The sequence below is a fragment of the Pseudomonas viciae genome (assembly GCF_004786035.1).
Lineage (GTDB): Bacteria > Pseudomonadota > Gammaproteobacteria > Pseudomonadales > Pseudomonadaceae > Aquipseudomonas > Aquipseudomonas viciae.
Genome location: NZ_CP035088.1, coordinates 3177375 through 3292717 on the forward strand (window position 1 = coordinate 3177375; position 115343 = coordinate 3292717).

General features: G+C 57.3%; 83 protein-coding genes and 2 pseudogenes (2 of these 85 cut by a window edge). 54 read left to right on the top strand and 31 right to left on the bottom strand.

The annotated features are described in order from the left end of the window. The 4 genes in view from EPZ47_RS14480 to EPZ47_RS14495 are tightly spaced (at most 13 nt apart) and all read left to right on the top strand, a layout consistent with a single transcriptional unit that may run on beyond the window. On the top strand, positions 1 to 200 hold the 3' portion of the coding sequence (locus EPZ47_RS14480) for an SDR family NAD(P)-dependent oxidoreductase (protein ID WP_135845414.1). It extends 562 nt beyond the left edge of the window; the window shows 200 of its 762 coding nt (coding positions 563-762); its start codon lies beyond the left edge, outside the window; its stop codon occupies positions 198 to 200. A 12-nt stretch (positions 201 to 212) separates the two neighbouring features. Beyond that, positions 213 to 1400 carry an acetyl-CoA C-acyltransferase gene (locus tag EPZ47_RS14485; protein ID WP_135847989.1) on the top strand — a complete coding sequence of 396 codons (1188 nt, stop codon included), beginning with the start codon at positions 213 to 215 and terminating at the stop codon, positions 1398 to 1400. 9 nt (positions 1401 to 1409) lie between these two features. Further along, on the top strand, positions 1410 to 2537 hold the full coding sequence (locus tag EPZ47_RS14490; protein WP_135845415.1) for an acyl-CoA dehydrogenase: 1128 nt from the start codon (positions 1410 to 1412) through the stop codon (positions 2535 to 2537). A gap of 13 nt (positions 2538 to 2550) precedes the next feature. Continuing rightward, the gene (locus EPZ47_RS14495) at positions 2551 to 3324 is read left to right on the top strand and encodes an enoyl-CoA hydratase (protein ID WP_135845416.1); all 774 of its coding nucleotides are present in this window, start codon (positions 2551 to 2553) and stop codon (positions 3322 to 3324) included. Between the two features lie 126 nt (positions 3325 to 3450). Here EPZ47_RS14495 and EPZ47_RS14500 read toward each other — a convergent pair whose 3' ends face one another. From EPZ47_RS14500 to EPZ47_RS14540, 9 genes are all read right to left on the bottom strand, one after another. Further along, a complete protein-coding gene (locus EPZ47_RS14500; RefSeq protein ID WP_135847990.1) occupies positions 3451 to 4602 on the bottom strand; it encodes an acyl-CoA dehydrogenase family protein in 1152 nt (383 codons plus the stop codon). A gap of 3 nt (positions 4603 to 4605) precedes the next feature. Beyond that, positions 4606 to 5712 (bottom strand): enoyl-CoA hydratase/isomerase family protein, encoded by a 1107-nt coding sequence (locus tag EPZ47_RS14505; RefSeq protein WP_135845417.1) that lies wholly within the window; start codon positions 5710 to 5712, stop codon positions 4606 to 4608. A 134-nt stretch (positions 5713 to 5846) separates the two neighbouring features. Next, positions 5847 to 6554, bottom strand: a complete 708-nt coding sequence (locus EPZ47_RS14510) for an HPP family protein (protein ID WP_135845418.1) — start codon at positions 6552 to 6554, stop codon at positions 5847 to 5849. A gap of 176 nt (positions 6555 to 6730) precedes the next feature. Next, entirely contained in the window at positions 6731 to 8110 is a 1380-nt protein-coding gene (locus tag EPZ47_RS14515) for a UDP-glucose dehydrogenase family protein (protein ID WP_135845419.1), read from the bottom strand. 96 nt (positions 8111 to 8206) lie between these two features. After that, positions 8207 to 8980 (bottom strand): metal-dependent hydrolase, encoded by a 774-nt coding sequence (locus tag EPZ47_RS14520; RefSeq protein WP_135845420.1) that lies wholly within the window; start codon positions 8978 to 8980, stop codon positions 8207 to 8209. Between the two features lie 3 nt (positions 8981 to 8983). Next, positions 8984 to 9952: a fatty acid desaturase family protein gene (locus tag EPZ47_RS14525; protein ID WP_135845421.1), complete on the bottom strand. Its 969-nt coding sequence runs from the start codon at positions 9950 to 9952 to the stop codon at positions 8984 to 8986. After that, positions 9945 to 11225, bottom strand: coding sequence for an MFS transporter (locus tag EPZ47_RS14530; RefSeq protein WP_238346734.1), 1281 nt, complete (start codon positions 11223 to 11225; stop codon positions 9945 to 9947). The genes EPZ47_RS14525 and EPZ47_RS14530 overlap by 8 nt, the downstream gene beginning before the upstream one ends. Beyond that, complete coding sequence (locus EPZ47_RS14535) at positions 11222 to 11998, bottom strand: hypothetical protein (RefSeq protein WP_178084256.1); 777 nt, start codon at positions 11996 to 11998, stop codon at positions 11222 to 11224. The genes EPZ47_RS14530 and EPZ47_RS14535 overlap by 4 nt, the downstream gene beginning before the upstream one ends. A gap of 115 nt (positions 11999 to 12113) precedes the next feature. Continuing rightward, positions 12114 to 12638: a hypothetical protein gene (locus EPZ47_RS14540; RefSeq protein WP_135845423.1), complete on the bottom strand. Its 525-nt coding sequence runs from the start codon at positions 12636 to 12638 to the stop codon at positions 12114 to 12116. Between the two features lie 367 nt (positions 12639 to 13005). On the opposite strand from EPZ47_RS14540, the gene EPZ47_RS14545 reads away from it, so the two are divergent. From EPZ47_RS14545 to EPZ47_RS14555, 3 genes are read left to right on the top strand one after another with little or no spacing between them, the layout of a single operon-like run. Then, on the top strand, positions 13006 to 14445 hold the full coding sequence (locus tag EPZ47_RS14545) for a coniferyl aldehyde dehydrogenase (protein WP_135845424.1): 1440 nt from the start codon (positions 13006 to 13008) through the stop codon (positions 14443 to 14445). A 19-nt stretch (positions 14446 to 14464) separates the two neighbouring features. Further along, positions 14465 to 15436: an alpha/beta hydrolase gene (locus tag EPZ47_RS14550; RefSeq protein ID WP_135845425.1), complete on the top strand. Its 972-nt coding sequence runs from the start codon at positions 14465 to 14467 to the stop codon at positions 15434 to 15436. Continuing rightward, the gene (locus EPZ47_RS14555) at positions 15436 to 16095 is read left to right on the top strand and encodes a TetR/AcrR family transcriptional regulator (RefSeq protein WP_135845426.1); all 660 of its coding nucleotides are present in this window, start codon (positions 15436 to 15438) and stop codon (positions 16093 to 16095) included. Before EPZ47_RS14550 ends, EPZ47_RS14555 begins: the two co-directional genes overlap by 1 nt. Before the next feature lie 19 nt (positions 16096 to 16114). Here the strand turns inward: EPZ47_RS14555 and EPZ47_RS14560 are convergent, their stop codons facing one another. Next, a complete protein-coding gene (locus tag EPZ47_RS14560; RefSeq protein WP_135845427.1) occupies positions 16115 to 17944 on the bottom strand; it encodes a sigma-54-dependent Fis family transcriptional regulator in 1830 nt (609 codons plus the stop codon). Positions 17945 to 18216: 272 nt separating this feature from the next. On the opposite strand from EPZ47_RS14560, the gene EPZ47_RS14565 reads away from it, so the two are divergent. The 7 genes and pseudogenes from EPZ47_RS14565 (at position 18217) to EPZ47_RS30805 (ending at position 27836) form a co-directional block, all read left to right on the top strand. Continuing rightward, positions 18217 to 18984 carry a coniferyl-alcohol dehydrogenase gene (locus tag EPZ47_RS14565; protein WP_135845428.1) on the top strand — a complete coding sequence of 256 codons (768 nt, stop codon included), beginning with the start codon at positions 18217 to 18219 and terminating at the stop codon, positions 18982 to 18984. Positions 18985 to 19094: 110 nt separating this feature from the next. Continuing rightward, positions 19095 to 20741: a DUF1302 domain-containing protein gene (locus EPZ47_RS14570; protein ID WP_135845429.1), complete on the top strand. Its 1647-nt coding sequence runs from the start codon at positions 19095 to 19097 to the stop codon at positions 20739 to 20741. An 18-nt stretch (positions 20742 to 20759) separates the two neighbouring features. Continuing rightward, positions 20760 to 22121 carry a DUF1329 domain-containing protein gene (locus EPZ47_RS14575; protein WP_135845430.1) on the top strand — a complete coding sequence of 454 codons (1362 nt, stop codon included), beginning with the start codon at positions 20760 to 20762 and terminating at the stop codon, positions 22119 to 22121. Positions 22122 to 22206: 85 nt separating this feature from the next. Then, on the top strand, positions 22207 to 23286 hold the full coding sequence (locus tag EPZ47_RS14580) for a WD40/YVTN/BNR-like repeat-containing protein (RefSeq protein ID WP_135845431.1): 1080 nt from the start codon (positions 22207 to 22209) through the stop codon (positions 23284 to 23286). 43 nt (positions 23287 to 23329) lie between these two features. Beyond that, complete coding sequence (locus tag EPZ47_RS14585) at positions 23330 to 25765, top strand: efflux RND transporter permease subunit (protein ID WP_135845432.1); 2436 nt, start codon at positions 23330 to 23332, stop codon at positions 25763 to 25765. Positions 25766 to 25877: 112 nt separating this feature from the next. Continuing rightward, positions 25878 to 26981 (top strand): annotated as a pseudogene (locus EPZ47_RS30800) (methyl-accepting chemotaxis protein); the annotation flags it as partial. Further along, complete coding sequence (locus EPZ47_RS30805; protein ID WP_406550174.1) at positions 26973 to 27836, top strand: methyl-accepting chemotaxis protein; 864 nt, start codon at positions 26973 to 26975, stop codon at positions 27834 to 27836. The pseudogene EPZ47_RS30800 and the gene EPZ47_RS30805, both read left to right, overlap by 9 nt. On the opposite strand, the gene EPZ47_RS14595 is transcribed toward EPZ47_RS30805, so the two are convergent. Together EPZ47_RS14595 and EPZ47_RS14600 are read right to left on the bottom strand one after the other, a co-directional pair. After that, positions 27751 to 28509 (bottom strand): class I SAM-dependent methyltransferase, encoded by a 759-nt coding sequence (locus EPZ47_RS14595; RefSeq protein WP_135845434.1) that lies wholly within the window; start codon positions 28507 to 28509, stop codon positions 27751 to 27753. The genes EPZ47_RS30805 and EPZ47_RS14595 overlap by 86 nt on opposite strands. A gap of 63 nt (positions 28510 to 28572) precedes the next feature. Further along, the gene (locus EPZ47_RS14600; protein WP_135845435.1) at positions 28573 to 29202 is read right to left on the bottom strand and encodes a LysE family translocator; all 630 of its coding nucleotides are present in this window, start codon (positions 29200 to 29202) and stop codon (positions 28573 to 28575) included. A gap of 293 nt (positions 29203 to 29495) precedes the next feature. On the opposite strand from EPZ47_RS14600, the gene EPZ47_RS14605 reads away from it, so the two are divergent. The 8 genes from EPZ47_RS14605 (at position 29496) to EPZ47_RS14640 (ending at position 51265) form a co-directional block, all read left to right on the top strand. Then, positions 29496 to 29906, top strand: a complete 411-nt coding sequence (locus EPZ47_RS14605; RefSeq protein ID WP_116642573.1) for a hypothetical protein — start codon at positions 29496 to 29498, stop codon at positions 29904 to 29906. 70 nt (positions 29907 to 29976) lie between these two features. Beyond that, the gene (locus EPZ47_RS14610) at positions 29977 to 30375 is read left to right on the top strand and encodes a hypothetical protein (protein WP_135845436.1); all 399 of its coding nucleotides are present in this window, start codon (positions 29977 to 29979) and stop codon (positions 30373 to 30375) included. Positions 30376 to 30393: 18 nt separating this feature from the next. Beyond that, positions 30394 to 31692: a hypothetical protein gene (locus tag EPZ47_RS14615; RefSeq protein ID WP_135845437.1), complete on the top strand. Its 1299-nt coding sequence runs from the start codon at positions 30394 to 30396 to the stop codon at positions 31690 to 31692. A 13-nt stretch (positions 31693 to 31705) separates the two neighbouring features. After that, complete coding sequence (locus tag EPZ47_RS14620) at positions 31706 to 32572, top strand: exonuclease/endonuclease/phosphatase family protein (protein WP_116642570.1); 867 nt, start codon at positions 31706 to 31708, stop codon at positions 32570 to 32572. Further along, positions 32569 to 33204: a hypothetical protein gene (locus tag EPZ47_RS14625; protein ID WP_135845438.1), complete on the top strand. Its 636-nt coding sequence runs from the start codon at positions 32569 to 32571 to the stop codon at positions 33202 to 33204. Before EPZ47_RS14620 ends, EPZ47_RS14625 begins: the two co-directional genes overlap by 4 nt. A gap of 98 nt (positions 33205 to 33302) precedes the next feature. Then, a complete protein-coding gene (locus EPZ47_RS14630; RefSeq protein ID WP_238346735.1) occupies positions 33303 to 36851 on the top strand; it encodes a hemagglutinin in 3549 nt (1182 codons plus the stop codon). Continuing rightward, positions 36848 to 49873 carry a LysM peptidoglycan-binding domain-containing protein gene (locus EPZ47_RS14635; protein ID WP_135845440.1) on the top strand — a complete coding sequence of 4342 codons (13026 nt, stop codon included), beginning with the start codon at positions 36848 to 36850 and terminating at the stop codon, positions 49871 to 49873. Before EPZ47_RS14630 ends, EPZ47_RS14635 begins: the two co-directional genes overlap by 4 nt. Positions 49874 to 49927: 54 nt before the next feature. Beyond that, positions 49928 to 51265: a hypothetical protein gene (locus EPZ47_RS14640; RefSeq protein ID WP_135845441.1), complete on the top strand. Its 1338-nt coding sequence runs from the start codon at positions 49928 to 49930 to the stop codon at positions 51263 to 51265. Between the two features lie 128 nt (positions 51266 to 51393). Here EPZ47_RS14640 and EPZ47_RS14645 read toward each other — a convergent pair whose 3' ends face one another. Further along, entirely contained in the window at positions 51394 to 52128 is a 735-nt protein-coding gene (locus EPZ47_RS14645; protein ID WP_135845442.1) for a PA3715 family protein, read from the bottom strand. A 69-nt stretch (positions 52129 to 52197) separates the two neighbouring features. Beyond that, positions 52198 to 53826 carry an RNA repair transcriptional activator RtcR gene (gene rtcR / locus EPZ47_RS14650; protein ID WP_135845443.1) on the bottom strand — a complete coding sequence of 543 codons (1629 nt, stop codon included), beginning with the start codon at positions 53824 to 53826 and terminating at the stop codon, positions 52198 to 52200. 205 nt (positions 53827 to 54031) lie between these two features. Between rtcR and EPZ47_RS14655 the strand changes: the two genes are divergently transcribed. From EPZ47_RS14655 to EPZ47_RS14695, 9 genes are all read left to right on the top strand, one after another. Next, on the top strand, positions 54032 to 55258 hold the full coding sequence (locus tag EPZ47_RS14655; RefSeq protein WP_135845444.1) for an RtcB family protein: 1227 nt from the start codon (positions 54032 to 54034) through the stop codon (positions 55256 to 55258). Between the two features lie 4 nt (positions 55259 to 55262). Continuing rightward, the gene (gene rtcA, locus EPZ47_RS14660) at positions 55263 to 56294 is read left to right on the top strand and encodes an RNA 3'-terminal phosphate cyclase (RefSeq protein ID WP_135845445.1); all 1032 of its coding nucleotides are present in this window, start codon (positions 55263 to 55265) and stop codon (positions 56292 to 56294) included. A gap of 331 nt (positions 56295 to 56625) precedes the next feature. After that, positions 56626 to 57480: a MurR/RpiR family transcriptional regulator gene (locus EPZ47_RS14665; protein WP_135845446.1), complete on the top strand. Its 855-nt coding sequence runs from the start codon at positions 56626 to 56628 to the stop codon at positions 57478 to 57480. A gap of 38 nt (positions 57481 to 57518) precedes the next feature. Then, positions 57519 to 58070 carry a D-alanyl-D-alanine dipeptidase gene (gene ddpX, locus EPZ47_RS14670; protein WP_135845447.1) on the top strand — a complete coding sequence of 184 codons (552 nt, stop codon included), beginning with the start codon at positions 57519 to 57521 and terminating at the stop codon, positions 58068 to 58070. Positions 58071 to 58221: 151 nt separating this feature from the next. Continuing rightward, positions 58222 to 59802 carry an ABC transporter substrate-binding protein gene (locus EPZ47_RS14675; RefSeq protein ID WP_135845448.1) on the top strand — a complete coding sequence of 527 codons (1581 nt, stop codon included), beginning with the start codon at positions 58222 to 58224 and terminating at the stop codon, positions 59800 to 59802. Positions 59803 to 59878: 76 nt separating this feature from the next. Continuing rightward, on the top strand, positions 59879 to 60895 hold the full coding sequence (locus tag EPZ47_RS14680) for an ABC transporter permease (protein WP_135845449.1): 1017 nt from the start codon (positions 59879 to 59881) through the stop codon (positions 60893 to 60895). Position 60896: 1 nt separating this feature from the next. Then, positions 60897 to 61778 (top strand): D,D-dipeptide ABC transporter permease, encoded by an 882-nt coding sequence (gene ddpC, locus EPZ47_RS14685; RefSeq protein WP_135845450.1) that lies wholly within the window; start codon positions 60897 to 60899, stop codon positions 61776 to 61778. A gap of 2 nt (positions 61779 to 61780) precedes the next feature. Then, a complete protein-coding gene (locus EPZ47_RS14690) occupies positions 61781 to 62770 on the top strand; it encodes an ABC transporter ATP-binding protein (RefSeq protein WP_135845451.1) in 990 nt (329 codons plus the stop codon). Then, positions 62770 to 63738 carry an ABC transporter ATP-binding protein gene (locus tag EPZ47_RS14695; protein ID WP_135845452.1) on the top strand — a complete coding sequence of 323 codons (969 nt, stop codon included), beginning with the start codon at positions 62770 to 62772 and terminating at the stop codon, positions 63736 to 63738. The genes EPZ47_RS14690 and EPZ47_RS14695 overlap by 1 nt, the downstream gene beginning before the upstream one ends. A 117-nt stretch (positions 63739 to 63855) precedes the next feature. Here the strand turns inward: EPZ47_RS14695 and EPZ47_RS14700 are convergent, their stop codons facing one another. Continuing rightward, positions 63856 to 65403, bottom strand: coding sequence for a TerC family protein (locus tag EPZ47_RS14700; protein WP_135845453.1), 1548 nt, complete (start codon positions 65401 to 65403; stop codon positions 63856 to 63858). A gap of 577 nt (positions 65404 to 65980) precedes the next feature. On the opposite strand from EPZ47_RS14700, the gene EPZ47_RS14705 reads away from it, so the two are divergent. Genes EPZ47_RS14705 through EPZ47_RS14720 form a run of 5 tightly spaced genes read left to right on the top strand, consistent with a single transcriptional unit; the run spans position 65981 to position 71265 of the window. Next, positions 65981 to 67234, top strand: coding sequence for a tyrosine-type recombinase/integrase (locus EPZ47_RS14705; protein WP_135845454.1), 1254 nt, complete (start codon positions 65981 to 65983; stop codon positions 67232 to 67234). An 11-nt stretch (positions 67235 to 67245) separates the two neighbouring features. Beyond that, a complete protein-coding gene (locus EPZ47_RS14710) occupies positions 67246 to 68766 on the top strand; it encodes a tyrosine-type recombinase/integrase (RefSeq protein ID WP_135845455.1) in 1521 nt (506 codons plus the stop codon). After that, positions 68753 to 69283: a hypothetical protein gene (locus tag EPZ47_RS30425; RefSeq protein WP_238346736.1), complete on the top strand. Its 531-nt coding sequence runs from the start codon at positions 68753 to 68755 to the stop codon at positions 69281 to 69283. The genes EPZ47_RS14710 and EPZ47_RS30425 overlap by 14 nt, the downstream gene beginning before the upstream one ends. Before the next feature lie 21 nt (positions 69284 to 69304). Beyond that, positions 69305 to 70861 carry a hypothetical protein gene (locus EPZ47_RS14715; protein WP_238346737.1) on the top strand — a complete coding sequence of 519 codons (1557 nt, stop codon included), beginning with the start codon at positions 69305 to 69307 and terminating at the stop codon, positions 70859 to 70861. 8 nt (positions 70862 to 70869) lie between these two features. Continuing rightward, the gene (locus EPZ47_RS14720; protein WP_135845456.1) at positions 70870 to 71265 is read left to right on the top strand and encodes a hypothetical protein; all 396 of its coding nucleotides are present in this window, start codon (positions 70870 to 70872) and stop codon (positions 71263 to 71265) included. A gap of 109 nt (positions 71266 to 71374) precedes the next feature. Here the strand turns inward: EPZ47_RS14720 and EPZ47_RS14725 are convergent, their stop codons facing one another. Next, complete coding sequence (locus tag EPZ47_RS14725) at positions 71375 to 71818, bottom strand: hypothetical protein (RefSeq protein ID WP_135845457.1); 444 nt, start codon at positions 71816 to 71818, stop codon at positions 71375 to 71377. Between the two features lie 85 nt (positions 71819 to 71903). Here EPZ47_RS14725 and EPZ47_RS14730 point away from each other — a divergent pair, with 85 nt between their 5' ends. From EPZ47_RS14730 to EPZ47_RS14770, 8 genes are all read left to right on the top strand, one after another. Further along, positions 71904 to 72200 carry a helix-turn-helix domain-containing protein gene (locus EPZ47_RS14730; RefSeq protein WP_046036377.1) on the top strand — a complete coding sequence of 99 codons (297 nt, stop codon included), beginning with the start codon at positions 71904 to 71906 and terminating at the stop codon, positions 72198 to 72200. A gap of 564 nt (positions 72201 to 72764) precedes the next feature. Further along, the gene (locus tag EPZ47_RS14735; RefSeq protein WP_202879089.1) at positions 72765 to 74456 is read left to right on the top strand and encodes an HsdM family class I SAM-dependent methyltransferase; all 1692 of its coding nucleotides are present in this window, start codon (positions 72765 to 72767) and stop codon (positions 74454 to 74456) included. Between the two features lie 53 nt (positions 74457 to 74509). Continuing rightward, complete coding sequence (locus EPZ47_RS14740; protein WP_135845459.1) at positions 74510 to 77296, top strand: hypothetical protein; 2787 nt, start codon at positions 74510 to 74512, stop codon at positions 77294 to 77296. Beyond that, entirely contained in the window at positions 77293 to 81492 is a 4200-nt protein-coding gene (locus EPZ47_RS14745) for a DEAD/DEAH box helicase (protein ID WP_135845460.1), read from the top strand. The genes EPZ47_RS14740 and EPZ47_RS14745 overlap by 4 nt, the downstream gene beginning before the upstream one ends. Before the next feature lies 1 nt (position 81493). Continuing rightward, on the top strand, positions 81494 to 83716 hold the full coding sequence (locus EPZ47_RS14750; protein ID WP_135845461.1) for a hypothetical protein: 2223 nt from the start codon (positions 81494 to 81496) through the stop codon (positions 83714 to 83716). Then, positions 83706 to 84863, top strand: coding sequence for a Shedu immune nuclease family protein (locus EPZ47_RS14755; protein WP_135845462.1), 1158 nt, complete (start codon positions 83706 to 83708; stop codon positions 84861 to 84863). The genes EPZ47_RS14750 and EPZ47_RS14755 overlap by 11 nt, the downstream gene beginning before the upstream one ends. A gap of 218 nt (positions 84864 to 85081) precedes the next feature. Further along, positions 85082 to 85975 carry a hypothetical protein gene (locus EPZ47_RS14760; RefSeq protein WP_135845463.1) on the top strand — a complete coding sequence of 298 codons (894 nt, stop codon included), beginning with the start codon at positions 85082 to 85084 and terminating at the stop codon, positions 85973 to 85975. Positions 85976 to 86288: 313 nt separating this feature from the next. After that, entirely contained in the window at positions 86289 to 87308 is a 1020-nt protein-coding gene (locus tag EPZ47_RS14770; protein ID WP_135845464.1) for a hypothetical protein, read from the top strand. Positions 87309 to 87659: 351 nt separating this feature from the next. Here EPZ47_RS14770 and EPZ47_RS14775 read toward each other — a convergent pair whose 3' ends face one another. Then, positions 87660 to 92510 carry an ATP-binding protein gene (locus EPZ47_RS14775; protein WP_135845465.1) on the bottom strand — a complete coding sequence of 1617 codons (4851 nt, stop codon included), beginning with the start codon at positions 92508 to 92510 and terminating at the stop codon, positions 87660 to 87662. 539 nt (positions 92511 to 93049) lie between these two features. Beyond that, positions 93050 to 93796 (bottom strand): NADPH-dependent F420 reductase, encoded by a 747-nt coding sequence (locus tag EPZ47_RS14780; RefSeq protein WP_135845466.1) that lies wholly within the window; start codon positions 93794 to 93796, stop codon positions 93050 to 93052. 102 nt (positions 93797 to 93898) lie between these two features. Between EPZ47_RS14780 and EPZ47_RS14785 the strand changes: the two genes are divergently transcribed. Together EPZ47_RS14785 and EPZ47_RS30110 are read left to right on the top strand one after the other, a co-directional pair. Then, complete coding sequence (locus EPZ47_RS14785) at positions 93899 to 94252, top strand: winged helix-turn-helix transcriptional regulator (RefSeq protein ID WP_135845467.1); 354 nt, start codon at positions 93899 to 93901, stop codon at positions 94250 to 94252. A 93-nt stretch (positions 94253 to 94345) separates the two neighbouring features. Continuing rightward, positions 94346 to 94522, top strand: a complete 177-nt coding sequence (locus EPZ47_RS30110) for a hypothetical protein (protein ID WP_158296356.1) — start codon at positions 94346 to 94348, stop codon at positions 94520 to 94522. A 194-nt stretch (positions 94523 to 94716) separates the two neighbouring features. Here the strand turns inward: EPZ47_RS30110 and EPZ47_RS30600 are convergent, their stop codons facing one another. After that, positions 94717 to 94851 (bottom strand): hypothetical protein, encoded by a 135-nt coding sequence (locus EPZ47_RS30600; RefSeq protein WP_272949226.1) that lies wholly within the window; start codon positions 94849 to 94851, stop codon positions 94717 to 94719. A gap of 885 nt (positions 94852 to 95736) precedes the next feature. Beyond that, a complete protein-coding gene (locus tag EPZ47_RS14790) occupies positions 95737 to 96237 on the bottom strand; it encodes an Lrp/AsnC family transcriptional regulator (RefSeq protein WP_135845468.1) in 501 nt (166 codons plus the stop codon). 119 nt (positions 96238 to 96356) lie between these two features. Between EPZ47_RS14790 and EPZ47_RS14795 the strand changes: the two genes are divergently transcribed. The 4 genes from EPZ47_RS14795 to EPZ47_RS14810 all read left to right on the top strand — a co-directional run bounded on the left by EPZ47_RS14795 (position 96357) and on the right by EPZ47_RS14810 (position 100729). After that, positions 96357 to 97391, top strand: coding sequence for a histone deacetylase family protein (locus EPZ47_RS14795; protein WP_135845469.1), 1035 nt, complete (start codon positions 96357 to 96359; stop codon positions 97389 to 97391). A 50-nt stretch (positions 97392 to 97441) separates the two neighbouring features. Further along, positions 97442 to 98497 (top strand): ornithine cyclodeaminase, encoded by a 1056-nt coding sequence (locus tag EPZ47_RS14800; RefSeq protein ID WP_135845470.1) that lies wholly within the window; start codon positions 97442 to 97444, stop codon positions 98495 to 98497. 175 nt (positions 98498 to 98672) lie between these two features. After that, positions 98673 to 100088 (top strand): amino acid permease, encoded by a 1416-nt coding sequence (locus EPZ47_RS14805; protein WP_135845471.1) that lies wholly within the window; start codon positions 98673 to 98675, stop codon positions 100086 to 100088. 95 nt (positions 100089 to 100183) lie between these two features. Continuing rightward, positions 100184 to 100729, top strand: coding sequence for a hypothetical protein (locus tag EPZ47_RS14810; protein WP_135845472.1), 546 nt, complete (start codon positions 100184 to 100186; stop codon positions 100727 to 100729). A gap of 42 nt (positions 100730 to 100771) precedes the next feature. Here EPZ47_RS14810 and EPZ47_RS14815 read toward each other — a convergent pair whose 3' ends face one another. Further along, the gene (locus EPZ47_RS14815) at positions 100772 to 101407 is read right to left on the bottom strand and encodes a hypothetical protein (RefSeq protein WP_135845473.1); all 636 of its coding nucleotides are present in this window, start codon (positions 101405 to 101407) and stop codon (positions 100772 to 100774) included. Between the two features lie 142 nt (positions 101408 to 101549). On the opposite strand from EPZ47_RS14815, the pseudogene EPZ47_RS30430 reads away from it, so the two are divergent. Next, positions 101550 to 101624, top strand: a pseudogene (locus EPZ47_RS30430) (hypothetical protein); the annotation flags it as partial. A gap of 98 nt (positions 101625 to 101722) precedes the next feature. Here EPZ47_RS30430 and EPZ47_RS14820 read toward each other — a convergent pair. From EPZ47_RS14820 to EPZ47_RS14855, 8 genes are all read right to left on the bottom strand, one after another. Next, positions 101723 to 102223 (bottom strand): lipocalin-like domain-containing protein, encoded by a 501-nt coding sequence (locus tag EPZ47_RS14820; RefSeq protein ID WP_135845474.1) that lies wholly within the window; start codon positions 102221 to 102223, stop codon positions 101723 to 101725. Positions 102224 to 102268: 45 nt separating this feature from the next. Continuing rightward, complete coding sequence (locus EPZ47_RS14825; protein ID WP_135845475.1) at positions 102269 to 103591, bottom strand: NTP/NDP exchange transporter; 1323 nt, start codon at positions 103589 to 103591, stop codon at positions 102269 to 102271. 69 nt (positions 103592 to 103660) lie between these two features. Next, a complete protein-coding gene (locus tag EPZ47_RS14830) occupies positions 103661 to 104713 on the bottom strand; it encodes an oxidoreductase (RefSeq protein WP_135845476.1) in 1053 nt (350 codons plus the stop codon). 43 nt (positions 104714 to 104756) lie between these two features. Beyond that, the gene (locus EPZ47_RS14835; protein WP_135845477.1) at positions 104757 to 105017 is read right to left on the bottom strand and encodes a DUF2790 domain-containing protein; all 261 of its coding nucleotides are present in this window, start codon (positions 105015 to 105017) and stop codon (positions 104757 to 104759) included. A 160-nt stretch (positions 105018 to 105177) separates the two neighbouring features. Further along, positions 105178 to 106554 (bottom strand): heavy metal sensor histidine kinase, encoded by a 1377-nt coding sequence (locus tag EPZ47_RS14840; RefSeq protein ID WP_338051099.1) that lies wholly within the window; start codon positions 106552 to 106554, stop codon positions 105178 to 105180. After that, positions 106551 to 107255 (bottom strand): heavy metal response regulator transcription factor, encoded by a 705-nt coding sequence (locus EPZ47_RS14845; protein ID WP_135845479.1) that lies wholly within the window; start codon positions 107253 to 107255, stop codon positions 106551 to 106553. The genes EPZ47_RS14840 and EPZ47_RS14845 overlap by 4 nt, the downstream gene beginning before the upstream one ends. A 322-nt stretch (positions 107256 to 107577) precedes the next feature. Then, positions 107578 to 108132 carry a LuxR C-terminal-related transcriptional regulator gene (locus EPZ47_RS14850; RefSeq protein ID WP_135845480.1) on the bottom strand — a complete coding sequence of 185 codons (555 nt, stop codon included), beginning with the start codon at positions 108130 to 108132 and terminating at the stop codon, positions 107578 to 107580. Positions 108133 to 108328: 196 nt separating this feature from the next. After that, positions 108329 to 109762 carry an HD domain-containing phosphohydrolase gene (locus EPZ47_RS14855; protein ID WP_135845481.1) on the bottom strand — a complete coding sequence of 478 codons (1434 nt, stop codon included), beginning with the start codon at positions 109760 to 109762 and terminating at the stop codon, positions 108329 to 108331. 114 nt (positions 109763 to 109876) lie between these two features. Here EPZ47_RS14855 and EPZ47_RS14860 point away from each other — a divergent pair, with 114 nt between their 5' ends. Both EPZ47_RS14860 and EPZ47_RS14865 read left to right on the top strand, forming a co-directional pair. Next, positions 109877 to 110638, top strand: coding sequence for an alpha/beta hydrolase (locus EPZ47_RS14860; RefSeq protein ID WP_135845482.1), 762 nt, complete (start codon positions 109877 to 109879; stop codon positions 110636 to 110638). A 247-nt stretch (positions 110639 to 110885) separates the two neighbouring features. Continuing rightward, positions 110886 to 112445 (top strand): GMC family oxidoreductase, encoded by a 1560-nt coding sequence (locus EPZ47_RS14865; protein WP_238346739.1) that lies wholly within the window; start codon positions 110886 to 110888, stop codon positions 112443 to 112445. Between the two features lie 40 nt (positions 112446 to 112485). Here EPZ47_RS14865 and EPZ47_RS14870 read toward each other — a convergent pair whose 3' ends face one another. After that, positions 112486 to 113409 (bottom strand): LysR substrate-binding domain-containing protein, encoded by a 924-nt coding sequence (locus tag EPZ47_RS14870; protein WP_135847993.1) that lies wholly within the window; start codon positions 113407 to 113409, stop codon positions 112486 to 112488. Between the two features lie 118 nt (positions 113410 to 113527). Between EPZ47_RS14870 and EPZ47_RS14875 the strand changes: the two genes are divergently transcribed. Continuing rightward, on the top strand, positions 113528 to 114304 hold the full coding sequence (locus tag EPZ47_RS14875; protein ID WP_135845483.1) for an SDR family oxidoreductase: 777 nt from the start codon (positions 113528 to 113530) through the stop codon (positions 114302 to 114304). A gap of 72 nt (positions 114305 to 114376) precedes the next feature. Here EPZ47_RS14875 and EPZ47_RS14880 read toward each other — a convergent pair whose 3' ends face one another. Beyond that, positions 114377 to 115343: the 3' end of a heavy metal translocating P-type ATPase gene (locus tag EPZ47_RS14880; protein ID WP_135845484.1), read on the bottom strand. It continues 1316 nt past the right edge of the window; 967 of the gene's 2283 nt are visible here — the last part of the coding sequence; the start codon falls outside the window, past its right edge; it ends in the stop codon at positions 114377 to 114379.

Here is a 115343-nt window from a genome sequence, read left to right on the forward strand (position 1 = left end):
CCCCGGGCATTTTCGAAACCCCGATGATGGCCGGCATGACCCCTGAAGTGCGTGACTCCCTGGCCGCCGGCGTGCCGTTCCCGCCCCGCCTGGGCAAACCCGCCGAGTACGCGGCGCTGGTCAGGCATATCATTGAGAACAGCATGCTCAACGGCGAGGTGATCCGTCTCGACGGTGCCTTGCGTATGGCTGCCAAATAAGGAGGATTTATGATGTCCAACGATCCGATTGTCATCGTCAGCGCTGTCCGCACCCCCATGGGCGGTTTCCAGGGTGAACTCAAAAGCCTCACGGCCCCGCAACTGGGGGCTGCCGCGATCAAGGCCGCGGTGGAACGTGCCGGCATCGCGCCGGATTCGGTTGAAGAAGTGCTGTTCGGTTGTGTACTCGCCGCCGGCCAGGGCCAGGCTCCGGCACGTCAGGCCGCGCTGGGCGCCGGGCTCGATAAGTCGACCCGTTGCACCACGCTCAACAAAATGTGCGGTTCGGGCATGGAAGCGACGATCCTCGCCCACGACATGCTCATCGCCGGCAGTGCCGAGGTGGTGGTGGCCGGCGGCATGGAAAGCATGTCCAACGCGCCGTACCTGCTCGATCGCGCCCGCGGCGGTTACCGCATGGGCCACGGCAGGGTACTCGACCACATGTTCCTCGACGGCTTGGAAGACGCCTACGACAAGGGCCGCCTGATGGGCACCTTCGCCGAAGACTGCGCTGAAGCCAACGGCATCAGCCGCGAAGCCCAGGATGCTTTTGCCATTACCTCCACCACCCGCGCCCAGCAGGCGATCAAGGACGGCAGTTTCGACGCCGAGATCGTGCCGTTGCAGGTCATGGTCGGCAAGGAGCAAGTGACCATTCGCCACGACGAGCAGCCACCGAAGGCGCGGATCGACAAGATCGCATCCCTCAAGCCGGCGTTCCGGGAAGGCGGCACCGTGACAGCTGCCAATGCCAGTTCGATTTCCGATGGCGCCGCCGCCCTGGTGCTGATGCGCCGGAGTCAGGCGCAGCAGCGCGGCTTGCAGCCGTTGGCGGTGATTCATGGTCATGCGGCGTTTGCCGACACGCCGAGCTTGTTCCCCACAGCCCCGATCGGAGCGGTGCAGAAGCTGATGCAGAAAACCGGTTGGTCGCTGGCTGATGTTGATTTGTTCGAAGTCAACGAAGCCTTCGCCGTGGTCGGCCTGGTGACCATGAGCAAGTTGGAAATTTCCCATGACAAGGTCAACGTTCATGGCGGTGCCTGTGCACTCGGTCACCCGATTGGTGCCTCCGGGGCGCGAATTCTGGTGACGCTGCTCTCGGCCCTGCGCCAGAAAGGCCTCAAGCGCGGCGTAGCGGCCATCTGCATCGGCGGCGGCGAAGCCACGGCCATGGCCGTCGAATGCCTGTATTAAGGAATCACCATGCTCCCGACTGAAGAACAGACCCAAATCAGCGAAGTGGCCCGGCAGTTCGCCCAGGAGCGCTTGAAACCGTTTGCCGCCGAGTGGGACCGTGAGCACCGCTTTCCCAAGGAAGCCATTGGTGAAATGGCCGAACTGGGCTTTTTCGGCATGCTCGTGCCGGAGCAGTGGGGCGGTTGCGACACCGGTTACCTGGCCTATGCCATGGCGTTGGAAGAAATCGCCGCCGGCGACGGGGCGTGCTCGACCATCATGAGTGTGCACAATTCGGTGGGCTGCGTGCCGATCCTCAAGTTCGGCAACGATGAGCAAAAGGCCAAGTTCCTCACGCCCCTGGCCAGCGGCGTGATGCTTGGCGCCTTCGCCCTGACCGAACCCCAGGCCGGTTCGGACGCCAGCAGCCTCAAGACCCGGGCGCGGCTGGAGGGTGATCATTACGTGCTCAATGGTTGCAAGCAGTTCATCACCTCCGGGCAGAACGCCGGGGTGGTGATCGTGTTTGCGGTGACTGATCCAAGTGCCGGCAAGCGCGGCATCAGCGCGTTCATCGTGCCGACCGACTCGCCGGGCTATAGCGTGGCGCGGGTCGAGGACAAGCTCGGCCAGCACGCCTCCGACACCTGTCAGATCCTCTTTGAGGATGTGAGGGTGCCGCTGGCTAATCGCCTCGGGGAGGAGGGCGAGGGCTACAAGATTGCCCTGGCGAATCTGGAAGGCGGGCGCGTGGGCATCGCCGCACAATCGGTGGGCATGGCTCGCGCCGCCTTCGAGGCTGCCCGGGACTATGCCCGGGAGCGGGAAAGTTTCGGCAAGCCGATCATCGAGCACCAGGCCGTGGCATTTCGCCTGGCGGACATGGCGACCCAGATCGCCGTGGCCCGGCAAATGGTGCATTACGCCGCCGCGCTGCGGGACAACGGCCAGCCTGCGCTGGTAGAGGCGTCCATGGCCAAGCTGTTCGCCTCGGAAATGGCCGAAAAAGTCTGCTCCATGGCGTTGCAAACCCTGGGTGGCTACGGTTACCTCAACGACTTCCCGCTGGAGCGCATCTACCGCGACGTGCGGGTCTGCCAGATCTACGAAGGCACCAGCGACATTCAGCGCATGGTCATTTCGCGCAATCTTTGAACAGGAGTCCTGCATGAGCTACGAAACGATTTTATTGGAGATCAAGGACCGGGTCGGCCTGATCACCCTCAACCGTCCCCAGGCATTGAATGCCTTGAACGCGCAGATCGTCAGCGAGTTGAACCAGGCGCTGGACAGCCTGGAAGCCGATCCGAAGATTGGCTGCATCGTGCTGACCGGCTCGAAGAAAGCCTTCGCCGCCGGGGCCGACATCAAGGAAATGGCCGATCTGACCTACCCGCAGATTTATCTGGATGACCTGTTCAGCGACAGCGACCGCGTGGCCAACCGTCGCAAACCGATCATCGCGGCGGTGAACGGCTTTGCTCTGGGCGGAGGCTGCGAGCTGGCGTTGATGTGCGACTTCATCCTGGCCGGTGACAACGCCAAGTTCGGCCAGCCGGAAGTCAACCTCGGCGTACTGCCGGGCATGGGCGGCACCCAGCGCCTGACCCGGGCGGTGGGCAAGGCCAAGGCCATGGAAATGTGCCTGACCGGACGCTTTATCGACGCGGTGGAAGCTGAGCGTTGCGGCATTGTCGCGCGTATCGTACCGGCCGATGAGCTGCTGGATGAGGCGCTGAAAACGGCGGCGTTGATCGCTTCCAAGTCAGTACCCATCAGCATGATGGTCAAGGAAAGCGTCAACCGCGCCTTTGAAGTCAGCCTGTCCGAAGGTGTGCGCTTCGAGCGCCGGGTATTCCACGCGGCCTTTGCGACGCAGGATCAGAAGGAAGGCATGGCGGCATTCGTGGCCAAGCGGGCGGCCGAGTTTCAGGACAAGTAAGGCGGCGTCCTTACTGACGCCATCGCGAGCAAGCCCGCTCCCACAGTGGATCTGGGGTGTACGCAGTATTTGCGTACACCATTGAACCCTGTGGGAGCGAGCTTGCTCGCGATGCTTTTCCAGCCATCAAACCAGGTAGTGTTTCAACTCCCGGGCAATCACCATCCGCTGTATCTCGCTCGAGCCTTCGTAGATCTGGGTAATCCGCGCATCACGGTAGTAGCGCTCCACCGGGTAATCCTCGAGATACCCATACCCACCATGAATCTGTATCGCCGAGGAACAGACCTTCTCGGCCATTTCCGAGGCGAACAGCTTGGCCTGGGAGGCTTCGGACAGGCACGGTTTGCCAGCGCTGCGTAACCGGGCGGCATGCAGGATCAGCAAGCGCGTGGCGTTCAGGCGGGTGTGCATGTCGGCCAGCAGGTTGGCGATGCTCTGGTGCTCGATGATCGGTTTGTCGAATTGCACCCGGTCCCGCGCGTAAGCCAGGGCCGCTTCAAACGCTGCACGGGCGATGCCCAGGGCCTGCGCGGCAATGCCGATGCGGCCGCCTTCGAGGTTGGAGAGGGCGATCGCCAGGCCTTTGCCGCGAGCCCCCAGCAGGTTGGCCTCGGGGATGGTGCAGTTGCTCAAGGTGACAGCACAGGTGTCCGAGGCGCGGATACCCATTTTGTGTTCAGTGCGATCGACGATGAAGCCCGGCGTATCGGTCGGCACCAGGAACGCCGAAATACCTTTCTTGCCCAGCTCAGGGTCGGTCACTGCGAAGACAATCGCCAGTTTCGCCCGTTTGCCGTTGCTGACGAACTGCTTGGCGCCGTTGATCACCCATTGACCGTCCCGCAGTTCGGCGCGGGTGCGCAGGTTGTGTGCTTCGGAGCCGGCCTGGGGTTCGGTCAGGCAGAAGCAGCCAATGGCCTGGCCGCTGGCAAGATCGGCCAGCCAGGTCTGTTTCTGTTCATCGGTGCCGAAATTGAGCACCGGCCCGCAACCCACCGAGTTGTGAATGCTCATCAACGCCCCAGTGGCGCCGTCGCCCGCGGAGATCTCTTCCACCGCCAGGGCATAGGCCACGTAATCGACATAGGTGCCACCCCATTCCTCCGGCACCACCATGCCCAGCAGGCCCAGTTCGCCCATTTTCGACACCAGGCCGTCGTCGATCCAGCCGGCCTTTTCCCAGGCCTGGGCGTGGGGGGCGATTTCGCCACGGGCGAAATCCCGGGCCATGTCGCGGATCATCACTTGTTCTTCGGTCAGTTCGAGGTCATGCATCATTCAATTCCCGTGGTCGTCGAAGCCGTCGAAGAAACTCGCCACGTGGCGGGCGTCCAGCGCCTCCAGGGTCGGAGGGTTCCAGCGCGGATTCTTGTCTTTGTCGATCAGCAAGGCGCGCACGCCTTCGATCAGGTCGCCGCGTTCGAACCATTGCCGGTCCAGGTGCAGCTCCAGGGCAAAACAGTTTTCCAGGCTCAGGTGCCGACCCCGACGCAGCATTTGCAGGGTCACGGCCATGGCCAGGGGCGAACGGGTGTCCAGCAGGTCGGCGGTTTTCACGGCCCAATCGTGGCTGTTGGCGACCGTGACCTGGCGCAGTTGCTCGACCATGCTCGGTACATCGGGGAGGGCAAAAAAATGATCGATAACCGGGCGCAGGTCGGCCAGGGGCGGGGCGGGCAGTTGTTGCACGCCGAGTTTCGCCAGCAGGCTTTGCAGGTCCTTGAGGGGGGTATCACCCCATTCCAAGCGATCGAGGCGCGCGTCGAGCTGTTCAAGCTTGCGACTGTCCAGATACCAGTCGGCCAGCCCGCAATACAAGGCGTCAGCCGCGCGGATCTGCACACCGCTGACGCCCAGGTAGGTCCCCAGTTCGCCAGGAATACGCGACAGGAAGTAACTGCCACCCACGTCCGGGAAGTACCCGATGCCGACTTCCGGCATCCCCAGGCGGCTGCGCTCGGTCACCACCCGCAGGTCGGCGCCTTGGGCCAGCCCCATGCCGCCGCCCAGCACGAAGCCATCCAGCAGGGCGAGGATCGGTTTGCGGTAGTGATGGATCGTCAGGTCGAGGGCGTACTCCTCGACGAAAAACTCTTCATGCAGGGTATCGCCCTGCTTGTGGCTGTCGTACAGCGAGCGGATATCGCCACCCGCGCAAAACGCCTTGTCGCCGGCGCCACGCAGGACCACTGCGTGAATCTGTGGGTCGAGGGCCCAGGTATCGAGTTGTTGCTGCAAGCTGCGCACCATGCCCAAGGTCAGGGCATTGAGGCCGGCGGGGCGGTTCAGGGTCAAGTGACCGATATGGTTGCGGACTTCGACCAGCACCTCATAGGCCATCGCCTCGACGGTCCCTGTGGCTTGGGATGAAACCTGAGCAGTCATCGCTAACTCCCTGCTTTTATTGTTCTTTATAAATTGTGTCGCGCGTACCTGGCCAGGATCGTAACAGTGCAAATTTGCCTTGCACAACCGGGATACGTGCAGGTCCTCTCTGCATATTTATAGCAGCCACAGGATCAGCCGCGACCCGAAAGCACCTCCGTGATGCTCCGCCGCTTGGCATTTCGCTCGCTGACGTGAATCAATTGCTCAAGATCCTCAGGGGTGACGTCAAAGAACGCTTCCATCTCTGCCAGGGCCTGTTTCAGGTCTTCGCGGGTGATGGCCTGGCGGTCCACGGGAGGATGGTCCGCCGGTATGACGCCCGCCGGCTCACTGGCGCGCTTCGGATAGCGCACGCGTGTCAGGTTGTTGTAGGCCAGCGCACTGACCAGCAGGCCGGAACCGGCCAGCATGGCCGCACCCACGGCCTGCCAGTCCAGGGCAATGATGGAAGGGTCTGCCAGTACCAGCGTCGCCGCTACCGCACCCGCCGGAGGGTGCACGCAACGCAGCCAGCACATCAACACCAGCGCCATGCCGGCAGCCAGGCACGCGCTGCCCAGCGTGCGCCCCAGCACGTGGGCCACCAGCAACGCCACGACCGACGCGCACAGGTAGCCGCCAAAAATCGACCAGGGTTGGGCGAGGGCGCCCGAAGACACGGCAAACAACAGCACGGCCGATGCACCGAGAGGGCCGATCAGATGTTGCGCCACCTCGAGGCCATAGACCTGGCTACAGAGCCAGACACTGAACATCGTCCCCAGGGCCATGCCGATGGCGGCGCGACTCCATTCGGTAGGACGGGTATTGATCGCAGCGGGGAACCAGCGAGAAAGCATTCAGCAGAAATCCAAAAAACGAACAAAAAAAGGGGCTTACGGGAAGATCCCTGAAAGCCCTTTAAGTGTTCCAACAGTTGGGGGAGGAACGATGCACAGTGTGCCGGTCGTTCCTCTCGCTTACAAATTCATATTAATGCTGCTTGAGTGCATTTATTTTGAGGTAAGGGGCGTTCTCACGCACTTCTCGAGGCTTGGAACCAGGTTTGCGGGGCGATGGGCAGGTTGCGCGATTGCCCTCGGCCCATCGGGAAATAGGTAAACCCCTTGTCGGCCATGCGTTCCGGGTCATACAGATTACGCCCATCAAAAATCACCGGGGCCTTGAGCCGTTGCTGGATAAGCGCGAAGTCCGGCGCCTTGAACGGCTGCCATTCGGTACAAATGACCAGCGCATCAGCGCCTGGTAGCACCGATTCCGGCGTGCCCATCAGCATGAGCTTCGACTCATTGGGGTAGAGCAGTTGGGTCTGCTGCATCGCCTCCGGGTCAAAAGCGCGGACGCTGGCACCGGCGGCCCACAGCGACTCCAGGAGCGTGCGGCTCGGCGCATCGCGCATGTCGTCGGTGTTGGGCTTGAAGGCCAGTCCCCACAGGGCAAAGGTTTTGCCGCGCAGGTCGCCTTTATAGAAGGCATTGATCCGCTCGAACAGCTTGTGTTTCTGCCGGCGGTTGATGGACTCCACCGCTTGCAGCAGGTCGCTGGAGCAGTGGGCTTGCTCAGCCGTGTGGATCAGCGCGCGCATGTCCTTGGGGAAACACGAACCACCGTAGCCGCAACCCGGGTAAATGAAGTGATAACCGATGCGCGAGTCGGCTCCGATGCCCAGGCGCACCGATTCGATGTCGGCCCCCAGGTGTTCGGCCAATTCGGCGATCTGGTTGATGAAGCTGATCTTGGTCGCCAACATGCCGTTGGCCGCGTATTTGGTCAGCTCGGCACTGCGCACATCCATGAACAGGACGCGGTCGTGGTTACGATTGAACGGTGCGTACAGGTCGCGCATGGTCTCGCGGACTTCATCGCGCTCGCAGCCGATCACGATGCGGTCCGGGCGCCGACAATCGGCAACGGCCGAGCCTTCCTTGAGGAATTCGGGGTTGGAGACGATATCGAACTGCAGCAGGCGACCGGCCTTGAGCAGGCATTTGTCGATGTGCGCCCGCAGGACATCGCCAGTGCCCACCGGCACGGTGGACTTCTCCACCAGGATGAGGGGGTGCTCACGGTAGCGGGCGACAGCTTCGCCGACGGCCAGGACTTGGCCCAGATCGGCCGAGCCGTCCTCCCTGGAAGGCGTGCCCACGGCGATAAACAGTACCTGGCCGTGCTGCACGGCAAGCTGCTCATCGCAGGTGAAATGCAACCGCCCGGCCTCGAGCCCTTCGCGCACCAGCGTCGCCAGCCCCGGTTCGAAGATACTCACCTGGCCCTGGCGCAGGTTGTCGACTTTGCGCTCGTCGATGTCCATGCACACCACGTCATGACCGACCTCGGCCAACACAGCGGCTTGGACCAACCCTACATAACCACTTCCCAATACACTGATTTTCATGGCGGACTCCCTGGATCATTTCCGAGCGGGCGGACATGCACAACCAGCCGTTCGCCGCAGTGCGCTGCGCTCAGAATAAGTCGGGGATGTTGCAGTTCACTGACAGTCCCTAGTCTTGTTGGCTTTCAGCGGAAGAAAGTAGGCCGCCCAACCGCGCGCCATCAACATCAGGTTGGTGCCATCGCGTAACAGCAGGCTAGCGGTTGCCCGGCGCACCTCTTTGGCGCTGACGCGACCGCGGGCGATGTCGAGACGGGCGAAGCCGTGCAGATGTCGCAGCACGTCGAACGCCATGAGCGCCGATGCCGCCAGGAAATAAAGAATGCGTTGCCAATAGGGAATGCCCAATGCTTGCAGCAGATCCGTGGTGACATGCTGATGCGCGACTTCTTCCTGACAGTGCCATCGCCACAGGCGCGTCTGTGACGATGCGTTGGCCGAGAGCAGGCCGTGCTTGCGCAGGGCCACCCCGGAGATCACCGCCGTCACGTGTTCGAACGCCGCAGCCAAGGCCAGTTGCGCATTCAGTGACCATTTCGATTGCAGGGCTTGGAGATCCTTTTCGATCCCCAGTTCGTACTGCTTGACCTCAAAGCCCTGCTTTTCCAGCTGCTGGTTGTAGAGCCTATGGGCGCGCTGGTGGGCCCGTTCCTCCGCGACAAAGCGGCGCGAGTCCTCAGCAAGCGCCGAGGTCTGTTGCAGCTGCGCGGCGGACTTCTCCACCACCGAAATCACGAATTGTTCGCCGGCAGGGAGCAGCACCGAAAAGGCATCGAACAAGTACGTCTTGATCGGCGTGTCGTTCCAGAAAGGCTTGAAAGTATCGGCGTCGCAAGGCTCGTCGATGACCTGCTGTGGGGAAAAGTCCAAGGGTCAGTCCTTCATGCTTGAATGCGTGGCGCCGGCGGCAGCTATCTCGCGGATCAGCCCGGTGCAATAGCCATGAGTGACCTGCGCTTTTCGGGCATACACGTCGTCCTTCATGAGCGCGGCATGCACGTGGGGCAGGCGAAAACCCGGGATAGCCGGGTACAGGTGATGCTCGGCATGAAAGCCGACCCCGTGGGGTGCGATCAAGAGACGCTCCCACCAGGATGCAATGACCGTTCGAGAGGCGCCGTGGCCGGGCTGAGGCATCGCGAAGTGCTCCGCCACGTCGCGCCAATACAGCAGCGCCATCAACACCGTGAACATCGGTATAAGCCAGTACACCAGTGCCGCCAGCCACAAGTGGAACCCGGTCAGCACCGCCGCGAGCAGCAGGGCGAAAATCCATTGCCTGTACTGAGTGGCGGGAGGGCACTGCGAGGCCATTTTTGACGTCACCAGGGCGGTTCTGAATTCGTGGAGGCTGAACAGCCCGACGCAGTGCTTCAACATCAGCACAAGCATGCCGATGGCCGATTTGGGGAACCTGAATCGGTCCTGTCCCTTGCATGACACCCAGTTGGGGTCGTGGTCAGTGGCGGTATGCCGATGATGGGCGGCGTGGTCGCGACGAAAACCGAACAAGGTAATGGTGAAGGGCAGCGCCGTGAGAAAATCGCCCAATGTGTCGTTAAGCTCGGGACGAGTCCGGCTGAATTGCCGATGTGAAAACTCATGCATCAGGATCAGCAATGCATGCTGCCGGGTGGCGATGAACACAACGGCCAGCACCGAGGCGAAAATTGTCTGGGCCTGGATGGCCAGGCCCGCCGCAGACAGAATCAGCGCCCATTCCCAAAGCGTGCTGGCAAGCAAGCGCAAGGGCGCGGGGCGCCCCCACTCCAGTAACCGGGCACGCTCGACGGTATGTTCGTGCTGCCTGCGTGATTGCGCAGGCTCGGTAGGGTTAAACATCCGACAGCCTCCTCAGGCCCGAACCAAAGTAAGAAATGAGTACGGCTGCCAGGAGCAGCGCGCCGGTGGCAAGGAATACGGCCTGGAGGGACACGAACTGCAGAACCCAGCCCGCAATCGCCGCCGAGACTGGCGCCAGGCCAAAAAACACCAGCATGAACAGGCTCATGCCGCGCCCAAGCAGCCTCGGCGGCAATGAGCGCTGCAGCCAGGTGAATGCCATGACCTGGACGAAACCGCCGCAAACCCCGATAGCAAACAGCAATGCCACGCCTTGCCAAAGGGCGTCTATCCATCCCAATGGCATCAGCAGTACGGCGATGGCGGCGTCCACGACGAGCAGGGTGATGCCCAGATTGACCATTCGCAGTTTTGGCCGGGCGGTAAACATCAGCATGCCAAGCAGCGTGCCAGCCCCCTGCGCGCCGAACAGCCATCCCAGCGCGGTCGCCTCGGGCGTGAAGCGTTCATGGGTCAGCAGCGGCAAGGCGACCTGCACCGGCCCGCTCATGAGTAATGTCATGGCGGCCATGTAGGTCAGGTACGTGCGCAGACGTCGATCCTGAAAGAAATACCGCAAGCCCTCTGCCGTCGTCGTGATGACGCCGGCTTCGGGGCCAGGGGCTCGGCGCACAGGCAAGGCGCGTAGCCCGAACGCCGCCAGGGCGAAGGTGAACGCGTCGAGGGCGAATGCGATGACATAGCCGTCCAGCGCACCGTTAGCTGCCGACCTGGCGCCAGCGGGCAAGAATGCGCTGGCGATGACGCTTCCGGCGGCCACCGGACCGAGGGCGATGGTCACTTGCCGCAGTGCCAGGAAAACCCCGTTGGCCCGCTCCAGGTCGCGGGCATTGACGATGCCAGGCACCAGCGCACTGCCGGCGGGCAGCGTCAGGGCACTGAACAACCCCAACAGCGCCGCGCCCCCATAGATCACCGGTAAGCTCGCGTGACCGTGATAGACCGCCCAGGCCAGGCCGGACAACGCCAGCGCACTCGCGTAGCAGCCAAACATCCAGATCGAGCGGGCACCGAAGCGGTCAACCAGTGAGCCGCCCGTCAACAGGAACAGGGCACGGGGCAGGGCGAGTGCGGCGAATGCCCAACCAAGTGCCATCGGGTCTGGCGATACCACCATGATCAGCAAGGGGAAGGCGACCAGGGTGAACTGATCACCCAACATCGATGCCACGGCGCACGCCAGCAGGCGCCGGAAGTTTCGATCTCGGGCCAGCGCCGGTGCCGGGCGCTCCAGCGCGAGGGCGGTGTTCACAGGCACGCGAAGAACAGTTTTTTCATGCGTTGCAACCAGGGCAACGGGACACGCTTCCATATGAACGAAAGCCCGGACAGCGGCACTTTACCCAGAATCAACACGCCGACATCCAGCGAAGGCTCGTGGGGGAAATAGTTGTCTTTGATGGCGACAATCTTGCGAAAGCCTTTTTTGAAGTAGTAGCGCAACTGTGGGTCCAACGGCAGGCCCTGGCGCTCACTGCGCACGTACTGGGCGACCGTGATATCGGGATTCTTCGACAGCCAGCCCCTCAGGCCCGGAACGGGGGAGCCCAGGTAGACGTCTGACCATCCCTGTTTCAAGGCATAGGGCCAGAAAAATTCGAAAATGGCATTGGCCGCTTTCGAGTCGACACTGCTCAAGCTGATGCCGAACAACGTGCCGGTTCTGATGGCATCGTCACCGTGCTGTTTCCTGGCGCAATCTGCCCAGGTCGAGCACTGGCGTATGAGATCGTGGCGGGTAGGTTTCATGAACAACGACGCCAGCGCGGTACCGGTACGCGAACAAAACGCACCGACGCTCAGGGCAGGAAACGCAGCGATTCGTGAGGCCAGCATGGAAGCATCGGCACGCTGTTCCTCTGTCCATTTCCTGTGCTCGAGTTCGAGCAGTGAGGGGATATCGTCGCGGGATAGAAATCGAACGTTGATCTCACCAGCAAGGGTGGAGTCGTGGGGCTGCACGTCATGCGCCTGTTGCCAGGCGTTCGGGTATTCGGAAGCTGGGTTCTTCAGAAGTTTTTGCATCGCGTGGGCGGCTCACCGATTGAAGTGGATTGAATCAATCGGCGCCCACGCTATGGCACTGGTGTGAAAATCTGATGACGAAATGAATTTGGGCAAGCGAGGCCTTTGGCAGCGCCTACAGGTACTGGATCACCTCTCGCAACTCGCCAAGATCCGGCACGTTGCTGATGGCCGCTGCGGGGCTGGACCATGGATAGTCCAGGCTCGAGACCCAGGCCATGATGGCCGGCAGATCGCTCGCCGGCAGGGTTTTCATGTGCTCGATGGTGATGGTCAGGCGCTCGGCCAGTCTCGACTGGGGGTTGAATTGCCAGTCATACAAGCCACAGCCAACACGGGCCTCGCCGCTGCTCTTGTCGGACATCGCCACCAGCCATTTGCACCGGAACACGTTGGCGTCCGCCGCCGGTGGGGCGCCCAGGCAAAACGTGTAGACGTTTTCGAAGGTCTGGCCAAAGCGCCGGACCAATACGTCGCCAATGGCCGCCCGGCCTTCAACGTGGCCGGGAAAGGAAATAGAACCGGTGCGCACCACCATGTCCAGAACGGCATCTGGCGCAAAGGCCTGGTTCAGCAGGTGAGGGCGGTTACCGTCCTTGGCGTGGATGTACTGTTGAATCGAGAGTAGAGCCGTGTTCATCGCATGTCCTTATCAGGTTGAGAACGGCCTCGACCGAGGCTCACACATCACTGTTACATAAACCGAGCTCATGAAGATTGCCGGCAAACAGGTTAACTAAATTAATCAGTTTTCAGTCATTTGCGAATTTCCGGCAATTGCTTAAGCTTCCAGAGTCGCAATGCATTGGTCCGGCGTTATGCCTGAGATTATCAATATCGCCTTATATTGCGTCTATCGATGGCTTTTATGAGCCTAAAAATTAAGAAACTTAACGGTTTCCTTTGGCGTTTTTTTTGGCATACTCCCTCCAGCGAGTCTGCCTCGGTGCCTGCTCGCCGAATATTAGTGCTGAATAATAACAATCCAACCAGCAGGAATTCACGCCATGAGCATCATCGGTCACCAAGCTGCGGCGGTCAGCGCCGAACAACTCGCCACAACGCTCGCGCAAATGAAGCAGGCCCATCTGGAGGAGGGGCCCGCAAGCCTGGAACTTCGCCACGATCGCCTCGACCGGGCAATTGCCCTGCTTCTGGAGAACCGCGAAGCCATCGTTGCCGCGGTGTCGGCGGACTTCGGTAATCGCGCCCGCGAGCAGACGCTGCTGTCCGATATCGCCGGTTCCGTGGCAAGCCTCAAGCATTGCCGCGAGCACCTGGCCGAGTGGATGCGATCAGAGTCGCATCCGGCGCCGTTCCCCGGTTGCCAGGCGCGGGTCGACTACCAGCCGGTGGGCGTGGTGGGTGTCATCAGTCCGTGGAATTTCCCTATCGTGCTGGCTTTCGGGCCACTGGCAAGCATCTTTGCCGCCGGTAACCGGGCCATGCTCAAACCCTCTGAACTGACCCCGCGCACTTCGGCGTTGATCGCCGAACTGATTGCCCGTTATTTCGACGCCCGTGAGCTCACCACGGTGTTGGGTAGCGCTGAGGTTGGTGCGCTGTTCAGTGCGCAACCCTTCGACCATCTGATCTTTACCGGGGGCACCGCGGTGGCCCGGCACATCATGCGCGCAGCCTCGGACAATCTGGTGCCGGTGACCCTGGAGCTGGGCGGCAAGTCACCGGTGCTGGTCTCGCGTAGCGCCGACCTCGCCACGGTGGTGCAGCGGGTCCTGACAGTGAAGACGTTCAACGCCGGGCAGATCTGCCTGGCTCCAGACTACGTGCTGCTGCCGGAAGAGTTGTTGGAGGACTTCGTCGCCGAGGCCGTAGGCTTTGTCAGTGCCATGTACCCCACCTTGCGTAGCAACCCTGATTACACTTCTATCATCAACCCGCGTAATTTCGACCGTTTACAGGGTTACCTCGTCGATGCCCGCGCCAAAGGCGCGCGGCTGGTCGAGATCAACCCGGCCCAGGAGGATCTGAGCGATCGCGAGGTTCGCAAGATTGCCCCGACCCTGGTGCTCGATACCCACGAGCAGATGCAGGTGCTGCGCGAGGAAATCTTCGGCCCGCTGTTGCCGATCAAGACCTATCGCGATTTCGCTACGGCGATCGACTACGTCAACAGCCAGCCACGACCGTTGGCGGCCTATTATTTCGGCGAGGACGCCGCTGAGCGTCAGCAGGTGCTGGAGCGAACGACTTCGGGCGGCGTGGTGATCAATGACGTCATGAGCCATGTGCTGTTCGAGGCGCTGCCGTTCGGCGGTGTCGGTCACTCTGGTATGGGGGCCTATCACGGCGTCTATGGTTTCCGTACCTTCAGCCATGCCAAGGCGGTGGTGGTGCAGAGCCCGATCGGTGAGTCGAACCTGGCAATGCGCGCGCCCTACGGCGCAATGATCCATGGCTTGCTGGATCAATTGCTGACGGCTTGAGCCGCGAAGGAGTTTGACCATGAACGCGATGCAAACCCTCAAGGCCAAGCTGCTGCGCGCCTTTGCCAAGCGCATGAAAGGCAAGTTCACCTATGACGCGGCGCAGTATCCGCTGCGCGCGGTCGACGAGAAACTCATCCCGACGGCCTGGGGGCCGGCGCGGGCGCTGTTCTATTGGCCCAATTCGCCGTCCAGCGAACCTCTGCCGGTCTATCTGAACCTGCATGGCGGCGGTTTCGTGGCCGGGGTACCGGAGCATGACGACAGTTATTGCCGTCGCCTGGCACACAACCTCGGTTGCCTGGTGGTCAATCTGGATTATGTCCTGGCCCCCGAACATCCCTTTCCCGCAGGCTTGCGACAGAGCTTCGAGGTGCTTGAGTGGCTGGCCGGACAGGCCACGGCCCTGGGGATCGACCCACAACGCATCGCCGTCGGCGGGCACAGCGCCGGGGGCAACCTCGCTACCGGCGTGGCCAATCTGGCGCGGGGGCACCAACGGTTGCGGGTGGTGCATCAGGTCATCGACTATGCGGCATTGAATTTTACCCAGGATCCCGAGCTGAAGCTTTCGCCTCTCGACAAGCCGTTACTCGGCACTGGCCTGATGCGCTTCTTCAATAGTTGCTACCTGAGTGATCCGGCCCATGCCCACGACCCACTGGCCTCACCGTTGCTGGCGCCGGTCGAGGCGTTGCAGGGAATGCCCGCCACCACGTTGATCACCGCCGAGTACGACATCCTGCGCGCTGAAGGGCAGGCCTATGCAGAGAAACTGCGTCAGGCCGGCGTTCCGGTAAACGAAAAAATGTTCCCAGGTTGCGACCATATGTTCACCCACCTGGGGCCGGATGCCTCGGCGCAGGAGGCCTGGCAACTCATCGAGGACTCCCTGCGTGAGGCGTTTTCAGGCCATTGCGTTAAGCTAGACACCTTTGCGAATGCATCAGCGCCGGGACACGTGCACCATGCCAATCAACAGGGCTCGTAATGCCTGACATCACTGCGCGGCCCGCCAAACGCGGTCGCCCGCCGCTGCGCAGCCGCGAGGAGCAGATGAGTCTGCTGCTGGATGCGGCGGCGCAGGCGCTCGGCAGCGGCAACTTCGCCAACGTCACCATGGATGCCATCGCCCGCGCCGCCGGCATCTCGAAGAAGACCGTGTATCTGCTGGTGGCGAGTAAGGAAGAGCTGCTCTCGCAGTTGGTGGCCCGTGACTTGTCCACCCTTGAACTGCTACTGGAAAGCGGTATCGACTGCGCCGAGGATCTGCTCAGCGAATTACGCATGTACCTGACCCTGTGGGCGCGCCTGACCCTCTCGCCATTGGCTCTGGGTCTTTATCTCATGGCTGCACAAGGGCGCGAGAATGCACCGGGCATTGCCCGGATCTGGTATCAGGAAGGCGCCGAGCGCTGCCTGAGTCTGTTGCGTGGCTGGCTGGGCAAGGCGGCGGGCAAGGGGTTGCTGGCAAACGAGAATGTCGAGGCGGCAATCGAATTGATCGATGCGCTGCTGATCTCCCAACCGCTCAAGCTCTTCACCCTCGGGGTGCAACAGAGCTGGTCCGACGAGCAGATCGAGCAGCGGGTCGAAGTGGCCATTGGCATGTTCGGTCGCTGTTTTATCCAGCATGCGCCCGCGCCTTGAGCGCACTCGGACGACACCGTTACTCCCTCGCCGATCTGCGCGACAGGCGATAGGACAACTGGGCGCGGGTCAGGCCGAGCCGACGGGCCGCTTCAGAGACATTGCCTTTCACCTCGCTCAGGCAGTGGTCAATCATGGTGTCCTCGATCTCTTGCAGCGACAGTCGACTCAGATCCTTTCCGCCGAACAGGGCCTGGATCGCTTCATCGCCTGTGTCGGCTGCCGCGGCAGTCGGACGCTGGACGGGTGCCTGGTCATTCGGGGCGGCAGCCAGTTGGCCGCGAGTGCCGATGGAGAACATCGGCAGGGCCAGGCGTTCACCGCTGGTAAACAGGTGCGCCAGGTCGATTGCGCCGCCATCCGGGGCGCTGATCACGCCACGTTCCACCAGGTTCTGCAACTCGCGAATATTGCCCGGAAAGTCATAGGCCAGCAGGGTGTCGGCGGTGCGCGGGGTGAAGCCGCTGATCTGCCGACCGTGGCGCTGGGTGAAGCGATGCAGGAAGTGAGTCATCAGCAGCGGGATGTCTTCCTTGCGTTCGCGCAGCGGCGGCAGGTGAATCGGAAATACGTTCAGACGGAAGAACAGGTCCTCACGGAACTCGCCACGCTGGGCGGCGGCGCGCAGGTCGACGTTGGTCGCAGCGACCACCCGTACATCGACTTTCAGGGTACGACTGCCGCCAACCCGCTCGACCTCGCCTTCCTGGAGTACGCGGAGCAGCTTGCCCTGGGCCACCAGGCTGAGGGTGGCGATCTCGTCGAGGAACAACGTGCCGCCATCGGCGCGCTCGAAGCGTCCAGCGCGCGATTGAGTGGCACCGGTGTAGGCTCCGCGCTCGACACCAAACAGCTCCGACTCCATCAGGTTTTCCGGAATAGCCGCGCAGTTGATGGCGACGAAGGGCTCATCGTGGCGTGGGCTGATGCGATGCAGCATCCGGGCGAACACTTCCTTGCCGACCCCCGACTCACCGGTAAACAGCACCGTCGCCTGGGTCGGCGCGACCCGCCTTAACATGTGACAGGCGGCGTTGAAGGCCGAAGAGATGCCGACCATGTCGGTGTCTTGCGCCGGTGTCGGATCCGCTTGCAGGCCAGCGGGCAGGGCACCTTTATCGCTACGGCTGTCCGCCGACACGCTGCGCCCGCCGGTGCTGACGAAGGGTTCGGCGTTGAGGTCGGCCAGATCCGCTTCGGCGTCTTCCCATTCCTCGGCGGGTTTTCCGACCAACCGGCAGATGCTGGAGCCAGTGGAGCGGCATTCGACCTCGCGGTAGAGGATCAGTCGCCCAACCATCGCCGAGGTGTACCCGATCGCGTAGCCGGTCTGCATCCAACAGGCCGGCTCGGTGCCGATGCCGTATTGGGCGATGTGCTCATCATCCTCGCTGGAGTGGTGCCAGAGGAACTCGCCGTAATAGGTGCCCAGATTCATGTCGAATTCGAAGTGCACAGGCTCGACCTTCACCGCGCCCTCAAGCGCATGGATGATCGGGCCGGCGGCAAACAGCGCGAGGATGTCGGCTTCGGGAAAGCGTTCCTTGATCAGTGCCGCGTCCCGCGCGCCGCAATGGTAGCCGGTGCGCAGCATGATCCCGCGCGCGCGGGCCAGGCCCATGCTTTCAATCAGTTCCCGGCGTAGCGCACCGATACCGCTGTTGTGCATCAGCAGCATGCGTGCGCCATTCAACCAGATGCGCCCATCGCCGGGGCTGAACAGCAGGCATTCGGTCAGGTCTTGCAGGGTGGGGGCAGCGCCGGGTGGCAATTGCTCGCTGGCGCCACGCCCGGGTTTCTTTTGTGCTCCACGGGAGAGTTCGGCCAGGGAAATCAGCTTGTCTGCCATAAGAAACCCTTAATTTGAGTAATCATAATCTGCATAGTGCAGCATGAAATTACTGAAATCATCACTTTTCTGAAGCCCTCCATCCCACTCGCTTCACGCCTTTTATCCCTATGTCGGCTGAATGCCCCGTGCTTGAGCGGTTGCCTTGTCATTGCCAAGAGATGGCATATCGCTTGCTACAACTAGTTACCGATATTAACTAATTCGGCAATAACAATATGGCTTGGTTGTCGCTTTCGTGAGGCAGCACAAGCGTGAATCGGGGAACCCGTATGAAGCTGACTAATAAAAGGATCGTCGTGACCGGGGTCTCCTCGGGCATCGGCGCTGAAACAGCTCGAATCCTGCGTGCCCACGGCGCCATCGTCATCGGCATGGATCGCAATGAACCCCACCTGAGCCTGGATCATTTCATCCAGGCTGATCTCAGCCACCCAGACGCCATCGACGCGGCGGTGCAGCAACTGCCGGACACCATCGACGGCCTCTGCAATATCGCCGGGGTGCCGGGCACCGCCGATCCACAACGGGTTGCCCAGGTCAACTACCTGGGGCTGCGCCATCTCTGCGCAGCGGTGCTGCCACGCATCCAGGCCGGTGGCAGCATCGTCAACGTGGCTTCGATCCTTGGCGCGGAGTGGCCACAGCGGGTGGATCTGCACAAGGCGCTGGCCCGTACCGATAGTTTTGCTGACGGCCAGGCCTGGCTGGCCGAGCACCCGGTACCCCGGGAAAGCTGCTACCAGTATTTCAAAGAAGCCTTGATCGTCTGGAACGCCCTGCAGGCCCAGCCATGGTTTATGCAGACCTCGGTGCGTATGAACTGCGTGGCACCTGGGCCGGTGTTCACCCCCATCCTGGGTGATTTCGTCGCCATGCTCGGTAAAGAGCGCATCGACGCTGACGCCCATCGCATGAAGCGCCCGGCCTACGCCGACGAGGTGGCGGGCGCTATTGCCTTTCTGTGCGCCGACGAATCTCGCTGGGTCAATGGCATCAATCTGCCCGTCGATGGCGGCCTGGCATCCACTTACGTCTGAACGAGGAACCTTAAGCCAACGCTTTTTCGTGCAACTCACTGCCGGTCGTTTTCGAGCGAACGGTCGGCTCATAAAACATGCTTCCAACAACAAGAATAATGAGGAACAACATGCATAACTCTCGTTGCTATCCAGGCTTCAAGCGTTCCGCCATGGCGCTCTCGGTTTGTCTGGCGAGCTGGGCCACCCAGTCCCAGGCCGCGCAAATAGATTTGGGCGACAGTGAATGGCGTTTGCGTTGGGACAACACCATCAAGTACAGCCAGGCCTGGCGACTCAAAGGCGCTGACAACAACCTGGTCAACGCCCCCACGGCAGGCGGCTTGTATCCCTCGATACAAAGTCAGGGCGACAAAAACTTCAGCAGCGGCCTGGTCTCCAACCGCCTGGATCTGTTCAGTGAAATGGACCTGAGTCGAGAAAACTACGGCCTGCGCCTCAGCGGCGCGGCCTGGTACGACGATGTCTATAACAAGGACACCGACAGCAGCGAACAGCGGGATTTTCTCGACGATACTCGCGAATTGCACGGGCGTGACGCCGAGTTGTTGGATGCCTTCGTGTTCGTGCGTGGTGATGTCGGCGAGTCGAGCCAGGGCACCGTGCGCCTCGGCCGGCATAGCCTGATCTATGGTGAAAGCCTGTTCTACGGTGGCAATGGTATCGCCGCCGCCCAGGGGCCTAGCGACATCGTCAAGCTGCTCAGCGTACCGGGTACCCAGTTCAAGGAAATCCTGCGTCCGGTCAATCAAGTGTCCGGGCAATTGCAGATCAACCCGCAGTTGTCCGTGGGTGCCTATTATCAGTTCGAATGGGAGCGTTCGAACCTGCCAGGGGCGGGCAGCTACCTGAGCGATAACGATGGCATCGGCAAAGGTTCGGGCGATTGGACTGAAGTGTTTGGCAACACCACCGTCCATGCCTCCGATATCGAGGCCAAAAATTCCGGGCAGGGCGGCATGCAACTGCGCTACAAGCCGGAAGGCACCGAACTGGAACTGGGCTTTTACGCCGCCAAGTACCACGACAAGGCCCCTAGCGCGCTCTATGCCTACCTGGACGGTGCGGCGGCGGCCGCCACCGGGCTGCCGATCCTCGGCTCTTACCGCCAGGTCTACGCCGAAGACATCAAGACCGTCGGGGTCAGCTTCTCTACCGCTCACGGCCCGTTCAACTTCGCCGGCGAGACCTCGGTGCGTTGGGATGCCCCATTGGTGAGCAACCTGCAGGTGGTGACGCCTGGCATGGCCGCGGACAACAGCGGCGACGCGCTCTACGCCAAGGGCAAGACCGCCCACGTTAACCTCTCGACCATCTACCTGCTGTCGCCTGGCGCGCTTTGGGACGGTGGCTCGGTACTCGCCGAACTGGCCTGGAACCGCACCCTCAGCGTCACCGAGAACCGCGCGGCATTGGACTCCAACACCACCCGTGACGCCACTGCACTGCGCGTGCTGGCCGAACCGGCTTACTTCCAGGTGGCTGATGGCCTCGACCTGACCGTACCGATGGGTTTTGGCGTGGTGCTCGATGGGCGTTCCTCAGCGGTCAGCAAGGCCGGTTTTGGCAATACCCACGCCGGCGACTGGAGTGTCGGCCTCAAGGCCACCTACCTGCAGCGCTGGGACTTCGGCATCAATTACGTGAACTTCTTCGGCAAGACGGCGGCAGGGCTGCGCGAAGACGGCAACTTCAGCTACGGGCAATCGCTGGCCGACCGTGACTTCGTCTCCATGTACGTGAAAACCACATTCTAATAAGAGGTTTCATCCGCTATGCAAAGCAAATTTTCCTTGCGTATTTCGGCCTTGGCCATTGCCTTGTTGAGCGCCGGCCTGGTGCAGGCGGCGGTTTCCCCAGAGCAGGCCGCACGGCTTAACACCGATCTTACGCCGCTGGGCGCCGAGCGCGCCGGCAACAAAGACGGCAGCATTCCTGAATGGACGGGGGGCTACACCAAAGCGCCGGCAGGCTACAAGAATGGCGACAAGCGTGCCGATCCATTCGCCGCCGACAAACCCCTGTACTCGGTCAGTGCCTCCAACATGGCCCAGTACGCTGACCAGTTGGCCGAGGGGACCAAGGCCCTGCTGCAGAAGTATCCGGCCTACCGCCTGGACGTCTATCCGACCCGGCGCAGTGCCGCAGCGCCCCAGTGGGTGTATGACAACACCCTGAAGAACGCGACCCGTGCCACCCTCGATGTGGCCTCCGAAAAGGTCAGCGGCGCCTATGGCGGGATTCCGTTCCCACTGCCGCAAAACGGTGCCGAGGTGTTGTGGAACTACCGGCTGTCCTGGCAGGGCGGCGATACCTTCTATGCACCTTTTGACACCTGGCTGATGACCGCCGGCGGCAAGAAGATCCAGGCCACCCGCGCACGTTTCTGGTACCAGCACCCCTACTACTTCAAAGAGGGTAGCCTGGAGACCTTCGACGGTAAGTTTCTGGTCGGCAAGCTGGCCACGGAGCTACCGTCCTCCAAGGCCGGCGAGGGGCTGATGACCCACTGGGACATGGACCCCGGCAAACGTGCCGCCTGGCAGTACCTGGTCGGCCAGCGTCGGGTACGGCGTGCGCCGAACATTGCCTATGACACGCCGGACTTCGTCACCTCGGGCGTCGGTTTCTTCGACGAGGCCTTCATGATCTTCGGCCCGACCGACCGTCACGACCTCAAGCTGGTTGGCAAGAAAGAGTTGCTGGTGCCCTACAACAACAATCGCGCGGCAGCGGCAAGCAGCGACGAGTTGGTCAAGCCAGGCTTCCTCAACCCGGATCTGGTGCGTTGGGAGAAGCATCGGGTATGGGTCGTGAGCGCCACGCTCAAGGACGGCAAGCGTCACGTGGTGCCCAAGCGCACCTATTACGTGGACGAGGACTCCTGGCAAGTGCTGCTGCTCGATGGCTATGACGCTCAAGGCAAGTTGGGGCGGCATAACTATTCGCTGACGCTGCTGGCGCCAGAAATGCCTGCGCTGACAGCTCAAATGATGTGGGGCAGCTACAACCTGGAAACCGGTGCCTACTTCCTGAACTCCTCGGCCAATGACCTGGATGTGCAGTACCAGAGCTATCCGCGTCCACCGTCCGCGTTCTTCACCCCTGATGCCATGGCCAGCGACAGCATGCGCTAAAGGATTGACCAGGGCGCCGAGGCCCAGGTTTCGGCGCGTGGTGTGATGGGTGTTTGGATAACTCTTATGGGTGGTTGGAGCAGACATGATCGGTAACTTTTCACTCACGAGGGTGCTGCCGGCGACCTTGATGCTGGCGGCGCTGCTGGTACCGAACTGGGCGGCGGCAAGCCCGCGGATTTCCCTGCTCGACCAGGCGGCACTGCAGAGTGCCAAAGCAGAGCATGCGGTGCTGCTGGCGGTAACCCGTGCCGGCGAACGGCTGGTAGCAATCGGCGAGCGGGGCATCATCCTGCTCTCTGATGACTCCGGCAAGCGTTGGCGCCAGGCCCGCGTACCGGTAAGCGTCAGCCTGACGGCGGTGCAGTTCGTTGATGCCGAGCAGGGCTGGGCGGTCGGCCATATGGGCGTGATTCTTCACAGCTCGGACGGTGGCGAAACCTGGCTCAAGCAACTCGATGGTGTCGCCGCTGCGCAGTTGGCGCTGATCTCGGCTCAAAGAGGCGACGACGCCAAGCAGCTCAAGGACGCCGAACGGCTGGTTGCCGATGGCCCGGACAAGCCATTTCTCGACCTGTATTTCAGCGACCGCCGTAACGGCTATGTCGTCGGTGCCTATGGCCTGATCCTGCGCACCGTGGACGGTGGCGATAGCTGGCAGCCGTGGATGCAGCAGGTGGATAACCCCGAGGGCCTCAATCTGTACGGCATTCGCGCCGCTGGCGACGCGCTGTTCATCGTCGGTGAACGCGGCCTGCTGCTGCGCTCCAGCGACAATGGGCGGAGTTTCCAGGCGCTCGAGTCGCCCTATGACGGCAGTTTCTTCGGTTTGCAGGGTAGTGCGAGCGGAGAGTTGGTGGTCTTCGGTCTGCGCGGCAACGCTTATTGGTCGGGAGACCAGGGCACCCATTGGCGGCGCATCGAAACCGGCCTGGAGGTGGCCTTGTCCGCCGCAACCAAATTGACTGATGGGGCGTTGCTTCTGGCCAGCCAGGCCGGCGATCTGCTGCTGAGCCCTGACCGGGGAAGCAGTTTCCGCCACCTGACAGCCCCGGTCGGCAGCTCGGTTGCCGGCCTGGTGGCGGCCCCAGACGGCAGTTTGATCTGCGTCGGCCTGAGCGGCCTGACCCGTCTCAAACACGACCTTTCCTCGGCCCAACGCTGAAACAACCTGCTCGAGCCCTACACGGCCGTATTTGGAGTCCGAAGTGAACGACCATAATCCCTCCCTCGAACAGCAAGTGGTGATCGCCCGCCTGGAGGATTTCGATCCGCGCTCCGGCAATCTGGGTGAGCGGGCGATCTTCAATCACCGACCTTGGGTGATTCTGCTCTGCTTGCTGGCGACCTTGGTACTGGGCTTCCAGGCCAGCAAGATCGGGCTCAACGCCAGTTTTGAGAAAACCATCCCGGCGTCTCACCCTTACGTCGCCAACTTTCTTGAGCGGCGCAGCGAACTGAGCGGCCTGGGCAACTCGATTCGCATCGCCGTGGAGATCAAGGACGGCAGCATCTTCGACAAGGACTACCTCGACGTCCTGGCCAAGCTCAACGACGAGATCTATCTGCTGCCAGGCGTCGACAAACCCTATATGAAGTCGCTCTGGACGCCGACTACACGCTGGACTGCGGTAACGGAGGAGGGGCTCGATGGCGGCACGGTGATCCCGGACGCCTACGACGGTTCCGCGGCCAGTCTTGAGCAGGTGCGGACCAACGTGGCTCGCTCCGGCGAGATCGGCCAACTGGTGGCCGGCAATTTCCAGTCCAGCGTGATCTTCGTACCGCTGCTGGAAATCAATCCGGTGACCGGCAAGGTATTGGACGCGGGCGAGTTCTCGCGGCAACTGGAGGCCTTGCGCGACAAGTATCAGAACGATCGAATCCAGATCCATATCACCGGATTCACCAAGATCATCGGCGACCTGATCGCTGGATTGATGCAGGTCATGCTGTTCTTTGTGGTGGCCGTGCTGGTCACCGTGGCAGTGCTCTACTGGTACACCCGTTGTGCGCGCAGCACCTCGCTGGTGGTGCTCTGCTCCCTGGTGGCGGTGCTCTGGCAGATAGGCCTGCTCGCCACTCTCGGTTACGACCTTGACCCTTACTCGGCGCTGGTGCCGTTCCTGGTGTTTGCCATCGGCATGAGCCACGGCGCGCAGAAGATGAACGGCATCATGCAGGACATCGGTCGAGGCACTCACCGGGTGGTTGCCGCGCGCTATACCTTCCGTCGTCTGTTCGCCGCGGGCATGACCGCGTTGCTCTGCGATGCGGTGGGCTTCGCCGTGCTGATGGTGATCAAGATCCGGGTGATCCAGGACCTGGCGATCACCGCGAGTATCGGCGTGGCGGTGCTGATCTTCACCAACCTGATTCTGTTGCCCATTCTGCTCAGCTATATCGGCGTCGGCGCCAAGGCGGCCGAGCGCAGCTTGCGGGCGGAAACCGCCGAGCTGAAAGCGAATGTCAAACATCCGCTCTGGAGTTTTCTCGATCTGTTCACCCGCCGTTCCTGGGCCTATGTGGCGTGCCTTTTCGGCCTGGTCCTGGCGGTCGGCGGTTTCGCCGTCAGCCTGCACTTGAAAATCGGCGACCTTGACCCCGGTGCTCCGGAGCTGCGTCCCGACTCACGCTACAACCGCGATGCGGCTTTCATGACGCAAAACTACGCGGCCAGTTCGGACATTTTCGTGGTCATGGTCAAGACTCCGGAAGATCAGTGCACCCGTTACACGACCCTGGCGGCGGTGGACTCGCTGGCCTGGCAGCTCGAGCAATTGCCCGGCGTCGAGTCGACCAACTCCATGGCGGCCCTGAGCAAGATCGCCGCCGCCGGTTATAACGAGGGCAACTTCAAGTGGTACGAGTTGATCCCCAACGACGGTGCCCTCGGCGCGGTACAGACACGTGCGCCACGGGAGTTGTTCAACCAGGGCTGTTCACTGCTCTCGCTCTACGTCTATCTGGCCGACCATAAGGCCGAAACCCTGGAGCGGGTCGTGCAGGCCAGCGAAGCGTTTATCGCCCAGCAGCAACTGCCGGAGGTGAAGTTCATGCTCGCCGCGGGGAGCGCCGGAATCGAGGCGGCGACCAATATCGTGGTGAAGAAGGCCATGCGCGAGATGCTGTTCTGGGTCTACGGGGCTGTGATCCTGCTGTGCTGGGTGACGTTCCGTTCCTGGCGTGCGGTGCTCGCGGCGGTACTGCCGCTGATGCTCACCTCGATCCTCTGCGAGGCGCTGATGGTCGGCCTGGGCATGGGTGTCAAGGTGGCGACCTTGCCAGTGATCGCCCTTGGAGTGGGCATCGGCGTCGATTATGCGCTCTACGTGCTGAGCGTGATCCTGACGCACATGCGCGCCGGGGCCTCGCTGTCCGAAGCCTATTACCGCGCGCTGTTGTTCACCGGCAAGGTGGTTCTACTGACTGGTATCAGCCTGGCCATCGCCGTGGCCACCTGGGCTTTCTCGCCGATCAAGTTCCAGGCCGACATGGGCATCCTGTTGGCCTTCATGTTCCTGGTGAACATGCTCGGCGCCCTGATCCTTCTGCCTGCGTTGGCGTACTTCCTGTTGCCGAAACGGTTGTTCGCAAAAAAGCCTGAGGTTGCCAGCGCGTTGCAGCCGGTCGGGGAGGGCTGACTCGCGGCGCGCTGACAACCATGGATTCTGGCCAGGCAAGCCAATGCGGCTTGCCTGGCCTGGGCAGGCCGACACTGCTGCTGAATTCGCTTCAGGCATAAGGATAAGAATAATGCTGAAGAAATCTGCCCGACTGCTCGCCGACTCTTCGGTGGGGCAAAAACTGCTGCTCGGTTTCGGCCTGGTGTCCTTGCTCGCGGTGGCCGCGATTGCCCAGGGCTTATATGCAACCGCCAGCTTGCTTGAACACAGCCGCCAGGTCAGCGCCATGGTGGAGATCAATCACCTGACGCTGCAGATGCGCAACGCCGAGAAAACCTATGCACTCGATCCCCAGCCCTTGGCGATGCAAGAGGTCAAGGCGCTGATAGGCGCACTCGGCGCTCGGCTCCACGAGGTAAAGGCCCAGGCATCCGCGGACGATGTACCCTTGCTGGCCGCCATGCAGCAATCCATCGACGATTACCAAGGCCAGTTCGTCCATTTTGTCGATCACCAACGCCTGGCAGCGCAGGCGTTGCGTCATATGCAGGAACAGGCCGAGCAGGCCCGCCTGCAGTTCGAGACGGTCGAACTGGATATGTACGACCAGGTACGCGATGTATTGAGCAGTGGCCAGGCCCAGGAGGGTGATCCACTGAGTCTGGCGGAACAGGCCTCGGCACTGCAGCGAAAGCTGTTGGTCGCTCGCAATAACGAGTTCCTTTATGTGGGCGAGGGGCAGCCTGCCGCTCTCCAACGCTGGGACGAGTTGGTGGAGGAAATGAGCAACGCCCTGGAGCTGCTTCAGGGCCGGGTGGATGAGAACTCTGAAGCGTCCCTGGCGGCGGCCAAGGCGGCTTTGGTCGAATACCGCAAGGCGTTTGCCCGCTATCGCGATAGCCGTTCATTAAGCAAGCAGACTGCCGTGCAGATGGACGTCCAGGCGCAAACCGTACTGAGTCAGGTCGAACAGGCTGCCGCCGACAGGCAGGTACAGATGGGCGAACGAGGCCATTCCGTCATGCGTCTGCAGGCAGTGGGGGCCGTGGTGATCGTCGTCCTGGCGTTGTTGGCCTCTTTGATTATCCGGCATCTGATCGTTGTGCCTCTGCGCGAAGCGTTGCAGACCGCCCGGCGTATTGCCCATGGCGACCTGAGCGCAGCGGCCCAAAGTACGACGGCGCGGCGGGACGAGTTGGGGCAGTTGATGGTGGCGGTGGGGGAGATGACGGCCAATCTGCGCCAGTTGGTAGCGCGCATCGGATTGAGCGTTACCGGCCTTGGGCAAACGACCGCGACCCTGAGCGCATTCAGTACGCAGAGTCATGGCGCTGCCCAACGCCAGAAGATCGAAACAGAGCACGCGGCCACCGCCATGCAACAGATGACCCTCACTGTTCAGCAAGTGGCGCAGAATGCCGAGCAGGCCTCGAAAGCTGCCGACGAGGCTGATCACCAGGCGCGCCGTGGTGAGCAGATCGTGCAACGCGCCAGTGAGCAAATCGATCGCTTAGCGGCAGAGATGGTGCGTTCCGAGCAGGCCATCCACTCCTTGCAGCAGCAGGTCGAGAGCATCGGTAGCGTTGTCGATGTGATTACCTCGGTCGCCGAGCAGACCAACCTGCTTGCACTCAATGCTGCCATCGAAGCCGCTCGGGCGGGGGACCAGGGGCGTGGTTTTGCCGTGGTCGCCGATGAGGTGCGGGCGCTGGCGCGGCGTACCCAGGAGTCGACTCACACGATTGAGACGCTGATCGCCGGTTTACAGCATCTCTCCCGGCACAGCGTCGAGCAGATCCAGGGGTGCGGGCGTTTGATGGCGGACACGGTGTCGCTTGCCGATCAGGTAAGCACTGCGCTGGGCGGAATTGCCGGAGCGGTGTCGACAATCGAGCAGATGAACCAGCAGAACGCCGCCAGCGCGCAACAGCAGAGCGTTGTGGCCGAGGAGGTGAGCCGCAATGTCATGCAGGTGCGAAACGAAGCCGAGCACTGCGCGGGGGTTAATCAGCAAGTGTTGCTGGCGTGTGGTGATCTGGCGAACCTGGAGCATGAGTTGCGTGAGGCGGTTGCTCAGTTTCGGACCTGAGGCACTTTGTCGGTTCAGCCACCAACAGCAGCGATTGCGGCACGGGACTCTGCGGGTGTTGCGGTTCCTGCAGGCCGACCAGATGAAAACCGGCCATGTCCAAGGCATTGAGCCAACTGGACAAGGTGCGAAAGTACCAAGGCATGGAGTGCCACTGACCGGCGAACCCGGCGAAGGTCTCCTCCCGCCAACCGTCCTGATAATCACCTGCTGCCACGGTCCATGGATGCAGCGTCTGGATCACCAGCGCGCCGCCTGGGGCGAGCAGGGCGTTCATGGCGGCGAGCAAGGGGATGATGTCCTGATGCAACAGGGCGAAATTGGCACAGATCAGGTTGTAGCCGTTGCCGATATCCACCTGCGTTTCCACCAACGCTTCATAGCTCGCCAAATGCACCGGCGAGGAGCCCGCTGCCCGCGCCGCATCTACAAGCGTCGCATCACCATCCACGCCGACCGCCTCGATGGAACGATCAGTCAGGGCCCGCAGTAACCAGCCTTCACCGCAGCCCAGATCGAGTACGCGCTCGGGCTGGCGACTTAGCACCGCCAGCAGGATTGCCTGGTCCGTGACCGTCCGGCGGCTTTCGATGGCGCCCGTGCGGATGGCTTCGATCCAGGACTGGGCGTTGTAGTGCCAGCTTTGGAGGAGGGTGGATTCGGCGGCTGGCATGATCTGGCTCCGGAGGACGTTGGACTAGAGGATAGAACAACGGGCTGCGGAGTGTTCCCATGATCAAAGCGGGCGGTCAAGAAACAACAAGCGCGCCGCCAACGCTGTCATGACTGTGGCAAAGCCGTACGTCCCCAGACGCTTCGAGATTCCGCCGCCTGCCAGTTTTCCTCTCAGTTGACCGGCACAGACTCCAAGTACGCTATGGAAGATGAGTGCAATCAGCGCCAGCAACACGCCAAGGAATACCAGTTGGAGACTGATGTTGCCGGCCTTTACAGTGACGAACTGAGGCAGGAACACCATGAAGAAAAGAAGCGCCTTGGGATTCAACAGGCTGTTTAGGGCACCTCGGCCGAAGATTCTCCAAAAGGACGTCATCTGAGGTTGAGTGGCCGTGGGCAGCGCGGGTGTTCTCAGCGCTTGCCAGGCAAGCCATAGCAGATAAGCGGCCCCGGCCAGACGCAGCAGCTCGAACGCCGGTGCCCAGCTCATTACCAGGGCGCCAATACCGGCGCTGACCATGAGCGTCATCAGCAGGTCCGAGAAGGAAATGCCGAGGGCGGCAGCGAAACCTCCACGCCAACCGTGGGCCAAGGCATGGCTGGTGACAAAAGCCATGTTCGGGCCCGGAACGATCAGCAGAAGCAGGGCGGCGATCACGAACAGATAAAGATTGGCGGCATCCGGCATGGACATCACTCCTTGGGGTTGAGCCATGACGGTAATTGAAGGGCTTAGATGGCGTTAGCTACAGTCGGCACCTATCTGATAGCTACAGTCGCTTTACTGCAGCATTTCGCGACGCCCAACTCTGGCGGAGCAAGAAAATCCAATCACTGAAATGACCGTTCACTGGGCACGCTATATAGGGGGGCTGAACGAGCCTAAAAATTTCTTTGGATTAGCTTGCGCAATATGCCCCTGTTTACTAGCCTCAGATTCGCATATGACATGCAGCTAAACTACCAAATGGAAGGCCAAGGATGAGCACATTCGTACGTTCCCTTACCATCGAAATCTTCAATGCAAGCGGTGCTGATATTACTGTCAACTACGGCCTTCTGACGGGTGGAGAGTGGGCGTCGGCACCGGTTCCCGGCACAGTGATTGAAGCAACGACCCAGCAATCCTACGTTAACGGTGTATCTAACACCCTGACGGCGCTCGGAGGTCAGATCCTACTGACACCTGCCGCTGGGGGCAGCATCACTCCGGTCTGGAGTTGGCCGTCGGGCTCCCCGGTCTCCGGCAGTGTGAACAACACGGCGACCGACCTGGCTGTCACTTACCAGATTATCAACGCCCAAACCAACAACCCCACTCAGCAAGTGATCATCACCAATGCGAGTACGAGCACTAAGTTCGTAGCCTCAGTCAAGAACGGCGACTACTGATCGTCTCTGAACAAGAAAGGGCTGGCACCGAAGTGTCAGCCCTTTCTGCGCTACGGGGAGGGTCAGTCTCATGCTGGCTGAGCAAGCGAACGATGTCTATGTCGTTCAAGTTGCAATTCAGAATTCAAGTGACACCGCTTTAACGCTGACGGTTGGAGTGCTGACCTATGGAAGCTGGGTTCCTCAGGATGGGAACGGCATCCCCCTGCCGAACACGATTCTCGCTCCCGCAGGTGCGCTTACTTACTTCAATGCGGCAGTCAATGCCTTCTCTGCTGTTGGCGGAAGTATTTCCTTCTTGCCCGCCAATGGTGGATCGCTAGTTGTCTCCTGGGAACGAAAACAGGGGGCTGCCTTGACGGTAAACGTATCGGTCACCAGCGATACCCTCACGGCACAATGTAGCAGCATCAATGCCGGGACGCTGAGTCCAACAGCTCAATATCTCATCACTAATATCAGCAGTTGAGCAGGGAAAGGTACGCGAATGGCTACCAGCTCTTATAGTTTTTCGAACGCGCTGCCCCCGACTGTATCCAGTGGAATCGAGGGGCCGTTTCTGATTCCACCTATAACGGCGGGGACGCCGGATTATACCAAGCCACTGTTGATCTACGTCATCTCGGTGTGTGCGCCCAATACAACGGTGGCAACACCGGGCATCACCAGTTCCCAGAACTCGGTGTTCACACTCTCGTTTGTGCAATCGAGTTACTCGAGTACGACGTTTCTTGCATTGATCAGCGTGACCGCTGCGTCGGTATATAGCCAGGATCCAACGATTCGGACCCAAATGCTTGCGGCTTTCAAACAGTTTCGCCAGCAGGTTGAAGCACTCGAAGTGCCTGCCACATCGACAAGTGGCGGACTTCTACCCGGTGCAGCTGTGACGCTACTCAATCGTGTTGCGTTATCCATGCCTCTTCGGATCGACGAGGTTCTCCCGTACCTCTATAGTTTCGATCCGGTCAACCAACTCGTCGACCTTGCCCCAGGAATGAACTTGCGAGTTGAATGGGCAGGTTACCAATACTGCGACCCACCCGGCGGGCCTGGCTATGGATTCAATGCCTTCGCCAACACCGGTACCAGCCGGCTTCGCGTGGTTCAAAGACCTGATATTTCTCTCGCGCTGGATGCTTTTGCTGGCGCCTTCGCTCCGGGATACGGGACCAATCCAGCGTCGACCTGCCCGATACTGGCCGCGGGGCCGCTCGATCTGTGCCTTGGGGGCAATGCCCGGCGCCATCTCAGAGTGATTCTCCCGACGATAATCACCGGTTCCGCCTCACTGGATAATAGCGGCCCGCAGCAACAGCTCAGCTCGTGGTTAATCGGAGCCGACACATTTGCCGATCTCGAAGCCGCCACTACCGACATTCTCAATGGCGGGACCGGCTGCGGCAAGCAGGCAAGCGGAAACCCGATTGTAAGCATCAGCTTTACCAGCAGGGTCATGCTGGTTCCCGAAATTACAGTGCTTCTGAACGGCAATCCGATGTCCGTTCCATTAGGGACCACGATCAAAAACCTGGTTGCGGAATATGCCGACCCGACATCGGCCCAATACAGGAACAGCAACAATATAAATTCCGACTTGAACCTCGGCATGAACCGACGACTTCAGAACACTGGCGCGCCCAGCGCCGCGGCGACCACCAAGTACTATCAAGCCAACTTTATCTTTCTTCCGAGCAATTCGGCACAGCCTCCGATCTATTCGGGTAAAGCTGGGGATCAGTATGACGCGCCACTTCTCAAGGGCGACTCTATAAACATCACCTGAAAGGGGTGGAATTATGCTTCGGCAGATGAGCGTTTTCCTCTCGGCCTGGGTTGTTGCGCTTTTCTTGATCGCCAACGCACGTGCAGCTGATCTGACGGTCGGCTCCTTGAATGCGTTGCATCTTGGGTGGGGAACGACGGCGACCACAAAGAGCAAATGTGACCAAATAAAAGTGCTAATGGCCACAGTGGATATATTATTTTTACAAGAGACAATGCAAACGTCCGTACCCTGTACTGGCCTGGGTACCGGCATTCAGCAAGATTGCTCGGTGATGAAGGGGGCAAGCTCTTACAAGGAGGCTTACTGCTATGTTTATAAATCCAGCAAAATAACAGTAATCGCCTACATCAATGCGTCAAGCGCTTCGTTCAGTCGCCCTCCCTACGCGATACTCACAAAAGTAAAGGTGACGGGTAAGGCAGATAAATATGCATGGTTTGCTAACATCCATTCTGTTTTCGGTAAGACGGTGAAACCACGTCAGGACGAAGCCACGGCAGCGGGTGCGTTTTTCAAGAGCCTTACCACAACGACCTACGGAACAATAACGGTTCCGCCCAAAGGCTTTCCAGTGATAATCGGCGGCGACTGGAATCTCGCGGTGACCAACAAGAAAAACGTCTATCAGACAGGCTTTAAATGGGTGGATCCAGTAGCGAACCCAACAACCGCTCCGGAGGCTTGCCCGGATAATGATCCGACCAGCCTGACCACCAAGGGGGCTCCTTCCAGTCCTTATGATCACCTCGTAATAACCGGCGTCTCCCTGACGGGTGATGCCACTTGTTACTTCACCACCAACAGCCTGTCCGGGCTCGGTTGGCGGCAGAATGTATCCGATCATATGGCGATATACTGGGGGGTGACATTCAAATGAACCGCTACCTAGTATTATCAGCCATTGTTTTTATTTTTCTGGCACCTCGACTGTACGCGGACACAGACTTCATTATCCCTGAACAATGTATTCAGGGCGCAACTGGAGCAGCTTCCACCGATCTGGCAACAGGAGGGGATCCGCCGATCGTAGAAGTTTCCAGGTTGTTTACAGCGACATCAGACAAATACGCGACTGTAACCAATATATATACTGACGACAGTAAAAACTGGTACGTCGAATTCGATGCCCCACAATATGACGCTTATGCTATCAAAACAACGTACACTCCGTTCCTGACCACTTTTCAGTCGGCCTATTATTATCAGGGGCCGTCTGGCAAGGTTGCCCTTGCTTTGCCTGTAGGCAGTCTGCTGAGTCGTATCTGGGAATATTACAACATAAAACTCGGAAGTGCTTTGGGCGACGCTTTTATCGAATTTGTGCCAGATACTGTCGCGAATGATCCATTTACCATGCAGGTAGATGGGAACGGTGACATTACGTTGTATTGCTATCAAGAAGTTTTCGGCGGTCAGGCCGTAACGGTTTACGACAAAAATCACGAGCTTTATGGCACTGGCATTATACAAAGCGACGGCACTATCCGTTGGGATCAGTCACAACAATAGCTATATTACGAGGCAAGAAAATGTCAGCCCTTTGTCAATATCCGTCGCAGACCAGCTTATATGTGCCAGACACCTTATCGCCGGGTGATAGCGTGCGGATGGCATACCTGCTGCCGGCGGGTGTGACGGGGCCTCAAACTTTGAGCTTGTCCGATGCCATCTCTTCAGGGGGCTGGTTCGTCGTTGTGCCTGGACTGATACCGGCTCAAATAGACAATTTTGTTTCAGCCGCTCAAGTCTATTTCGCCAACAGCGCCAGAGCGGGCGCGTTCGCCGCGTGGTTTCAAGACATTGAAAATCCTGCGGCCGGGTTAAGTGGAACGGTTGTCTATGCGACCCGCTCCAACGCGCAGGCTGTCGTAATCCGGTCGGCGCTGATCCAGGGTGCCAATTTATCCATCAATATCGACAGTGGTTCCATTCTTGCCGTTTCCGAAGATGGATTGAGCTTGTCCATCTCCGGAAACGGCAATAGCTGGTCAGTAACGCCGTTCGGCTCTCGCCAGCCTTATCAACTGCCCTGGCTGAGTGGCGGCGCTATCAATGTGCTTGGTCCCAATACCATCTCTGGTTGTTTCCAGTTCTCGGTGTCCGTCACAGAGGCCGCAGCCGAACAGTTGGATGTCGGTCTGCGTTCCTACACCGCGCCGGTTGGCGGCGGTTACGCTCAGAGCGCGAGCCACCGGTTTCTGGTTTTCGGCACTTCTGGCCTTTCGCTGGACATGACGCTCGACCCCTTGGCTCCGCTTGACCATCTGCGTAGTTTCGCAGGGTTTATCGCCAATCAGTCGCCACTGGCCTCAACCTACCGTACAGCCGTTGGCGAAACGGTCAATCTTGCACCCGCAGCCAATGCCTCGCTGGTATTCACTGAGCGGCTTCTTGCCGTTGACGCCAGCGGCAACCCTGTCGTTCTGCCAGGCAACAAGACTGTTGCCATGACGCCCTGCGGGGATTTTACAGTATCGCTGCCCGGGACCAGGAAGACGTCGCTGCCCGGTTCCGCCCCCGATCTCAGCTCAACGCTGATGTGTGGCTTATCAGCGGTGGAGTATCTTGGTATCAATGCGTCAGCGACGCTGAGTTTCGTTCCGGATCAACCGGCGTTTGCTGCGACGCTCAGAGCCGCCACCGGCACCGGAGCCAGTGACACGAAGCGCGTCTATGGGCCGCTCACTGGCGCAGGCCGGACTTCATGGGCCTACCTGTCCGTAAACGATGGCTCGGCCTATTTCGCGCAACCCGACAGTTCGGTCCTGCACAATGGGCCGGGGGACGCGTCCTCTCCGTTCTTGAACTATCTGCCGGTGGAACTCGGAGTACTCCCACCTTCAGCGCTGCGCTCAGATGCGTTTGGAGATGGGCTGGATGGCTATCCGTTATTGCCTTACGCCGGTGTGACGGTCGGCGTCGGCCTGACCACCGATGACATCTCGCAGTTCGAAATGCAGGCCTGGGCCCCCAAGCGCAAGGCGCTGATCCAGCAGGCGGTCAATCTCAGCGCGAGTCGTCTCACCGCATCCGCCGCAACGCTGCCCTCACCGCCGTTCGGCACAACCCCCCAAGGCCTGCTGCTTGAGTTCAACCAGGCCGGAAACGAATTGGGCTGGGCTCACCTGACCCTGGGTAACTCTCCTTCAGTCGTGCCGATGTATCGCAGCGACACAGTCGTTCTCAGCGCTGTCGATGGCCCATTGAAGGACGCGCTACAAACAAACCAGTTGGCGCTGATCATGTCCTCTGGCGATCGCTTTGCGGCCTGTGGCAGCTTCCCATATGTACTGACGCAGGAACGCTACCTGACCCTGAAAAATGTCATCACGGATGCGAGTGTAACGACGGCGATCGCCCCCTTGGTTGTTGGCGTCAGCCCCGGTTCTGGTATGTGGCCAGATGAAGCCGCGCTGAACATTTCGCTGCAGAGTGTCCTGACGACAACTCAGTACGATACCTGGGCCCAGACAATCCGTTCTTATACCGGCGACTTCAGTCTCTTCGTCGCTGATTGGGAGTTTGACTTGTCCCCATGGCGCTGGGCGGATCACAACTCAATCGTCATTTTTAAATTCTGCAATAAGCAGTTGGTACAGATCGTTGCAGACACCGCTCAATGGACTGAGGGCGACGCCTTCAATACTTCAACGGCTGCGACTCAAAAGATCATCTCCGACATTTTCGATGACGCAACAAGCCGGCTGAAAGCAGGCGATACCGATCTCAGCTACTTCGTCAATACTGTGATGCTGAGCGCCAACTGGAACGGCATACTTGTGTTGAATGGGGAAGTCCCCCTTTCCGGACTGCCGCCGCAGTTGGAGGGACTTGCCGCCGGCATCGACGCGTCGAAGTTCCAGGCCCACCATTTAGGCATCACCGTCACCCCGGTCGTCACCGGTGCCGCTGAGTACGTGACGACAGCGAGCTCGGCGTTCGGCCTTATCGACTATAACTCGCTTGAACCTTTGACCAGCACTCAGCCATATGACTACAAGGTGCTGTCACTGAAGGTCGGGATCGCCAACTCAGAAATCATTTCCTTTTCCAGTTCGATCGAACTGATGATTAATGAATTGTTCGGCGAACAATCAACGCAGGAGAACGCGTCCGACAACAATCTGGTGCTCTACGGCACTTATCAGAAGAGCGGTGGGGTAGGGGCCTACTCCTTTACCAGCAATGGCCCCACGTCCTACAGCATGTCGAGCAGTACGCTCTACATGGTCAACATTCAGACCGCGTCCTTCATCACGGTTACCAGCGGTGAGGACGATCCAGGCGACACCACGGTTAATTCGCTTTTCCAACTGAGCGGTTCGGTTTCGTTCCTGCCGCAGACCGGGTTCGATCTTTTTTCCTATGGTCCCGAGCAAGCTGTCATCGATATCGGCGGAATAGGGAGCGGCCTGGCCTATTCGGCGTTGTCGATCGACATGACCTTCGATCAAGCATCGCCCACTTATCGGACGTTTGTGTTTGATGCCACAAAGATTTTGCTCGACCAGGGCGCCAGCCAGGTCCGGGTACTCAGTCTGGCCGCCCACTTCCCGATGAAGCTAACGGGCTTGGTGCAGGGCACAGGGCAGACAACCCCGGACTCGATGGGCTTCATGCCTGTAGATTCTCCGATTCAGGGAAGCATGCTCACAGCACCATGGTTCGGCCTGGAATTCGAACTCGATCTCGGGTCTCTGGGCGCTCTCGCTGCGCAGGCGGGCTTTACCGCATCGCTGATGTTGGGATGGGCGCCCAATATGAACGGTGTAACCAACTATGTAGGCCTCAGCATGCCAGGCGTCAGCGGAGGTGATCGCGCGATCTCGCTGCAAGGCGTGCTCAAGCTGGCGTTCGGCGATGTTTCGTTCCTGGTTCAGCCACCGACCTACATTCTTCAGCTCAAAGACATCGCGTTGAAGTTCTTGAGCCTCAGTTTCCCGCCGAACGGGCAGATCAACATGCTGATGTTCGGCAATCCGGACGCCCAAACCAGCGGCGCCCTGGGCTGGTACGCCTCGTATCTGAAAAACGGCGCGGGCGGTAACACGGGTACAGGTAAAAATGCTGTCAGCCGCCTCAAGGCCACCGCACACGGAAATACGGTGCTGATTGCGCCGCAACACGAGATCAGAAGGCAGGGAGCCAAGAAATGAACATCCAGGATCTTTGGACCAGCCTCCACACCAATGACTATCTGAACGCTTCGAACACGAGCCTGGCCCTGCCGGCCGACAATCAACTGGGATCGGCACCTCTTACCGAGCTGCTCAGTGATGCCACGCTGTTTCCAAGCGCCAGCCTCGAAATGGCGCTCACAAGCGCAACGCCGCCGGGCACGGTCATCACACTCGTCGGCACGTTGACCGGCACCTTCATGGGCTTCACAAAGCCGGCTGCCACCGCCGTGTTCAGTGTCGATAGCGATGGAGTGGCCGAACTGTCTCTCGCGGTCACTTTGGGTGACGGGCAGGTGCTGGGTATCGCGTTTGCCAAGATCGCCAACGACGTTCCAGGTCAATATGATTTCACGGGGGCCAGCCTGACTGCGGCGTCAGCAGCGTCGGGCAGTACGCTGACCTTTTCAGGCGTGCCCGTTCCTCCCAAGACCTATGCCAAGCTCTGGAGCGGTTCCATTTCACCGGTGGCCGGCGCAATCACAAGCTGGGCTAACCCCAGCACCACATGCCCTGTTTTCTCGCTCTCAAACAAGCTAGCTATCACCGCGCCACAGGCCGGGTTGCTCACCTTCAAGGCACAACTCTCGCTGACGAGTTCGTCTTCCGGTGGCGCGGGTCAATTGGTCGGTGAGATCCCCGCCGGACAATTGGCAGTCAGTGCCGTCCCGATGTCGAGCGTCTTGCCTGTCAATGAGGGGACCGGCCCGGTTTTCAGCACCGCAGATGGCTGGAAGCTCAATATCCCGGACCTTTCGAGCCTCGCTGCGCTGTTCGTCGGTACGCAGCTTGCCGCTTATGTCCCACCGCGTTTTCCCCTTGGAAGTGCCCTCAACGTTACCCGTATAGCGTTGTCGCTGGCCTATGGCGGCGCCACATCGTCCGTGATGACTACAAAAGTGGTCGAAGACACGTCGGTCTCGCTACTGCCCCTTAATGCGGCGAACCTGGATAGCATCGAGTTCTCGTTCTCTATGGTGCTCAGCAATGTGTTGAGCTTGAGTATCAGTGTCGGGGGCAATTTTCATTTCTTCGGTAACCAGACCCTCAGCTTCTATGCAGGCGTCTCTGTTCCCTCACTGATCGGTCGGTTCTACAACAACAACGCTATCGACGTTTCTGACCTGCTTTCCGTTGTCGGTATAACGGGCATCCCACAAAGTGGTTGTGTGTTCGACACGCTGAGCGCCACCGTAGATGTCAACAACGGATACTATTCCTTTACTGGCCAAGCACTCTTTACCCAAGGTGACTGGTCAATCAATCTCGGTAGCGGAATTAAACTCATCGAGATCGACAGTCTCGGCCTGACTATCAATAAATCGGCAGCGATCACAACGGCTCAACTCTCGACTTCATTTGTGTTTCTAGGCTCTGAGTTTTACGCGACGGCTTATAACAGCTCCGGTTCAGCGGGGTGGGTGTTAACCGGTACGATGTCGCCGAACACACCGATGAAGATCGCCGATATCGCGCGTCAGCTCCTGCCCTGGATCGCTGACGCCGTACCGGACATCACCATCAACTACCTTCAGTGCCAGTTCGACACCAGCAACAATACCTACATGGTCAACGTCCAGGTCATGTGGAAACTGGACATTTTGCCGATATCGATCGCGGCTGAATTCATGCTGCGATCCAGCCGCATGAGCTCCACTGCTCCGGCCCAGTATTCCGGTTATGTTCGGGGCACCGTCGACATCAATGGCATGATCCTGGGCGTGGCCTACCTCTTTGATCCGACCACCAGCGACATTATCTTCAGTTACAAGAGCCTGTCGGTCACCTATCACAAAGACAACCAGGTAGCCGCCAATACCTATGTGGCGGTGAGTCTGAACAACAGCACCGTCGGCGACCTGTTCAGTTTCCTGCTGGAGTTCGCCGACCCGGGTCGGAACATCTCGCTCTCTTCGCCTTGGGACGTGCTGGAAAAAATTGGCTTACCGAACCTGACAGTCAAAGTCTATCTCCAGACCAAGAACATTGAAGTCGACATGGATCTGGGCGTCGATCTGGGCTTCATGAAACTCACTAAATTTGTCCTGAAGTACAGCAAGCAGTACGGCAAATCGAAGTTCGACCTCCAGCTCAGCGGGAATTTCCTGGGGCAGGATTACGGCCAGAACGGCGCCGCGCCACTCAGTTGGGATCCGCTGAACCAGGCACCGCCCGTTGTGCCTGGCTCCGGCACCCAAAGTTTCGATCTTGAATACCTTGGCCTGGGTCAGCGCATGGCCCTGCGAGAGACACCACCGGCGACGATGGATGGTGTCATCAAGGCCCTTGAAAAAGCGCTGGTTCCAACGGGCAACCCACAGCAGAATCCGGCCACACAGTTACCGGGGCTTTCCTATGACGCGGGCTCTAACTGGCTGATCGGAACCCGTTTCACCGCGATGTCCACGGTACAGCTCAGCGTCGTCTTCAACGACCCCAATCTCTACGGCCTGCTGATCCAGCTTTCCGGCAGCCGGGCAGGCTCTTTGGCGGGCCTTCGCTTCGAAATTCTGTACCGCAAGATCAGCGACACCATCGGTGTCTACCATATCGAGTTGACGCTGCCCGATGCCATGCGACACATCGAGTTGGGCGAAGTGTCGATCACATTGCCAATCATCACGCTGGACATCTATACCAACGGCAACTTCCGTGTGGACGTCGGCTTTCCGCCAAGTCTTACTGACTTTTCCAGATCCGGTTCGGTCCAGGTTTTCCCGTTCATTGGCTATGGCGGCTTTTACTTTGCGGTTCTCAACGGGACGACCTCGACCAATGTCCCCGTCATCTCTAACGGCAATTTCTCTCCTGTTCTCGAGTTCGGTCTGGCACTCCAGGTCGGCGTCGGAAAAACCATCTCACTGGGCATCCTGTCCGGAGGTATAAGCATCACTGTCGGTGGACAGGTTCAGGGGGTACTTGCCTGGTTCAATCCCACTTCGGCCAACCTGTCGCCGGAACGTTACCTACATCTGCGCGGGACCGTGGCGGTGGTCGGTATTGTCTACGCGACCGTCGACTTCGGAATCATCCAGGCCAGCGTCAATCTCACAGTCTATGCCTCGGTTTCTCTGGACATGCAGAGCTACAAGGCCATCCTGCTTGAGATCAGTGCAGGGGTGCGCGTCAGTGTCTCGATCAAGATCGTCTTCATCCGCATTCGTTTCTCCTTCTCGGCAACCATCACCGAGAGCTTCACCATAGGCTCAGACTCCACCACCCCCTGGCTCATTGCCTCGAATTCAAACCCTCAGAGCATCCTGCGGGGGTCTTACCGGACCCAGGCCCCGGTGCTGCGCCAGCGGCCCTACGCAAAGCTGCGCAGCCGAGCCGCTCGCAGCCTGCAAAAGCGTGGTGTGCTGCTGCGCCGGTCCGCACTCAACCTGGCTGCGACGACTACGGTCAACCTGACGGCGATTCCATTGATCTCCCAGGCGTTGCCCAGCGACTTCAGTTTCCCGGGTGCCCCGAGCTTTCCTGGTACCAGCATGAACCCGGTACTTGCCCTGCTGCTGGGCATGGAGACGTCGACGGATCCCGCCGCTGGTACCAACCAGTTCCTGACATTTGTCACCGACTGGATCACCGATGCTATCGGTCACACTCAGGAAACGCTTTCGGCTGCGTTGATCGATGAAATTCTTGACGCGTTGTCCTTGAGCGATGTGGCGTCCACGATCTTCACCTACAGCGCATTGGAGACGTTGTTCACCAGCAACAACATCCAGTTTGCGGTCGCGGCCCGGCCGACAACGGATCCCGGCACAGAGATCCCCATGGCCTTGATGGCCATGATTCCCGAACTGACGATGTCTACGCCTGATTTTTCCATAAACTTCTTGTCTGACCGCGTGCCGGAAGGAGATTACGAACAGACGATCCAACAGTACTTTGCCGACCTGGCCGCCCAGTTCGCCGCCCGTAATACGGGCTCAACCCTGCAGGCCGAGGAGTTGATGGAAACGCCGGAATCCATGGCAACCCTCATATTCCGCTACTACTTTCAGATGCTGACCAAGGGGCTGATGCAACAGGCCAAGAGCCTGCTGGCCGATCTCGACCTGCAACTTGACGAAGGCCAGACCGCAGCGGCTTCGCTGACCTCGATCGCCAACAGCTTTACCAATAACTACACGGTACGTACTGGCGATACACTTGCCTCGATTGCCCACTTATTCGGCGTGAGCGAAGCGGATCTCAGGGCGATCAATCCGGACTACCAGAGCGTTGACCCGACTGTCGGCCAGACGATTTTCATCCCCACGACTACGGTCACGTACACCAGCCAGAGCGGCGATACCCTGGTCGGGCTCAGTGCATGTTTCGGCGTCTCTCCGGCCGATCTACAGGCCGCCAATCCCAGCGTGGACTTCGACAACCTACCGGCGGGGACCGCGCTCACGATCCCGGCGATGCGCATCCTGCACACCGTCATTGCCGGTGAAAGCGGGGCATCGGTCGCCGCAGATTTCGGCATCGACCCGGGCACGCTCAAAGCAGCCAACCCAGGCGTCGACTTTAATCCGCTGCCGGCCGGGACGGAGTTGTTGATACCTCTGCAGGTGACTCCTTATATGGTCGCCGCCAGTAATCAGTCCGCACAGAACGTCCTCAATACCGCGGTTACGCTTGTTCTCGGTGACATCACCTTTACGGCCAAATCAACCGACAGCATCACCTCGTTGGCGGCCCAGTTCGGCGTCACCGCCGAGCAATTGGTGACGACAAACGCCGAGAGCCTGACCGTGATAAACCCAGGCCAGTCAATTGTGCTCGGCGATCTGACCACGGTGACCCGGGCAGGGGACACCTACAACTCAATCATCGGTTACTGGTACGACCGTGTCGCTGATTTCGATCCGACGACTCTGACCACGGCCAATCCGAACCTGACCTTTACGGGCGGTCAGACGCTCTCGATCCCGCAGACCACCACGAATAACACGATCTACACGGTTCAGAATGGGGACACCTTCGCCAAGGTGGCCTCGGCGTATCCAGGCCTCACACTCTCCCAACTGCTCAGCAACAACGCCGCAATCGGTCTTGATATCGGCCAAACCGTCAACTTGCCAGCCGTCTCGGTTCCAACCAGCAGCAGTTTCATCCTGCCCTATGCGGCCACGACGGGCGATACACTGACCTCCATCGCCGCAGCGTTCTTCGCGGCCGATGACCGAACCCAGGCGGCGGCGATCCAGAGTTTGCAGCAGTGGAATGGCACCCTGGTCGCAACGGCCCCGCTGGCTGTCGGCCAGCTCATCAACATTCCGTATGCCAGCAGCTTCGGGAACATCCAGCGCCAGTATAAAGTCTCTGCGAAGTTGATCGCAGACAGCACGGCCTCAGGGATGGCATCGCTTCTGGCCGCCCGGGCGTCGCTGACAGCGCCAAATGTGAGCCATTCGATAGCGGCCGCCGACACGCTGGGCGGCATTGGCGCGGCCTACGATCTTTCCCTCGAACAGCTGACGGATCGCATCGCCTTGGTCACGGGCCTCTTTATGGTCGATGCCACGTCGAAGGTGCTGACCCTGTCTGTTGTTGCTATCCCTGGCATGCGCTTGTCGGTGCTCACCAATAACCTGGCGTCCATGGGGATGTTCACCGATGCGCTGAACATGACCAGCCGTTTCATGATGAGCGGCCTGCGAGCCCCGGCGCCGCAGTTCGCTGGGCAGCCAGCCCCATCGGCAACGGTGGCATACCCGCTCTATGCCCTTATCGGTCAGGAGTACCCGCTGGGCGCGGTTGCCATTGGATACGACATCAACATCGGCAGCTCAGGTGCGTCGTGGGTGTCCGTTGACCCCAGCGCTGCCGTCATGCCGCTGGTCCAGCCAGAAGTCGACCAGATCAATAGCTTCAAGACGCTTACTTTCCAGCCAAGCGTCTCCCAAGCCATTGCATTGCCGCAGTTTAGCTACACGGCCGATTGCCAGTCGGTGGGCACGATCAATCGCTGGGTGACCCCGCAAGTGCCGGCGGCCATCGTCCCCAGTGGCCAGAAAGTGGTGCAGCCGTCGATGTGGACGCTGCCCGATGCCATGATATCGGCGCTTGCCGCCAGTCCGACCGGCACGCTGCTGTACCAGCCAAAATCCGGCACCACGATGTCCGATGGCAGCATCGAGAGCGTTGCCCTCGAAAACACGTGCTACGCGACCTCGATCAGCATCGATATCCAGACGATCCCTGACGCGCCCGATGGCACCTATATGGTCGCCGGAGCGGATCAGGCGGGGATGCAGCGGCTGTTGGCACTGTGGGAGTTCCTTACCACCAACAGCGAGACCGCGACCCTCTATATCGCTTATCCGGATCAGAGCTCGTCCAGCACGACCGGTGTTTTGGTCTCTGACACGCTGAGCCGCACCGACAGCTTCATCCTGAAGACGAACCTCAGCACAGAAAGCCATGGCGCACCACAACTGACGCTGCGTAAAACGCCGATTCGCATGCTCAACACCGGCCTGTTGGAGACGCCGCTGGCCGATCTCGAACCCGCCAATTCGCTCAACTTCCTGCAATTGCTGTGGGAATGCAGTGTGGTCAAATCCGGTGGTTACTATTTGCGCTATGTGACGACCGACGGAACGCTGGGTCTGCCTCAAACCCTTTTCACCGGCGGAACCCAGGCGACCATTCAGATCATCGTGGTCGCCGACAATCAGGTGGCGGGTAGCCCGGTAGCGTACGCCTTCAACAACGTGGCGCTGATCGGTGACAACGTAGATGCCGGTACTCACAATATCTTTTTCGAGGCGCTGACCCACGAGGTCACGAGCTCAGACACGCTTGCCAGTGTGGCGCAGCTCTATGCCTCTTATGTCAGTCTTGATGCCGTCTCGCTGGCGGAGCTGAACCAGACCGTTGTCGGAACCATGGTGCCGGGCACCACCGTAACGGGAGCGTCCGGCCAGGTCGCAGCGCTGGCCACTGACAGTTTCCTCAGCCTGGCGCAGCGCGCCGGCGTGACGGTAGCCGCGATTGCAGCCGAGAAAGCCCAGGTGACTGGTTGGCTCCAGCCGGGCAATGATCTTCAGTTCTCCGGGAACCCGGTCCAGGTCGTCGCGCCCGGCGATACGCTGGCATCCATCTCGCAGGAATATGACTTCCTCGATCCGGAGGCGCTGGCCGCTCTCAATCTCAACACGGTTAACCTGCTCTTGGTCGGGGCGACACTCACAATCCCAACTAAGGCTGACTACATCATCCAGGCCGGCGACACCTTTGGCAGCATCGCGTCTGCCCAGGCGATCGATCTGTCACTGATTGCCGATACAAACCAGGACGCGCAGATCCTGGCGGAGGGCCAATCCATCATCGTAGGGGGCGGCACACTCAACCTCACCGCCACCTTGCCGCAAGGGCACGTCGGTTTCGACGTCACCCGGGCGAACCCACAGCCCGTCGATACAGCAGAGGAAACCGATCAGCAAGCGCTGAACACGCTCTTCAACCTGCTCGGCTTCCAGATCACAGAAACGGCTGCCCTCAAGGCCAGCAATGAGGGGCTGCCCGCCGGCCCCACGACTGAGAACGATGATGCCCCCTGGGACTACCAGCAGGTCATGTCGGTGCTTGCCTTTGCGAAGGTCAACCATGCGATCGAAAGCGCTCCGTTGCCACCACCCGCGTTGAACCCCTATGCAGGCATCAGCCCCAATGCAATGTCCGAGGTCGCGCTTGCGTTCCAGGATGTACTCGGCAACCGCACCAACGGCTCGGTTCTAAGCCCCATCGATCAGCCGCTGGGCTACACCGATTCGATGGTTTCAGTCGGGGCATGGCCCTCGGCGACGACGGCTTATCGTTTCTCTTCTCCGGCATCGGGGGACAACAATCTGTCGGTCACCGTTTCGATTTCGCCGACTCAGTTCCTGCCGGACAACTCTCCGCTGCAGATGCTGGGGGGCGCGCCAAGTGCCGAGCTGTCAACAGCAGCGGCCATACGCGCCAGCGGGGCCCTGGCAACCTATCAAACCGTTTCTTACCAACTGCAACAGCCCGATGTGACCGGTTGGCTGAGCACGACCTTAGGCACTGTCGCGGATGCGCAGAACGTTGGCGAAACGGCTCGCGTTCGTCTCCTCGGCCTGGCGAACTCCGCCTATGTCTTCTTGGCCGGCGCGCAGGGCCTGGTCGTTGATCCGGTGACGCTGGGGGCCAATGGCTACAGGGACATCGGGTCGTTGTTAAACCTTACGTTGTCGCAGAGCTCCACAGGCTATGCGGTGACGGCCGCCAATCTGGGGCAATACAACGCCGCTGCCCGGGCCGATCTGCTGTGGGGGCAGGGCACTCAGCTCGCTGTTCCGAGCAACTATCTGGTGCTGTCGGGCGATACGCCCCAAGCCATCGTCACTCGCCTGGACGGCGCCATCGACCTGGCCACGCTGGCAGACAACAACGCCGCAGTAAAAGTGGCCCAGGATGTAATGGTTCACACAGCCGTACGCTCTGCGACGGTTGGCTCGGCCGGGCTGTCCCTCAGTGCGATCGGGCTTCAGGTCGGCACACTGGTGGTTGATGGCCCTGGCAGTGTTCCGGGGTTGGTGACGCCGAACTCGACGGCGCCGCTCAGCGCAAACCTGACGCTGACCTATTCCGACACAACGGGGCAGTACAGCTACCAGACAACGGCCAGCGTGACGCTGGAAGACGCTGCGGCCAGCTTCACCGAGCAAGTGCGCAAGAACAGCGGTGATCAGGAGGCTGTCGTCACGGTGCTTGAAGTCGCCGGGGCCAATGAGTTCCTGGACGACATCTGGCCAGTGGGCACGAAGCTCACAATCTCAAGCGTACTGTCCAACTCCAACGACACCTTGACGTCACTGGCCAGCGATTTCGGCGCTCCGCCCGGCGCAACGGGTTCGCCTGAAGCCCAGTTCCTTGCAGGCAATGCTCAAGTGCCCGGCATCTGGGAGGTCAATACCGCTCTGTTCATTGAGACGGTGCCTGTTTCCATTGCAGAGGGCGAGACACTGGCGGATATCGCCGGTGCGCATGCCAGCGACGTGGGCTCGGTACTTGATCAGAACCGCTCGGTGCCATTCCTGGACTCGGCTCTGCTTGCCATTCCGTACCTGGCGAACAACATCGGTATTAGCGCCAGCATCTATGGCGCAACGGGTGCCGAGACGCTTTCGGACATTATCGCCAAATATCCGGGATGGAGCCTGGATGGGCTCACTCAATACAATGGTGACGTACCGGGCCTGTTCGCTTCGGTGGCGATCAATCTCAATGGTCGGACGATAACGCCGACCGTGACATCGACGATCAACACGCTGGCGCTGGCATTCGGTCTCAGCGTCAGCGATTTCATGGCCCAGATAACCGGGCTCGCCGGGATCATCGCGGCAGGGGCCGCCATTGTCGCTCCAGCGATGACCTCGCTCAGCGGCGACACCCTCCATGACGTGGCGTCCCGCTACAACCTGGATGACGGCAGCCTTGCTTCGGCTTGTGCTTCGTTGCCAGGTTTTCTGCCCGCCAACATGACGATTACCATTGATGGCACCCAATACCAGACGTATGCCAACGACACCTTTGGCTTGCTGACGGCGCGTATCAACGCCGACCGATTGGCGCAGAACCTCACACAGATCAGTGTGGCCGATGTTGCCGCGGCGGCGTCCGGTGTTGCGGTCAGCGCCCGTACGCTGCTGGCGCCGCCGCTGACCGGTTCCGTGCTGGCGGCGGTTACCCCGGCTAAAACCAAGGCAATCTTAAGTCTCGGCGTGACCCTGACGATGAGCCGCGATCCGTCCCTGCTGGCTCCGGCCTTCGCAGGGGCGCCCCATGTCGTTTCAGCGCGGACCGATATACCGGCCCAGCCATTTGCCGGCTTGACGGCTGTCGACCAGGGATCGCTCCAACAGTTCGCGATTGATTTCGAGACGGTTTTCCCGGGGCTGAAAATCGCAACCGGCCCCGCATCGACACAGACCCAGGGCACCCCGCAGATCAAGAAACCCTCGTTGAAGCTGGCAGCCACTGCCAACCCGGCATCGTCGACAGGTGGAAAGACGCTGTGGGTGGTCAATTTCTCAGAGTCCGGCGTGGGCATCACCTACGAGGTCAACAAATCCGGGGTCCGCTACTTCGGCGTAACGCCTCTCTCGACCGTTGCCTGGAACAACACCGTTGAAGTCCCAACCTATTCCAGCGACAAGGGCTTGGTCTGGAGCGGTAAGCAGCAGGCTTTCCGCGCTGCGGATCCAGACCAATGGAACCAGCAGTTCCTGGCCGCCATCGACTTGTTGCTGTCGCCGTCATATGCCGTGTCGGGTTCCTCGGACAGTAAAGTCGCCGCCAATATTGCCGACGTGATTGCCGCTAAAGGTGGGATCGCGACCGGCATGTCCGGGATCGTCGCGCCGATTCTCGGGACCGACAGCATGGGGCTTGATGAGGCTCAGGCCACGCTCAAGCAACAGTTGCTGACGACCTTGAGCTCTGCCTACTCAGTGCAGACGTTGGTCCAAATCGATCTCGAGGTTCAGGGCCGCGGGGCTGGCAATGACCCAACCACGGCGCCACAGCTCTCCGGCAACCTGGTGGCCGGGGTCATCCGTACGCCGGATGATACGGCTGAGGTCGCCGATCCGAACCAACCGTTCGCACCGCTGGCGGCCCGGGCCCAGGTTTCCCAGAGCTTCCTCGTGGAGACCATTTTTTATGTCCCGAACATCATTCGCCCGGGGCTGACTGTGAGCTATGCCGGTGTCCCTGATACCTACACGACCACGGGCTCCGATACGCTCAGCACGATTGCCGAGTTCTTCAAGGTCAAGCAGCCCGGGGATCTACCTCTCGGGTTGACGCTGGCCGCCACCGATGAGCCGCTGTTCCTGGGGTCCACGGCGATCAACGTGACGTCCTATGTGGTGCCTGCCTCGCTCGCGACGATCACGGACGTGGCGGCATGGATGAACGTCGAGATAGCGGATGTGGTCAACGCCAACTCAGAGCGCACGGGCTTCTTCGCCGTGGGCAGTACGGTCACCATCGACGGCAACGCGTTCACGCCGAGCGCTACAGATACGCTGGAAGCGATCGCCACCCATTTCGGTGGTCAAGATCAGTTCTCGGACAACCTGGCGGATATTGATGCAGGAACACTGCCTGGCAGCTACACGTTGAACAGCTCGGCGCCTGCGCGTGGTATTCAGAACGTCCCACAAATGAGCATTGCCACTGCAAAGGGTGCGCTTTCCACCAACGGTTCACGAATTACCACCCTGTTCGGGGTCAAGGACCCGGCCATTCAGAAGTCGGTCGTGCTCAATCTCGACTATCAGGTCAGCCAGCTGGAGTTCGATCTTCATTCGGTGGATGGTATCCAGGGGTACAAGAGCTCGTCCTGGCTTAACTTCATCGTTCCCATCGTCAATGGCGCCGACACTGATGGATATGTCGGCCAGATCCAGGTCCCGGTCCCCTTACGCGGTTACCCGGGCCCCGCGATCATCTCGGATCAATCTGCGAGCAACGCAGCCGATACGCCGGAGCCGGCTAAAGTGCTGGCCCAGTGGGACTACGGCTTCACTACGAAGCGGCAGTACGCGGCCCAAGATCAGATGACGCTGGAAGTTCGTTTCAATCAGACCAGCGATGACAGCGCGGATGCGCTGGACTATGCGAGCGCGCCTAAGTACGAGAGTGTCATTGAGGTGTTGGCGGCTTTTTCGGCGGTCTGGCCCGCGATATCGGCTGACCTTGCGCAACTGCCGGATACTTTGGCCGATACTGCGAGCCCGGCCGCTGCCAACGCGGTAGCCGCGCTCGCGGACCTGGCGGGCAGGCTCCAGAATGCGTGGAGCGGCGTGCATGCCATGAAGCTGTTCGCAGGCCTGCCTGAAAAGACTTTCAGTTATCTGATGTCGACGCTGGTCCGCGGGGTGCCGGCCCATATCAGCGGCGTCACGCTGGATCGCATCGGGCAGATGACGGATTTTTCGGTAGACCCTGACGATTTCCTTTTCGTGACCGATGCAAGCTATACGGTCGACCTAAACAATGGGGTTGTTCCGGCCGCGCTGGCGACCGAGTTCGATGGATATGGCTTCAAACTCAGTGGCGAGCAGACGATCAAGCCTGCGGTCGTCGGGAGCGGTAACACTGACTGGCTGGTTGTCGATCCGGCGGGCACGCAAAAAATAATAGATGGGCAAAACAATCCTCAAGTCTTTACTGCACCGCAAACCTACAGACTGACGTTGTCGGGTACGGAGGCATCAGCGGTGATCAAGGTCTATCGCCAGATACTGTGGCCGGGCCTGAAGTATGTGCCTCCCGGCAATGGGGTTGAAGGGCAGGGGGCCTGGCTGAGTGCCTCTCAGGCAGGGACCCGCTTGGCATTTGCGCTGGAAAAAGAGCAGGCGCTGATTTCAGACCAGTTGGAACTCGATTACGACTTCTACCGGCTCAATCTGCTGTTGCTGCAGAACGCCAGCGGCGGAACGTCAATCTCGCGCAACGCCAACTTGATTGCCGGCGCCCAGATAAACCCACTGTTCATCTACAAGACACCGGTGGTGAAGTTCCCAACACGGATCACTCCGTTGCTCAGTCATACCGAAACCGTACCCATGACGGGGCCAGACTTGACTGGCGCACTCAGTAATTTCTTCGAGACGCTGGTGGCATCCCAGACCCAGGCCTTGCCGGGGACGATGCGCCAAATGCGCATCGGCGCCACTTACTGGCAATCGGTGGATGGAAAGACCGATCCGACAATACCGGGCAGTCTTTCCTTCCGTAATCCTTTGATATTGGTGCCAACCGTTCAGTTCAACGTCGACACAGACTGGAAGGCCTCTGGTCTTGTGGGAGCACTGGCTTCAGCCATGACAAGCAGCGCCGAGCAAATGGGTATTACGGCCGCGGCGCCAGGGCAGTGGGTACTCGATGTGCTGGTCTATAGCTACGTTGATGGCGCCGATAAGCTCACCGGGATTCTGGATATTCAAAATCAGATCTACCCTGCCTGAGTAGTGCGCAGTTGAGGCGAAGCAGCTTTTCACCCATGAAAGGAAGGATCGAAAATGGCAACTTCGGACACCGTATTTGGAGTGGTATACAGCCCGACATGGACGACATGGTCTCCCCCCTATTCCAACGCCGGGGCACAAGCGCAGTTCTCTGACTCCGACTTCTTTAACGACAGTTTCCAGGCGCTTTGGAATACCGGGCAGGACACCAGCGGCAACGCCTACCGAAACGATATCGGAGTGATCGGCAGCTTCGGCTTTAACTTGGTTCGCCTCTATGACTGGGGTGCAACACGTGGCTGGAACGGAACGTATGGCACCGCGCATATCAACTTTCTGGACTATGCGCATCAAAGTGGCGTAAAGGTTGTGGTGCCCATATCCAATTATTTCCTGTCGGACGACACTTATGCGTGGAACGGTAACGATCCTGACGCCTCATACAGCTTCGACAGCGCGCCGTCCGACATACAGAGCGCACTGAAGCAGTTTGTCAGTAGCGTGGTGGTCAGCGGCGATATCCATCCGGCCGTCCATAGTTTCTCCGTTGGCAACGAGATCGATATCAATACGTTTGTCGGTCAGGGAAGCAGCGGGGCGGTTGCTCCAGGATCACGCCTGGCCAGGGTGATTTGGTGGATCGTTAACCTGCAACTGCAGATCAGTACCGCGAAATATCGCTACGTGTTACTGACCAGCCCCATCTCGAACGCAGACCAGGGCAATCCATCGTCGGGTAATCCGCCGTTGAGCTACTGGTTTCAGGCTTTCCTCAATGGAGTGACGACCAACACTAATCTGCCGGAGGGCACCACGGGCGGCGATGGCGCGACGTTCTCGGCCAACTGGGCCGGCATCGGCGATATCATCGGTTATAACAACCTCTGGTACTTCAACAGCGTCAATATCTATCAAGTCGGGGAGGGCTTGACCACGACGTTGAGGCAATACGACAGCTGGTCCAGTAACGCGACGACAAACAGCCTGAACTGGCCCGGTCAGCAATTTGGCGTTCCCTTGCTGCTCAGTGAAATAGGGGTAACGCGGTCGGACAATGGAGCAAGCGGGCAGCAAGCACAGTTCACCACGGTCACCCTGGACATCGTACAGACCATTGTGAGTTATCTCGCCACCCATACCGGCAGCTACCTGATGGGCTTCTGTCTCTATGAGTTCAGCGACGAGGTGACACTGAGTGCCAATTGGGGGCTCTACATGGTAGAGCCGACGACTTACCCCAGTGGCAACGTTTTATTTAGCGATATGACCGGCGAGACGGCCGTCAGTTACGGAGAGTTTCCTAGCGTTAGCTATGCCGTGGACCAGCTTTTTCCTGTGCAAGATACGTCGGGTACCACTCTGATGGCGGCGCTTCAGAGCATCATTACCTAAACTGTTCAAGCAAAGTGGACGGCTAGCGTTCTTCTTGGCGATGTAACGGCACTGGCTGGCTGAAGGAGTGAGTGTGATGATCAAAGCGCGCCGCCAAGAAACAACAAGCGCGCCATCAACGCCGCCATTTACGGAAATGACAATTCACCGGGCACACTGTATTGGTTGCCATCGTATTCCAAGGTGAACTTGGCCACGGTGGGCTTGCCAACGACGTTTTCGCAGTCCTCACCCCTGGTGTGGTTTTGAGTGTTGATTGTCTTCTGATTAACATACATACGGGCCAAGCCATTCTTGCTCGTATCTCCGATGGAGACAGTACGCAATGTCTGGATGAAATCCCCCGTACAGGAGCCATCCCACTCACCGTTGCTTCTGCTGACTTCCAGTGTGTTCATGACTGGGCGCAACGCTGGGCCATCGAGTACATAGAGATTCAAGGTCGTACTGCTAAAAGGATTGACCCTGGATGATCCCTGATAAGCCACTCGTACACCAAACGCACGTATCTGCGGTGCAAGCTGATAGCGGGCGGTGTCCAGCGAGAGACTTTCAAAATATACGGCGTCTGAACTGATTGAAGCCGCTTGGTAGTGATGGGCAACGATCTTGCCGCTGGAGGCATTGGCCACAACCACGGCCAGGCCATATTCGCCCTGGCCATCCTCATCAACATTCTCGGCAAAGGGCAGGGCAGCCAGGACTTGGCTGGAGTTTGCCGGATTGATCCTGCACACAGCATGTTCGCTGTCGAGTTTCAAATCCGGACGCAGGGTCTTGGCCCACGTTTGCAGTTGATCTGTGCAGTCAGCCAAGGCGACCAGTGGGAAGAAAAACAGCGGTAAGACAGCGAGTGCTCTCATTGAAACCTATTCCTTTAGGGGAGGGGGGCACTAATTATAGTAGGGCGACGCCGTAACGGACGTAACGTATCAAGTTAGCGCATGACGATGCGCTACGAGCTCGTGGACTTGGCTCCATGTGATGTTGAATCGAGCTAGAAATTTTCGAATTCGATCGGAATCGTTAGGCGACGCCTTGGCTGATCTGCTGTGTGCAAAGAGCTTGCGGCCGGCATCCGCCTGGCTAGCTGCGGTGCTGCATATCCTCAAGACCGACTCCAGTTGAAGGCGATCATACAAATCAATCTCAAGGCCTGCTTCAGCCAGGTGCTCGGACAGTGGGTCCGAAGCGGTCGGTATCCGCCAATCCAGGCGCAGTCGCTCCAGTTCATCCTCCACAAGCGCCATGTCGATGCGGCCGCTATCAGCGAGTGTGGCCATTCGGGTGATCGAAGCAGAAAGTTGTCGGAAGTTTCCTGGCCAGGTGGCATCCCTATCGGTAGCAAAGGAGAGATATCGGCGCCGAGCTTCGATGTTGAAGCGAACCATATGGCCGTGATCTCTGGCATATCGCAGTAATTCAAAATCTATGTTCGGCTCAATGTCTTCGCTTCGGTTAGCCAGCCCGGGCAACACAAAAGTCCAAATATTTATTCTGGCTAACAGGTCTTCGCGAAACAGCCCTTCAATCACGCGCTGATGCAGATCTCTATTAGTACCCGCTATCAGGGTGAAGTCAGACTCGACCTCCTTATCAGAACCCATCGGCAAGAACTTTTTCTCCTCAATCGCTTTCAGGAGCATCGCTTGCTCATCGAGCGGTAACTCTCCGATCTCGTCGAGGAACAAAACCCCTTTGTGGGCCGAGCGCAGCAAGCCCTCTCGCGCCTGCTGGGCGCCAGTGAACGCGCCTTTCGTATGGCCAAACAACGTCGACATCGCTGTATCACCGCGCAACGTGGCGCAGTTCACCTCGACGAACGGCCCATCGATCTGGTGACGTCCCCGTTTGAGCTCGTAGATCTGCCGTGCCAGAAAAGACTTGCCGGCCCCTGTTGGGCCGCTAATAAAAATCGGGGCACGGGATCGCACGGCAACCCGTTCGATCTGCTCTATCGTACGGTTGAAAGCCGCGTTGCGGGTTTCAATGCCGGACTTGAGAAGTTCTGTGCCTTCCAGGCGCTCAGCTTGGAATCGCTTCGCGATCTGGTCGTAGCGCTGAAGATCCAGGTCGGTGACAACGTGTTTACCTACCGATGCCGAGACGTCATCCCGCAGACCACTTGGCTGCGTCTGTATCAGCTTGGCAGGGACATGCCGGGACTCGGCCAGCAGGAACCAGACGATCTGTTGAACATGGGTGCCCGTAGTGATGTGAACAAGATAATCCTCCCGCTCTGTGTCAAATGGGTAGTCAGCCGCGAAGTCATGTAATGCGGCATAAACCTCCTCGAAGTCCCAGGCGTTTCGCATGGCCATGCTATGCAGGCGAACCTCGGTCTCTGGCGATACCTGCACAATATCAGCCGCTACCTTCAAGGCGAGATCGGTATCCCAGCGCGCTTCCCCGTGAATCAGTTCAAGGCGATCAATCACCAGATCAGGCTGCTGGCAAAGCGAGATGGTCGGACGCCATCTGTTCCAGCGCTGCTCACCTTTTCCAGCACGGTCGAGCTTTGTCCCTAGAATGCCAATGGCGACTGTTTTTTTGACCTGCACTTCGTGATATCCAAAAAGATAGGTGACGATAAATCAGTATAGTTTTTCGACTCGCTACTGAATAGCAATGCTGTGACTGAATCTCTTTAAATCCGCATAAAGTCTTTATGTATCAGTAAGATAGTAGAAAAATAAACGTCCGCCCGTAAAATTGGCACGCCGCTCGCTATAGAGCTCCCAAACAGAAATCATAGGAGCGAAAATAATGACCACTCAAACCTTCGAACTGCTTGAGGTTGAAAACGGCAAGCCCATCAAAATGTGGACCCGAGGCGTCCCGGTTGAACCCGAAGCTAAGCAACAGCTGATAAACACCGCACAGATGCCGTTCGTGTTCAAGCACATGGCCGTCATGCCTGACGTTCATCTGGGGAAAGGCTCGACTATCGGGAGCGTGATTCCAACCAAGGGCGCGGTCATTCCCGCCGCCGTGGGGGTCGACCTCGGTTGTGGGATGTCGGCTGTGCGGACCTCGCTGCGCGCCGGCGACCTTCCCGATAGCCTGTTCAGCCTGCGCACCGCAATAGAGAAGGCTGTTCCGCACGGACGCACCTCAGGGCGTAGCGGCCGTGACAAAGGGGCCTGGGAAACCGCCCCGACGATTGTCGATCAGGCCTGGTCGGCGCTTGAGGGGCGTTTCAACCTCATCACCGACAAACACCCACGCCTTGAAAAGTCTAACAACCGCAAACATCTTGGAACGCTGGGTACAGGCAACCACTTTGTCGAGGTGTGCCTGGACGAAGCCGATCATGTGTGGGTGATGCTTCATACCGGCTCCCGTGGCGTAGGGAACGCGATCGGTTCCTACTTCATCGAGAAGGCCCGCGAGGAAATGCGCGAGCACATGGTAAACCTGCCGGATCGGGACCTGGCCTACCTGCGAGAAGGAACATCCAGCTTCGATGATTATGTTGAGGCTGTTGAGTGGGCCCAGGACTTCGCCAAGCAGAACCGCGCGGTCATGATGCTGGCGGTGCTGGATGCCGTTCGGTCGATTATCACCAAGCCTTTCGAGTCACGGCTAATCGCCGTCGATTGCCACCATAACTACGTGGAGCGGGGCACCTACTTCGGGGAGGATATCCTTCTCACCCGTAAGGGAGCCGTATCCGCGCAGAAGGGCCAGATGGGGATTATTCCCGGATCGATGGGCGCAAAGAGCTTCATCGTGCGCGGCCTGGGGAACGAGGAGGCGTTCTGCAGTTGTTCGCACGGTGCTGGTCGGGTGATGAGTCGTACCAAGGCGAAGGCGTTGTTCACTGTTGACGATCAGGTGCGGGCGACCGCCCATGTTGAGTGCCGTAAGGATGCTGCTGTGATCGATGAGATTCCGATGGCTTATAAGAACATCGATGCGGTGATGGCTGCCCAGCGCGACTTGGTTGAAGTGGTCCATACCTTGCGCCAAGTCGTCTGCGTGAAGGGCTGACGTGATGAACCAGGATCTGATTCTGATCGACGGCACCAACGGAGGAGGGCAGGTGCTTCGTACCGCCCTCAGCCTCTCCATTATCACCGGCCGGGCATTTCGGATGACGGGAATACGCGGTGAGCGCTCCCGTCCCGGATTGTTGCGCCAGCACCTGACCGCGGTACGCGCAGCGACTGAGATTTGTGGCGCTAAAACCCTTGGGGCGGAACTCAACTCGACAGCTATTGAGTTCCACCCGGGAGGCGTAAAGGCCGGGGAGTATTCATTCGCGATCGGAACCGCGGGCAGCACTATGCTGGTATTGCAGACCCTGTTACCTGCACTTTTGCAGGCTGACGGGCCCAGTACAGTCCGGATCACCGGCGGGACGCATAATCCGGCGGCGCCGCCCTTCGAATTCATAAAACAGGCGTGGTTGCCTCTGGTGCGGCGCATGGGGGCGCAGGTGGAATTGGCGCTACTTAATTATGGGTTTGTTCCCGGCGGAGGGGGCCTGATCGAAGCCACTATACGACCTTCTGCACTCAAACCGCTGGAGTTGGACGGTGGAATGGAGCCCATCTCAATCGTTTCGGCGGGAGCGCTGGTTTCGGCCATTCCTGTCTCGATTGGGAGCCGAGAGCTCGATCGACTCTCGGCGAGGCTGAAGATAGAGCGTCGCGACCTGTCTGTTACCGACCTGGGTGACCAGGCTGGCCCAGGCAATGCTGTGTCGATCACTGCCGTGAAGGCTGGCGTCACCGAAGTGTTTACCAGTATCGGCCAAGAGCGAATGCGCGCGGAGCGGGTAGCTGACGTGGCGCTAGACGAGTTCACAGTGTGGGCCCAATCGAATGCCGCTGTAGGAAACCGCCTGGCGGATCAGCTGATGTTGCCGATGGCAATTGCGGGCGCAGGCAAACTGACAACGGTGCGCTTGAGTAATCACATCCGAACGAACGCGGCTGTTATCCAACAGTTCATCGCGGTTGATGTACGCCTTGTCCAATCTTGCGATCAAGGGAACATTGTGGTTGAGCTTCAGGCTCGCTAAATACCATCAGAGCGACGCACAAACACCTGGACCATGTGATGGGCATAAAGCAGTGCCTGCCTCCCGGCGAAGCCGGCCGGTCTCTAGCCAAACGAAAGACCCCAGCGATCGACAGACCACTGGGGTTTTTCTTCGCGGCCGTTTCGTGTTCGGGCGTCTTCGGCCGATCCCTGGCCATGCAGCTTCTGCACCCAGGTGCTGCCGCCTGATCACCGTAGGACGCCTGCTGAAATAGTCATTGTATTGCTTCGAAATCGAATGTTATTCTTCTAACACATATGAAAATATTGACAGCGCAATAACATTTCGCATTCGGGAGCTCTGAAAGTCCATGGAAAAGAACAGCTTCCTGCAGTTGCTGGAGCGAGAGTTCTCCAACCTGACCCCGACCGGCAAGCGGATCGCCAGTTATCTGTTGGGTAACCCAGAACAGCTTCCGTTCGAGTCGGCTGATAGCATCGCGCAGCAGACCTCCACCACTGGGATTTCCGTAGGGCGCTTTTTTCGATCCCTTGGTTACCAGAACATCGATGAAATCAAACAGAGCCTGCGCGTTGAAACGCCAGCGTCGTGGCTTATCACTGATCGCATTGGCGCCTTTCGTGCCGAAAGCAATCAGCAAGATGCTCTTGATCGTTCCCTGAGTCGCGAGATCGAGGCCATTCGGTATGTCTACGGTTTAGCGCGCAGCGACGCCTTCGCCCATATCGTGCAACGCATCTACGAAGCCGATGCAGTATTCATTCTCGGCATTCAGTCCACTCGAGGGATTCTCACAGCGTTCCATAGCCACCTTGAGTACATCCGGCCCAAGGTCTACTACGTCGATGGTTTATCCGGCATTTACGCAGAAACCCTGAATTCCGGCTTCGCCAATCCCTACGCGATCATTGCGGATTTCCGTGCTTATTCCAGTGTGACTCAGACCTTCTGCGACGCAGCCATAGACAACAACCTCCCATTGGCGCTGATCACCGACCTGCAATGCCCGTGGGCCAGAGACTACCCACTTGACCTCTTGCAGCTGAAAACCGATGTCGGGCAGTTCTGGGATTCCCCTGCGCCATTAGCCTGCCTGTTAAATCTGATCGTCTCAGCCGTCGCTGAAAAATACGGCGATCGACTCGATAAGCGCTTGGCCAAGAACCGTCAATTGCAAAAAGCTTTCGGTCAGTTCGAAGGCTGATCCTCATCGTCCCACCGAATCCCAACTGGAGTATTGGCGTGAACAACAGCCCCCTTGTAGAGATCGATGCCCAGCGCTACCAGGTGCAAATCGATTTGATCTACGCCGGTGCAGACAACCTGGCAAGAAGAGTGATTTATCCAGATGCGCGTTGCCTGTTACATCACCAGGCTGCCGACTGTCTGTACAAGGCCAGTCAACTCGCTCGTCAGGCCGGATTTATCCTTCGCATCTATGACGCCTATCGGCCGCCTTATGCTCAGTACCTGCTGTGGGACGCGTTGCCCAACAACGACTACGTGCGTGACCCGCATTTGGGTTCCCACCACAGCCGCGGCGTGGCGGTGGACCTGACCCTGGTCGGTGCTGATGGCGAGCCGTTGAATATGGGGACCGAATTCGACGCAATGGAAGAAAAATCCCACCAGTTCTATCCCGACTTGCCAGTAGACGTGCAACGCAATCGACTGCTGTTGGTGGGGATCATGCTCGCCGCCGGCTTCCAGACGATTGCCACCGAGTGGTGGCATTACGAACTTCCGAATGCCGATGACTACCCATTACTGGAGGACGTTCAAACCACGGATTGATAGCCCTGCAACGCCGCGCAGCCCACGTTCAGTGCGGCTGATAACAAAATAACAAGACAGCGTTACTTACGTTTCACCTGCAACTGCCCGGTTATAGCTTTTATAAAAAACCTGACGTACTTCCCTCTATCGAATGATCAAGGAAACCGGCATGAACCCAATGAACACCGTGACCAGCAAAACCTTTTCCGGCGCTGGCAAGCTATTGCTGAGCGTTTTGTGCAGTGCACTGAGCCTCGGTGCCTGGCAGGCCGCGACAGCAGCTGTACCACAAGACACCCTGGTCATCGGCAAACCCGCTGATCCCCAGACCCTCGACCCGGCCGTGACCTTCGATAACAACGACTGGACCATTACCTACCCGTCGTACCAGCGCCTGGTCGGCTACAAGGTCGAAGGCGACAAAAGCAGCACCGAAGTTCAGGGCGACCTGGCCGAGAGCTGGACAGTTTCTGCGGACAATTTGGTCTGGGAGTTCAAGATCAAACCCGGCAACAAATTTGATGACGGCGCCTCGGTAGATGCCGCCGCGGTGAAGTTCTCCTTTGATCGCTTGATGACCCTCAAGCAGGGACCTTCCGGTGCATTTCCAGAGGACATGGTGGTCGCGGTTGTCGACCCGCAGACCATTCGGTTTACTCTGAAGACGCCTTTCGCGCCGTTTCTGTTTACCCTGGCCCACAATGGTGCTTCGATCATCAACCCAGCAGTGGTCAATAAAAGCGCGGACGTCAATGCCTGGCTGTCGAGCCATACCGCAGGCTCCGGTCCCTTCCGCTTGAGCAACTGGCAAAAAGGCCAGTCGTTGACCATGGAACCGAACACCTACTTCGCCGGCCCCAAACCTGCGCTGAAAACCGTGGTCATCAAGATCATCGGTGAGCCCTCCGTGCGTCGCTTGCAATTGGAACGGGGTGACCTGGACATCATCGAAGACATGCCCGAAGACCAGCTCGGCGTTCTTGCCAGCAAGCCCGGCGTGGCGGTGAAGGAGTTCCCGTCGCTACGGGTCACCTATCTTTACCTCAACAACAAGAAGGGCCCACTGACCAGCGTCGATGCTCGTCGTGCGATCACCGAAGCGGTGGACTACAACGGCATCGTCAAAGGCATTCTCAGGGACAAGGCCAAGCTCCTGAACGGGCCAATTCCGGACGGCATGTGGGCGTATGACAGCTCGTTGCCGCCGATGAAGCAGGACATGGCAGCCGCCAAGGACAGCCTCGCCAAAGCACCGCAGAAAATCACCAACCTCAGCTACATGTATTCGGACAAGGATCCTAACTGGGAACCGATCGGCCTGACCCTGCAAGCTGCATTGGCGCCCCTGGGCATCAACCTCAAGCTGGAAAAGCTTGCCAATGCCACGCTGCGTGAGCGCGTCGGCCAGGCGGACTACGACATCGCGGTCGGTGCCTGGAGCCCGGATTTTGCCGACCCGTACATGTTCATGAACTTCTGGTTCGACTCCAAGATGCAGGGCCTGCAAGGCAACCGCTCGTTCTATAGCAACCCGCAAGTCGACACGCTGATCCGAGAAGCGGCCGCGAATAGTGACACCGCGAAACGCGTCGAGCTGTACCAGACCGCGCAGAAAATGGTGCTCAAGGACAGCGTCTACGCCTACCTCTATCAGAAGAGCTACACCTTGCCGATGCGTGATTCGGTCAAGGGTTACGTGTTCAACCCCATGCTCGAACAGGTGTTCAACTTGGGCAGTATGAGCAAGTAAACCGGCTCCCTCGCGCTGGCCATTCGTGGCTGGCGCGGCTTCTGATTTTCGTCGCGAGTGTGACTGAGGTGCCAAAATGGCCTTCCTGACTTTGTTGCGCAAGCGCCTGCTCGGCCTGTTGCTGGTCGTGTTCGGCGTTTCGCTGATTACCTTTGCTATTTCGCACCTGATCCCCGGTGATCCTGCTCGATTGATCGCTGGCGACCGTGCCAGTGATGCGTTGGTGGCGGGCATACGTCATCAATTGGGATTGGATCTGCCGCTGTATCAACAATACGGTCGTTACCTGATGGACCTGGTGCAGGGAGACCTGGGAACCTCGATACGCACCAGCCGTCCCGTTCTGGAAGACTTGCAGACGTTCTTCCCGGCGACGCTGGAGCTGGCACTGGTAGCGCTGGTGCTTGCAATCCTGGCCGGTGTGCCGCTTGGCGTGCTATCAGCGGTTTACCATAATCGGGCGATTGACCAGATCGCCCGTACCCTTGCAGTCACCGGCATTTCAACGCCTGCCTTTTGGCTAGGCCTGGGCGCAATCGTTCTGTTCTACGGTCATCTGGGTTGGTTGCCGGGAGGAGGGCGGCTGTCCGAAGGGCTTGCTCCGCCGCCGACAATCAGCGGCTTTTATCTGCTCGACTCGCTGCTTGCCGGTGAGGGCTCGTTGTTTCTCGATGCCGTGGAGCATCTGATTCTGCCGGCGGCAACCCTGGGGTTCGTGACCTTGGGGGTCGTCGCACGACAGATTCGTTCAGCCATGCTCGATCAACTCGGCGAAGACTATATCCGCACCGCCCGCGCCTACGGCTTGTCCCGATGGACTGTGATCCTGCGCCATGCACTGCCTAACGCGCTCATCCCTTCGGTCACGGTCCTGGGGCTGACTTTGGGCGATTTGTTGTATGGCGCAGTGCTGACCGAAACGGTATTTGCCTGGCCTGGCATGGGGGCCTATGTCGTCAAGTCGATCCAGTCACTGGACTTCCCGGCGGTGATGGGCTTCGCCATTCTGGTTTCGTTCATCTATGTGCTGCTGAACATGGCCATCGATATTGTGTACCGCGTGATCGACCCACGCATCGGCGAGGTAAGTTGAAATGTCCGCGACCCTGATAGCCACGCGCCGCCCGCGCTGGAACGAAAAACTCGCCTATCTGACCTTCCGCATCCGCCGCAGCCCGCTGACCATGGCGGGTCTGGCGATCACTTTTATCGTCTTGCTGTGCATGATCTTCGCCCCTTGGCTCGCAAGTCACGACCCTAACGCACTGAACTTGGCCGAGCGCCTGGCACCGCCATCCAGCACCCATTGGTTCGGCACCGACGAAGTCGGCCGCGACTTGTTCAGCCGCGTGCTCTTCGGTAGCCAGCAGTCGGTGGGCGTCGGTCTGTTCGTGGCTTTTGCATCCTGCTTTATTGGCGGTTTGCTGGGGTGCTTTTCCGGGGTTATCGGTGGTCGTTTCGATGCGTTGATCATGCGTCTGATGGACATCATGCTGTCGGTGCCATCGCTGGTACTGATCATGGCCTTGGCAGCTGCGTTGGGCGCGAGCCTGTTCAACGCGATGCTGGCGATTACGCTTGTGCGAATTCCTTCCTATGTCCGGCTAGCCCGCGGCCAAGCCTTGAGCATCCGCGAGATGGGGTATGTCAAGGCCGCCCAAACCTTCGGGGCAGGGCGCTGGCACGTCGTGCACTGGCACGTGGCACGCAATGCAATGCCGCCATTGCTGGTGCAACTGAGCCTGGATATCGGCAGCGCGATCCTCATGGCCTCGGCCCTGGGCTTTATCGGCCTGGGGGCGCAGCAGCCTACGGCCGAGTGGGGTGCGATGGTCGCCACCGGGCGCAACTACATTCTCGACAACTGGTGGTACTCGACCTTTCCAGGCCTGGCGATTCTGATCACGGCCACCGGGTTCAACTTGCTGGGCGATGGCGTACGCGATCTGCTCGATCCACGGCAACAGGGGAAATGACCATGCATGCGTCGAGTCCAGTATTGTCCATCGACAACCTGAGCCTGGAATTCCCGGCTTACAAAAACAATGTCAAAGCCCTGAATGGCGTGTCGCTACACGTCAATCCCGGCGAAATCGTCGGTATCGTCGGCGAGTCCGGATCGGGCAAATCGGTCACTGCCATGCTCAGCATGCGATTGCTGCCCGAGCGCAGCTATCGCATCACGGCCGGCAGCCTGAGCATGCTCGGTCGCGACATGCTGGCAGCGCCTGAAAAGGAGTTACTGACGATTCGTGGACGCGATGCCGCGATGATTTTCCAGGAGCCGATGACCGCCTTGAATCCGACGCGGCGGATCGGTAGGCAAATGCTCGATGTGATCATTCATCACCAGAAGATCAGCGTCGCCCAAGCCCGTCTCAAGGCGATCGCACTGTTGCGCGACATGCACATAGCCAGTCCGGAACAAGTATTGGAGAGCTATCCTTTCGAACTGTCTGGCGGTATGCGTCAGCGGGTGATGATCGCGCTGGCGTTCTCCTGCGAACCCCAATTACTGATCGCCGACGAGCCTACAACAGCCCTCGATGTGACTGTGCAACGCCAGGTGCTGTTGCTGTTACGAGAAAAAGCCAGGCAGCGGGGCACGGCCATCTTGCTCATCACCCATGACATGGCATTGGTTTCACAGTTCTGCGACCGGGTGTACGTCATGTACACAGGGGCTGTGGTCGAGGAGGGGCGCACGGCTGACGTCATGGGGAATCCGCAGCATCCCTATACGCAAGGGTTGCTCAGTGGTCTGCCGGAAATGGTCGAGCCGGGCCAGCCGCTACTGACCATTCCCGGTCAGGTGCCGAACCTGGCTTCTTTGCCCGTAGGTTGCACGTTTCAGGAGCGGTGTACGTACGCTATGCCGGTGTGTGCCAAACGTCCGAATCTCAACACTATCAACGGTAATGACCAACGTAAAAGCGCGTGCTGGTTACCGGTCAAGGAGCTTTCGTGATGAACAGTGCAGTCTTTCAACCCATCACCCCAATGGCACCCACGATTCTTCAACTGAACGATGTTCACGTGCGTTTCCCCGTAAGTAATGACTGGTTGGGGCGGCCGCGTGGGTATGCCCACGCCCTGAACGGTATTGATCTTCAGGTACGGGCAGGGGAGACCCTGGGTATTGTCGGCGAGTCAGGTTGCGGTAAGAGCACTTTGGCTCAATTGCTGATGGGCCTGGTGCCGCCCAGCAGCGGTGGACTGAACTGGGCCAATCGCAGCGGCGAGGGCAGTAGCAACGTTCAGATTGTTTTCCAGGATCCACAGTCTTCGCTTGATCCGCGCCTGCCTATCTGGAGAATAATCACTGAGCCGTTATACGCCCGAGGCCATGTCAGCCATGCGCAGATGCGCGATGTGGCCGCCAGGGTCGCGGCCCAAGTCGGCATCCGCCCGGAGTACCTGGACCGTTTCCCGCACCAGTTTTCCGGGGGGCAGCGTCAGCGCATCGCCATCGCCCGAGCCCTTTCGTCAGACCCGGATATCATTGTCCTGGACGAACCCACATCGGCGCTGGATATCTCGGTTCAGGCGCAGATTCTCAACTTGCTGGCAGAGCTGCAAAGTGCCCGCAATCTGACGTACATCCTGATTTCTCACAACGTATCAGTGGTGCGTCATATGGCTAATCGGGTAGCGGTCATGTACTTGGGGCAAATCGTTGAACTGGGCAGCGCTGCTCAAGTGCTCGATGAGCCACGTCATCCCTATACTCGCTTATTGCTCGAAGCGGTACCACGACTGGGCGTGCCACTCCACGACGAGCAAGTTGCGGCACCTACCGAATTACCGGGGAACCGTCGACTACCCAGTGGCTGCTTCTTCCGCGAACGCTGCAATCTATGCACCGTTGGCTGCGAGAAGCCGCAGGCCTTGTTGGGCGATGAGCAGCGGTGTGTGCGATGTCATTTACAGGATTGAGTCACTGGTTTCGCCAATCCTCCCACCTTAGAAACGGAAAGAGCCAAAAGACTGAATAAGTGTTGGGGCAGGCAAGGCGAAAATGAACAAGGCCGCAAATGCGGCCTCATTCTGTGCTTATTCCTTACGCAACAGCACCCTGGTCACCCGACGCTCTTCGACCTCCATCACGGTCATGCTCCATCCTTGCCAACTGTGCATGTCTCCAATCATCGGCAAGCGATCCAGCAGGCTCATCACTAACCCAGCAAGCGTCTGGTAATCTTCCGTCGCTTTCGCCTGGAACCCTGTGTGTTCGCGGACCTGACTGAGATTCAGGGCACCGCTGACGAGGAAACCTCCATCCTGGGCGACAATATTCGGTCCTTCGATTTCACTGGCATCCGGCAGCTCACCGGCAATGGATTGCAGGATGTCGGTCATAGTGAGAAGGCCGACGAAGTCACCGAACTCGTTCACCACGAACGCGATGTGGGTCGACTCCTTACGCATCTGCTCCAGTGCATTGAGGATCGTGAAACTGTCGAGCAAGTTGATGGCTTTGCGCGCCATGACTTCCAGATTCGGCTGATTGCCCGCCAGTATTTCCTTGAGCAATTCTTTCTTATGGACAAAGCCTAGCGGCTCATCCACGCGTCCTTCCCGGATCAATGGCAAGCGTGAGTACGAAGAATGCATCAACGCCGTACGGATTTCTTGAGCCGAATCTGCCAAGTCGAGGTGGTCGATTTGTGCACGAGGCGTCATCACGCTGCGTATCGGGCGCTCGGCCAATTGCAGCACGCCACTGATCATGACCCGTTCGCGCCGATGGAAAACCTGCTCCGGTTCGTCGCCTTCCAGCAGGTCGGCGATTTCCTCACCGACCTCATTGGCTCCCAGTTTTTGACCGCCCAGCAGGCGCAACACCGCATGGGCGGTACGCTCGCGCATCGGCCGAAGACCTTGCAGGCTTTTCTTGCGACGGGAGCGCGCCAGCTGGTTGAACAATTCAATCAGAATCGAGAAACCAATCGCGGCGTACAAGTAGCCTTTCGGAATGTGGAAACCCAGGCCTTCAGCCGTGAGGCTGAAGCCGATCATCATCAGGAAACCCAGGCACAGCATGATGACGGTAGGGTGCCCATTGACGAATTTTGTCAGCGGCTTGCTCGCGATCATCATCAAGCCGATCGAGAACATCACCGCGATCATCATGACTGACAGGTGCTCTACCATACCCACGGCCGTGATCACCGCATCCAGGGAAAAGACCGCGTCCAGCACTACAATCTGCGCAACGATAGGCCAGAACATCGCATAGGCGGCATTGCCGGATCGTTGCGCCACGTGGCCCTCGAGTCGCTCATGCAACTCCATGGTTGCCTTGAACAACAGAAACACACCACCGAACAGCATGATCAAATCCCGGCCCGAGAACGTCTTGCCGAAGACCTCGAACAGCGGGTTGGTCAACGTCACCATCCAGGAGATGCTGGCGAGGAGGCCAAGGCGCATCAGCAACGCCAGGGACAGGCCGATGATACGGGCACGGTCGCGCTGCTCGGGCGGAAGTTTGTCAGCCAGGATGGCGATGAATACAAGGTTATCGATGCCGAGCACCAGCTCCAGCACGATCAAGGTCAGCAGGCCCAACCAGGCCGTGGGGTCCACGATCCATTCCATGGGTTATTCGCTCCCTCGGACGATCAATGCGAAGGAAGAAGGCTGCAACAAACGTAGGCAGAGCGCAGGAGCGCTGGAGTGAATTCTGTTCTTTGGAAAGCTACTGGGAGGTTCCTGGAGCGTGTTCATACAGACCTGGAAATAATTGGGGAAGAAATCCTACAACGGTTTCCAACGCTTCATACGAGACGATTTATTACAGGATCTGACAGGATGGCGATTGATCCCGCGCAGCGCGGGCGACGCTGATGGGCTTATGCCGAGCTGAGTGCTGCAGATTTCACACAGCGTCGTGGGCAGGTGGTCCGTGAGCAAACTGAACGTGAGACGATAAAGCACCCGTGCAAGATTTTGCCCTTGAGGCCAGGTGTTGCTGGCTTCAAATCTGCTGGATGACTCGGCTGAAATGGAAACATGATGTTACGTGTAATGTATATTATGTTAAATAATGTGCTATGTCAGATATGTTCATGAGCAGCTTAAGCCACTGATTCGACAAACCAGGCTCTGACGTCCACTCTCTCAACGGGCCATGTCATCATGTTCATGGCAAAGTCCTTCATTGAGGTAGCTGCCAATGAAGCTGATTCAGTGCCGTTACTCTTCTGGCCAGCGTGTACCGCTGCTTGTGCAGGATGGTCAGGCGGCGCCATTGCCCAAGCTAGTCCCATTCATCTACGTCCAGCTCAAGCTCAGGCATCGTGCATACAACACCGCCGCAGCGCACCTGCGTGCGATCCAGGCTTTCTACACCTATGCCAAAACCCGAGATCTGGATATCGATGAGGCCATCTTGGCCTGTCACTTTGAGGCGATTCTCGCCTTGTTGGATGGTTACGCGATTTGGCTCCAAAGCGGCCGTCAGGCCGATAACCTGGTCGCCCGAATCGGCACAGCTGCAACGGCACCTTTTCCGCAGATCGATCCGCGTACTCGTGACCAGTACCTGCGATTGCTGAAGCAATACCTGTCCTGGTGTGTCACCCGTTACATCCCGCGCGCCCGTCAAAACTCAACCACCTTGGCTAACATCGAGGTGGTATTTGCAGATGTCGCCGATGTCATTGAGCGGCGCTTTGAGAGCCATATCATCAATGCTCGGCCCGACCACACTCGCTACCGCAGCCTGACAGATACGCAACTCCAGATCATTCGCACACTGATTCGCCCGGGCGCCGCGGAGAATCCTTTTCCGGACCGAATGCAGTTGCGCAATTGGCTAATGATTGAATTGCTGCTGGAGACCGGTATCCGTCGCGGAGAGCTTCTGAAGCTTTACACCACGGATATCAATGAGGGTTCTCAGCATGCCTATGTCAGCATCAATGACCGCGAACATGATCCCGGCGACCCGCGCGCTGAAGAGCCTGCGCTGAAAACACACGGCCGGACAATAGGTATCTCCGCGCAGTTGTATGAGGTCTACGAGCGTTATATCCAGGGCGAGCGACGCCCCCTGCGTAATGGCAAACCAATGAAATTGCGGTACCGCTATTTGTTCATCTCTGACCGAGGCCGTCCGCTGTCGATCCGCGCGTTGTCCAACGTCCTTGATCGGCTGTTTCTGACCATTGAACTGGCTCATCCGGGGTTGTTGCCTACACTTTCTGCGCATGACTTTCGCCACACCTTTGCCGACCGCTTTTTGGCTTATTTGGTCGAGAAGCGTGGATTTGAATTGGAGCGGGCCTTGGATGAACTCCGGCGAGTCTGTGGCTGGTCCGACACCTCGATCATGCCACGTCGTTATGCAAGTCGTTATCTCGCCGAGTCAGCCAACCTCCACAATGCCCAACGGGCTTCGGCAGCTTGGGATCGACTTGACAGTTAAGGAGGTTCGCTGTGACTAAATCCATTGACCACGATTACGCATCACCAACCTGCCCCTTGGTGGCCTATGTGTTTCAAGGACCGGCTCGGGTCGCTATTCGAACCCGCACTAATGACCAACCAAGATACGTCGACACCCGTTCCAGCGTCTGGATTTGGTACGACGGCGGCACTGCAATGAAAATTGATTGGACTGGCCTAAAGCTGAATACAGAGCTCATCGAAATAGCCAAAGCATTTATGGTCCATATGCTGGAGAAATACTCTCCTTCAACTGCATATAGGGCCGCGAGAATGCTCCATCGGGTTTCGGAAAGCGATATTTCCTTGAAATTCCCTTGGGCAGCCCATGAAATTATTAGTGCGTTCAACAGTTGGAGCTGCTCTAGAGAGTACGTAGTCGTCTTCCGCACGCTTTATCGCTGGGCAAGGGATAGAGGAATCACCGGATTCAGCAACGACATTTATCTAAAGATCAAGGATGTCAAAACTGAACGCTCAGCCCCCTACTCTAGGATTTTTCTGTCTCAGTCCGGATTGGAACTCGATGAGGAAATCCGCTTGCTCAAGCGTATTGAGCGGGAAGTTTCTTCAGATGACTGGGTTGATGCTCAGTTCAATATGATGCTCCACCTGGGTTTTGAATTGGGTCCTCGCTCGATTCAATTTCATTCGCTTGAGATTGCGGATTTTGAAGTTATAGAAACCGTTGAAAATGAGAGGTACTACACCCTTTGGTTACCCATGGCCAAGAAGGTTGGCCAACGCCGACCAGAACGAAGGCCCCGCAAAGTAACCACCCGACTGGGTGAAAAGATTGAACAGCATATCTTCGGGCATCAACGTCGCTTTGGCAGCGCGTGCGAGCCGCTGTTTGTGAGCCTCGACGGGAAGCGTCTCTCGGTGCGAGAAATCGGCGATGCCCTCAAGTACGAGTTGCTCGAGGCAGGCATAGACAAACCAAATCAGGTGTCCATTCTACTGCGTCACCATCTCGGACAAGGACTGGCGGATCAAGGAACGCCCGCAGACATGATCGCCGAACTGCTCGGTCACAACAGCACGGTCGCGGCACGTGCCTATGTCACGGCAACACCCAATATCGCTCGCATCAAAGAAAAAGCACTCGGCAAGAGTCCCGCCTATCAACGCATTATGCGCAGTCTCTTGACCGGGGAAGTCGTGCAACGCCGCGATACTGTTGCCGAAAGAGCGATCCGTGGCGTGATCGACACACAGTACATTGGGGACATCGGTGCATGCGCCCTGCCGGTTCATACCCTCTGCCCCTACAATCCCGTCTACGCCTGCTACACCTGCAAGAAGTTTCACCCCTTTGCTGACGGTCGCCATGAGCAGGTAAAGGAGGCGCTGCAACGGGAGGCCCAACGGTTCATTGATATGGCAGAACAAGCCGGTGACCTCATTCACAACCGGCCCCTCGCCCAGCATCAGACAACCATCCTGGCGGTAAGCGCTACGATCGAGCGCTGCCGGCAGCACACGGAGGATGCCGCAGATGACGCTGTCTAGCGCAAGGCAGAGCCTCGAAGGCTTCATTACACAGGAACAAGCGATTTTTCAGTCGTTAGCGATTTCAACACCGTGGGCGTCATCGTTGTGGGGCGTCGGAAGTTGGTTACCACAACGGGATAACCAGAATGCTCTTACCTTCGAGCCGCACCGGCAAGCCCTCGAAAAAACAGGCTATACCGCCCCGCCTAAGGGGCCACTCCCCTTCGCTTTCCAAGATTTTAATAAGGCCCTGATTGTGTATCTGCAACGCACCCGGAGCCTGAAATTTTCGATGGTGGCTGCATACAATATTGCCGTCCGGCGACTGTACAACCCCTTGTTTGAGCGCGGCGTATCCGACCCCACACAGTTGACGCGAGGCGATTTTGACCGCGTCGTAGGATTTCTCCGCGAAAGTGGCTACAAGAACCTCTACGACGCGATCTCTCATCTTCAAGTAATCGCGGATACGATTGATAATCTGCAATTAACCGAGATCGCCATCCACTTTGAGCATGATGCCAAACCAGAATAACGCCGACACGATTACATTTCATTGCACGATCCTGATCGTGCGGTAAAACAGCGTAAATCTGATGACAGGTTGCCTTCTCGCGAGGCGATGGAAGCCTACGCTTTATGTTCGAACAACCCGCTCAGTGAGGGCGAAGAAATATTGCTGCGCGTGATCGATTTACTGATCGCGACTGGGCAAAGGGGCAATGAGGTAGCAGTAATTCCCTATGACTGTTGGGTCGAGAGACCGATCAAAGGGGCGACAGGTGAGGTGGTTGTAGATGCCAATGGCAGACCTCTGGTCGAATGCGGGATCAGGTACTTTGCGGAAAAGCAATTTCAATCCCGTGTTCATTGGTTTGCAGAAAGTGACGTTCCTTTAGCTAGGCGCGCAGTCGAACGGCTGAAGGTGCTGACTCAAGAACAGCGAGAAATCGCTAGGTGGCAAGAAGCCCATCCAGGACGCCTCTGGGATTACTCTCCGCAGACAGCGATGTCAGAGGTTGAAGTTCTGCGGTGGCTCGGGTTTAGCCAGAACCGAGACACCACTAGGAATCTGTATGTGTACTTTTTACGAAATGGGATTCATCCCTGCGACCAGACCAAGGATCGAGCGAAAGCGATCAAGCGCAGCTACTTGGCCGGTGAAATTGAGCGTTTTCTCGTTCCTAAACTGCGCGGCCATGCCGCGTTAACGGAAAATGTGGGAGGCACGCTTCGTGTAATCCTAAAAACCAGCGAAACACTAGCCATCGCTTTTGATGGGCAATTCCGCCTCGGTGGACGAGAAGCAAATGTGTTTCGAGCAATCCCACGGCGGGTGACCCTCGTGGATATTAATCATGCGCTGGGTAACGATGAAAATTACGCGTCCATTTTTTCGCGCCGGTCATTGACCGAATCCGATGGGACTCTGATTCGGTTAACAAGCCACCAACCTCGACACTGGCGGAACACCATTTACCACTTGACCGGTATGAGCGATGTTCAGCAAGCGTTGGCCCTGGGGCGAAAACGACTCGACCAGAATGTCTATTACCAGCACACGAGCATTGAAGAAAACACCGCCGCCCATAAGGAGTTCTTGGCGTTCAATAGCCATCACGAGCGCATCGACTTTCTACATACGGGCATAAGAGATAAACGCATTCAGGGCGCGTTGACCGACAGTTACCATGCGCTGCTGTCAGATAAAGGCACGACAACTGCAGAAGCATTCCTCACTGTACACGCCACGACGCTGCACGTGACACCCTTTGGAGGCTGCATTCACGACTTCTCCCAAGCGCCCTGCCCTAAGCATCTTCAGTGCTGGAATGGCTGCTCGCATCTCCATCTGATGGGCACTCCATCGGAGCGAGCCAACCTTGAGAAACAAGCCGAGAATCTGACGATGGCAATCACCATCATACGCGATGCCGGCGCTGGAGAGGCAGGCAGCGATGTATGGCTGGCGGACCAGGAAGACAAGCTCAACAATCTAAAATCCGTCCTCGCACGCGATACCAATATAGGTGTGCAACGCGTGTTTCCAAATGGGCATCCAATGACGGTTGCGGACATGGACAAACGGCACAGTTCGGTTTCGGATGATTAGAGGCGACCATGGCGAAACGACAGATCTTGAGGGGCGGCACCTTGGACGAGGCTATCGACGCCCTCCTCGCTCAAATGATTAGCTTAGGACTGGAGCTCGCGCCTATTTCACGCCCCGAAGTGCAGCGGCGATTGGGCCTGACTAGCCGAGCTACGTTAGTGGGGGACCGCGGGAGACGAATCGAGTCCGCCCGTATCGCACAACTCAAGGAGAGCGGCAGAGATCCAGACGGTGCCCGCCGCCGAAGAACCCTCGAAGAACGTATTGCTAATCTTCAAGTGGAGAATGCTGACTTGATAAAGCAGCGAGACCAGCTCTATGAAGCACTTTCGGCAATTGCACACAATTGTCTGCTGAAAGGACTGGATGTCGAAAACGTACTGGCTCCATTGAGAAAGCGGTAAGAGGCAGAAAGGTTGCCAACGCCGCTAACTGACGCGGCGGGCAGGCAAGATTACCAAACCGCTAGCGCATCGAAGATGCCGTTAACCTCCCAGCATGTAAGTCTCATGTTCACAGAGGTGCCGGTGTGGTCGAAAAAATGATACGAGGATTTTGTAAATCGGATGTGCTGGACCCCAAGGTCTCGCTGTAGGTATGCCCTCCCTCTAGGCAATACACGTAGGCCGCCTCCTCACTGATGTCATCTACCGTTTCGCGCACCTCTAACAGCCTCTCCATCTTCCACCCATCACTTCCGTTCAGATAAGCCGGTGAAACCAACTGCACATCCAACAGCCAGATGTCTGCTCCTTGTTCATTAAGTAGCTGCTCAAACGCTGAAATGCTGGGAAGCATAACCATGCTTGTCAACGCTTCACCGCCTTGTTGTCGACCCACTGTGACGTAAAACCAAGGACAATGAGTGGTCTGCTCAACGTACTGCCAGTACTGGGTAGAGTCATCACCCAGGTACGCGCTGAGGAAAATCTCTGCCGTTTTGTGAGTGATGAACATAGCGCCATCCAAAAAGTGAACACTATAGATTGTAGCCCTATAGAGCTCGCAAAGGCTTCATCGTTCCTTTTGCGAGGTCGGCAATATGGAACTGAAACAAGCATTTGGCGCGGCCCTGAAAAAGCTGAGATCGGAGAGGAAGCTTTCCCAGGAAGATTTCTCCGACGTGAGTAGTCGGACCTATCTCAGCACCTTAGAGCGCGGTCTGAAGAGCCCTACGATTGAGAAGGTAGACGAACTGGCATCGGTATTGGACGTTCATCCGCTGACCATACTCGTAGGCTGTTATCTGCTTCAGGATCAGCCGACTTCCCTTGAGAAGCTGTTTTCCCGTATCCGAGCGGAGCTATCAACCGAAATCGAAGGGTTATCTGAGGACTAAGGGGCGACTAGCTTGTGCTAATATCCCAACTGAACTGAAGGCGGAATCCGCAACCATGAAGCAACCTATTCAGTCAGAAAGCAGCCTCAGTGAAATTTTAGAGGGGAAGCGGAAACGTCGCGATGCGTTGATGCTTGCTCTTAGCCTCGCGTCACCCTCGGAGCTTGAAGGATCCGCTCAGCGTTTGAGAGAAGTGATGAGAAAACCGGCTGAATCAAGGCGTCAACGAATTCTCCCCCCGAAATTTTCCCTCTGAGCAAAAAGTGCGGCTCCTCTCTTCTTGAAAAATTTGCGCACGCTGATTGCTCCTCTAAGGTTCTAAAACTCAGAGTGCTTAAGAATCTAAAGCTGACTCATAAAGCTTGTTCTGTAGATCTGGGGTAGATGACCTGACAAAATGCCACTGTTCGATAAGCAAGCTACTTATCCTATTCCAAGGAGAGGAATGATGTACGGCCCGCCCCTTCACACATTGTTGTTCGCTCCGTGCTATAAATGCGTACCAGGCCTGTGCCACCTATGACTCTCCCTACTAAAACTCACTTTCACAGCCTAGTCCGCGACATGCGTGTGGTGATGCAAAAGGCGAAGCTAGAGCCGGACTTGATCCTGGGCAGCGCATTAGCAAAATGGTGCAGTAACTGTTTTCCGGGATTGCCACAGTCCGGTCTACCCGTAGCAACCCTCCTCTTGAACGAGCCTGCCGTGTGCGAGTTCGTGGCGTTTGTAAGCAAGTTTGACTTCATCGAGTCGACCTACTGGTTCTCCTCGGCGTACGCGCAACTGTTGGGAAGCGAGCGCAGAAAGCAGCAGGCGATGTTCTTTACTCCGCCATCGCTAACGAGGCGTTTGCTTGACGACCTGTCAGCCCAGGGCGTCGATTTTTCCAATCGCAGTTTTTGTGACCCCGCGTGTGGCGGCGCTGCGTTTTTGGCACCTATCGCTATGCGCATGCGTGATTTGCTTCGCCGACATGGTGCAAGCGCCCAACAGATAGTGAGCCACATTCAAGAGCGAATTTTGGGATTTGACCAAGATGCCGCCTTATGTGAATTGTCAAAGCACTTCCTGCTGATGGCGCTCCATGACGAGGTTGTCGCGACTGACACCTACCCCGTGTTTCAGGTCTACCAGGGCGACTCGCTTCTACAAACCAAGCACCTGTGGGAAAAGCTCGATGTGGTGGTATGCAATCCTCCATTTAGAAAGATGCGCGCTGAGGAAGTCAGTCAGTACGTCCACGAGTTTGAAGACGTTGTTCAAGGCCAGCCGAATCTGTATGCCCTCTTCATTGCCTTGTGCATCAAACTTCTCGCTACGGGTGGCATCTGCGCACTGGTCACCCCGACTAGCTTTTTATCTGGTCAGAACTTCTCCAGGCTGAGAAGTTACATGATGACGCAAACCACGTTGCTCGGTATTGGTATGGTTGGTGACCGTATTGGCGTCTTTATGGATGTCCAACAGGAGACCGCATTGACGTTAGCGCGGCGAGAAAAAACAGGGCATGCGCCAAGCACCGAAGCGAAGGTGTCGTTGGTTTCAAAAGACGGTAGTTACATTGACGTGGGTCTATGCATCTTGCCCAACATGGGGGCCGCGTGGCCAATCCCCCGGTTGGAGAGCGACATCGCACTGCTTAAAAGCGCAGCAAAATCGAAGGCTGGCTTAGTGGACTACGGTTATGCGCCCCGTATCGGCGCGTTTGTGTGGAACCGCGACACACGCACAACCTACGCCTCGACGAAAACGGCTGTCGGCGCGCGTGGCGACACGGTGGTTCCGCTGCTTTGGTCCAGCGACATTGCACCTAACGGTTCCTTGCGCTTTAACGGTGCGGCTAAAGCGAACAAAGAAGGCTGTTTTGTAAATATGGGGGCAAAAGACCATCGTTCCATCATTCGCCGCCCCAGCGTCTTACTGCAACGAGTGACATCCAACGAGCAACCGCGACGATTAGTTGCCGCAACTGTTCCGACACAGCTCATAGAGACCTATGGCGGATTCGTTGGTGAAAACCACACCGTGATTCTTGAACAGATAGCCCCTGAACCTGCATTGACACCTGCTCAGTTGGTGCAGTTGCTTGGGACGCCGACCGTAGATCGGTACTTCCGCTGTATCTCTGGAGCGACCAACGTATCAGTGTTCGAGCTCAACCAACTCCGACTGCCTGATCCTGGCCGGCTCAGGATCTACCTCGAACAAGGCTTAGACATGGCAAATGCTGCTCGAAAGGCATTGGAAAAGCAGTAGACCTTTCGCTTATGCTGCCTAAACGCTGAAATCAATCGACTTAAGCAGGGCACATGGCATCACGGAAGAAGCTCAACGACTTAATGGAAGCGCAACAGCGACGGCGCGAGGAACTTGCGCAGCTGTTCGCGGCACGCAAACCTCTCGCCCATGCAAAACCTGCACTGAAGACCCATGCGCGTAAAACGGTTCAAACCGTCCCGGTAGAAACGCCCGCTCCTAGCATCGTACCTCGTGCACATGAAGCTCTCATCGCGATGTACCGAGATGGCAGTTTGCAGCCGAGCGCGCCCTCCTCAACGCTTTTAGCGCTGGCAGATCTTTATCTGCATGCTGCCGAGCACCGATCACGACACATCGTGATGGCATGGCCCGCGGCGCCCAAAACCCTGCCTCTGGTACACGCGTTGGCTACGTTGGTACGCTGGCATCAGGGCGACAAACAAGGAGTTCGCGGCTTGCTTTTTCCAGTGAAGAGCAATGCCTTTTATGGTCTGAATCACGTCCATTTCGATCGGACAAGCATTCTTCGAATCGCTCACAACTTGCTTGAGGTAAGCGCCGACGCCAACGCAAGTGTGACTCGCTCCATGGGAGACAAAGACGCCTTTTACTTTTCCCTATCCGACAGTAATTTTCCTCAAAACCTAGACGACCCATTCAATCCGACAGTTGGTGAGCTGCTGCCTCACTTTTTGGCGACGCCAGATTTTGACCGTTGGCAATCTTGCGACGGGCACCTTTTGGCGCTTATCCGAGCCAAACTCAGAAGGAAACTCGCGACTGCTTTAAAATTGAACTGCGCAGTCATCGGTGATCCGCGTACAGCACCAGATGCCCTCTTTGCACTTGATGGACGGATGTCAGAGACCGAGCTTCGACGCGCCTGCAGAGATCTGGCTCGGTTTGGCTCACCGGAGGTCGTTCTAGTCCAGGCTACCCGAGCAATTCGTATGGAGGCCAAAAGCTGGAAAAAGCAACTGGCGCGCTTCTGCATAATGCTGGAGGACGTATTTCAAGGTCGCCCCCCTGGCGTTATTGTAATCACTGATGAGCCCCATGCTGCTTTCAGAATCAAGGAGGAACTCTGGGAGCAGAACCGCAAGCGGAACCCTTCAAGTCAATGGCACACGCCCCACGAATTCAAAATTTTGGGTGTTCCGACTACTGTCGGTGGAGCGGGATTATTGGCGCCATTGGCTCAGGAAACCCTGCATCCCGCTCCGCGGGAACTCAATGTTTTTATCGTTGATGCGGATACGGCCAAATCAGCTAACAAGCTGGTACGTATCGCCAACGCTGCACCTGGGGGCAAAGAGTCTGCCAAACCACTAATCGACGCAGCGTCGTACCTTTCTCGTCTTGCAGCCCTCCCCTGCGGCGTCAGGCATATGTCCGACTATCTGGCAGGTATTGAAGTGTCGCAGCGGACACGCGCCGCTTTCGATTGGCTCAACCACCTGGGTAACGTGCAGGAGTTCGAGCGTACCGTTGGCGTTGGAGACCAGGGGCCAGCCCTTTTTGAATGTCTTCAGCGTAGCTCACAACTATTCTGCAATTATCACGAGGCAACGCCTTTCGCGCATAAGTTGGCAGAGCTTGTTTCCAACGCTGCAAAGAGCTCAAAGCGTAAGGTTACCATCGTGTTTACCAGTGCGCTGTATCTGCGCCTCGCCGAACGCTTCCTCGCGGAGTACGACCAGTATCCCGATGGGCTGATATATGACTCCTTTCAAGGGCGCGTACAACTGTTGTGTGCCGCTCACCTCGAAGAACGCCTTGATGAGCTGCAAGGCTCGACACTGGTTTGTGCTGGATTAAACGAGGACTGCCTTCGTCTATTGCTGACCGATGATCGTGTTCCTTCCCATACGGTGGTTTTGCTAACCCAGCGAGCCGGGCAGTTTCTACGGGCCACGCTCAAGCCTATCGTCGAGCTGATGCCCGAATTCAGATCTTTTAAGCCTCGGATGGAATCCATTTTGAGGAAACTGAAAGATCTCCCGGAAGACGCTTCTGTCCTTTCCACTAGCGACTATGTGCTACCTACCTTTCGTGTCGAGTTGTCATCCAATGTTTCCTCTGAGGGGCATGGTGATGGAACCGAATCTTGGGTTATCCGACTTGACAGCAACGTGACGCTGTTCCGCCATGAGAAATCGGAAATGTACGTCTACGACCCGGCTTCGCCGCGGGCAGCAGATGTAGGCTTTCGGACTTGCCAAGTCGGCTCCCTGGAGGTGGGTGATAAGGTTTTTATCATGTCAGCTGAGCTGCGCGAGATGGTCGAGCAAGTACTCCGTGAAGCGGGCGTACCTATTCAATCGGATAAGACGTTCGAAACTGCCTTGAGAAGTTATCACGAGCAGATCCAGAAATGCCTCGCTAGGCGATTCGCGCAGGGCTCACTTTCTGACAAGGTACGCGTAATACGAGAGCAGATGCTTGAGCTTGACCCTCTTCTGGAAACCAAACTTCCCGGGGCCCAGGCGATGCGCCAGTGGATTGATTTAGGACGCTCACTCGACACCCCGTTCGAGCAGCTTCGGCCACAGGCGCCACAGCGCGAGGAGACTTTCAAGGCATTTGCAACGGTGCTCGGACTGTCTCCGTTGGAAGCTGCTTACCAGTGGCAGCGCGTCATCACGGCGGTACGTAACTCGCGTCGGCTAGATGGTCGCCATGTCGCCGACATCTATGCGTACATGCTCCTGCAGCCCGAATCCGTTATGGCCAACTCGAGTATCAAGCGAACGACTTTGAATCAGCTTTTCGACAAGGCGCGTGAAAGCATTGCCTCCGTCGAGTTTGTCGGACTTTCTAAGGAAACGCTGCAATGAGCCAACCCACGCTTCGTGACGATCCGGCAAAGATCTCCTCTACCCTCAAGGAGGCGGTCGTCGATAGCCTTCTGAATCTGACGTATGCACAAATCAGCGGCCAAGGTTCCACAGGGCAATATCTCTTCGGAGCTCGTCCAAGAACGTTGTTAAATTCTGGTTTTTTGCTGCCCCAGCGCAACCAATCCGGTGACGATGAAGTGACATCGCCTATCTGGATTTCGTCGCACGGGGTCCAGATGCAACTCAATGCCCTCGCGTCTTCAGTGATAACGGTATTCCCGAGGCTATGTGTCTACGTGCGCGTGCTTCCCCGTGAAGAGGATCTCAAAAGGCCAAACTGTCGTCCTGTCTTTATGTTGCGCCGGGCTGTGGTTGACGAGATTCGGGCTGAACGTAACCGTCGGCTGGAAGAAGCGTGGGAGAAAGCCAAAGGCACTTATAGCTCGAAATATAAGCATCCCGGGTGGACGGCAATCCGGTCGACGATTGTTGAGGAAATCTACGCAGCGAAAGGCATCCCGAGAGATCTGCTGACCTCGGATTTTTCTCACGATTCGGCCGAAGCCGAGGATTTTTCTTCAGCTGAAATGGAAGAACTTAGTGATAGCACGAGGGAGGGAGCGCTCGTCAACTCACGCGAGGCTCTTCCTATCAAAGACGAGCACTTCGAGCCATTGGCGGTCCCACACAAATGGTTGCGATTGGATGTGGAGCTACCACCACTGGAACTCGATACCGCGAAATCCATTGAAGCTCTTCAGCAAGACATCGACAACCAGTCCTTGCGTATGAATGAGGCCGTGAACAAGCGGCTGCAGGATTGGGCTGAAAGCGATGATCTGGACTCTGGTGGTAAGGCGTGGGGGTATCGGCACCAGTTGAGCATACCCGCCAGTCAATACTCGAATTGGGCGGAATTTCTCCAGAGTGCGCGCACGTCTCAGCTACCAATAACATTGCCGCAGATTCACTTAGATTGGGATCTCGAGCTGCATACAGACTGGCTCGATCCTTCCAAACGAAATTTCTTTCTCGCAATTGAAAACGTCAGCAGTATGCCGACTCAGCATGTAGACGAGACGGACGAAGCTATCTTCCTCGTTTCTCTACAAATACAGCTTCCGGCTGCGCTTCACCATCCGTTGAAACTCGAGCGAATTGACCCTTCCTATCGCTATAACAAGTACCTGACACATCCAGCCATGGGGCACAACTGCGGAGTTGTGCAACTACAATCCGACCCTGCGATTCGGACTCTAGAGACTACGTGGACGCCTCGTTACACCCAGCCGCGAATCACTCCCACGAGCGCTGCTGGTGTCGTGCGAAAAATACGTGCCTTGGCCCAACCAGATGGACTTGATGGGTTGGAGGCGCTAGTGCCAGCCATGCAAACATGGCTTAACAATTTACCCGAGCAAGTGTCGCCTGCCGATGGCCTATCCGCTTCCGACGTAGCCGGAGTTGCACGCGAGGAAGAGGCGTTTCGCCACGACATCCGAAAATGGACCACAGAGATGGCGACTATCGCTGCCGGCCTGAATTGCTTGAGGGAATCTCGTGCGGCTTGGCGCGAGCGAGGCCCGCAGACTGACCCAAAAGCAATTGTTTATGAAGCTTGGCTAGCCACTAACGAGACAATGGCGAACTTCATGCAGGCCCGTTTTGGCCAGGACGACAATGAGTGGCGCTTGTTTCAGCTTGCTTTCATCATTGCGAATGTTCCTGCTTTGGCTTCGCGAATTCCGGAGTATTCGCACCTCTACAACGAAGCCAGAGACGACGCTGTCACCCTCCTTTACTTCGCGACCGGCGGCGGCAAATCTGAAGCTTTTTTCGGGCTGCTAACCTTTAACCTTATGCTTGATCGGCTTCGAGGTAAGCAGTTAGGGGTCACTGCGCTCATTCGCTACCCGTTGCGATTGCTAACAATCCAACAGGCCCAGCGGTGCGCACGAGTACTGGCACATGCTGAGCGTGTCCGAAATCGTCATGGCTACGGTGGTAACCCATTGTCCATAGGATTCTGGGTCGGCAGCGGCGGCTCTCCTAACCGTCACAATACTAAGGGGGTGAAGAGCATCCCAACCATTTCGTCTGCACCTCCATTCCTAGCGGCTGAGCGAGCCCTTCGGGAAAACGACGCCAAATATCACACTGCCATGCGTGCCTGGCGCAAGCTGCCCAAATGCCCTTTCTGTAATTGCGAAACAGCTTTGCGGCTATTTGTTGATAACAGGGACCAAATACTGGGCCACGTATGCACCGATATCCAATGCGATTCAAACGGTGGTAACTGGCGGCCCCTTCCGTTCTACATTGTCGATGAAGACATTTACGATTTAGCACCGTCCGTGCTTTTGGGTACCGTCGATAAGCTGGCCCTCATTGGCCATTCAGCTCGAACCATTCGGCGCATCTACGCGATGTTCGGAGCGGCGCCTTGGATCAATCCGGTCAGCGGGCGGTTGTACGTTCCTGAACCTCGTGAGCTAGCTGCGGGGCCTGACGCAAAAGGCATGGAGGGGATATACCCTGCTTATTCGGCTGGAAAGCGCATTTTTCACGATCCATTCCCCAGCCTTATCATCCAGGACGAGGCACACCTGCTCGATGAATCGCTGGGCACCTTCGCCGGTCTCTTCGAATCCACACTCGATGCCGTCTTTGAATACCTGTCCAAGCCACTCAGCGGCTTGGTCGCAACAGATAAACAAGGGCGTAGGCGCCGGGCTAAGGTGATCGCCGCGTCCGCTACCGTCTCTGCTCCTGAGAGGCAGCTGGAGCACTTATACCAACGCTCGATTCCGGCAACACAGTTTCCCGAGCCGGGCCCAACCCTTTACGAGTCATTTTATTCGGTACCCGCTCCAGCGGAGGATGTAGAGCGTCAAGCGCATCCGGACGTCGAAGTGGCGAGCAGCCAAGCCCGTGTTTACACAGCCTTCATGACCAACGGAAAGCCGCATACGACGACAAGTGTTGCGGTTTTATCGAGCTTTCATTTCAACGTCACCCGCCTGTTCAACGACCTGACGAGCAATGACGCAGAAGTTTTCCAATCTGCACGCCAATTGCTCGTGGAGCACGTCTCCCGAGGCGCTCTCGAGGCGCTGCACAAGGACGCATTAGGTGAGGCCTGCGCATCAAAACTGGCCACTCTCATTGACCTGCATCGCATAGCCTTGACTTACGTCACCAATAAAAAAGGTGGTGATCAGATTATGGCTGCGGAGGCGGAGGAAACCCGCAAGCGACACCTCAATGAAGGTATGGATCTGAGGGGGCTTGATACCCGACTGATCACCGGTTCGGTGGAGCAAGGGGAAATTCAAAATGTCGTGGATACTGCCCAACTTCGCGTAAATCCAGGGCATCCTTTTCCGCCGCTACAAGATCAGTTGCGCTCAGTCATCGCGACATCAGCCATTTCACACGGCGTCGACGTCGACGAGTTCAACTCTATGTTTTTTGCAGGCATGCCTTCGGACATTGCCGAGTACATTCAAGCGTCCTCGCGCGTGGGTCGTGCTCACATTGGGTTCGTTGTCTTGATACCCACGCCACAGCGTCGTCGTGATCGGCACATAGTTCATGTGTTCGACATCTTCCACCGCTTCCTTGAACGTATGGTCCAGCCCGCGGCTATCGACCGATGGGCAGAACGCGCAATCGAGCGTGTATTCACCAGCCTGCTTCAGGCTTATTTGGTTGGTGTGGTGCCAAGTCGCGAGTTGATTCAGCTACCAGAAGATCAGAAAGCCAAAACATCGGATTTCAGTGTTATTCCCAACATTCGTAAAGAATACAGGTTCCGCGGAGAAGCATTTATCAACGAAATCAACGATTTCATTGAGCTCGCTGTGGGGTTGCGTGGCGCCTTCGCTCCCGAAGGAGAGGAATATTACCGAGCACGTATTGACCGGAGGACTCGCGATCTACTAGTCAATGTTTGGAGCAGCCATATGTGGGGCAGCGGTTTCCTGGACGGTTATTTCAAAAGTCAAACGGAAGTGATCTCCAAACCTATGACATCGCTACGCGACGTGGATCAGGCTGGCATCATTCAAGCCTCGTATTGCGATAGCGAAGGCAAGGTACAACTCTCCAATGAGGTCTTGGCGGTAATGGATTTCGTACGCCACGGAGTAGCAAATAACGACAGCGCAGACGATGCGCGGACGGGAGATTGAGATGGGTACTCGTAAAGGCTTTCTTGCTGCTGATGACGATGACAGGACACTCACTGCTCCGACAATGTCACGATCTCGTGGTCAACTTGGATCAGCGTATGCCCCTGGCGCGTTCTTCACATTTGAAGGTGGACTGGGTTCGTGTATTTCAATCCCGGACCTTACGGCAACGACTGATGATGCACCTATTCAAAGCGTCACGAAATCGCAAATCATTTTGAGGCTGCATGAAATCTGGCAGAGCTGGTTCTTAAGGGCGTCTGCCGCGGGAACTGCCGACCGTCCGGTCGTTCCACAACAATGTCTCGAAGAAGCGATTCTTAATCGAGGCGTTGTGTCGCCTCTAGGCGCCGATCGCTTGGCATTCTTGAGCCCGCTGCGGATGAAATACGCACCGGCACCTCTGACCTTCGTTTGCAATAAATGCAGCCTTTTTAAACGTTTTACATCCGTTCGCGATATGGCCAAGAACATGGACCAACTGCGAAACAATCGGTGTACATCAGTGGACGCCAAGGGGCCTTGCCAATGGCGGCAGGTCGATGTGGTTTTCGTACATTGGTCGGGTGAGTGGATGCCAGTCACTCCGGGTCGTTGGGAGTGGGATGATCGTAACAACACGCCAAGACTCTCCGGTGAAGAATGCCAGCTTTGCGGAGGTAATGAATTTAAACTGAACACCGATTCGCCCCGAATCGGTAAGTGGCACTTCTACTGTGCTAAACCTTCTTGCGGGCACAAAGGGGCAAATGAGTGGCGTCAGCAAGATAAATTTACGACAGAGCTTTTTCGCGACCAAGCCAGTTCCCGTCTAGGCGAACGACGGATGGAACCCATCTCGTATAGAGCATCGTCGGCATACTATTCACAGTCGGAACAGTTTGTTCTGTTTCCAGAGTCAGAGCACCAGTTGATCACTCTGCTGGAGCCACAGAACGATGATCAACTTGCCGCCTTCATAGGTTCCCTCTTCAGATTTGGTGGCGCTGAGCTCACACCAGCAGAAATGAAGGCCATTTTGCTGGCTGCCGGTAAAACCGGGGAATGGGAAACGTACGAGAGTCTTTGTCTAATGCGTGAAAGCGCAGTTTCAGGAGATGGGTCCCTTAAAGCGGTAGTGGACAGTGAGCTCAAAAAACTGGTCACAAGATGGACAACCAGCAGCCCACCACTCATACCTCCCCGAGTCGATCTTCCTCTAGCCATAACTCAGCAGCTTGCGTCGCGCGGCGAATACACTAGCCGCTTCGACCCCTTCGTTCTGGCAGTCGAGCACGAGGCATTGAATAGAGGCAAACTCTCCGCGCCGCCTGACGGGGGGCGCGCTAAGTTTGTGCGTTTCAACCATCTTGATGATGACCTTGCGCCAAAAGGGGCGAACGCTAAGGCCAAACAGGAAGCCGAAACCCAGCACTTGATGAAAAAGCTTGGCATGGCAGATCTGGGTTTAATCCGCGAATTTGACCTGTGCCGATTCACCCATGGGTATACGCGTGTTTCCGCCACTCCGATATTGAACAAGCGCAACAAGGATGTCCCCGTTCGATTGAAGCTCTTTGAGCCGTTGAATAATGGCAAACGCCCTATTTATGTCATGACCCAAGCTAACGAAGCACTCTATGTGCGCCTCGACCCCGAGGTTGTTTATAAATGGTTGCAGGCCATCGGGGTTTCAGATTTGCCCCAGTGGGACAGCAGCAGCCCCGTCAAACTGGGCGGAAAGCTGCTGGAGGTGGTAGAACCTTTTGGTCGCTATTTCTCCCTTCTCAAAGAAGGGGATGCCACCACGTACCGCTACGTGTACACCCTCTTGCACACCTACGCACATGCACTTATGAAAAACGTGGCTGAGCTGTCAGGATTGGATCTAGGGTCCATGGGGGAGTACATCTTTCCTCTCGATCTCGCATTTGTAGTCTATCGAAACGGAACCACGATGGACTTGGGTAATTTGTCATCGTTGTGGCGGAACGAAAACAATCTATTCCTAAGACGTTTCCTAGATGCCTCAATCCATCGCTGCAACTCTGGTCGGCTTTGCGACGCAGCGGGAGGCGCCTGTCCTGACTGCATCATGATTCCGGAAACGTCGTGCGTTGCACAAAATCAGCTACTGTCACGTGCCGTACTGAAGGGTGGTCCTCCACCTCGCGAAGATGGGACGCACAAGGGACAGCACATCCGCGGTTTTCTCGAGATGACTAACGAACACAATGAAAGTTGAATTACTCCACGCCTTTAATTTACTCACCCCACATTGCGATGTCAGCGCCGCCTTATGTGAGGCCGCAGGTCAAGGCGCGCTAGATGTACCCTTGGATATTCATTCCATTTGTACTCGTGTGGGACTTCCGCAGGCACGAGCTGCGGCGGTAGAGCGGACGTTGATGATAGGTCAAACGTGCACTTTGTTCGTGCAGTCAACACCACACAAATGGCAAGTGGGTGATCGTGTTCTTGCGTTGGAGTTAGCTCCTTTTTTACACGGCGCCCGACTTTATCGAATACATGTCAGTCATGCTGGTGATCAATCGCCAACCCGCATACAGCAGATGGTTATGACGGGGATTCCCGCTCCTAGTAATTCAGAAATAGAAACGGAGTCTGAAAACACGAACGAGTTGGACTTCACTTCAGGGCTCGACCGCATTGGTCCATCGCACGGTCCTATGGACGCAGCTGAGGTTCGCCGGCGTGCGGTGGTAAAAGTGCGAGAGGATCTTCCGGCGCTGGCCGTTGAGCACCCACTTACCTTGATGGCACTGCATGCGGATATCGAGCGGGTCTCGCTGCAGCAAATGATCGACTCATACCGCGACATGCTTGCTCAAGAACTAAGCGAGAACATATGGCAGAAATTCTTCGATCAGAATATTTTTATACTGACGATGTTGTTTTGTGGGCCCGTTCACTTGGTAAGCGGTCAGTTTCATGCTCAGCCCAGTGGAATCAGAGGGACAGGAGCCCAAATAGGTGACTATCTTTTTCGAGGCGCCGGTCAGGTTCTGTCAATTGTCGAGATCAAAAGGCCCTCTACCGCTCTGGTACAGAAAAGAGAGTACCGCCGTGGCGGCGGAGTTCATGCCCCAGACTCAGAGTTAAGCGGGGCAGTCAGTCAGGTGTTGTATCAACGCCACTCGCTACAGACGGCGTGGGGGATTCATCGTGATGATGAGGCTCTTGCAGACTCTCGGCCGGACAATACCCGTTGTGTGGTAATCGCCGGAACCCTCCCCGTCGAGTCAAAGCTACTACGCTCGTTTGAGACTTTTAGATGTTCCTACAAGGATGTTGAAATAATCACCTTTGATGAGCTTCTGCGAAAGTTGGAGCTTTTTCTTACGCATTTGGCTGCTGAAGAGCCTTCTTAGGCGATATTTTGAACGCTGCAATCACGTGGCTTTAGAAGCAAATGGCATTAGTTGTAATAAAAAATGGACTTGAAGCGCTCCCAAGCCCTGATAGGACTGTCCCCGAGTCCGATGACTGAAGCTTCAGGTTACAACAGAGGCAAGGCCTCAGAAATTGATCGCTGCAATGGAAATCTAGATAATCCTCGCCAAAGGCGAACAGAATGAAGGCTCACTGAATGGATACGGTCGATGGTAATTTTGATTTCAAAAGCTCGACCTACTCAGAAGTCGCCCAGCTAGTGGACGTGGCGGAACGCGCTATTCTTGAGAGAGGTATCCGGTTCACCCCCCAAAGCGTCCTGCACAAGCTGTTTGCCGATGCTCGAAAGTTAGATAGGGATTGGCGCGACTCAAGCAGATCCCCAAGTCTCGTTACCGGCATAAACTCCGTTTATGCAGAGAAAATTGCCAGGATTGTCACTGATTTGATTGACGCACCCGGGGTTGAGGAAGCGCTCCAGCGCATCGCAGGCAGCGACATAAATCTATCCCACCGCCTTAAGTCACAGGGCAAGGATGCCCTATGGGAACTCAGCTTGCTGACGACCCTTCTGCGAAAGCAGATCAGTGCAGAGCTTGTGGATCCACCAGATATAGTTGTTGAACTCCAAATGGGTTCGTACGCGATTGCCTGCAAGAAAATCTATGAGCTCAAAAGCCTGTTTTCTAGACTGCGGGACGGCGCCAAGCAGATCAGCAAATCGGGCAGCCCTGGCGTCATTGCCTTGAATATTGACGACCTCCTGCCTGGCGACCACATACTAACTTCCCAAAGTCCAAAGGTCGCTCTCGATATCTTGTCGCGCGAGACCAAGAGATTCTTCCAGCAAAACTTCGCCGCTTTTGACAGGATCAAAGAGAAAAGCTGCCTTGATGGGGTGCTTATCTCTGCCTCAACAATTTCCGACATATCCGAGACAAGTACGCGTTTGAATATGACTACGTCATTTAATTTTTATCCGTTCCGCAATGAGGGGATGGAGGGGGATCGGTTCTTAGAACTCATCAGAAAACTCTCGCCCACGGGAGTCATTGAGAAGTATACCGGCCGGGTGATCATCCATCAGTGACACGGCCCGGATGAGTAAAGTACCAGCCTTGCTGCGCATCACGGAATCACCTCTCGATGCGAATAACCTATCACTGAATCTTCCGCGGCTACCGAGGGAACCTTTGCTGCGTTCATCATGGACCAGGCCCCCCTTCGCCCTGCCAATATCTGTAACTACCAGGTCACCGTCGATGAGATCGAGCAGCGATCCGGCTCGAAGGTTTTGACCATGCTATCGGACGCGGATCAAGCTGCATTGAAGCCGGTGCGCGGCCAACTTGTAAGAGACATTTTTTGCTGATTGATTTACGTATTATCTGTGGAGAAAGGAAATGAACTCAAAAAGAAGTAAAAACACTGAAAACCTTATAAAAAAAACAGAAAACAGCTTAATCACTATCGCCCAGCTAATCCCTGGCTTAAAAGACGCCGCAAATATAGCCAAAAAAATTATTGAAATCCAGGAAAAAAGAAAAGAAGATAGGATAGAGTTATTCTGTAAAAAGCTAATCGAAGGAAGCCTTACAGCTGGGGAGATAAACAACAAAGATAATCCAGGATATGAAATAGAATTTGGGGATCTGCTACAAGCCTGCATGAACGACAGCGACAGCAGCAAATCCACTCTCTATGCTCAACTGACGATCGCTCTACGTTTCGGCGACCTTGACAAAGAAAAGCGTCGCCACTTCGTGCTTTCCTTAAAGCAGCTTTCATTTGAGGATCTTGAGCTCTTGAGAGAATCATTTATAGTCTCATCCCACGAGATCATACCTAAAGCCGGAAATGCCATTTTATCTCAGAGCGACGTATTCAATCCAAAAAATCTCTCGTCAATTCGAGCACTCTCAATCAGCACTCTGACCCAACTTGGCGCAGTATCCAAACAAGGAATAACTGAACTCGGAAAAGAGTTTATAAAATCAATCTATCAGCGAGAATCACTAACCCCTGACTCAATGAGGTTAAAGGTCTGGCAAAAGCCATACATCGCTATACTGACAGATCCTACAAAAAACGAAGAGCACGACTTGATAGTTAACGAACTAAAAAAATTAAGAGTGCGCTGCGTAAAACTCAACATCGCAGAATTTTCACCCCAAAAGCAGAACTTAAACCAATACAAAGCCATAATACTTTCAGGAAACTACAAGGATTTGCTTTATTCACGATCTCAGGACGTGATAAAACACGTCGAGGACAATGCCTACAAATACATTTCTCTCGGGCATAATCTGCCAAGTCAAAAATCAATCGCCCTACGAAAGTTCTTTTCTGAAGCAGAAGGCGCGGCTGAAAAATCTCTAAAAATTGCAAAGGAGTTCGAATTCATTACCGACACTCCTCAATGAAAAAAACCAGAAAAAAACCATATATAAATACGTTACAAGCTATCCATAACCACCACAAAAATTGTAAAGACTCAGGCAAATTACACCTTCAAAGATTGATCAGCCCGCGCCGTGAAACTGCAACTCATCACCGACCGGTACATACCCTTCTCAGGGCTTAACGGGACGCTGGCTGCACGCAGCGTTCCCTTGAGCCCTGGCTGATTGGCCTGGCCCAGCATGCACCTTGAAAACGCGGCTACCGAAATCACAACTCCGACTTCAACCCTCGTCCGAAATTTCGGACGAGGGCTAACTCATTCAGAACTGCTGAAACTCGATTAGTCGCAGCTCAGCCACATTAGACGGCTATCAACGCATCAAGTCAGGCAACTCATAAAGCAGTTTCATCGCTTCGGGCCAGCCCGCATTCGAGAACATATCCAAGACCTCTACCAAAGACCTGCGTCGTTGGGAGTCTTCAAAAATATCGCGATAATCTGCCAGTAACCCGCGGATAATCCCCACGATCACTTCCGTTGCGAGACTTTCATACTGGTATCCCCGCAATGCTGCTGGCCCAACCAACAGACAAGCCACCTTGTCAAAGACGAGTTCCGGCGCCGCATCCATCAAGAACTCATAGAGTTGGACAAGATGGTGAATAGTCGACGGATCTCCGACATGAGCAATCTCGTCAAGCTGTAGCTCGTACTCAGCAAGAAAGCGCCCCATACTCGAAGCTGATGTGAGACCTGCCTCATTTCGCTTGTCTTCGCTTTTGAAAGCTCCAGACCCGAAATAGAGCTGGTTGCAGCAGTGCTCAAGCAAGCGGGAGGATGATTGGTAAAGCTGCTCGTTTGGTGATCGTAACGCCGGAAAAGTCGCATCATCCCTGAGAATCGCGGCTGCACGGGTCATTGCCTGCGATGCTGCGTTGACAACCTTGGACAGAACCCTGTGAGCTCTATCCTGTACGCGGCTGTCTACTTCGGAGGCATCCTCCTGATAGCGCGAAAAAAGCGCCTTTCGCAAATTCGAAACCACAGCCCTTAATCGTGAAAATCCGCCTGTTGGGTCTTGAAGCCATTCATCGATGTAAGCACCCGAGCGAGCCTTGGCATGCGTCAGAAACAATCCGATAGTCACAACGCCAATGGCTTCATCAAGCTCTCGCTCGTTACTAGCCTGCTCGTGCGCGCAGGCCGGAAAGCGATCAACTAGACAACTCAGTATTTCTTCGCCCCTATCGCCATCAGCGACTGCAACACGACCGAATGCATTTGAGACAAACAACTCCATCACCGTGACGTCAGACTCTTCGCTAGCCACACGAAGCATCAAGGTCCACATGAGTTCTCTATCCACATCCCACAGGACGTTGAGTGAATCAGATATCTGGCTTCTGACAGAAGGTACGGCATCGCTAAGCATACTACTCAAGAGACTCAGTAACCGTGGACTTGTGGATCCCCATCGCCGAACCAAACTCATCAGCGACCTGGCCACATAGACGCGCACATCCAGACGGTTCCAGGACACAAATCCACTATCAGACTCCTGCTCAGCCATTGGCTCTGGATAGGCGCTTACCGCTAAGCGCTCCAACAGCCCGATAAGCTCAGCGAGATCCGGATGATCAGAGTGCGAAGGGTCGTAAAACGCTGAGTCCGAGATGGACTCCAGAGCATTACTGATTGTTCCCCAAGCAACGTGCAAAACCTCTTCATTAAGCGTCGGCTCAGGGCCTCCGACCAAACTGAGTATTGTCTTCAATTCATCCCAAAGCTCAGTCACCGTTTCTAATGTATTTACCTCAGCACTCTGCCTCATGATCTCTTCAAGGTGATGAGCAACTGCGATTGTTTGTTGATCAGCTTCGGAGCTAACCTCACCACCTGGACTTTCGTCCTCTAGAGGACTCCACGATGTCGAAATATGAATAAACGGTTTGTTTCCGGTGATGCGCCCGCTTTCTTCAAGATGCGCCTTCAGCGTCCTGAACGCCTCAGTGGTAAAAGCATCAGCTGGCAACACCGAGAGCAATCTTGCTATCCAGTACCTAACCCGATCGAACTCGTCATCCGAGTAAGCGTTTTGGCAAAGTCGCGTTTCGAATTCTGTTCGCTCCTCAATGGAGCGTTGCGGATAGACGGAGGCCAGGTAAGTTGCCGTATCACGGGCTAGATCGCAGATCTTTTCAGCCGATAGATTTGATGCAATAGGCCACAACACATCGTCCACAACACCTGGACGGTCTGCTGCAATCCCGAGCACACGTGCCCAAGCTGAGGCCGCAGACGCCTCATTGAGCAGAGCCTGAATGACCTGTCGAAACGCCTCCGGTGAGCACTCTCCCAGGAAATGAGCGAAGCAGGAAAGCACAGTGTTATCAGGATGACACCTAGAATTCACTTCTGCTTTGCGCCAAGCGCTGTAAGAGAGCCCATCTTCAACAATGCAAACAGTGCCACGTTCAGTCTCGAGGACGTGCCGTGCTCGATTTTTGGTCGTCCCCGACTTGTTCGCACCAATACCCATTGCCGCAGCACTCACAGCACGAGTCGCGTGATAAGGCGCAACGACAAAGAAATCGGGAAGTGCCTGCTCAAGGCACCAGCGACTGTGTTCATAGTCCTGACGACGGTTCGAAAGCAGAGGCAAGATCTGACTTGATTGCCCCCCTAAGAAACTGTCGCCTTCACTAGGAGCCGCACGGCCAAAGAGCACGGAGTAGATTGAAACGGCGAACAGAGGGTCAGCCGGAATAATAAACCCCACGCCTTTCGCCAAGCGTGGCGCTTCCTCATGAGCGTGCGCTGAGAACCGCGGTTCAAGCAGTACCTGCTCCAGCAACTGGCGGGACTCAGCGGGGTTACTCGCAAATGATCGTGCAACAAAGCCAATAGCCATGGGTGCCAAAACACTTACCGGCGAATCGGTCATCCAGGTCATGGTGAGCAATCCTCTCGCCGCATCTCCAAAATCCGACGAGAACTCGCTCTTTTCAAAATTTGCTTTGTTCTGCAACGACGAGAGGAGGATGCGTATTCCATCAGCATACTCAGGTTTGCGCGTAGCTGCTGCCGCCTGCGCAACTCTTGCCCAGGCAGCCGTAACGGAACCGATGGCGTCCCCCATCTCATCGATGCAGATACTCGCGTACCGTGAAACCCTCGAAAGCAGTAGCTTTCCTTGGGCTGTCTCCCTTCGTCCTCCAATCAGAGCACACAATGCTTGTGTATCGCTCGCCGCCTCGACACGTTCTGCTGTGGCACGCAGTGCGATATTTGCAACGATTGGATCAAGACCTGTTGCCAGGAGGAAATCAGCGATCAAATTCCAGCTAGTAGGACGGCCGGAGGAGTCGTCACGCCATAGTCGCTCGATGGTAAAACGCAGCGCAGGGCCGAGGAGCAATCCAATTCCGTCACTGCCTGACAACTGAACCATGAGCTGCGACGTGTCATTCCAGTCCAAGAAAAAGCGACCGGTCACATGATCGAACAGCACGTGGTGCGCAAAACTTATACGATCCCCACTTGCGACCAGTACACCGGCGCGCAAAACTTCATCCAATGCCGGATGAGACGCGTCTACCTTGCGAAGAACTAGGCGTCGACGTCGCACCATTTCAGTGACAACGTGAGCAACTGCTGCTTGCTGTTCGCTCGTCAATAAACGTTCATCTTCGTAACAATCAATTAAATCTGACTGCGTCGCAATTGACTTGATACTCGCCGCCGATGCACCACCTTCGAGCAATGCCGCGGCCAACGACAAGTTAAATACATTGCATAGAAGTTGACGCACAGGCCCAGGGGCCGTAGTGAGCAGCTCATCGATGTGGTTATTTCTTCCTGAAAGCTCCGCAAGCTCATTTTCCGTGAGCAGAGGAATCAGGAAATGGCGGACGCCTATAGCCACTGGATCGACATAGGGTGCGCAAGGCGGATTACCCGCCATCGCATCTCGGAGTTTCCTGCTGTTCCTTAGATCAAAGGACCGGATGGACGCCACGACCGACCAGCGATGACTAAGGGTCTCTTGAACCTGTTCTATGAGGCGCGAAAAAACACTTTCCCCTGGGCCGCCCCGTGACGCGTCCAAGGCATCAATGATCAGGACGCCACGAGCACTTCCGGGCCAAGCGCCTAGAGTTTCGAGGAAACCATTCTGCAACCCCAGCGGGCCACGTAACGCATCTGTGCTGGCAACCCAAGCAAGATCGTCAACTGAAAGCAGCACCGTTGGGAGGCCTGCCTCGACCCGCCCGCGCGCGAGTGCGACGAGCACCCCGGTTTTCCCCGCCCCTGGTTCGCCAACAACGAGAAAGCTCCCGTCTTCGGCCGCCTGTTGAAGCTCACCCAGGCATTCGCGAATTATCGGAAGGCCGCCAGCAATTGGAAGCTTGGAGTGACGTTCCAGGCGCCCGATCTCTGACTGAGTATTTGCTTTGAGCGCAAGCAGGTCTTGATCGAATTGAGGAGAGCGACTGTCTTCGTGCCCCATTACTCGGAGCTGCTGCAGGAGCCCCTCGCGATCACAGGGTGCCCCCGTTCTGATGAGTGTACGAACAATTCCCAACAGAGCGGCGAGAGGTGTCGGCCCGCACTCTTCTGCGCCATAAACCCTGGAGCCAAGAATGTTGGACGCCTCTCGCCAATCTGAACCGCCTAACTGGCCTGCAAATCGATCAATGCGGAAAAAACGCGCCGCTTTTACAACATCTTGATCAGTCGTTACAGGCGAAGCCGCTTCAGTTCGAGCTGTCGTTACATGCGTACGGAAAATGTCCAGTGCATCTCGCTGTGACTGGTTGGCTTGGGCGTAGATCGTTGGCCAGTCCCCTCCCATCGCAAATTGACAACATGCCTCATGAAGGGAGTTAAGGCTTGTCGCTGCCGAGGGCAAAACCGCCATGACAGCGACTGACTTCTGTAATCCCTCTGATTCTGACGAAGCGATAAACGAAACCACTTGAGCGATTGTCGCCGCGAGATCAGACTCTGCGGATCTGGACAGATTCGGGTTAGTTTTGCATTGAATTACGATCCTTCCCCCATCGGATAGCGTCACCTCAACGTCATCAAGATCATCACCCGTCTCAAGCCTCAGTGAGACCGGATATGCTCCAACAGAAAGACCAAATCGAGCCCCCACTGGTGCTCGGGCAAGAAGATGCGCAGCGAACCACATCCCCACTTCTGCCTGAAAGGCCATTCCCGCTTCCGTAGCCCTACCCCCAGCTCGTCGCGTAGCTGTCGGCATCGTATTTCTCCCCACTCGATTCAGCCACTTTTGAAGTAATCGTGTAGGGCTGCATGACACAAGCCATGAGAATATCAGCCCACGGCCTCTGCTCCACAGCGAACTAGGAACTGCATCAATTTCCCATACCGTCTTTAAAAGGTAAGCGTCTGGCGAAGTCATCTTCCGAACACCAGCATTAAGGAAGTCGCAGCTGCCTTGTGTGCCGGAGGCGCAGAGGATGGCGGGGAAAACTAGGTCTACGAACATTCATCGATGAACAATCGCGCTAGTTTCGAGATCCCTGATTCAGTAATTTCGGTTCGATGAGCAGCTTATAAACATCTGACATCGCCCACTTGTTAAACACGATGTTTATGATCTACACAGATGCTGTCACCTGCACCCTAAAACCGAACTAAGCGAGATCCGCCAACTACTACCCCACCACTGGAGTCGCTCATCCGCTAAACAACCAGGTATACATTTGAATCGCTCGTATTTGGCGAACGTTAATCCAGCGGGTGGAAGGAGCGGTTCATGGCTACAACATCGGCATGGGTGGGGTTCGGCCCGAGCTTCATGAAGTGTTGAGGCAGTTCATCGCGCTTCGCCGCAGCCTGCCCCTTAACTGCTAACAGAAGCGCCCTGCGCATGGTCTTGGCGTCGTAGTCACAGCAGTAGCTTGGTGTGGACGGTTGTTGCCTCCAGGACTTTTCAAGAAAACCTCCGTCGACCGGATCGAAGCCAGCCTGGTCAACCAATGACATCACCGTCTCTTTTGCCTCGTGATTATCACCCGCCACCGCTGCCGCCAAGCGACCTTCAGCACCCTTCGGACGACCTAGCTCTGCCAATGTATAGGCTAGGACATTGTTAAAAGCTTTTACTACAGGGCACCCGATCTGCTTCGTAACCCAGACGCTTTCCGTCATCCCTTGATCAATCTCAGCAATTTGTGGGTCACGCAAACCAGGGTAGTAATTACTGGTGTCGACCACCGGTACGCTGTCAGGTACGGCGGTGAACAGGTCGGACGGCAAGGCACTCAATGCAGGTAGCGGTATCGACAGTACGATCACATCCACCCCATCTACCGCTCCTCGAATGTCTACAGGTTCCGCACCGATCTCTTCGGCGAACGCACGGACACCATCGACACCTCCAGAATTGGCTACTCGGATTTCATGCCCCGCAGCTCTGAGCTTACGGGCAATTGTGCCGCCGATGTTACCGGTCCCGATAATGCCTATTTTCATGGCTGAGCCTCTTGAACTGATCGTATTGCACCGACTTTAGAGTGCTCATGAGATAATGGTAAGTACGCACCAAAAGGTGGGTAACTCACTAGAGAGAAAGAAATGGAACGGGAATGGAACTGCAGCGATCCGCGAAATCGGCGTGAGTGGGCTGAGGCGACTACTGAAACTCTTCGCGTTTTGGAAGGAAAATGGAAAATCATCATTTTGTGTCAGCTCTTCGCGGCAAAGGATGCGCTTCGCTTCTCAGATTTGGAGAAGCTTATCGAAGGGATCAATCAGAAGATGTTGATCCAACAGCTAAAGCAGCTAGAGAAGGACGGTATCGTGCTGCGGACGGTGTACCCGCAGGTGCCACCCAGGGTGGAGTACCAACTCACGCCTATCGGCCATGCGCTCGGGCCATCGATCCAAGCGTTGATCGAATGGGCGGAGATGAGGCGTGATCACATCTAACAGCTATTGGGCCTCCGCGCATACCCCTAACCTGCTTGTCGCGACGGGATTGCCGAACTCTTACGATCCGAACACATACATACCGCGATCGACATGAAGGGCGCCATCCCCGACGGCAGCGAAAGACTTTGCCGCGCGATTGGATTCGGTCAGGGTGTTCGCGAAGCGTTTGAACGAGCCGCCACGCAGTATCCCGAGGAAGCCAATATTCCCCAATTGTTCGTAAACCCGGCAGCAACGGAGGCTGATCTGACACTGGTCAAACCATGATGTCTAGATTGGCCAGGGCGCAGTGCAATGTGAGCACAACTTGGTGGATAAATCACTCCGCCGCCCTGCTCAGCCAGGTATCAGCCCTGCATGTTTTACAGTCTGGACTCACCGCTGTAGCTGGACTGGATATGGATGGGATAGGCTTTAAAAAAGGGCTGCCCACTCTCATAGGCCGCCCTTAAACACCCGATCTAGCTGCTCCTTATTTCATCAATCCAGCGAATCAACTGGCGAAAGCATTCACGAAAAGCTTCGGATACAGCCAACGCTGCAAGCCAGGAGGCAGTTTTTTTCAGCCAGTCAGGTGCGCCACGGCGAGTGCTCATAGTCGTAATCCTATGCATGAGCTAATAGACGTGGGCGTTTCAGCCGAGATTAATTGCGCACCCATGATAGGTACGGCCGAGGCTCGGCCACGGAAATGGCCGGCGTCAAGCTTGATAACGCTCTTGCCAGTGGCTCATCTTCATCGACGGCCATTGCTAAGAACTCGCATCAGACACCCGATCCTCGAATGCACTGCGCTTCTTCTGCTCTCACATCACGATAGATGAAGAGTTCTTTGGGCTCTCGACTTCGCACGGGGGCACATATCGAGAGCGCTATTTTTTGGCTACAAACCCAGCGCAGCCGAGGCGCGCCGAATCTAGCGGCTACCATGAGACGCGGTTAAGGCGCCCCCGGTGGTTTTTTCCTGATAAGCCGATAAGGGCTATCGGTCCGTCTACGCGATTCAGGTGCGTGACGCGTCTGTGCTCTGCAACTGAATGAACTCCTCAGTTGCAACAGGCCCTGACACCTTGAGCGTGTAGGCACAAGCCGATCCTCGGCAACGCACTACATCATTCTGGGGCGTTGCACTCAACGTGCAACGCTCCGATTTTTCTAGTAGCCCTAATCTAAAGTTCCTTTAGGTAGGGGCACCTAGTAATTTTTAGGCCTGGCCATCAGCAATCGCTTGGTACAGCCTGGCCGGCGTCATCGCTAAACGAAAAGTCTCTCGCTGGCTGATGAGCTATGTTTGGTCTGAAACAGCCCGTTGTTTTGAACATGGAAATCCAGGTTCGCGATGAGCATACAGGCTAGCGAGTGGTGTTTGCCACTATCTTCGCCGTCCTGAGAGATCAGGCATGCGAATTTCGCCGCGCTGCCGGTACGCATCTTCAGAATAATGCCCAAGTATTGTGCAGAGGGGAAAACCGTTCCCCCACTCACTCCTTGGTCGATTTGGGTATTGCTATACGGCTACTGGTCTTGACCTCGCGCAACGCCAGGCTCGACTGAATGGATGCAATACCCACCTGACGCCTGAGCACCTGCTCGATAAAGTCACTGTAGCTATCAAGATCCTCTGCCAACACTTGCAGCACGTAATCGGCATCCCCGGTGATCTTGTGGCAGGACAACACTTCGGGCAGTTGCGCAATCACCGCCTCGAAGGCGTCGGGAGCGTGATCGGCGTGGGTGGAAAAACGGATGTGCACGAACGCCATGATATCCAACCCCAGCATGCGTCGATCAAGGTTAGCCTGATAGCCCTTGATCACGCCCGCCTCCTCCATTCTCTTTCGCCGCCGCCAGCAAGGCGTGAGGCTTAGCGACAGGCGCTCGCTGAGCTCGGCGTTGGAAATGCTCGCATCATCTTGCAGCAAGGTGAGTATCGCCAAGTCAGTCTCGTCGAGACTGATGCGATTGGATGATTTTTTCCGCATTTCGCAATTCCTGAGTAAAAACGCCCGAAAAATCTAGCAGACCACGAAAATAAAGCAAAGAAAGCGCATCCAGACCGGAAGAGAATATTTGCACTGGTTCAAATTAACGGATGCGCAGAATGTTTACAGTTTTCAGTGATTCCCATCGCTTGCACCACGGCACCGAGTTGAAAGACGGCGTGCTCAAGCCGTCCTTCGAACAGCCCAGCCGAGCCGATACCGTCCATAATCGGATCAAGCAGGTAGGCCTTGGCCAGATCGTCGAGCCACGGGCCTTTGACCGGTCGTGTTACGTCAATGCGCACAGCGAGCGCTACGTCAGCTTTCTTGAAAGCGCATGGTCACAATGGTGTGCGACCGGGCGTACCCACGATGCCTTGCCGCTGGTATGGCCAGTGCGCGATTTGTCCAACGATCAAGTCCCGACGTTCATCGACGGAAAGCTCGGCTTCTTCGCCATGGATGCCGGTTCCCCGATTACCGCGACCACATGGCAAGCCGTAAAGACCAGTGCTGACATCGCCCTCACCGGCCTGGCGCTGATCGATGAAGGCCACGACAGTGCCTTCGCCCTGTGCCGTCCGCCCGGCCATCACGCAGCGCGTGAATACATGGGTGGCTATTGCTATCTCAACAACGCCGCCATTGCCGCACAACAGGCCATTACTCAAGGCGCGAAACGTGTCGCGGTACTGGACGTCGACTTCCATCATGGCAACGGCACCCAGAACATCTTCTACGAACGCAGTGACGTCATGTTCGTGTCGCTGCACGGCGAACCCGCGGTTTCTTATCCGTACTACTCAGGCTTTAGCCACGAAGTCGGCGCCGGCCGCGGCGAAGGTTACAACCTCAACTACCCGTTGCCGAAAAACACGACCTGGGAAAGCTATCGCAATGCCCTGCTCCACGCCTGCAGGAAACTCCAGCAATTCGCCCCTGAAGTGCTGGTCATTTCACTCGGCGTCGACACGTTCAAGGACGACCCTATCAGCCACTTCTTGCTGGAAAGCGAAGATTTCATCGGCATCGGCGAGCTGATAGCGGATGTGGGTTGCCCCACTCTGTTCGTGATGGAAGGCGGCTATATGGTCGATGAAATCGGAATCAATGCGGTCAATGTGCTGCATGGCTTCGAGAGCAAACGCCCCTGAGTCGTCCCCTGCCCCGCAACGTTGTTACTACTGAACCGGAGACTAAAAACATGACTCTTTTTATAGACGTCGATCATGCCGCACGCCTGTTCGCCACAGTGGGCATTCGCCGCTCAATCCGCGAAATGGCAGATTACATCGAAGCTGACTATTCACGTTGGGCGCAGTTTGATAAGTCGCCCCGCACCGCCAATCATTCGGCCAAGGGTGTGATCGAGTTGATGCCGACCGACGATGGCCAGCAGTACTCGTTCAAATACGTCAATGGTCATCCGGACAACGGTCAAAGCAATTTGCTGACGGTCATGGCCTTCGGTGTCCTGGCCGATGTCCACAGCGGCTATCCAACCCTGCTCAGTGAACTGACGCTGACCACCGCTGTGCGCACTGCAGCGACCTCTGCCTTGGTGGCGAAGTCCCTGGCGCGCCCGGATGCAAGCATCATGGCCATCATCGGCAATGGCGCCCAGAGCGAATTTCAGGCCCTCGCCTTCCATGAAATGCTATCGATCAAGGAACTGCGCATATTCGATATCGATCGTGACGCCTCGCTTAAGTTGAAGCACAACCTGTCCGCATTCCCGGATCTTGAGGTGATCCTGGCCGGCTCTGTGCAAGAAGCGGTCAAGGGCGCAGACATCGTCACCACGGTCACCGCAGATAAAGCCTACGCAACGATTTTGACGCCCGAGATGATCGAGCCCGGCATGCATATCAATGCCGTAGGGGGTGACTGTCCGGGGAAAACCGAGCTGCACGCCGAGATCTTGCGCAATGCCCGGGTCATCGTTGAATTTGAACCTCAGACTCGGATTGAAGGTGACATCCAGCAATTGGAAGCCGACTTTCCCGTCGTCGAGTTTTTCCGGATTGTTCAAGGCGAAATTAAGGGCCGCGAGAACGACGCACAGGTCACTGTGTTCGATTCGGTGGGTTTTGCCCTCGAAGACTTTTCGTCACTGCGCTACGTGCTAGACCTGGCCCAGGAGTATGCAATCGGTGAGCACATCCACTTGGTGCCGACGCCTGCCAACATAAAAAACCTCTATCAAATCCTCGATCAGCAGCCAGCAATCGTCCCCTCACGCCTGCGCACAGTGAGCTGAAAACCATAGCTGATGCCCCTGAGCAAAGTGCCAAGGGGCTACTTACCACTGTGTGTACGCGGCAAATCTCGCTATCCACAAACAACCACCGTCAGTAGCCGTTGCATCTCTAACAAATACGCAAGACACCACCTTTCTGCCAAAACTCAAAAACATAAAATCAAGAGGTTTTGTAATGAAATCGACTCCGTCAGGGCTGATTGAACAGCCCGCGCTGCAGCGCACCCTCAGCAATCGTCACATTCAGTTAATGGCCATGGGAGGCGCCATCGGTACCGGTCTGTTCATGGGTTCCGGGAAGATCATCGCCCTCTCGGGCACGTCGATCATCCTCATCTACATGATCATCGGTCTGTTCGTTTATTTCGTCATGCGTGCCATGGGCGAAATGCTGCTCTCCAACTTGAACTTCAAAACCTTCGCAGATTTTGCCGGTGCCTACCTCGGCCCGCGCGCAGCGTTCTTTCTTGGCTGGTCGTATTGGCTGAGCTGGAGCGTTGCGGTGATAGGTGATTGCGTAGTGGTCGGCGGATTTTTTCAGTATTGGTTCCCCGATGTACCCGCCTGGATACCGGCCATCGGCATGCTGATAACCCTGTTCGCCTTGAATGTGCTGACGGTCAGGCTTTTTGGTGAAGTGGAGTTCTGGTTCGCGATCATCAAGATCATTGCCGTCATCACCCTGATTGGCGTCAGCATGGTGTTGATTGCCAGTTCCTTTGTATCACCCAGCGGTGTTACTGCATCTCTGAACCACCTGCTGGATAAACAAGCGGCCTTTCCCAACGGCCTGTTCGGTTTCTTTGCCGGTTTCCAGATGGCAATCTTCTCATTTGCCGGTACCGAACTGATCGGCACCGCCGCCGCCGAAACCCGCAACCCCGAGAAGACCCTACCGAAAGCCATCAACTCGATTCCGCTGAGAATCATCCTGTTTTATGTGCTGGCACTGGCCTGCATTATTGCAGTGACTTCGTGGCAGCAGGTTTCGCCTAGCAAGAGCCCTTTCGTCGAGCTGTTCCTGGTTGCAGGTTTTCCCGCAGCGGCCGGTATCGTTAACTTTGTGGTGCTGACGTCTGCCGCTTCCTCGGCCAACAGTGGTGTATTTTCGTCTAGCCGCATGCTGTTCGGACTGGCCAACCAGGACAACGCCCCGGGGATTTTCCGACGTCTGTCGAGCAATAGCGTGCCTCTGCTGAGCCTAGCGTTCACCACGCTGTTAATGCTCGTGGGCGTGCTGTTGCTTTTCATCATTCCAGAAGTGATGACGGCATTCACCATTGTTTCTACTGTATCGGCAATCCTCGTGATCTTTACTTGGTCGACCATCCTTGCATCGTATATTGCCTATCGCAAAAAACGACCTGAGCTGCATGCGAAATCGGCCTACAAAATGCCTGGTGGCGTGCCAATGGCCTGGTTTTCCCTGGCGTTTCTGGCCTTTGTTCTTTGTCTGCTGGCATTGAGACCTGACACCCGTATTGCGTTGATGGTCATGCCAGGGTGGTTCATATGGTTGGCAATTGCTTACCCGTTGACCTCTTCCAGAAAGCCTAAAACCGCTGCTGGATCTGCCAGCCAATACAGTTGAGATGTTTGGGTGCACCGTAAACCTCAACTCATCCTTGATGGCTTAAGGCTATCAGTCGATAATCACGCCTTCTAAAAAGCACATAAGGATTTGCTGTGAAGAAGCTCTACTTGGCTCTACCGTTCTGCGCGTTGCTGCTACAAGGCTGTGGTGTAACCATGACCCGCTATGAACCCAATTTTCAGAACGTTCAGCAGCTCAAGCAAAATGCCCCCATGCAGCCCTTGCGCGAGACGCAGGTGAATGCGGATTCAGGTCAAGGGTCGCTGATGGTGCGCCTGAACCCGATTTCGTCGCCCGAGGGTAGCGTTCCACTGCACATCCAGGCAGCGATCAACGATGAGCTTCGTCAGGCGGGGCTGTTGGACCCTCGTGCAGACCGGCAGTTGCAGGTTCAGTTGGTCAAGAGCCAGCTCACCGCAGGCATGAGCAACGGCCATGGCGAGGTGGCTGCACGCTTCACGCTGCGTAAGGGTGATCAGGTTTTATACGAAACCACTAAAGATGTGCAGCGTGATTGGGACAGCAGTTTCTTCGGTCCGATCGCCATTCCGGCTGCCGCGAACAACTACAACCCTATGGTTCAAGACCTGCTCAAGAGCTTGTACAGCGACCCACAGTTCACTCAAGCGTTGAAGTGATCAAAAAAAAGAGCCGCGATTGCGGCTCTTTTTCTATCGGTGTCAGCCCCGTGGAATGCGGGTGTCGACAGCGGAGTATTTTATGCGGTTGTTGTCGACCCAGTTCTTCAACAACGCATTGACCTGCCGGTTGAAGGTGTCGGTGATAGCAGCCTTGGGCGTATTACTTGCCAGGGGCAGAAACCAGATGCCCATCCAGGTGTTTATCGCATCATGATTGCTGGTCTTGCCCAGCGGCTGACCCTGCTCGTCCAGGGTTTCCAGGCTCATGGTGTACTGGTCGGTTGCCAACGCAGGAATGATCGTGAACGTGAAGCCACTGATGAACGCCAGGACCATTTGCCCACCGCCTGGCGCATGGTTATAGACCTTCAATCGAAGGCTGTAGTCGCCTGGTTGCTTCTGGAATTCGTCAAATACCACGCGCCCAAAAAGCCCTGACTCATCGAAGGTTCGCTTCAGATCGGGCTTGAGCATGTCGCGAGCCTGCGGCATCTCGGTGGCCTTGGCATTGTCGGGATCGCCCTGATAGAAATCGAAATCGACATAGACGTTCGGCTTGTTCGAGTAGCTGGCCATTGAAGGCAGATTCACGGGGGCTACTTCATCTTTGGTGAAACTGGCACATCCACTCAGGCTCAAGGCCAAGGCAAGGCCTACGGCTTTTGCAAATTGCATATCGACATCCTTGCGTAATTTTACTAATGCCGCTCATAGAGAGGGGAATGGATTCTAGCGGGATCCGCTTAAAAGCAAAAGGCCATCATTTAGTGGCCTACACTCATTTCCTCGTCCTTGAACAAGCTGGCTTAACCCAGCGCCTGGTAGCTATGAAATAGCCACGCTTTCTGCCAGGTTGGCCATTGCAGCGGTCGATGCCGTGCTCGTCGGGGAATAGGCATCGGATTTTTGTTTTCGGCTTCACGGTTCCAGACCGGCCGATGCATGAGGACACTCAAATCAAGCATGGCCAGCATGGAAGATACTTCGCAGCTACCTTACACGCTCCCAGACGATGTGAACCTTCGCCCCATCCGGGCGCCGAAAATCTTCTACCATCCGGTCGCCGTCGATCTTCAGTTGCAAGTCATCCCGGGTACGCACCGCGCCCACCCAGTTTGGAAATGTAGCCCCTTCGACGGTGTTGCCCGTGAACTCGCCATTCGGGTTAACGGTGTATCGTCCAAAGAAACCGATGCTACCGCGCATGGCTGCGCGGTTTTCCTCATCGGTGCCTTCGCCACGCACGTTGGAGCGAAACGGCGGCACACGCGGATCTGTGAGCACTTCAATAAACGTCAACTCTGGGGTGAAAACGAGCCAGCCATGAGGATTGGGTCCATAAGCATCCGAGCTACTGCCCTGGCGCTCAACCGTTGCGCTGATCATGCGCCAGGTGCCGACCAACGAATTTTCCTTGCCCGCAAAAGCTGTGGAGAAAACCGAAAAGGCAATGACCGCACTTACTGCCAGTACCCTGCTTTTTAGAGTCATCCGTATCACCTCTCACTGTAAGGGCGCGATGGAGAATAAAAATCTTCATGCCCTGGCCGAGATAATTGCCAGGCGTAGCTCCCGCGAAGCGGCATCATCGGCCTGCCGTCCCAATTGCCAGCCCAAGTACCCCCACAGCAACGCGCAACACGCGCCAATCATCGCGGCCAGGCCGGCGCCCTGCCCCAGCATGTCAAGCAGGCTCTTGGCCCAGCCGCTCATGGCATCACCGGCGCGATAAACCACGGTGTCGATGAAGTTCTTGGCCTTGTATTTACTCTCGGCATCCAAGGGCGCGAAGAGCATTTCCCTGCCCGGCCGGACGAACGCGTACTCGCCGATTCGTCGCACGATCATCAACGTCGTAAGCAGCGCAAACCCGGGCGCCAACGCCAGGCCAAGGAAGCCGATGCACATGAGCAGCGGGACAACGGCCAGCAACGCACGTACCCCCAGCTTCGGCGCGATACGACCGGTGATGAACAACTGGGACAGCAACGCGCCCGCCTGCACGATGATATCGATGGTGCCAAAGATGCGAACTTGCGATTCGCGATCCGGATAGTGCTCGGCCACCAGGCGCGCCTGCTCAAAATAAAGAAAGGTGCTGACGGTCGCCAACAGCACCACGAACCCGGCGATCCCCAGCAGGTAAGGTGATCTGAGCACGGCCGTCAAACCGCTGAACGGGTTGCCGCGCAATGGCTGCCGAGGACTTTGCGTCGGCGCGGCGCCGGGTCGGCCGGCCCCACCCTTTTCCCGCCATCTCATCAGTGCCCGTTTCAAGACAAGTGTGGCACCGAGCAACAAAGCCGCCAGCAGCATTAACCCAGAGGCGCCGAAGATACCGATGAGCAGCGTGCTCAGGGCCGGCCCCAGCAGACCGCCGATGCTGGCACCGGCAGCGATAAAGGCAAATAAACGTTTGGCCTGCTCGCTGTCGAATACATCCGCCATCAAGCTCCAGGCCACGGACACGACAAACAGGTTATAAACCGAGATCCAGACGTAAAAGACCCGGGCCAGCCAGACACTGTCCGGCTGGAACTGGAAGAATTCGACGAACATCAGCAGGTTGACGCCGAAGAAGCCGTACACCCAGTCGATGAGGCGCAAGCGCGGTACCCGGGAACTGAGCCAGGCAAACATCGGAACCGCTGCCAGCATGACCAGGAAGGTCGCGGTGAACAGCCATTGCAGGTTCTCTACGCCCGCCGCGATGCCCATCGACTCACGGATCGGGCGCAGCATGAAGTAACCGGTGAAGAGGCACAGGAACAGCAGGAATCCGTACAGCGCCGGACGCAGCTCATCGTCGCTGGCGTTAAGGGCGAGGCTCAGCCGGTGCAGATAGGAAAGCGTACTCATGGGAACTCCAGGAAGACGGCAACAGGCCAGGGGGTGGGCACGGGACGAACACCCGCGCCCAAGGTTGCATCAGGGGTAGATGACACCGGTCAGCCGTTCGGAGACCGTCCAAAGCCGATCGGAATCCGCCTCCCTGGTCGCTGCAGCAGGCGTCTTGGCAAAACCCAGCGGACCGCGCTTTTCCTGGTCTCCGGTCGGCCCGTAATAGGCGCCGCCGACGGCCTGCGCAGCGGTGGCGGCATACAGCGTGGGCAGCGCCCCTTGTGCCGCTGAGTGGTAGGCGTCGCGGTCCTGGGCCCAGCGCTGGCCGAATTCACTGTTGAGGCCGGGGCCGCGTTCGACCAACTCGGTTACGGCAACGCCGGGGTGCGCGGCGATGCTACGAATGCCCCAGTTTTCGGCATCGCTGCGCCGCTGCAGCGCGAACGCCCAATGCAGGATGGCCAGTTTCGATTGCGCGTATGTCGCATACGGGTCGTACTTCTGGTTGGCCTGGAGGTCATCGAAGTTTATCGCGCCACGGGTCGCTGCAATGCTTGAAAGGCTCACCACGCGGGCGTCCTGGCTTTGACGCAGGAGTGGCACCAACAGGCCGGTCAGCGCGTAGTGCCCCAGGTAATTGGTTGCTAACTGAAGTTCGAAACCATCGGCTGATGTACCTCGTTCGGACGGCGCCATGATGGCGGCATTGTTGATCAACACGTCGAGGCGCGGCAGCCTCTGATTAAGACGCTGGGCCAGGTCGCGCACGGATGAAAGGTTGGCCAGGTCCACGGCCTCGAACTGCACCTTGGCATCGGGCACCGACTGTTGAATGCGTGCAATGGCCTGCGCGCCGCGCTCTGGATTGCGAGCAGCGATAATCACCTGCGCGCCGGCACGCGCCAGTGCCAGCGCATCCTCATAACCCATGCCGCTGGTGCCACCGGTGATCAGGACGATTCGGCCCTTCTGCGACGGTATGTCGTTGGTCGACCAGTCGGGTTTCGGTGCGACACGAGCCGTCGCTTCGACACTTACGGCACTGAGCAGCGCGACACCGGCGAGAAGCGCTCGGCCCAGTCTCATCAGCGGGTTTATGGTGTTCAGAACGCCGATTGCGGAGGAGGTTGTGTTCCACATGGTTGAATCCTCTATTTGAATAATGAACCGACACGGTCGGCGCTCACTGGATGGAACACGCCTCAGCCTGTTGCAGATAGCTGACTTGGCGGATTTCCCCTTGCGTATCCACGTAGGTCATTTTTGCCCGCACGACCTCACACACTTGCGAGCTCGGGACCTCGATGCGAATGGCGTGGGCGATGTCCAGCGGCATGCCATATTCGTAAGCCGGTGGTTCCTTGTTTTCTTTGGCAAACAGAGGCGAACCGCTCAATGTGATGACGGCCAGCAGACTGGCGATCGACAGGTTTTGGATATTCATGATGGACTCCACGACTGCCTTTACCGGGATGGTCGTAGCACTCTAGGAGGGGGACACTGACGTCAAGGTGACTGCTGACTGACAGGAAGATGTCAAACGCCGATGCTGGGGAAACACCGGCGTTCGCTAAGACGCAACAGCGCTCAGCCAAGGCCTGCGACTAGCGCGCCGCTTGGCTCGTCAGGGAAAATCCGAAGGTATTGAGCCCATTCTTGCTGTGGGCAAACACTCGTCCACCGTGCATGGACGCCACGGCTCGCACAATGGAAAGCCCCAAGCCATGGTGCGCGTCGCTCCGGGCCCTGGCGGCGTCGGCGCGATAGAAGCGTTCGAATAAATGCTCCAGGTGCACGTTGTCGATGGGTTCGCCCGCATTGGAAACGCTCACCTCGGCCTGCATGCCATGACTTTCCAGGCGGACGATGATGACGCTCTGCGGCACCGCGTATCGCGCCGCGTTCTGTATCAGATTGGCGAGGGAACGGTGAAACAGGCGTCGGTCGATGCATACACGCATGTCGCCTTCGATCTCCACGCTCAGCTGTTTGTCGTGCAAGACAGGCTCAAGGTATTCCACGGTCTTCGACGCCTCTTCATAAAGCGAGACATCACTGAGCTCGGTCGCCCGCTGCCCACTTTCGGCACCCGCCAGAAACAGCATGTCATTGACGATAGTGCCCATCCGCTCCAGCTCTTCGAGGTTGGACTGCAACAGATCCTGAAGCTCATTCACGTCCCGCCCGTGGGCCAACGCAACCTGGGTCTGCCCGATCAGGTTGGTCAACGGCGTTCGCAGCTCGTGGGCCACATTGGCATTGAACCCTTCGAGCTGGCACCAGGCCGCTTCCTGGCGAGCCAAGGCGCCGTTGAACGACACCGCCAACTCCTGCAATTCGCTTGGCAGCGCCTCGGTGTCCAGTCGCTGCTTCGAATCCCCCGGCGGCAGGCTGTTGGCCTGACGGCTCAGGCGCCTGACCGGCCCCAGGCCAAAACGCGCAATCCAGTAACCGAGCAATGCAACCAGCACAACGCCCAGCGCCGAAATCAGGATCAGCGTCTTGGTGAACTGGTCCAAGGTCTTCATGAACGGTGTTGAATCGAGTCCCACAATAAAGCGCAACTCCGGCCGGCTACCCATGGAGGCAATGGTCTTGATCAGCAGCACCATGGGACGATCTCGGTCAGGTATCTCGACCGTGGAGAATCCATCCGGGCGCTTCGACCAATCCTGGCCGTCCGGCATGGCCCCGCCATAACTGTAGGCCGGGTCATCAACCAGGACCCAATAACGCACCCGCTCGTCCGTGGGCGTCAGGCCATCCAGCTTCTCACGCAAGCCGACCCAGAACGCCGGCGAATCGTATTTTGCAAGTACCGGATCGAGTACGGAATGGCGCAGGATCAGCTCGTTCTGCATCTGATCTTCGAGCGATTGCTTCAAGGAACAGCGCAACAGCGTCGCACTGACCGCGGTGATCAGCATGACCGAAAGCGCAAACATCAGGCCGAGTCGCCTGGATATCGATCCTTTCATCATGGCGTACCATTTTGCCTGCCATCGGCTTCGCGGCTTTCCAGTACATAGCCCATGCCACGGACGGTATGCAGCAGCTTGCGTGGATAAGGCGCATCCACTTTAGCTCGCACACGCTTGATCGCAACCTCGACTACGTTGGCGTCACTGTCGAAATTCATGTCCCAGACCTGTTCGGCGATCATCAATTTGGGAAGAATCTCGCCCTGGTGCCGCGCCAACAGGCTCAACAGACAGAACTCCTTGGCCGTCAGGTCCAGCCGCACCCCGGCCCGGGTGACCTTACGCGATTGCAGGTCGACCTCGAGGTCATCGATGCGCAAGTGCGTCGGGTCGGCCGTGTCGTCGGCGAAACGCCGGATTAATGCCTGGATACGCGCGACCAGTTCGGCAAATGAAAAAGGTTTGGCCAGGTAATCATCGGCACCCTCTCGCAGCCCACGGACGCGATCATCCACCGTGCCCCTTGCCGACAACATGATGACCGGGGTTTTCTTGTACAGGCGCAAGCCCTGGAGCACGCCGTAGCCGTCCTTGCCCGGCAACATGACATCCAGGATAACGACGTCATAATCCATTTCCAGCGCGTAGTGCAGGCCATCGATGCCATTAGTCGCGACATCAACGATGTAGCCGAGCTCGCTCAAGCCACGGTGCACATAAGAGGACGTCTTTTCTTCGTCCTCGACGATGAGCAAACGCATCGGGTAACTCCTCCGTAGAAGCGGCGCGGGTCGAGACAGACTTTTATCCATCTCACAAGGATCCTGGACAGGCTGTGTGCACCATTCCCCAGACTACAGAACAAAGGTGTCCTGAGCCTGACCGCTTGCTGACATTCTTGTCAGATAGGCCGGGGCTTTGAACCCGAGCTGATAGCAGATTTCCTTCGCGGAACTGCCCAGGGGAGAAAGCTAGCGCACAACTCGCGTCTTCGCGCACGAGGCTCTCTTAGCCCGACGATTTACATTTGTCATTCATGGGGCTGCGTCAGGGTGCTGTCGACGCTGCATACTCCACTCTGAGTCAGATCAATCCCAGACTCATCGCCTTGAGTGTGGCCGCTGCGCGGGTGGTGCATTGCAGCTTGCGGAACATGTTTTCGACGTGGGTGCGCACCGTACTCGGACTGATGCCAAGCTGCCGCGCCACCTCCTTGTTGCTGCCTCCCTCACTGATGCAGCGCAAGATTTGTGCTTCACGCTCGGAGAGCGGGCTGCTGCTTATTCTGGAGGCGGCCATGGCGCGCGTGCCCTCCTCGCTCAAGCTGGGTTGGCTGCGCAATGCCTGTAAGGTCAGTGTTGCAACCTGCAGCCGATAGCCGATCTGTACTGAATCGCCTTCGAAGCCGCGGATGTAGCCGCGGCCATCGAGCCGTTCATAAGACTGAACCGCCCTCTGAGCCGCCAACGAGCGTCCAACAGACTGGCCACAGGCAGGCGACGTCCAATAAGGCACCCCCACTTTCTTTTCAAAACCGTCGTCTGGAAGCGCTCCTGGAATGAGCCAGACATGATGAACCGCCATGGCATGGCTCTCGGCATTGCTTGATAGGCAACTAAAACCGTTCAGGTCCATCATGCTCAGCTCCTGGTTATTTTTTTCAATCTTGTTTGGCAGGTCCGTCGCTTAATCTTAAGTAGATTTGCTAAAAAGCGCGTTGCATCTTTTCGATCAAAATCAAAACAATATTTCTTCGATAATCGAATAAGTTATTTTTGTTTCGAATAAATGATATATCGCGCAATAAACAACTATCGGCGAATTGCGCTTGGTCTCAAATCAACCTTAGCGTCAGGGCTTTAAGGGTCGCAGCCGCACGGGTGGTACATTGAAGTTTACGGAACACGTTTTCCACATGGGTACGGACCGTGCTCGGACTGATGCCCAGTTGACGCGCCACTTCCTTGTTGCTTCCCCCTGCGCTGATGCGCCGTAGAATTTCGGTTTCACGCTCGGAAAGCAGGCCACCGCCAGGCTTGCAGGCCGTCATCGTTGTGTCCCCGCGCGCCGCCGCGATGACCGCCTGACAGGCGCGTCGGTCAAAGCGTCCCTGGTCCGCCTCCTCCAGCAATAGGTGGGCAGCATCACTCTGACTCAGGGCCGGTCGCCACGGTCGCTCGCTCAGCAACGCTTGCCAAGCAAGGGTTGCGGCAAGCAAGAGGTGTTCGCTTTGCAGCGCGTCACCGCTGAGACTGCGAAAGTAACCACTGCCATCCAGTCGCTCGTACGCGTGAGCCGCTATCTGGCCCGACACTGCCAGCGCCGGTATCTGGCCGCAGGCCCGCGACGTCCAGTAAGGCACCAACCGCACTTGCTCAAGATCGCCCTCCAATAACGCTCCCGGAATGTTCCAGACTCGATTGGGCACTGCTGCGCGGCCAATGCCATGGATGAGCGCCGCTTGGCCGAGATGGTCAACGGCTGATGCCGGCAGGCCGGAAAGCCTGGCGGCTTCGCGCACCAGCTCTGAGGAGCGACGCGAATAGCCCGACAGCCACGGGAGCTTGAGATCGATCACATCGCCGACCAGGGTCAGCGGCACCTGTGCGGTGGTTTCCCGTGGATCAACAGATTGTGGCGTGCGCAGTTGATCCAACCAGTCCGTAGCGTGTTTCAACATTTCGGTGGCAAGCGCTGCTGGATAACGTCGGTCGCGCTTGCTGGTGATCCACTGTAGTGCCACCTCCAGGCCGTGGCTGCGGGACAGAATTTCCAGATCCCCTGCCAGCAACACCTGATAAACCACCTCCGGCACCTGCGGGTGACGCAGGCCGAACGGCCTTCCCTCCCCGTCGTATTGCTCGAACACATGACGCAGCCCGTGTTCGACTTCGGTTCTCAAGCCCAATGTATGGGCGATATCACCGGACACCTCGCAATGAATCTGTGCCAGCGGCGTGGACCTGCGCATCGCCCGCTGGCCCGACGCATTGAGGGTATGCGTCAGCATCGCGTTGCGGCCCTCGACGTCATCGCCCAGCAGCCGGGTGAAGCCCTCGGCATTGGCGGTGCAGCCTGACCAGCGCAGCAAGGCCACTTGGCGTCCGATCTCGGTGTGCTCGCCGGCGCCATTGCACGCCTGCGCGAGCATCTGCACCAATCGGGCGGTACGGCGCGACTGATCGAACGGCTGGCCCATGCTCAGGTCGCCCACCATGGACAACGCCAGAATGGCGTCTTCCAATTCGATACAGTCACCTGCCGACATGTCGTTTCCTCCGGGCATCCGATTGAACATTATTGATGGCCTCGGATAAATGACCGATACCTCAGCCGCCGAGTATCGCTGAAACTGCGCTCACCCCATACAGGAGATCGCATCATGTTCAAACCCAAGGCCCTTGCCCTCACTCTCGCCATGACCTGTTCGTTGTTCGGCGGCGCGGCCCATGCCGCGGCGCAGCAACCTTCTGTCGTCATCGTCCATGGCGCTTTCGCCGACGGGTCCGACTGGGGCAAGGTCGTCCCGCTGCTGCAGGCGGAAGGCATCAAGGTCACCGTAGTACAAAATCCGCTGACCTCGCTGGCTGACGATGTCGCCGCCACGCAGCGTGTACTGAACAACCAGGAGAACGACGTCGTATTGGTCGGCCATTCCTGGGGCGGCACCGTCATCAGCGAGGCTGGCACCGACAAGAAAGTACGCAGCCTGGTGTACGTCGCCGCGTTCGCTCCGGATGCCGGTCAAGCCAGTAAAGACCTGGGCAAGGACTACCCTGCTCCGTCCGGCGTGAAAGACATCGCCGCCGACAAAAACGGTTTCCTGTACATGACCGCCGAGGGCATGGCCACCGGTTTTGCCCAGGATCTTTCCGCCGAGCAAACCGCGGTAATGGCCGCGACGCAAGGGCCGATCCGCGCCTCGGCATTCGATGACAAAACCAGCGTCGCTGCCTGGAAAGGCAAGCCATCCTGGTACGTCGTGGCCAAGGAAGACCGGATGATTCAGCCTGATCTGCAGCGGGCTTTCGCCAAGAAGATCGGTGCCAAGGTCACCGAAATCGAAGCCAGCCATGTGCCGCAACAATCGCGCCCGGCCGATGTTGCAAAAGTCATCATCCAGGCTGTTCAGAAGAGCCAGTAATCTCAGGCCCCTCCTGCGCTGAGGTCGAGGGAAGTGCGCTGCACCTGGATGCTTGCCACCGCTAGTCATAGCGCGAACGGTAGTCGAACAGCCAGACGCAACGTACTTCCCTGCCCTCGCGAGATTCACCGCATGTTCGCCTCTGCACCTGGCTTGCCGCCCTATTTCCAAGGGCTGACGGCCGCTCACCCACTCGATCGACTCATCAACCTGGCGAACGATGACACTCCGCCCAAGGGACCTGCTCATGCCTATGAATTCCGAGCTGAAAAAACATCATTTCGATTTTATCGTCTGTGGAGCGGGCACTGCCGGCTCCGTCGTGGCTGGACGGCTGGCCGAAAACCCCGAGGTCGAGGTATTGCTCATCGAGGCCGGGGGCAGCGATGAACACCCCCACGTGCTGGAGCCGGGGAACTGGCCCCTGAACCTTGGCACCGAGCGCGATTGGAACTTCGTGGGTGCCGCAAACCCTCATCTCAACGACAGGAAAATCCCGCTGAATATGGGCCGCGGATTGGGCGGTGGGTCCAGCATCAATGTCATGTTGTGGGCCCGCGGTCATAAAAACGATTGGGAAGACTTCGCGACGCACAGTGGTGATCCTGCGTGGAACTACGCGTCGGTCCTGAAGATTTATCAACGCGTGGAAGACTATCGGGGCACCTGCGATCCAGCCCGTCGCGGCCAGGGCGGCCCAGTTCATGTCGCGCCTGTGCGAAACGCCCAACCGATTGCGAACGCCATGATCAGCGCGGCTGCCGGAATGGGTATACCTGCTTTTGACAACCCGAACGGCGCCATGATGGAAGGCCGCGGAGGTGCGGCGCTGAACGATCTCATCGTCAAGGATGGCCGGCGTCATTCCATCTACCGCGCATACGTCGCGCCACGCTGTGGCCAGCCCAACCTCACGGTCTTGACTGATACGCTTGTCAGTCGCGTGCTATTCAGGGACCAACGCGCCATCGGCGTGCAAACCATAAACAATGGCCAGATCGAGTGTTTTTACGCCAATCACGAAGTCATTCTGTCGCTGGGAGCGGTCAACACGCCTAAGGTCCTGATGCAATCAGGCGTGGGGCCGGAGGAAGAATTGCAGCGCCATGGCATTCCGGTCGTCCAGCCTCTCCCCGGCGTTGGCGCCAATCATCAAGACCACGTGTCCTTTGCCGTTATTTTCGAATACGCGACGCCACAAACGGTGGGTTACGGCGGCTCGGAGGCGACGCTCTACTGGAGCAGCGAAAGCGCTTTGCACCTCCCGGACATGTTCCACTGTCAGGTCGAATTTCCAGTGCCCAGCGCGGAGACCGCCTCACTCGGCGTGCCCGCACATGGCTGGACAATGTTCGCCGGCCTTGCCCACCCGGAAAGTCGCGGACGGGTCAAGCTCAGCGGCCCGAATGTGACCGATGCCCCCATCATTGAACCCAACACGCTGTCCCATCCGACCGATCTGTGCAACGCGCTGGAAAACATCCGTTTTGTCCAGGAACTGGGCGCGCAGGCCCCCTTCAAGGGCTTGATAAAAAGTGAAAGCCTGCCTGGAAAGCTGAATACCCAATCGCTCGAACACTACGCGCGCAACGCTGCGGTTACTTACTGGCACCAATGCGGTACGGCAAAAATGGGCCAGGACGCGATGTCCGTGGTCGACGGTCAACTGCGGGTCTACGGAGTCCAGGGTCTGCGCATTGCCGATGCTTCCATCATGCCGCATGTGACGAGCGGCAATACGATGGCCCCGTGCGTCGTGATCGGTGAGCGGGCCGTGGAGGCTATACGGTCCACTTACGACATATGAGCTTCGTGCATGCGCCCGTGACCCTGTTCATGCCAACCCGCTAAGGGCTGTTTCCTGCTGCCAATGGTTGAATGTTGGCACGGGCCAAATCGATAAACGCCTTGAGCGCTGCCGAAGGGTTGCGCCGGTTCGGGTAATACAGGCACAAGTTGTCTCGCGCAGGCGTCCAGTCCTCCAATACCCGCTCAAACGCTCCGGTCTCGATTTCGGCTTGAACGTCCTGTTCCATGAAAAAACCGAGGGCCACGCCTGTCCCGACTACTGCCTTGGCGAGGCCAGGCTCGTCCAGCGTGAATTGGCCGTTCACATCCAACCGGATGACCTCTCCATCGCGCTCCAGATACCACGGAAAAATGGCGCCGTTGGGTAGGCGGACCCGTAAGCAGTGATGTGTGAGTAGATCGGTTGGAGCCCGAGGTCGGCCGTGCACCTCGAAGTACGCTGGCGAGCCCACGATGGCGTAACGTTGCGGTCGGCCCAGCGGGATGACAATCATGTCGCTGGGCACCAGATTGGCAGATCGCACCCCGAGGTCGAATCCGCCCTCGACAATGTCCACGAGGCGCCCTTCGGTCACCAGATCGATATGCACCTTTGGGTAACGCCGTGAAAACTCCAGCATCAGCGGCATCAGGGGAGTCCGAGCGGCACTTGCAAATGCATTGATGCGCAAGACTCCCGAAGGTCCGACATTGTGCGAGCGCACCGCCTCGAGCGCAGCGCGAACATCCTGTAGCGCTGGCCCGACTTGCTCCATGTACAGCCTGCCGGCCTCGGTAAGAGACACGCTGCGTGTGGTGCGATTGAAGAGCCGCGTTTCAAGGTTCGACTCAACCTTGGCGATGGTATTGCTCAATGCAGTCGTGGAAACGTTCAGGTCGATAGCGGCTTGTCGAAACGAGGCCCGGCGCGCCACGGCCGTTACCGCCTCCAACTCATTGAGCCCTACACGAAGATCCGGCATTTGATTGTCCTGCTTATCGGGATTAGCCATTACGTTTATGCCAGTTGAGCAAACTATCCCGTGGACGGCAAGATCATTGGGTGTCATCAATTCACCCGTCATAGATGGAGATTACGCCATGAATCTTGATTTGAAAGGCAAGCGCGTTCTGGTCACCGGCGGCACCAAAGGTGTCGGTAAAGCGGTTGTGGAGCTGCTGCTCGACGAAGGCGCAAGAGTGCTGACCTGCGCTCGCCAGGTAAACATCGAAATGCCGCCAGACCTGTGCGTTCCGGCTGACCTGTCGACCCGGGAGGGTTGTGAGACCTTGGTGGCCGCAACCAAGCGAATATTGGGAGATGTCGACATCATCATCCATGTACTGGGTGGCTCATCGGCACCGGGTGGCGGCTTTGCTGCACTGGACGAGGAACACTGGCAACGCGAGCTCGATCTGAACCTGTTTCCGGCCGTGCGCATCGACCGTGCCTTGTTGCCGGGCATGCTCGAACGGAACGAGGGTGTCATCATCCATGTGACTTCCATTCAGAGCCGGCTGCCTCTGCCTGAAGCAACGACCGCCTACGCGGCTGCCAAGGCTGCGCTCTCGACTTACAGCAAAAGCCTGTCGAAGGAGATCTCGCCAAAAGGCGTGCGTGTTGTCCGGGTATCGCCGGGGTGGGTTGAAACCGAGGCGTCGGTCGCCTTGGCCGAGCGCTTGGCGAAAGAAGCAGGTACCGACTACGAAGGCGGCAAGCAGCTGATCATGAAAGCGTTAGGCGGTATTCCACTCGGCCGTCCCTCAAAACCTGCGGAAGTGGCGAACCTCATTGCCTTCCTGGCTTCGCCTCGCGCGGCCTCCATCACGGGCAGCGAATTTGTCATTGATGGCGGCACCATTCCAACGGCTTCATAAGAGGTGTGGGGCGGCTTCGGCTGTCCGCCCCCAGCCTTCAGGCAGCAAATTCATCGCTCATGACGCCAGCTTCTAACGCCAATCCAGATACCGAAACAGCTCCTCCTCCTGGTCAAAGTGCAATCGCACAAGCGTGTCCAGGCGAATCAACTGATGCTGGATCTGATCAGCGGAAGTTACCGTGGGTTGGGTGCCGAAGTCGCTGCTCATGCGCGCCAGCAAATGGATAAGACGAAAGATTTCCCGGTGGACATGACTCATTGTCGACAAGGGATCTTCTCCCTGCATGTTTCGCGTCAGCAGTGGATAGAGAGTGTTTTCATCTTCACGCTCATGCTGCTCCAGTAACGTTTGCAGTTTGTGGACCAGTTCGAACAAATCGCGCTGTGCCTGCTCTAGTGGACGCTGAGAAAAGTCACTGGCCAACCGATGCAGATCACTCAGGACGCTGGCGAGTTGCTGATGTTCGTCTTGCAGGCGATCGATTTGCTCTGCGCCAAGTTTTCTCTGTCTCTTGCCCCGTAATGGGCCTAATGCGCGCAAGGCGTTAATGATGATCACCACGTCGATGCCTTCCTGGACTACGGCGCCAATCAGCGGCGGCAAATAACCGAGGGCCGCCACTGCCATGGCCAGCAACGACAGTCCCATACCGACGAGTACACCTTGGCGGGCGATATAACGGGTCCGCCTGGCGATGTCCAACGCCTCGACGAGGCGATCCAGCCGATCAACCAACAGCACGACACCAGCCGCCTGCGCAGACGCAATGGCCCCCTTCGCGCCCATGGCCACGCCGACATTGGCCGCCGCCAGTGCGGGGGCGTCGTTGATGCCATCGCCAACCATCAGTGTGCTGGCATGCTGGCTACCTTGCTGTACGGCACGCACTTTATCCTCTGGGCTCAACCCGGCGCGCAGTTCGTCAATGCCCGCGGACAGCGCGATCATTTCGGCGGTTTCCAGCCGATCTCCGGTGAGCATGACAATTTTTTCGATCCCCCTGTTGCGCAGTCGACGCAATGTTTGTGGGGTTTCG

Bases quoted from the DNA above. Each gene is read 5' to 3' on its own strand.
- EPZ47_RS14700 (WP_135845453.1), bottom strand. From the start codon at position 65,403: ATGGAATGGATCGTGGACCCCACGGCCTGGTTGGGCCTGCTGACCTTG.
- EPZ47_RS14545 (WP_135845424.1), top strand. From the start codon at position 13,006: ATGAGCATCATCGGTCACCAAGCTGCGGCGGTCAGCGCCGAACAACTC.
- EPZ47_RS14560 (WP_135845427.1), bottom strand. From the start codon at position 17,944: ATGGCAGACAAGCTGATTTCCCTGGCCGAACTCTCCCGTGGAGCACAA.
- EPZ47_RS14630 (WP_238346735.1), top strand. From the start codon at position 33,303: ATGGCATACCTGCTGCCGGCGGGTGTGACGGGGCCTCAAACTTTGAGC.
- EPZ47_RS14610 (WP_135845436.1), top strand. From the start codon at position 29,977: ATGCTGGCTGAGCAAGCGAACGATGTCTATGTCGTTCAAGTTGCAATT.
- EPZ47_RS14705 (WP_135845454.1), top strand. From the start codon at position 65,981: ATGAAGCTGATTCAGTGCCGTTACTCTTCTGGCCAGCGTGTACCGCTG.
- EPZ47_RS14575 (WP_135845430.1), top strand. From the start codon at position 20,760: ATGCAAAGCAAATTTTCCTTGCGTATTTCGGCCTTGGCCATTGCCTTG.
- EPZ47_RS14655 (WP_135845444.1), top strand. From the start codon at position 54,032: ATGACCACTCAAACCTTCGAACTGCTTGAGGTTGAAAACGGCAAGCCC.
- EPZ47_RS14580 (WP_135845431.1), top strand. From the start codon at position 22,207: ATGATCGGTAACTTTTCACTCACGAGGGTGCTGCCGGCGACCTTGATG.
- EPZ47_RS14800 (WP_135845470.1), top strand. From the start codon at position 97,442: ATGACTCTTTTTATAGACGTCGATCATGCCGCACGCCTGTTCGCCACA.
- EPZ47_RS14515 (WP_135845419.1), bottom strand. From the start codon at position 8,110: ATGAAAATCAGTGTATTGGGAAGTGGTTATGTAGGGTTGGTCCAAGCC.
- EPZ47_RS14605 (WP_116642573.1), top strand. From the start codon at position 29,496: ATGAGCACATTCGTACGTTCCCTTACCATCGAAATCTTCAATGCAAGC.
- EPZ47_RS14780 (WP_135845466.1), bottom strand. From the start codon at position 93,796: ATGAAAATAGGCATTATCGGGACCGGTAACATCGGCGGCACAATTGCC.
- EPZ47_RS14720 (WP_135845456.1), top strand. From the start codon at position 70,870: ATGGCGAAACGACAGATCTTGAGGGGCGGCACCTTGGACGAGGCTATC.
- rtcA (WP_135845445.1), top strand. From the start codon at position 55,263: ATGAACCAGGATCTGATTCTGATCGACGGCACCAACGGAGGAGGGCAG.
- EPZ47_RS14540 (WP_135845423.1), bottom strand. From the start codon at position 12,638: ATGAACACGGCTCTACTCTCGATTCAACAGTACATCCACGCCAAGGAC.
- EPZ47_RS14790 (WP_135845468.1), bottom strand. From the start codon at position 96,237: ATGCGGAAAAAATCATCCAATCGCATCAGTCTCGACGAGACTGACTTG.
- ddpC (WP_135845450.1), top strand. From the start codon at position 60,897: ATGTCCGCGACCCTGATAGCCACGCGCCGCCCGCGCTGGAACGAAAAA.
- EPZ47_RS14550 (WP_135845425.1), top strand. From the start codon at position 14,465: ATGAACGCGATGCAAACCCTCAAGGCCAAGCTGCTGCGCGCCTTTGCC.
- EPZ47_RS14815 (WP_135845473.1), bottom strand. From the start codon at position 101,407: ATGCAATTTGCAAAAGCCGTAGGCCTTGCCTTGGCCTTGAGCCTGAGT.
- EPZ47_RS14825 (WP_135845475.1), bottom strand. From the start codon at position 103,591: ATGAGTACGCTTTCCTATCTGCACCGGCTGAGCCTCGCCCTTAACGCC.
- EPZ47_RS30600 (WP_272949226.1), bottom strand. From the start codon at position 94,851: ATGAGCACTCGCCGTGGCGCACCTGACTGGCTGAAAAAAACTGCCTCC.
- EPZ47_RS14865 (WP_238346739.1), top strand. From the start codon at position 110,886: ATGCCTATGAATTCCGAGCTGAAAAAACATCATTTCGATTTTATCGTC.
- EPZ47_RS14820 (WP_135845474.1), bottom strand. From the start codon at position 102,223: ATGACTCTAAAAAGCAGGGTACTGGCAGTAAGTGCGGTCATTGCCTTT.
- EPZ47_RS14680 (WP_135845449.1), top strand. From the start codon at position 59,879: ATGGCCTTCCTGACTTTGTTGCGCAAGCGCCTGCTCGGCCTGTTGCTG.
- EPZ47_RS14750 (WP_135845461.1), top strand. From the start codon at position 81,494: ATGGGTACTCGTAAAGGCTTTCTTGCTGCTGATGACGATGACAGGACA.
- EPZ47_RS14485 (WP_135847989.1), top strand. From the start codon at position 213: ATGTCCAACGATCCGATTGTCATCGTCAGCGCTGTCCGCACCCCCATG.
- EPZ47_RS14675 (WP_135845448.1), top strand. From the start codon at position 58,222: ATGAACCCAATGAACACCGTGACCAGCAAAACCTTTTCCGGCGCTGGC.
- EPZ47_RS14860 (WP_135845482.1), top strand. From the start codon at position 109,877: ATGTTCAAACCCAAGGCCCTTGCCCTCACTCTCGCCATGACCTGTTCG.
- EPZ47_RS14755 (WP_135845462.1), top strand. From the start codon at position 83,706: ATGAAAGTTGAATTACTCCACGCCTTTAATTTACTCACCCCACATTGC.
- EPZ47_RS14595 (WP_135845434.1), bottom strand. From the start codon at position 28,509: ATGCCAGCCGCCGAATCCACCCTCCTCCAAAGCTGGCACTACAACGCC.
- EPZ47_RS14830 (WP_135845476.1), bottom strand. From the start codon at position 104,713: ATGTGGAACACAACCTCCTCCGCAATCGGCGTTCTGAACACCATAAAC.
- EPZ47_RS14535 (WP_178084256.1), bottom strand. From the start codon at position 11,998: ATGCAAAAACTTCTGAAGAACCCAGCTTCCGAATACCCGAACGCCTGG.
- EPZ47_RS14665 (WP_135845446.1), top strand. From the start codon at position 56,626: ATGGAAAAGAACAGCTTCCTGCAGTTGCTGGAGCGAGAGTTCTCCAAC.
- EPZ47_RS14785 (WP_135845467.1), top strand. From the start codon at position 93,899: ATGGAACGGGAATGGAACTGCAGCGATCCGCGAAATCGGCGTGAGTGG.
- EPZ47_RS14490 (WP_135845415.1), top strand. From the start codon at position 1,410: ATGCTCCCGACTGAAGAACAGACCCAAATCAGCGAAGTGGCCCGGCAG.
- EPZ47_RS14760 (WP_135845463.1), top strand. From the start codon at position 85,082: ATGGATACGGTCGATGGTAATTTTGATTTCAAAAGCTCGACCTACTCA.
- EPZ47_RS14600 (WP_135845435.1), bottom strand. From the start codon at position 29,202: ATGCCGGATGCCGCCAATCTTTATCTGTTCGTGATCGCCGCCCTGCTT.
- EPZ47_RS14570 (WP_135845429.1), top strand. From the start codon at position 19,095: ATGCATAACTCTCGTTGCTATCCAGGCTTCAAGCGTTCCGCCATGGCG.
- EPZ47_RS14695 (WP_135845452.1), top strand. From the start codon at position 62,770: ATGAACAGTGCAGTCTTTCAACCCATCACCCCAATGGCACCCACGATT.
- EPZ47_RS14875 (WP_135845483.1), top strand. From the start codon at position 113,528: ATGAATCTTGATTTGAAAGGCAAGCGCGTTCTGGTCACCGGCGGCACC.
- EPZ47_RS14510 (WP_135845418.1), bottom strand. From the start codon at position 6,554: ATGCTTTCTCGCTGGTTCCCCGCTGCGATCAATACCCGTCCTACCGAA.
- EPZ47_RS14840 (WP_338051099.1), bottom strand. From the start codon at position 106,554: ATGATGAAAGGATCGATATCCAGGCGACTCGGCCTGATGTTTGCGCTT.
- EPZ47_RS14730 (WP_046036377.1), top strand. From the start codon at position 71,904: ATGGAACTGAAACAAGCATTTGGCGCGGCCCTGAAAAAGCTGAGATCG.
- EPZ47_RS14635 (WP_135845440.1), top strand. From the start codon at position 36,848: ATGAACATCCAGGATCTTTGGACCAGCCTCCACACCAATGACTATCTG.
- EPZ47_RS14855 (WP_135845481.1), bottom strand. From the start codon at position 109,762: ATGTCGGCAGGTGACTGTATCGAATTGGAAGACGCCATTCTGGCGTTG.
- EPZ47_RS14740 (WP_135845459.1), top strand. From the start codon at position 74,510: ATGGCATCACGGAAGAAGCTCAACGACTTAATGGAAGCGCAACAGCGA.
- EPZ47_RS14500 (WP_135847990.1), bottom strand. From the start codon at position 4,602: ATGCATGACCTCGAACTGACCGAAGAACAAGTGATGATCCGCGACATG.
- EPZ47_RS14795 (WP_135845469.1), top strand. From the start codon at position 96,357: ATGTTTACAGTTTTCAGTGATTCCCATCGCTTGCACCACGGCACCGAG.
- EPZ47_RS14525 (WP_135845421.1), bottom strand. From the start codon at position 9,952: ATGTTTAACCCTACCGAGCCTGCGCAATCACGCAGGCAGCACGAACAT.
- EPZ47_RS14625 (WP_135845438.1), top strand. From the start codon at position 32,569: ATGAACCGCTACCTAGTATTATCAGCCATTGTTTTTATTTTTCTGGCA.
- EPZ47_RS14620 (WP_116642570.1), top strand. From the start codon at position 31,706: ATGCTTCGGCAGATGAGCGTTTTCCTCTCGGCCTGGGTTGTTGCGCTT.
- EPZ47_RS30805 (WP_406550174.1), top strand. From the start codon at position 26,973: ATGACGGCCAATCTGCGCCAGTTGGTAGCGCGCATCGGATTGAGCGTT.
- EPZ47_RS14850 (WP_135845480.1), bottom strand. From the start codon at position 108,132: ATGATGGACCTGAACGGTTTTAGTTGCCTATCAAGCAATGCCGAGAGC.
- EPZ47_RS14615 (WP_135845437.1), top strand. From the start codon at position 30,394: ATGGCTACCAGCTCTTATAGTTTTTCGAACGCGCTGCCCCCGACTGTA.
- EPZ47_RS14690 (WP_135845451.1), top strand. From the start codon at position 61,781: ATGCATGCGTCGAGTCCAGTATTGTCCATCGACAACCTGAGCCTGGAA.
- EPZ47_RS14495 (WP_135845416.1), top strand. From the start codon at position 2,551: ATGAGCTACGAAACGATTTTATTGGAGATCAAGGACCGGGTCGGCCTG.
- EPZ47_RS30425 (WP_238346736.1), top strand. From the start codon at position 68,753: ATGACGCTGTCTAGCGCAAGGCAGAGCCTCGAAGGCTTCATTACACAG.
- EPZ47_RS14775 (WP_135845465.1), bottom strand. From the start codon at position 92,510: ATGGCCTTTCAGGCAGAAGTGGGGATGTGGTTCGCTGCGCATCTTCTT.
- EPZ47_RS14645 (WP_135845442.1), bottom strand. From the start codon at position 52,128: ATGAGAGCACTCGCTGTCTTACCGCTGTTTTTCTTCCCACTGGTCGCC.
- EPZ47_RS14870 (WP_135847993.1), bottom strand. From the start codon at position 113,409: ATGCCGGATCTTCGTGTAGGGCTCAATGAGTTGGAGGCGGTAACGGCC.
- EPZ47_RS14770 (WP_135845464.1), top strand. From the start codon at position 86,289: ATGAACTCAAAAAGAAGTAAAAACACTGAAAACCTTATAAAAAAAACA.
- EPZ47_RS30110 (WP_158296356.1), top strand. From the start codon at position 94,346: ATGAAGGGCGCCATCCCCGACGGCAGCGAAAGACTTTGCCGCGCGATT.
- EPZ47_RS14835 (WP_135845477.1), bottom strand. From the start codon at position 105,017: ATGAATATCCAAAACCTGTCGATCGCCAGTCTGCTGGCCGTCATCACA.
- EPZ47_RS14555 (WP_135845426.1), top strand. From the start codon at position 15,436: ATGCCTGACATCACTGCGCGGCCCGCCAAACGCGGTCGCCCGCCGCTG.
- EPZ47_RS14745 (WP_135845460.1), top strand. From the start codon at position 77,293: ATGAGCCAACCCACGCTTCGTGACGATCCGGCAAAGATCTCCTCTACC.
- EPZ47_RS14640 (WP_135845441.1), top strand. From the start codon at position 49,928: ATGGCAACTTCGGACACCGTATTTGGAGTGGTATACAGCCCGACATGG.
- EPZ47_RS14505 (WP_135845417.1), bottom strand. From the start codon at position 5,712: ATGACTGCTCAGGTTTCATCCCAAGCCACAGGGACCGTCGAGGCGATG.
- EPZ47_RS14725 (WP_135845457.1), bottom strand. From the start codon at position 71,818: ATGTTCATCACTCACAAAACGGCAGAGATTTTCCTCAGCGCGTACCTG.
- EPZ47_RS14845 (WP_135845479.1), bottom strand. From the start codon at position 107,255: ATGCGTTTGCTCATCGTCGAGGACGAAGAAAAGACGTCCTCTTATGTG.
- EPZ47_RS14565 (WP_135845428.1), top strand. From the start codon at position 18,217: ATGAAGCTGACTAATAAAAGGATCGTCGTGACCGGGGTCTCCTCGGGC.
- EPZ47_RS14805 (WP_135845471.1), top strand. From the start codon at position 98,673: ATGAAATCGACTCCGTCAGGGCTGATTGAACAGCCCGCGCTGCAGCGC.
- EPZ47_RS14735 (WP_202879089.1), top strand. From the start codon at position 72,765: ATGCGTGTGGTGATGCAAAAGGCGAAGCTAGAGCCGGACTTGATCCTG.